The sequence below is a fragment of the Ornithinimicrobium carbonis genome (assembly GCF_050703245.1).
GTDB lineage: Bacteria > Actinomycetota > Actinomycetes > Actinomycetales > Dermatophilaceae > Ornithinicoccus.
Genome location: NZ_CP192647.1, coordinates 2,487,903 through 2,601,506, shown reverse-complemented (window position 1 = coordinate 2,601,506; position 113,604 = coordinate 2,487,903). Strand labels below are relative to the sequence as shown.

97 protein-coding genes, 1 tRNA gene and 10 pseudogenes (2 of these 108 running past the window's edge) are annotated in these 113,604 nt (G+C 73.7%); 71 read left to right on the top strand and 37 right to left on the bottom strand.

Translation table 11 applies throughout. The features are described from left to right. The 3 genes in view from ACQ95T_RS12980 to ACQ95T_RS12970 are tightly spaced (at most 13 nt apart) and all read right to left on the bottom strand, a layout consistent with a single transcriptional unit that may run on beyond the window. On the bottom strand, window positions 1-874 hold the 5' portion of the coding sequence (locus ACQ95T_RS12980; RefSeq protein ID WP_431472989.1) for a hypothetical protein. It extends 116 nt beyond the left edge of the window; only the first 874 of its 990 coding nucleotides appear in the window; the start codon lies at window positions 872-874; its stop codon lies off the left edge, out of view. A gap of 13 nt (window positions 875-887) precedes the next feature. Continuing rightward, complete coding sequence (locus tag ACQ95T_RS12975; RefSeq protein WP_425941213.1) at window positions 888-1,856, bottom strand: DMT family transporter; 969 nt, start codon at window positions 1,854-1,856, stop codon at window positions 888-890. Continuing rightward, window positions 1,853-2,755, bottom strand: coding sequence for an alpha/beta hydrolase (locus ACQ95T_RS12970; RefSeq protein ID WP_425941211.1), 903 nt, complete (start codon window positions 2,753-2,755; stop codon window positions 1,853-1,855). Before ACQ95T_RS12970 ends, ACQ95T_RS12975 begins: the two co-directional genes overlap by 4 nt. Before the next feature lie 99 nt (window positions 2,756-2,854). On the opposite strand from ACQ95T_RS12970, the gene larC reads away from it, so the two are divergent. Next, the gene (gene larC / locus ACQ95T_RS12965) at window positions 2,855-4,111 is read left to right on the top strand and encodes a nickel pincer cofactor biosynthesis protein LarC (protein ID WP_425941209.1); all 1,257 of its coding nucleotides are present in this window, start codon (window positions 2,855-2,857) and stop codon (window positions 4,109-4,111) included. On the opposite strand, the gene larB is transcribed toward larC, so the two are convergent. From larB to gndA, 3 genes are read right to left on the bottom strand one after another with little or no spacing between them, the layout of a single operon-like run. Continuing rightward, window positions 4,054-4,788, bottom strand: coding sequence for a nickel pincer cofactor biosynthesis protein LarB (larB, locus tag ACQ95T_RS12960; protein ID WP_425941207.1), 735 nt, complete (start codon window positions 4,786-4,788; stop codon window positions 4,054-4,056). The two genes, larC and larB, sit on opposite strands and share 58 nt — an antisense overlap. After that, on the bottom strand, window positions 4,785-5,594 hold the full coding sequence (larE, locus tag ACQ95T_RS12955) for an ATP-dependent sacrificial sulfur transferase LarE (protein ID WP_425941205.1): 810 nt from the start codon (window positions 5,592-5,594) through the stop codon (window positions 4,785-4,787). The genes larB and larE overlap by 4 nt, the downstream gene beginning before the upstream one ends. 25 nt (window positions 5,595-5,619) lie before the next feature. Then, on the bottom strand, window positions 5,620-7,080 hold the full coding sequence (gene gndA / locus ACQ95T_RS12950) for an NADP-dependent phosphogluconate dehydrogenase (RefSeq protein WP_425941203.1): 1,461 nt from the start codon (window positions 7,078-7,080) through the stop codon (window positions 5,620-5,622). Between the two features lie 96 nt (window positions 7,081-7,176). Here gndA and ACQ95T_RS12945 point away from each other — a divergent pair, with 96 nt between their 5' ends. Next, window positions 7,177-8,265, top strand: a complete 1,089-nt coding sequence (locus ACQ95T_RS12945; protein ID WP_425941201.1) for a LacI family DNA-binding transcriptional regulator — start codon at window positions 7,177-7,179, stop codon at window positions 8,263-8,265. On the opposite strand, the gene ACQ95T_RS12940 is transcribed toward ACQ95T_RS12945, so the two are convergent. Next, on the bottom strand, window positions 8,222-9,517 hold the full coding sequence (locus ACQ95T_RS12940) for a lactate racemase domain-containing protein (protein ID WP_425941199.1): 1,296 nt from the start codon (window positions 9,515-9,517) through the stop codon (window positions 8,222-8,224). The genes ACQ95T_RS12945 and ACQ95T_RS12940 overlap by 44 nt on opposite strands. A gap of 176 nt (window positions 9,518-9,693) precedes the next feature. Here ACQ95T_RS12940 and uxaC point away from each other — a divergent pair, with 176 nt between their 5' ends. The 8 genes and pseudogenes from uxaC (at window position 9,694) to ACQ95T_RS12900 (ending at window position 21,188) form a co-directional block, all read left to right on the top strand. After that, on the top strand, window positions 9,694-11,106 hold the full coding sequence (gene uxaC / locus ACQ95T_RS12935; protein ID WP_425941197.1) for a glucuronate isomerase: 1,413 nt from the start codon (window positions 9,694-9,696) through the stop codon (window positions 11,104-11,106). Further along, window positions 11,103-12,503: a mannitol dehydrogenase family protein gene (locus ACQ95T_RS12930; RefSeq protein ID WP_425941195.1), complete on the top strand. Its 1,401-nt coding sequence runs from the start codon at window positions 11,103-11,105 to the stop codon at window positions 12,501-12,503. Before uxaC ends, ACQ95T_RS12930 begins: the two co-directional genes overlap by 4 nt. Before the next feature lie 38 nt (window positions 12,504-12,541). Continuing rightward, window positions 12,542-14,043 (top strand): annotated as a pseudogene (locus ACQ95T_RS12925) (MFS transporter). Window positions 14,044-14,100: 57 nt separating this feature from the next. Continuing rightward, on the top strand, window positions 14,101-15,885 hold the full coding sequence (gene uidA, locus ACQ95T_RS12920; protein WP_425941192.1) for a beta-glucuronidase: 1,785 nt from the start codon (window positions 14,101-14,103) through the stop codon (window positions 15,883-15,885). A gap of 91 nt (window positions 15,886-15,976) precedes the next feature. Then, window positions 15,977-17,221, top strand: coding sequence for a cysteine desulfurase-like protein (locus tag ACQ95T_RS12915; protein WP_425941190.1), 1,245 nt, complete (start codon window positions 15,977-15,979; stop codon window positions 17,219-17,221). Beyond that, the gene (locus tag ACQ95T_RS12910; protein WP_425941188.1) at window positions 17,218-18,492 is read left to right on the top strand and encodes an alpha-amylase family glycosyl hydrolase; all 1,275 of its coding nucleotides are present in this window, start codon (window positions 17,218-17,220) and stop codon (window positions 18,490-18,492) included. Before ACQ95T_RS12915 ends, ACQ95T_RS12910 begins: the two co-directional genes overlap by 4 nt. A gap of 99 nt (window positions 18,493-18,591) precedes the next feature. Continuing rightward, complete coding sequence (locus ACQ95T_RS12905; protein WP_425941186.1) at window positions 18,592-20,376, top strand: proline--tRNA ligase; 1,785 nt, start codon at window positions 18,592-18,594, stop codon at window positions 20,374-20,376. A gap of 14 nt (window positions 20,377-20,390) precedes the next feature. Further along, window positions 20,391-21,188 carry a TSUP family transporter gene (locus ACQ95T_RS12900; protein WP_425941184.1) on the top strand — a complete coding sequence of 266 codons (798 nt, stop codon included), beginning with the start codon at window positions 20,391-20,393 and terminating at the stop codon, window positions 21,186-21,188. Window positions 21,189-21,237: 49 nt separating this feature from the next. Here ACQ95T_RS12900 and ACQ95T_RS12895 read toward each other — a convergent pair whose 3' ends face one another. From ACQ95T_RS12895 to ACQ95T_RS12880, 4 genes and pseudogenes are all read right to left on the bottom strand, one after another. After that, window positions 21,238-22,578, bottom strand: a complete 1,341-nt coding sequence (locus ACQ95T_RS12895) for a CapA family protein (protein WP_425941182.1) — start codon at window positions 22,576-22,578, stop codon at window positions 21,238-21,240. A 32-nt stretch (window positions 22,579-22,610) separates the two neighbouring features. Next, window positions 22,611-24,482, bottom strand: coding sequence for a thioredoxin domain-containing protein (locus ACQ95T_RS12890; protein ID WP_431472988.1), 1,872 nt, complete (start codon window positions 24,480-24,482; stop codon window positions 22,611-22,613). Between the two features lie 61 nt (window positions 24,483-24,543). Then, window positions 24,544-24,603: pseudogene (locus tag ACQ95T_RS12885) on the bottom strand (hypothetical protein); the annotation flags it as partial. A 129-nt stretch (window positions 24,604-24,732) separates the two neighbouring features. After that, a complete protein-coding gene (locus ACQ95T_RS12880; RefSeq protein ID WP_425941179.1) occupies window positions 24,733-25,758 on the bottom strand; it encodes a hypothetical protein in 1,026 nt (341 codons plus the stop codon). 105 nt (window positions 25,759-25,863) lie between these two features. Between ACQ95T_RS12880 and rimP the strand changes: the two genes are divergently transcribed. From rimP to infB, 4 genes are all read left to right on the top strand, one after another. Continuing rightward, complete coding sequence (gene rimP, locus ACQ95T_RS12875; RefSeq protein WP_425941177.1) at window positions 25,864-26,421, top strand: ribosome maturation factor RimP; 558 nt, start codon at window positions 25,864-25,866, stop codon at window positions 26,419-26,421. Further along, a complete protein-coding gene (nusA, locus tag ACQ95T_RS12870) occupies window positions 26,421-27,452 on the top strand; it encodes a transcription termination factor NusA (protein ID WP_425941175.1) in 1,032 nt (343 codons plus the stop codon). Before rimP ends, nusA begins: the two co-directional genes overlap by 1 nt. 1 nt (window position 27,453) lies before the next feature. Further along, window positions 27,454-27,864 carry a YlxR family protein gene (locus ACQ95T_RS12865; protein WP_425941174.1) on the top strand — a complete coding sequence of 137 codons (411 nt, stop codon included), beginning with the start codon at window positions 27,454-27,456 and terminating at the stop codon, window positions 27,862-27,864. 109 nt (window positions 27,865-27,973) lie between these two features. Next, window positions 27,974-30,898: a translation initiation factor IF-2 gene (infB, locus tag ACQ95T_RS12860; RefSeq protein ID WP_425941172.1), complete on the top strand. Its 2,925-nt coding sequence runs from the start codon at window positions 27,974-27,976 to the stop codon at window positions 30,896-30,898. 74 nt (window positions 30,899-30,972) lie between these two features. Here the strand turns inward: infB and ACQ95T_RS12855 are convergent, their stop codons facing one another. Genes ACQ95T_RS12855 through ACQ95T_RS12845 form a run of 3 tightly spaced genes read right to left on the bottom strand, consistent with a single transcriptional unit; the run spans window position 30,973 to window position 33,282 of the window. Beyond that, window positions 30,973-32,190 carry a Dyp-type peroxidase gene (locus ACQ95T_RS12855; RefSeq protein WP_425941170.1) on the bottom strand — a complete coding sequence of 406 codons (1,218 nt, stop codon included), beginning with the start codon at window positions 32,188-32,190 and terminating at the stop codon, window positions 30,973-30,975. Further along, the gene (locus tag ACQ95T_RS12850; protein ID WP_425941169.1) at window positions 32,187-32,729 is read right to left on the bottom strand and encodes a copper chaperone PCu(A)C; all 543 of its coding nucleotides are present in this window, start codon (window positions 32,727-32,729) and stop codon (window positions 32,187-32,189) included. Before ACQ95T_RS12850 ends, ACQ95T_RS12855 begins: the two co-directional genes overlap by 4 nt. Before the next feature lie 34 nt (window positions 32,730-32,763). Continuing rightward, complete coding sequence (locus tag ACQ95T_RS12845) at window positions 32,764-33,282, bottom strand: hypothetical protein (RefSeq protein WP_431472987.1); 519 nt, start codon at window positions 33,280-33,282, stop codon at window positions 32,764-32,766. Between the two features lie 231 nt (window positions 33,283-33,513). Between ACQ95T_RS12845 and rbfA the strand changes: the two genes are divergently transcribed. From rbfA to ACQ95T_RS12805, 8 genes and pseudogenes are all read left to right on the top strand, one after another. Then, window positions 33,514-33,975 carry a 30S ribosome-binding factor RbfA gene (rbfA, locus tag ACQ95T_RS12840; RefSeq protein WP_425941165.1) on the top strand — a complete coding sequence of 154 codons (462 nt, stop codon included), beginning with the start codon at window positions 33,514-33,516 and terminating at the stop codon, window positions 33,973-33,975. Continuing rightward, a complete protein-coding gene (gene truB / locus ACQ95T_RS12835) occupies window positions 33,965-34,897 on the top strand; it encodes a tRNA pseudouridine(55) synthase TruB (protein WP_425941163.1) in 933 nt (310 codons plus the stop codon). The genes rbfA and truB overlap by 11 nt, the downstream gene beginning before the upstream one ends. A gap of 11 nt (window positions 34,898-34,908) precedes the next feature. Further along, on the top strand, window positions 34,909-35,865 hold the full coding sequence (locus ACQ95T_RS12830) for a bifunctional riboflavin kinase/FAD synthetase (protein ID WP_425941161.1): 957 nt from the start codon (window positions 34,909-34,911) through the stop codon (window positions 35,863-35,865). 8 nt (window positions 35,866-35,873) lie between these two features. Beyond that, entirely contained in the window at window positions 35,874-36,023 is a 150-nt protein-coding gene (locus tag ACQ95T_RS12825; RefSeq protein ID WP_431472986.1) for a hypothetical protein, read from the top strand. Further along, the gene (locus tag ACQ95T_RS12820; protein ID WP_431472985.1) at window positions 36,017-36,991 is read left to right on the top strand and encodes an FtsW/RodA/SpoVE family cell cycle protein; all 975 of its coding nucleotides are present in this window, start codon (window positions 36,017-36,019) and stop codon (window positions 36,989-36,991) included. Before ACQ95T_RS12825 ends, ACQ95T_RS12820 begins: the two co-directional genes overlap by 7 nt. 62 nt (window positions 36,992-37,053) lie before the next feature. Then, a pseudogene (locus tag ACQ95T_RS12815) lies at window positions 37,054-38,313 on the top strand (AMP-dependent synthetase/ligase); the annotation flags it as partial. Between the two features lie 212 nt (window positions 38,314-38,525). Next, window positions 38,526-38,897, top strand: a complete 372-nt coding sequence (locus ACQ95T_RS12810) for a hypothetical protein (RefSeq protein ID WP_431473831.1) — start codon at window positions 38,526-38,528, stop codon at window positions 38,895-38,897. A gap of 89 nt (window positions 38,898-38,986) precedes the next feature. Next, complete coding sequence (locus ACQ95T_RS12805) at window positions 38,987-40,951, top strand: TIGR03960 family B12-binding radical SAM protein (protein WP_425941155.1); 1,965 nt, start codon at window positions 38,987-38,989, stop codon at window positions 40,949-40,951. A 157-nt stretch (window positions 40,952-41,108) separates the two neighbouring features. Here ACQ95T_RS12805 and ACQ95T_RS12800 read toward each other — a convergent pair whose 3' ends face one another. From ACQ95T_RS12800 to serC, 3 genes are read right to left on the bottom strand one after another with little or no spacing between them, the layout of a single operon-like run. Next, entirely contained in the window at window positions 41,109-41,417 is a 309-nt protein-coding gene (locus ACQ95T_RS12800) for a phosphoglycerate dehydrogenase (protein ID WP_431472984.1), read from the bottom strand. A gap of 22 nt (window positions 41,418-41,439) precedes the next feature. Continuing rightward, window positions 41,440-42,291 (bottom strand): 3-phosphoglycerate dehydrogenase, encoded by an 852-nt coding sequence (locus tag ACQ95T_RS12795; protein WP_431472983.1) that lies wholly within the window; start codon window positions 42,289-42,291, stop codon window positions 41,440-41,442. 3 nt (window positions 42,292-42,294) lie between these two features. Further along, window positions 42,295-43,374 carry a 3-phosphoserine/phosphohydroxythreonine transaminase gene (serC, locus tag ACQ95T_RS12790; protein WP_425941152.1) on the bottom strand — a complete coding sequence of 360 codons (1,080 nt, stop codon included), beginning with the start codon at window positions 43,372-43,374 and terminating at the stop codon, window positions 42,295-42,297. Between the two features lie 206 nt (window positions 43,375-43,580). Between serC and ACQ95T_RS12785 the strand changes: the two genes are divergently transcribed. The 7 genes from ACQ95T_RS12785 to ACQ95T_RS12755 all read left to right on the top strand — a co-directional run bounded on the left by ACQ95T_RS12785 (window position 43,581) and on the right by ACQ95T_RS12755 (window position 52,918). Beyond that, window positions 43,581-44,339 (top strand): TIGR03936 family radical SAM-associated protein, encoded by a 759-nt coding sequence (locus ACQ95T_RS12785; protein WP_425941151.1) that lies wholly within the window; start codon window positions 43,581-43,583, stop codon window positions 44,337-44,339. A gap of 377 nt (window positions 44,340-44,716) precedes the next feature. Beyond that, window positions 44,717-47,779, top strand: a complete 3,063-nt coding sequence (locus ACQ95T_RS12780; protein WP_425941149.1) for an Rne/Rng family ribonuclease — start codon at window positions 44,717-44,719, stop codon at window positions 47,777-47,779. A 164-nt stretch (window positions 47,780-47,943) separates the two neighbouring features. Continuing rightward, window positions 47,944-48,258 carry a 50S ribosomal protein L21 gene (gene rplU / locus ACQ95T_RS12775; protein ID WP_425941814.1) on the top strand — a complete coding sequence of 105 codons (315 nt, stop codon included), beginning with the start codon at window positions 47,944-47,946 and terminating at the stop codon, window positions 48,256-48,258. Between the two features lie 48 nt (window positions 48,259-48,306). After that, window positions 48,307-48,573 (top strand): 50S ribosomal protein L27, encoded by a 267-nt coding sequence (gene rpmA, locus ACQ95T_RS12770; protein WP_425941147.1) that lies wholly within the window; start codon window positions 48,307-48,309, stop codon window positions 48,571-48,573. 179 nt (window positions 48,574-48,752) lie between these two features. Beyond that, window positions 48,753-50,270 carry a GTPase ObgE gene (obgE, locus tag ACQ95T_RS12765; RefSeq protein ID WP_425941145.1) on the top strand — a complete coding sequence of 506 codons (1,518 nt, stop codon included), beginning with the start codon at window positions 48,753-48,755 and terminating at the stop codon, window positions 50,268-50,270. Window positions 50,271-50,379: 109 nt separating this feature from the next. Then, window positions 50,380-51,504, top strand: a complete 1,125-nt coding sequence (gene proB, locus ACQ95T_RS12760) for a glutamate 5-kinase (RefSeq protein WP_425941144.1) — start codon at window positions 50,380-50,382, stop codon at window positions 51,502-51,504. Between the two features lie 130 nt (window positions 51,505-51,634). Next, window positions 51,635-52,918 carry a glutamate-5-semialdehyde dehydrogenase gene (locus tag ACQ95T_RS12755; protein ID WP_425941142.1) on the top strand — a complete coding sequence of 428 codons (1,284 nt, stop codon included), beginning with the start codon at window positions 51,635-51,637 and terminating at the stop codon, window positions 52,916-52,918. Here the strand turns inward: ACQ95T_RS12755 and ACQ95T_RS12750 are convergent. Continuing rightward, the gene (locus ACQ95T_RS12750; RefSeq protein ID WP_425941140.1) at window positions 52,906-53,952 is read right to left on the bottom strand and encodes a glycosyltransferase family 2 protein; all 1,047 of its coding nucleotides are present in this window, start codon (window positions 53,950-53,952) and stop codon (window positions 52,906-52,908) included. The genes ACQ95T_RS12755 and ACQ95T_RS12750 overlap by 13 nt on opposite strands. Window positions 53,953-53,990: 38 nt before the next feature. Between ACQ95T_RS12750 and ACQ95T_RS12745 the strand changes: the two genes are divergently transcribed. From ACQ95T_RS12745 to ACQ95T_RS12715, 7 genes and pseudogenes are all read left to right on the top strand, one after another. Then, complete coding sequence (locus tag ACQ95T_RS12745) at window positions 53,991-54,218, top strand: hypothetical protein (RefSeq protein WP_425941138.1); 228 nt, start codon at window positions 53,991-53,993, stop codon at window positions 54,216-54,218. A gap of 14 nt (window positions 54,219-54,232) precedes the next feature. After that, window positions 54,233-54,804 (top strand): annotated as a pseudogene (gene nadD, locus ACQ95T_RS12740) (nicotinate-nucleotide adenylyltransferase). Then, the gene (gene rsfS, locus ACQ95T_RS12735; RefSeq protein WP_425941136.1) at window positions 54,801-55,187 is read left to right on the top strand and encodes a ribosome silencing factor; all 387 of its coding nucleotides are present in this window, start codon (window positions 54,801-54,803) and stop codon (window positions 55,185-55,187) included. Before nadD ends, rsfS begins: the two are co-directional and overlap by 4 nt. Continuing rightward, complete coding sequence (locus ACQ95T_RS12730) at window positions 55,184-55,837, top strand: histidine phosphatase family protein (protein WP_425941134.1); 654 nt, start codon at window positions 55,184-55,186, stop codon at window positions 55,835-55,837. The genes rsfS and ACQ95T_RS12730 overlap by 4 nt, the downstream gene beginning before the upstream one ends. Before the next feature lie 186 nt (window positions 55,838-56,023). Beyond that, window positions 56,024-56,096 (top strand) — tRNA-Ala (locus tag ACQ95T_RS12725). A gap of 91 nt (window positions 56,097-56,187) precedes the next feature. Further along, window positions 56,188-57,066 carry an MFS transporter gene (locus ACQ95T_RS12720; protein ID WP_431472982.1) on the top strand — a complete coding sequence of 293 codons (879 nt, stop codon included), beginning with the start codon at window positions 56,188-56,190 and terminating at the stop codon, window positions 57,064-57,066. Continuing rightward, window positions 56,967-57,449, top strand: a complete 483-nt coding sequence (locus tag ACQ95T_RS12715; protein ID WP_431472981.1) for an MFS transporter — start codon at window positions 56,967-56,969, stop codon at window positions 57,447-57,449. Before ACQ95T_RS12720 ends, ACQ95T_RS12715 begins: the two co-directional genes overlap by 100 nt. Here ACQ95T_RS12715 and ACQ95T_RS12710 read toward each other — a convergent pair. Further along, window positions 57,367-57,939: a type II toxin-antitoxin system PemK/MazF family toxin gene (locus ACQ95T_RS12710; protein ID WP_425941131.1), complete on the bottom strand. Its 573-nt coding sequence runs from the start codon at window positions 57,937-57,939 to the stop codon at window positions 57,367-57,369. The genes ACQ95T_RS12715 and ACQ95T_RS12710 overlap by 83 nt on opposite strands. Then, window positions 57,936-58,700, bottom strand: coding sequence for an IclR family transcriptional regulator (locus ACQ95T_RS12705; protein ID WP_425941129.1), 765 nt, complete (start codon window positions 58,698-58,700; stop codon window positions 57,936-57,938). Before ACQ95T_RS12705 ends, ACQ95T_RS12710 begins: the two co-directional genes overlap by 4 nt. Window positions 58,701-58,866: 166 nt before the next feature. Here ACQ95T_RS12705 and ACQ95T_RS12700 point away from each other — a divergent pair, with 166 nt between their 5' ends. Next, a complete protein-coding gene (locus ACQ95T_RS12700) occupies window positions 58,867-60,675 on the top strand; it encodes an L-lactate permease (protein ID WP_425941127.1) in 1,809 nt (602 codons plus the stop codon). A gap of 206 nt (window positions 60,676-60,881) precedes the next feature. On the opposite strand, the gene ACQ95T_RS12695 is transcribed toward ACQ95T_RS12700, so the two are convergent. From ACQ95T_RS12695 to aceB, 4 genes are all read right to left on the bottom strand, one after another. Next, window positions 60,882-62,267 carry a (Fe-S)-binding protein gene (locus tag ACQ95T_RS12695; protein ID WP_425941810.1) on the bottom strand — a complete coding sequence of 462 codons (1,386 nt, stop codon included), beginning with the start codon at window positions 62,265-62,267 and terminating at the stop codon, window positions 60,882-60,884. 107 nt (window positions 62,268-62,374) lie between these two features. Beyond that, window positions 62,375-63,667, bottom strand: coding sequence for an FAD-binding oxidoreductase (locus ACQ95T_RS12690; protein WP_425941125.1), 1,293 nt, complete (start codon window positions 63,665-63,667; stop codon window positions 62,375-62,377). Then, a complete protein-coding gene (locus ACQ95T_RS12685) occupies window positions 63,667-65,232 on the bottom strand; it encodes an FAD-linked oxidase C-terminal domain-containing protein (RefSeq protein ID WP_425941123.1) in 1,566 nt (521 codons plus the stop codon). The genes ACQ95T_RS12690 and ACQ95T_RS12685 overlap by 1 nt, the downstream gene beginning before the upstream one ends. Before the next feature lie 74 nt (window positions 65,233-65,306). Next, window positions 65,307-66,932, bottom strand: a complete 1,626-nt coding sequence (aceB, locus tag ACQ95T_RS12680; protein WP_425941121.1) for a malate synthase A — start codon at window positions 66,930-66,932, stop codon at window positions 65,307-65,309. A 177-nt stretch (window positions 66,933-67,109) separates the two neighbouring features. On the opposite strand from aceB, the gene ACQ95T_RS12675 reads away from it, so the two are divergent. The 4 genes from ACQ95T_RS12675 (at window position 67,110) to ACQ95T_RS12660 (ending at window position 71,537) form a co-directional block, all read left to right on the top strand. Beyond that, window positions 67,110-67,538 (top strand): GNAT family N-acetyltransferase, encoded by a 429-nt coding sequence (locus ACQ95T_RS12675; protein WP_425941120.1) that lies wholly within the window; start codon window positions 67,110-67,112, stop codon window positions 67,536-67,538. Window positions 67,539-67,666: 128 nt separating this feature from the next. Further along, complete coding sequence (gene lepA, locus ACQ95T_RS12670) at window positions 67,667-69,535, top strand: translation elongation factor 4 (protein WP_425941118.1); 1,869 nt, start codon at window positions 67,667-67,669, stop codon at window positions 69,533-69,535. Next, window positions 69,532-70,311, top strand: coding sequence for a tRNA (guanosine(46)-N7)-methyltransferase TrmB (trmB, locus tag ACQ95T_RS12665; protein WP_425941117.1), 780 nt, complete (start codon window positions 69,532-69,534; stop codon window positions 70,309-70,311). Before lepA ends, trmB begins: the two co-directional genes overlap by 4 nt. 314 nt (window positions 70,312-70,625) lie before the next feature. After that, a complete protein-coding gene (locus ACQ95T_RS12660; RefSeq protein ID WP_425941115.1) occupies window positions 70,626-71,537 on the top strand; it encodes a hypothetical protein in 912 nt (303 codons plus the stop codon). Between the two features lie 107 nt (window positions 71,538-71,644). Here the strand turns inward: ACQ95T_RS12660 and ppk2 are convergent, their stop codons facing one another. Beyond that, on the bottom strand, window positions 71,645-72,535 hold the full coding sequence (gene ppk2 / locus ACQ95T_RS12655) for a polyphosphate kinase 2 (protein ID WP_425941113.1): 891 nt from the start codon (window positions 72,533-72,535) through the stop codon (window positions 71,645-71,647). Between the two features lie 92 nt (window positions 72,536-72,627). On the opposite strand from ppk2, the pseudogene hemW reads away from it, so the two are divergent. Further along, a pseudogene (hemW, locus tag ACQ95T_RS12650) lies at window positions 72,628-73,850 on the top strand (radical SAM family heme chaperone HemW). Window positions 73,851-74,353: 503 nt separating this feature from the next. Here the strand turns inward: hemW and ACQ95T_RS12645 are convergent. From ACQ95T_RS12645 to fumC, 3 genes are all read right to left on the bottom strand, one after another. After that, window positions 74,354-74,926 (bottom strand): DUF4870 domain-containing protein, encoded by a 573-nt coding sequence (locus ACQ95T_RS12645; RefSeq protein ID WP_425941110.1) that lies wholly within the window; start codon window positions 74,924-74,926, stop codon window positions 74,354-74,356. Window positions 74,927-74,974: 48 nt separating this feature from the next. After that, window positions 74,975-75,838 carry a DUF3097 domain-containing protein gene (locus tag ACQ95T_RS12640; RefSeq protein ID WP_425941109.1) on the bottom strand — a complete coding sequence of 288 codons (864 nt, stop codon included), beginning with the start codon at window positions 75,836-75,838 and terminating at the stop codon, window positions 74,975-74,977. Window positions 75,839-76,030: 192 nt separating this feature from the next. Beyond that, entirely contained in the window at window positions 76,031-77,434 is a 1,404-nt protein-coding gene (gene fumC / locus ACQ95T_RS12635) for a class II fumarate hydratase (protein WP_425941107.1), read from the bottom strand. Window positions 77,435-77,704: 270 nt separating this feature from the next. Between fumC and hrcA the strand changes: the two genes are divergently transcribed. The 13 genes and pseudogenes from hrcA to ptsP all read left to right on the top strand — a co-directional run bounded on the left by hrcA (window position 77,705) and on the right by ptsP (window position 90,335). Then, window positions 77,705-78,730, top strand: a complete 1,026-nt coding sequence (hrcA, locus tag ACQ95T_RS12630) for a heat-inducible transcriptional repressor HrcA (protein ID WP_425941105.1) — start codon at window positions 77,705-77,707, stop codon at window positions 78,728-78,730. A 122-nt stretch (window positions 78,731-78,852) separates the two neighbouring features. After that, window positions 78,853-79,981: pseudogene (dnaJ, locus tag ACQ95T_RS12625) on the top strand (molecular chaperone DnaJ). Between the two features lie 22 nt (window positions 79,982-80,003). Continuing rightward, window positions 80,004-80,762, top strand: coding sequence for a 16S rRNA (uracil(1498)-N(3))-methyltransferase (locus ACQ95T_RS12620; protein WP_425941102.1), 759 nt, complete (start codon window positions 80,004-80,006; stop codon window positions 80,760-80,762). Continuing rightward, complete coding sequence (locus tag ACQ95T_RS12615) at window positions 80,759-82,135, top strand: MFS transporter (RefSeq protein WP_425941100.1); 1,377 nt, start codon at window positions 80,759-80,761, stop codon at window positions 82,133-82,135. The genes ACQ95T_RS12620 and ACQ95T_RS12615 overlap by 4 nt, the downstream gene beginning before the upstream one ends. A gap of 43 nt (window positions 82,136-82,178) precedes the next feature. Beyond that, window positions 82,179-83,225, top strand: a complete 1,047-nt coding sequence (locus ACQ95T_RS12610) for a PhoH family protein (protein ID WP_425941099.1) — start codon at window positions 82,179-82,181, stop codon at window positions 83,223-83,225. Beyond that, window positions 83,222-83,722 (top strand): rRNA maturation RNase YbeY, encoded by a 501-nt coding sequence (gene ybeY, locus ACQ95T_RS12605; protein ID WP_425941097.1) that lies wholly within the window; start codon window positions 83,222-83,224, stop codon window positions 83,720-83,722. The genes ACQ95T_RS12610 and ybeY overlap by 4 nt, the downstream gene beginning before the upstream one ends. After that, window positions 83,719-85,083, top strand: coding sequence for a hemolysin family protein (locus ACQ95T_RS12600; RefSeq protein WP_425941095.1), 1,365 nt, complete (start codon window positions 83,719-83,721; stop codon window positions 85,081-85,083). Before ybeY ends, ACQ95T_RS12600 begins: the two co-directional genes overlap by 4 nt. Next, window positions 85,073-86,011, top strand: coding sequence for a GTPase Era (gene era, locus ACQ95T_RS12595; protein WP_425941094.1), 939 nt, complete (start codon window positions 85,073-85,075; stop codon window positions 86,009-86,011). The genes ACQ95T_RS12600 and era overlap by 11 nt, the downstream gene beginning before the upstream one ends. Before the next feature lie 57 nt (window positions 86,012-86,068). Further along, window positions 86,069-87,070: pseudogene (gene dhaK, locus ACQ95T_RS12590) on the top strand (dihydroxyacetone kinase subunit DhaK). 10 nt (window positions 87,071-87,080) lie between these two features. Next, window positions 87,081-87,731 carry a dihydroxyacetone kinase subunit DhaL gene (gene dhaL, locus ACQ95T_RS12585; RefSeq protein ID WP_431472980.1) on the top strand — a complete coding sequence of 217 codons (651 nt, stop codon included), beginning with the start codon at window positions 87,081-87,083 and terminating at the stop codon, window positions 87,729-87,731. Further along, entirely contained in the window at window positions 87,728-88,297 is a 570-nt protein-coding gene (dhaM, locus tag ACQ95T_RS12580; protein WP_431472979.1) for a dihydroxyacetone kinase phosphoryl donor subunit DhaM, read from the top strand. Before dhaL ends, dhaM begins: the two co-directional genes overlap by 4 nt. Before the next feature lie 39 nt (window positions 88,298-88,336). Next, window positions 88,337-88,468: pseudogene (locus ACQ95T_RS12575) on the top strand (hypothetical protein); the annotation flags it as partial. A 148-nt stretch (window positions 88,469-88,616) separates the two neighbouring features. Next, window positions 88,617-90,335 carry a phosphoenolpyruvate--protein phosphotransferase gene (gene ptsP, locus ACQ95T_RS12570; protein WP_431472978.1) on the top strand — a complete coding sequence of 573 codons (1,719 nt, stop codon included), beginning with the start codon at window positions 88,617-88,619 and terminating at the stop codon, window positions 90,333-90,335. Here ptsP and ACQ95T_RS12565 read toward each other — a convergent pair. Beyond that, a complete protein-coding gene (locus ACQ95T_RS12565) occupies window positions 90,301-90,936 on the bottom strand; it encodes an alpha-ketoglutarate-dependent dioxygenase AlkB (RefSeq protein WP_425941087.1) in 636 nt (211 codons plus the stop codon). The genes ptsP and ACQ95T_RS12565 overlap by 35 nt on opposite strands. A 102-nt stretch (window positions 90,937-91,038) precedes the next feature. Between ACQ95T_RS12565 and recO the strand changes: the two genes are divergently transcribed. Beyond that, a complete protein-coding gene (gene recO / locus ACQ95T_RS12560; protein ID WP_425941085.1) occupies window positions 91,039-91,770 on the top strand; it encodes a DNA repair protein RecO in 732 nt (243 codons plus the stop codon). Between the two features lie 2 nt (window positions 91,771-91,772). Next, a complete protein-coding gene (locus ACQ95T_RS12555) occupies window positions 91,773-92,564 on the top strand; it encodes an isoprenyl transferase (protein ID WP_425941083.1) in 792 nt (263 codons plus the stop codon). A gap of 22 nt (window positions 92,565-92,586) precedes the next feature. On the opposite strand, the gene ACQ95T_RS12550 is transcribed toward ACQ95T_RS12555, so the two are convergent. From ACQ95T_RS12550 to ACQ95T_RS12530, 5 genes are all read right to left on the bottom strand, one after another. Then, the gene (locus ACQ95T_RS12550; protein ID WP_425941081.1) at window positions 92,587-92,985 is read right to left on the bottom strand and encodes a Fur family transcriptional regulator; all 399 of its coding nucleotides are present in this window, start codon (window positions 92,983-92,985) and stop codon (window positions 92,587-92,589) included. After that, window positions 92,982-94,022 carry a metal ABC transporter permease gene (locus ACQ95T_RS12545; RefSeq protein ID WP_425941080.1) on the bottom strand — a complete coding sequence of 347 codons (1,041 nt, stop codon included), beginning with the start codon at window positions 94,020-94,022 and terminating at the stop codon, window positions 92,982-92,984. Before ACQ95T_RS12545 ends, ACQ95T_RS12550 begins: the two co-directional genes overlap by 4 nt. Then, a complete protein-coding gene (locus tag ACQ95T_RS12540; protein ID WP_425941078.1) occupies window positions 94,019-94,750 on the bottom strand; it encodes a metal ABC transporter ATP-binding protein in 732 nt (243 codons plus the stop codon). Before ACQ95T_RS12540 ends, ACQ95T_RS12545 begins: the two co-directional genes overlap by 4 nt. Next, the gene (locus ACQ95T_RS12535; RefSeq protein ID WP_425941076.1) at window positions 94,747-95,808 is read right to left on the bottom strand and encodes a metal ABC transporter substrate-binding protein; all 1,062 of its coding nucleotides are present in this window, start codon (window positions 95,806-95,808) and stop codon (window positions 94,747-94,749) included. The genes ACQ95T_RS12540 and ACQ95T_RS12535 overlap by 4 nt, the downstream gene beginning before the upstream one ends. A gap of 69 nt (window positions 95,809-95,877) precedes the next feature. Continuing rightward, window positions 95,878-96,237: a DUF6703 family protein gene (locus ACQ95T_RS12530; RefSeq protein ID WP_425941074.1), complete on the bottom strand. Its 360-nt coding sequence runs from the start codon at window positions 96,235-96,237 to the stop codon at window positions 95,878-95,880. Between the two features lie 63 nt (window positions 96,238-96,300). Between ACQ95T_RS12530 and ACQ95T_RS12525 the strand changes: the two genes are divergently transcribed. Further along, the gene (locus tag ACQ95T_RS12525) at window positions 96,301-97,710 is read left to right on the top strand and encodes a glycine--tRNA ligase (RefSeq protein WP_431472977.1); all 1,410 of its coding nucleotides are present in this window, start codon (window positions 96,301-96,303) and stop codon (window positions 97,708-97,710) included. Window position 97,711: 1 nt separating this feature from the next. Here ACQ95T_RS12525 and ACQ95T_RS12520 read toward each other — a convergent pair whose 3' ends face one another. Then, window positions 97,712-98,413: a LysE/ArgO family amino acid transporter gene (locus tag ACQ95T_RS12520; protein WP_425941070.1), complete on the bottom strand. Its 702-nt coding sequence runs from the start codon at window positions 98,411-98,413 to the stop codon at window positions 97,712-97,714. Here ACQ95T_RS12520 and ACQ95T_RS12515 point away from each other — a divergent pair. The 4 genes from ACQ95T_RS12515 to ACQ95T_RS12500 all read left to right on the top strand — a co-directional run bounded on the left by ACQ95T_RS12515 (window position 98,412) and on the right by ACQ95T_RS12500 (window position 104,151). Further along, on the top strand, window positions 98,412-98,960 hold the full coding sequence (locus ACQ95T_RS12515) for a type 1 glutamine amidotransferase domain-containing protein (protein ID WP_425941068.1): 549 nt from the start codon (window positions 98,412-98,414) through the stop codon (window positions 98,958-98,960). The two genes, ACQ95T_RS12520 and ACQ95T_RS12515, sit on opposite strands and share 2 nt — an antisense overlap. A 152-nt stretch (window positions 98,961-99,112) precedes the next feature. Next, the gene (dusB, locus tag ACQ95T_RS12510) at window positions 99,113-100,429 is read left to right on the top strand and encodes a tRNA dihydrouridine synthase DusB (protein ID WP_425941066.1); all 1,317 of its coding nucleotides are present in this window, start codon (window positions 99,113-99,115) and stop codon (window positions 100,427-100,429) included. A gap of 97 nt (window positions 100,430-100,526) precedes the next feature. Continuing rightward, window positions 100,527-101,240: a response regulator gene (locus ACQ95T_RS12505; RefSeq protein ID WP_425941064.1), complete on the top strand. Its 714-nt coding sequence runs from the start codon at window positions 100,527-100,529 to the stop codon at window positions 101,238-101,240. Window positions 101,241-101,259: 19 nt separating this feature from the next. Next, complete coding sequence (locus ACQ95T_RS12500; protein WP_431472976.1) at window positions 101,260-104,151, top strand: DUF4153 domain-containing protein; 2,892 nt, start codon at window positions 101,260-101,262, stop codon at window positions 104,149-104,151. 9 nt (window positions 104,152-104,160) lie between these two features. Here ACQ95T_RS12500 and ACQ95T_RS12495 read toward each other — a convergent pair whose 3' ends face one another. Next, the gene (locus ACQ95T_RS12495; protein ID WP_425941060.1) at window positions 104,161-105,036 is read right to left on the bottom strand and encodes a sulfurtransferase; all 876 of its coding nucleotides are present in this window, start codon (window positions 105,034-105,036) and stop codon (window positions 104,161-104,163) included. A gap of 80 nt (window positions 105,037-105,116) precedes the next feature. On the opposite strand from ACQ95T_RS12495, the gene ACQ95T_RS12490 reads away from it, so the two are divergent. From ACQ95T_RS12490 to ACQ95T_RS12460, 7 genes and pseudogenes are all read left to right on the top strand, one after another. Next, the gene (locus ACQ95T_RS12490) at window positions 105,117-105,383 is read left to right on the top strand and encodes a DUF2277 domain-containing protein (RefSeq protein ID WP_425941058.1); all 267 of its coding nucleotides are present in this window, start codon (window positions 105,117-105,119) and stop codon (window positions 105,381-105,383) included. Continuing rightward, the gene (locus tag ACQ95T_RS12485; protein ID WP_425941056.1) at window positions 105,376-105,927 is read left to right on the top strand and encodes a hypothetical protein; all 552 of its coding nucleotides are present in this window, start codon (window positions 105,376-105,378) and stop codon (window positions 105,925-105,927) included. The genes ACQ95T_RS12490 and ACQ95T_RS12485 overlap by 8 nt, the downstream gene beginning before the upstream one ends. Before the next feature lie 32 nt (window positions 105,928-105,959). Beyond that, a pseudogene (locus tag ACQ95T_RS12480) lies at window positions 105,960-107,224 on the top strand (deoxyguanosinetriphosphate triphosphohydrolase). 1 nt (window position 107,225) lies between these two features. Continuing rightward, window positions 107,226-108,248, top strand: coding sequence for an NAD(P)H-dependent flavin oxidoreductase (locus ACQ95T_RS12475; protein WP_425941052.1), 1,023 nt, complete (start codon window positions 107,226-107,228; stop codon window positions 108,246-108,248). Beyond that, window positions 108,245-109,348, top strand: a complete 1,104-nt coding sequence (locus tag ACQ95T_RS12470; RefSeq protein WP_425941050.1) for a hypothetical protein — start codon at window positions 108,245-108,247, stop codon at window positions 109,346-109,348. Before ACQ95T_RS12475 ends, ACQ95T_RS12470 begins: the two co-directional genes overlap by 4 nt. An 85-nt stretch (window positions 109,349-109,433) precedes the next feature. Next, a complete protein-coding gene (locus ACQ95T_RS12465; RefSeq protein ID WP_425941049.1) occupies window positions 109,434-109,967 on the top strand; it encodes a SigE family RNA polymerase sigma factor in 534 nt (177 codons plus the stop codon). Then, window positions 109,964-111,502: an AMIN-like domain-containing (lipo)protein gene (locus ACQ95T_RS12460; protein WP_425941047.1), complete on the top strand. Its 1,539-nt coding sequence runs from the start codon at window positions 109,964-109,966 to the stop codon at window positions 111,500-111,502. Before ACQ95T_RS12465 ends, ACQ95T_RS12460 begins: the two co-directional genes overlap by 4 nt. A gap of 132 nt (window positions 111,503-111,634) precedes the next feature. Here the strand turns inward: ACQ95T_RS12460 and ligD are convergent, their stop codons facing one another. After that, entirely contained in the window at window positions 111,635-112,603 is a 969-nt protein-coding gene (gene ligD, locus ACQ95T_RS12455) for a non-homologous end-joining DNA ligase (RefSeq protein ID WP_425941045.1), read from the bottom strand. Window positions 112,604-112,622: 19 nt separating this feature from the next. Here ligD and ACQ95T_RS12450 point away from each other — a divergent pair. Together ACQ95T_RS12450 and ACQ95T_RS12445 are read left to right on the top strand one after the other, a co-directional pair. Next, window positions 112,623-112,940 (top strand): annotated as a pseudogene (locus ACQ95T_RS12450) (CHC2 zinc finger domain-containing protein); the annotation flags it as partial. Window positions 112,941-113,182: 242 nt separating this feature from the next. Continuing rightward, window positions 113,183-113,604: the 5' end (the start) of a toprim domain-containing protein gene (locus ACQ95T_RS12445; protein ID WP_431472975.1), read on the top strand. 997 nt of this gene lie beyond the right edge of the window; only the first 422 of its 1,419 coding nucleotides appear in the window; its start codon is at window positions 113,183-113,185; its stop codon lies off the right edge, out of view.

Genomic DNA, 113,604 nt, shown 5'->3' with positions numbered 1-113,604 from the left:
GACCCGCCCCCGGGGGCCAGTCCTCCCGCAGCCGCAGGGCCACGTGGTCCTGGTGGACGGAGACGTCGGCGCTGGTGGGCACCGGCAGGGTCACCGGCCCGTCGTCGGTCAGCACCATGGTCTCGGAGGCGTAGAAGGCGACCGCCCGGCGCAGCAGGGTGCGGCCGAGCTCCTGGTCGTGCTCGACGAACAGCCCGAGGTCGTCCTCGCCGACGGTGTGCAGGACCTGGGCCTGCTCCACCGGCGTGCCACGCTCCCAGAGGCGCACCGTCCGCGGGTAGCCGGACCGGGTCGCGCCCGTGGGGTCCGCCGCCGTGGTGAGGTAGACGTGGTCCCGGTCGCGCCAGGCGAGCCGGCCCTTGGCCTCGCCCTTGGCGAACCCCTCGGGCTGCGGCACCCACTCCAGGGTGGTCAGGTCGAGCTCACGGGTGGTGCCCGCGTCGGCCCCGCCGCGGGAGAGATGCACGAGCGCGCGGTCGTGCGTGGGCCGCAGCACGCTGGCGCCCTGCCACCACGAGGTGCCCTCGTCCTCGCAGAGGGCGTCGACGTCGACCAGGACCTCCCAGTCCGGGTCCGGGGTGCGGTAGGACTCCCAGGTGGTGCGGCGCCATACCCCGCGGGGGTGCTCGACGTCGGTCCAGAAGCCGTAGAGGTGCTCGCCCACCTGGCCGACCAGGGGGATGCGGTCGGGCGCCTCGAGCGCCTCCTGCAGCTGCGCGTGCAGCGGCTCGAAGACCGGGTGGGAGCGCAGGCGGTCCTCGGCGGCGGTGCTGCGGCTGCTCACCCAGTCCATCGACTGCGGCGACTCGACCTCCTCCAGCCAGCGGTGGGGGTCGGCGTCGGTGGTGTCCGGCGGTGCGGATGCGTCGGTCATGGTGCCCACCCCATCACGGATGCCGGGACCCTCCGCGCAGGGAGACGAGGATGCCGGTCATCACCAGCGCGGCGCCCAGGAGCATCCGCCCGCTCATCACCTCACCGAGCAGCAGCCACCCGCCCAGGGCGCCGAAGACCGCCTCCAGGGACAGGATGAGCGCCGCGTGGGAGGGCTTGGCGTGCTGCTGGGCGACCACCTGGAGGGTGTAGGCGACGCCGACGGCGAACAGACCGCCGTACAGGACCGCCCAGAGGGCCGGGGCGAACCCTGCGAACGGTCGCTCCTCGACCATCACCGCGGCCCCGGCCGAGAGCAGCGCGCAGGCGGCGAACTGGGCGGCGGACAGCTTCAGCGCGTCCACCGTCCGCACGAAGTGGTCGATGACGAGGATGTGCAGCGCCCAGAACAGCGCACCGATCAGCACGAGCAGGTCACCGGTGGCGATCGTCAGGTCCTCGGTCATGCTGAGCAGCCACAGGCCCGGGACGGCCAGGCCGAGGCCGACCCACACGGGGGTGCCGGCGCGGTGCCCGAGCGCCAGGCCCAGGACCGGCACGAGCACGATGTACAGCCCCGTGATGAAGCCCGCCTTGCCGGCCGTGGTCGTGGCGATGCCCACCTGCTGCAGCCCGGCCGCGGAGAACAGGACGGCCCCCGCGGCCAGTCCCGGCAGCAGCGGGGAGCCCCCGACCCTGGGTGGGGTCTCGTCGAAGATCTCGCCGGCCGGAGGCTCGGGGGCGACGATCGGGGCGGTCCGCCGTCGTCGGGAGAACCACCAGATCAGGGGCAGCAGCGACACGGCCCCGATCGCGAACCGGGCGGCGTTGAAGCTCATCGCGCCCATGTGGTCGGCCCCGAGGCGCTGTGCGACGAAGCCCAGGCCCCAGATCGCCGCGGTCAGGGCCAGCAGCAGGTTGGCCCGGGCGCGCAGCGCCGGGTCGGGCCGGGAGCCGGTGCGCTCCGCGCTGGTGGTGCTCACGTCCCCGACCCGGTCGCGGCGGCCGGCGGCTCGTCCCCGGACGGGTCGACCGGGACGGGGGGCACCTGCGCGGGGGGCGCGACGGCATACCCCCGCAGCAACCACCGCACCGCGGAGGGGAACCGCTCCGCCCAGGCCGGCTCGGCGTGGTGGGCCTGGGAGTCGTAGACGTAGCGCACCGGCACCCCGGCGTCCCGAAGGGCGCGCACGAGGCGTTCGGCGTCCTCGACGTAGCGGCGCTCGATGTCGGCGTCGTCGGGCCGCTCGTGCCCGCCCACGTCGACGTAGACCCGGCCCGGCGCGCGTCCGGGCAGTGCGGCCTCCAGGTCGAGCAGGGCCTGCTCGCCCGGCCACCAGAAGGCCGGGCTGAACACGCCGGCCCCGCCGAAGACGTCGGGGTGCCGCTCCCACAGGTAGGTCGAGACCACCCCGCCCAGGGAGCTGCCCGCGGTGACGGTGTGCTCGGGCTGCGGACGGGTGCGCAGGACGGCGTCCACGGCCGGCTTGAGGTGGTCGACGAGGAAGGAGGCGTAGTCCGCGGCCCGGCCGCCGCCCTCGCCGGGCATGGCGTACTGGGTGTACTCCTCGGCCCGCCCCGTGGGGGAGCAGGGGACGGCGACGACGATCGCGGGTATGCCATCTCGCGCCAGGTCGGTCATGGCGCCGTCGACCTCCCAGGCCGCACCGGCGAAGGACCGCCCGGGCAGGAAGGCGTTGTGGCCGTCGTGCAGGTAGAGGACGGGGTAGCGCTCCTCACCGTCGTCGTACCCCGGGGGCAGCCAGGCGTAGACCTCGGCGCGACGGTCCAGACCGGGCAGCTCCACGTCGGTCCACGAGCGCAGGTCTCCGCGCAGGTGCGGGTCGGTCACGGGACGGAGGTCGTCGGCGGCGAGCTTCACCCCCGCATCGTAGGAGCGGGCGTGTCCCCGACCGGAATCCGTCGGCGGGGTGTCGGCCGCCGGATGGCGCGTGGTCGGCCCGGCAGTAGGGTCGCCCGTGTGGAACGGGACGGATGGGTCGACGCCTCCGCCGGGGTGGCCGGGGACATGCTCCTGGGAGCCCTCCTGGACGCCGGGGCCGACCTGTCGGTCGTGCGCGCCGCCGTGGAGGCGGTGCTGCCCGGGGAGGTCGGGCTGAGGTCCGACCGCGTGCAGCGGTCCGGTCTGGCGGCGGTGCACGTCCACGTCGCTGTTACGGGGGCGCCGCCGGCCCGCGCGTGGGCGGACCTGCGCGACCTGCTCTCGACCGCCCCGCTGCAGGAGCGGGTGCGCACGGATGCCCTGTCCACGTTCTCCCTGCTCGCCCGGGTCGAGGCCCGGGCGCACGGGGTGCCCGAGGAGGAGGTGCACTTCCACGAGGTGGGCGCGTGGGACTCGGTCGCCGACGTGGTCGGCGTGTGCGCGGCGCTGGCGGACCTGGGGGTCGGGCGGCTGACCTGCGGGCCGGTCGGGCTCGGCTCCGGGACGGTGCGCACCGAGCACGGCGTGATGCCGGTGCCCGTCCCGGCCGTCCTGGGGGTGCTCGCCGAGACCCACCTGGAGGCGGCCGACGACCCGGGACTGACGGGGGAGTGCGCCACCCCGACCGGGGTCGCCCTGCTCGCGGCGCTGGGGGAGGCGACGGTCCCTGGACCCTCGGGCCGGGTCGTGGGCGTGGGCACGGGCGCGGGGACGCGGGATGTGGCGGGCCGGGCCAACGTGACCAGGGTCGTCCTGCTGGAGGCCGGGGGCGGTGCGGCCGCTCCAGCCGGGTCGGGGGATGCCCGGGCTGAGGACGAGGATCTGGTGGAGCTGGCCGCCACCGTCGACGACCTCGACCCCCGGGTGTGGCCCTCGGTGGTCCAGGAGCTGCTGACGGCCGGTGCGCTGGACGCCTGGCTGGCCCCCGTGCAGATGAAGAAGGGTCGCCCGGGCACCGTGGTCTCCGTGCTCGCCGCGACGCGTGACCGGGACCTGATGGTGGACGTCCTGGTGGCGCACACCTCGACCCTCGGCGTGCGCTCGCACGCCGTGCGGCGCACCGCCCTGGAGCGCCGGTGGGTCGAGGTGGCGGTGCCCTGGGGCGTGGTCCGCGTGAAGCTGGGCACGCGGAGGGGTCGGATCCTCTCCGCGACACCGGAGCTGGAGGACTGTCGCGCCGTGGCGGAGGCGCACGGTGTCCCCCTCCGGGTCGTGCTCAGGGCCGCCGAGGCGGGGGCTCAGGAGTCGGGCTGGTCCCCGGGCGGGGAGGACGGTCCCTCGGGGGCCGCGATCTGAGCGGCGAGATGGCCTGCGCCGTAACCGTTGTCGATGTTGACGACGGCCACGCCGGGCGAACAGCTGTTGAGCATCGTCAGGAGGGCGGCGACCCCCTCGAAGCTGGCGCCGTACCCGACGGACGTCGGCACGGCCACCACGGGGGCGGACACCAGTCCGGCCACGACGGAGGGCAGGGCGCCGTCCATCCCGGCCGCCACGACGACGACCCGGGCACGGCGCAGCAGCTCCAGCCGGCCCAGGACGCGGTGCAGGCCGGCGACCCCCACGTCGACCACGAGCTCGGTCGACCGGCCCAGGTAGCGGGCCGTGGTCCCGGCCTCCAGGGCCACCGGCAGGTCGGAGGTGCCGGCGCTGACGACGACGACCAGCCCGCCGGTCGGTGCGGGCGGCTCGGGCGGCCAGGCCACGAGCCGGGCGCGGGGCTCGTGGTGGGCGTCCGGCAGCTCGCCCATCACGGCGGCCGCGCGCTCGGGGTCGGCGCGGGTGAACAGCACGGGGCCCGCGGAGCGCTCGCGGCAGTCGGCGGCGATGCGCCGGACCTGGTCGACCGTCTTGACGTCGCACAGCACGGCCTCGGGGTAGCCCCGACGGCGGGTCCGCTCGTGGTCGAGGTCGAAGTCCTCGACCGCCAGCCGGAAGGAGGGCGGTGGCGCCGTGCCGTCCTCCTGGCTCACCGGGCGGCCCTCAGGCCGAGGGCCTCGAGGGTGAACACGCCCGACTGCAGGCCGGCCAGATCGACCGTGGCGTGCCGGAAGCCGGCCGTGCGGCACGCGGCGACCAGCTCCTCGCGGTGCTCCAGGACCGTCGCCAGGTCGGCGGGCGCGACCTCGATCCGGGCGAGGTCGCCGTGGTGGCGCACCCTGACGTCGCGCACCCCGAGGGCCAGGACGGCGTCCTCCGCCGCCTCCACCTGCCCCAGCTTCTCGGGGGTGACCTCCTGGCCGTGCGGGATCCGGGAGGCCAGGCATGGCGAGGCGGGGGCCTCCGCGGTGGGCACCTCCAACCAGCGGGCCAGTGCCCGGACGGTGGCCTTGTCCGCACCCGCGTCGGCCAGCGGCCGGAGCACCCGGTGCCGACGGGCCGCGCCCGCGCCGGGGCGGTCCGGGCGACGGGCGTCGTCGGCGTTCTCGCCGTAGGCGACGGCGTCCAGGTCGTGCTCGGAGACCAGGTCGTCGGAGATGACGCTGAAGAGCTCGTCCTTGCAGAAGAAGCATCGGTCCGGCCCGTTGCGGCGGTAGTCCTCCCGCTCGCCCTCGTGGGTGGGGACCTCGACCACCGTCGCGCCCAGGCCGTCGGCGACGTCCCGGGCGCGCCGCCGGTCGCGGGCCGCCAGGCTGGGGGAGACCCCCGTGATCGCCAGGACCCGCTCCCGTCCCAGGAGCCGCAGGGACAGCGCCAGCAGGGTGGCCGAGTCCACGCCGCCGGAGAAGGCGACGCCGAGCCGGTGGACCCCGTCGAGGGCCTCGGTCACGCGGTCCACGACGGGCCGCAGCTCGGCGGGTGCCTCAGATGCGCAGTTCCGCACGGTCGGCGGACCAGGCGGTGTGGAAGGTGCCGTCGTCATCGACCCGACGATACGTGTGGGCCCCGAAGTAGTCACGCTGTCCCTGGACGAGGGCAGCCGGAAGCCGCTCGGCACGGAGGGTGTCGTAGTAGGCCAGCGCGGCGGAGAAGCCAGGAGCAGGGACGCCCGAGGCCGCCGCGGCACCCACGACCCGGCGCCACGCGTCCTGCGACTCTGCCAGCCCGTCGCGGATGCTGGGTGCCTCCAGCAGGGTGGTCAGGTCCTGGGCGGCGTACTCGCCGCGGATCCGCTCCAGCAGGCGGGCCCGGATGATGCACCCCGCCCGCCAGATGCGGGCGACCTCGGCGATGTCGACGTCCCAGCCGTACGTCTGGGACGCGACCCGGATCAGGTGCAGCCCCTGGGCGTAGGCGACGACCTTGGCCGACCACAGGGTGCGGCGCACGTCCTCGACGAACGCGGGGTCGGCGCCGTCGATCCCGGTGCGGTCCGGGCCGGTGAGCGCGCTGCGGGCCGCCGCACGCAGCTCGGGGTGGCTGGAGGCGGAGCGGGCGAAGACCGACTCGGCGATGGCGTTGACGGGCACGCCCAGGTCGAGGGCGGCCTGCACGGTCCAGCTGCCGGTGCCCTTCTGGCCGGCGGCGTCCACGATCGAGTCGACGAGGGCTCCACCGGTCCGGGCGTCGCGCTGGGCGAGCACCTCGGCGGTCACCTCGATGAGGTAGGAGTCCAGGTCTCCTTCGTTCCAGCTGCGGAAGACGTCGGCCATCGCGGACGGGTCCACGCCTCCGGCACGCAGCAGGTCGTAGGCCTCGGCGATGAACTGCATGTCGGCGTACTCGATGCCGTTGTGGACCATCTTGACGAAGTGGCCGGCGCCGTCGGTGCCCATGTGCGCGCAGCACGGTTCCCCGTCGACCTGTGCGGCGATGCTCTCCAGGATCGGGCCCAGCGCGGCGTAGGACTCCACCGACCCGCCGGGCATGATCGAGGGCCCCTCCAGCGCGCCGACCTCGCCGCCGGAGATGCCGGCCCCCACGAAGTGCAGACCCATCCCGCGGAGCTGTTCCTCGCGACGACGCGTGTCGGCGTAGTGGGCGTTTCCACCGTCGACGACGATGTCGCCCTCATCCAGGAGGGGGACCAGCTGGTCGATGACCGCGTCCGTGCCCGGACCCGCCTGGACCATGAGGACGATGCGCCGGGGTCGGGTCAGCGACGCCACGAAGGTGGCTGGGTCCTCCGCGGGCACGAAGCGACCCTCGTGCGCGTGGGTCTCCATGAAGGTCTGCGTGCGGGCCGCGCTGCGGTTGTGGACGGCCACGGCGTGCCCGTGGCGGGCCAGGTTCCGGGCCAGGTTGGCGCCCATGACGGCCAGGCCGACGACACCGACGTCGGCGGAGGCGGTCTCAGGGGCGGGCGCGGGGACGGTGGTGGTCATGGGTGGTCTCCCTCTCGTGGCGTACAGCCATCGTCGCGGGGGCGGCGCCGACAGCGCTCCGGTTGCCAAAGGTTGCCGGGCCGGTACCGTGACCGGATGAAGCAGCAGGACGGGCCCGTCCGCGACGACGCGGACCCTGTCGACGGCGAGGGGGACGAGGGCAGGGGAAGGGCCAGGGTCACCATCTACGACGTCGCGCGCGAGGTCGGGGTCAGCCCCTCGACGGTGTCCCGGGCCTTCTCCCGCCCCGGACGCGTCAGCAGCGAGACCTCCAGGCGCGTCCACGACGTCGCGGAGCGGCTGGGGTACCGCTCGGAGCAGCTGCACCGCCTACCGTCCCCCACCCGCACCCGGGTGGTCGCACTCGCGGTCAGCGACATCACCAACCCGTTCTACTTCGGCATCATCCGGGGGGCGGAGAAGGCAGCGGCCGACAACGACTTCTCGCTGCTGGTCGCGGACGCCCGGGAGTCGGCCGAGGAGGAGCGACGGATGCTGGCCCGGCACCTGCCGCTCGTCGACGGACTGATCGTCACCTCCTCCCGGCTGTCCGACACCGACATCCGGGGGCTGGCCCGCAAGGTCCCCGTCGTGGTCCTCAACCGGCGGGTGCCCGGCCTGCCGTGCGTGCTTCCCGACACGCCGCGCGGCATCCGGCGGGCAGTGGAGCACCTGGCGACCCTGGGGCACACCAGGATCGGCTACGTCGCCGGGCCGGGGGCGTCCTGGGCCGACGGCTCCCGGTGGCGGGCCGTGCGGGAGGCGTGCATGGAGCTCTCCCTCACCGACGTCCGCGTCGGTCCGGTCACCCCGACGCTCGCGGGGGGACGCGGTGCAGCGCAGGACGTCGTGGGGCGCGGACTGACCGCGGTGATCGCCTACAACGACATGGTGGCCGTCGGGCTGCTGAGGGGGCTGGAGGCTCTCGGCGCCGAGGTGCCGGGAGACGTGAGCGTGGTCGGCTTCGACAACACGCTGCCGGCCGATCTGGTGGGCCTGACCACCGTCGCGCAACCGGTGACGCTGCTGGGGGAGACGGCCGGCCGGCACGTCATCGGCATGGCCACCGGTCAGGTGGAGCAGCGCGAGCAGCTGTCGGTGCTCCCGGTCGAGCTGAGGGTGCGGGAGTCCACCGGGCCGGTCAGGGACGCACGCGGTACAGGACCTCCCCGGCGTTCGGGATGACGGTGGTCCCCGGTTCGTCGGCGAGGGCCTCCAGGTCGACGGTGGCCGGGTCGAGGTAGCCCAGGTTGATCCGCTCGCACACCTCGCGGGGGATGCCGGTCGCCAGGGTCACCCGGATCCGCAGGCGCTCCTCTCCGGTCTGCGGGTCGTAGGTCCCCTGCCCGCGCAGGTGGGTCGAGTGGGCCAGCACTCCCCAGTGGATGTGCTCGAACCTCTCCCACTGCTTCACGAAGTAGTCGCGGCAGTGGTAACCGATGTCGTAGATCTCGTGGTGGACCTCCGAGACCTCGGTCACGTGCGGGGCGTAGATGACCACCTCGCCGCCGTCCGCGATCGCCGGCTCGGTCTTGTAGCCCCCCTTGGCCGCGGTCCAGATGTCGTCGTAGCGGGTCGGCATGACGGCGATGACGCGGTGCATCGGCTCGTCCAACCACTCCACGTGCGTCTCGGAGGCGATCGCCGCGGTGGCGGCCCAGGCTTCCTCCGGCGTGCCGAAGGCGGCCGCCTCCAGGTCGCCGCTGCCAGACCGCACGACGCAGCACAGGGCCAGCCGGCGGGTCGGGATCATCGCCGCCCCCTCGTTGATCATGGCTCGGACCGGCGTGATCCCGGTCGTGCCGATGATCTCCGTCGAGGTGATGAGCGCCCCCACCCAGTGGGTCATGTCGATGAACTCCTGGCTGGCCACGCCGGGGATGAAGTACTTGTTCCCCCCGGAGATCCCGACGACCTCGTGCGGGAAGACGGGACCGACGATGATCGCGGTGTCGGCCTCCACGACGTGCCGGTTGATGACGATGGGGGCGTCCCGCTCCAGGCGTCCCTCCGACAGCTCCGAGATCCGGTTCGCCGGGATCGTCCCCACCTCGACGAGCATGTCGGGGTCGGCCCACTCGTGGTTGACCACGCGCAGGCCCGGGTAGGCCTCCTCCAGGGTGGCGGGCTGTCCATCACCGCCCACGCCGAGGAGCCGGTCGATCTCCTCGGGCTCCATGTAGGAGTGCGTGCCCAGGGCGATCACCGCCGTGAGCGACCCCACGACGGGGAACAGGTGCCGGTGCAGCGTGCCGACGAGGAGGGGAAGGGGGCAGGACCGGGTGCCGTCGGGGACGACGAGAACCACGTCCTGGCCACCCAGGTCGGGGAGCTCGGCCACCGCACCCCGGACAAGGCCGTCCAGCTGCTCGTCGCCGACCTGCATGTGCGGGCCACCGACGAGGGTGCAGGTGGGGTCAGGGCTCGTGGTCGCCATGTCGGGAGACTACGCCGCAGGCCCGGGGCTGGACAGCCTGGATGCGGAGGGGGGCAACAACCGGCAAGCACGGTCAGGAGCGCCCCGCGACCGTTTGGATGAGGTGTGGGTCGTGCCTCGTGCCGGTACGGCCGTTCCGGTGGACCCGTGGTCCGGGCTAGAGAAGGATTCTGAGAATGGCTGAGCGAATGCACCTGCACCCCGACCGTCTGCTGCCGACCGAGCCGTCGGTGAGGAGGGTCGCGCGGGACCTGTACCAGCAGGTCCAGGATCTGCCGATCATCTCCCCGCACGGCCACGTCCCGCCCGCGTGGCTGGCCGAGGACACCCCGTTCCGGGACCCCACCTCACTGCTCATCACCCCCGACCACTACGTCACCCGGATCCTGCACTCCAGCGGAGTCGACCTGGCCGACCTCGGGGTGGGACAGGTCGAGCTGTCACCGCAGGCGTCGCGGGCCGCGTTCCGGCTCTTCTGCGAACGGTGGCACCTGTTCCGGGGGACACCGATGAAGCTGTGGTTCGAGACCCAGCTCGTCGAGGTCTTCGGGATCGACGTCGTGCCGTCGGCGGAGACCGCCGACCAGGTGTACGACGCCGTGGCGGACTGGATCGCACGGGACAGCTCACGACCCAGGGCGCTCATGGACGCCTTCGACATCGCGTTCCTGGCGACGACAGACGACCCGTGCGACGACCTGGACCACCACCGGGCCCTGGCGGAGGACGCGTCCTTCACCCGACGGGTCGTCCCGACCTTCCGCCCCGACCGGTACCTCGAACCAGCCGCAGCCACCTGGAACACCGACGTCGACCGACTGTCGGAGGTGTCCGGGGAGTCCTGCGACACGTACGCGGGCTGGGTCGCAGCGATGGAGGACCGCCGTGCCTACTTCAGGCGGCACGGTGCCGTCTCGACGGACCACAGCCACCGCGACCTCGGCACGCAACCCCTGGCCCCCGACGAGGCCGAGCACCTCTACCAGCAGGCCCGGTCCACCACGATCAGCAGCACCGAGGGTGACCGGCTGCGCCGCCACATGGTGTGCGAGATGGTGCGGATGGCCGCCGAGGACGGCCTGACGATGACCCTGCACCCCGCGGTCCACCGCAACCACCATCCGGGCACGTTCGAGCGCTTCGGTGCCGACGTCGGGGCCGACATCCCGATCGCGGTGGAGGCGACCCGCGCGCTCGCCCCGGCACTGGCCCGCCACGGGACCGACCCCGACCTCACCCTCGTGGTGTTCACGATCGACGAGACCCTCTACAGCAGGGAGCTCGCCCCGCTGGCCGGCTTCTACCCCGGCGTGCGGATCGGCGTGCCCTGGTGGTTCATCGACGCCCCCGAGTCCATCAAGCGGTTCCGGGCCGCCGTGACCGAGTCCGCGGGCTTCTCCCGCACCTCCGGCTTCATCGACGACACCCGTGCCTTCCTGTCGATCCCAGCACGGCACGACATGGCCCGGAGACTGGACTGCGGGTTCCTCGCGGGCCTGGTGGCGGAGCACCGACTCACCGAGGACGAGGCGCAGGAGACGGCCCGGTATCTCGTCGAGACCCAGCCCAGGGAGGTGTTCGGACTGTGAGCGGCGACCGGCTCAGCCGCACCCGTCCGGCCCCGCCCGTCCGGATGGTCCACCTCGGACTGGGCAACTTCTTCCGGGCCCATCAGGCCTGGTACACGCACCGGGCGAACCAGACCCTCCCCCCGGACCAGCAGTGGGGGATCGCGGCGTTCACCGGGCGGTCGAGCGCGGTCGCGGACCAGCTGAACGAGCAGGACGGCCTGTACACACTGATGGTCGACGCCGCCGATGGGTCGCAGGCAGAGGTCGTCGAGAGCGTCGTCATGGCCCGACCGGGGGACGACCTCGGCACGTTGGCCCGGCTCCTGGCCCGCCCCGAGGTCGCCGTGCTCACCACGACGGTGACCGAGGCGGGCTACTGCGCGACTGTCGACGGCGACCTCGACCTGACGGACGAACGGGTGTCCGCCGACCTCGACGCCTGGCTCGACGGTCGGACCCAGGACCTCACCACCATGCCGGTGAGGGTGGCCTGGGCGCTCGACGGTCGACGGCGCGCGGGTGCCGGAGGGCTGACCGTGGTGCCCTGCGACAACCTCCCCGGCAACGGCAGCGTGGCCCGGGGCGTGGTGCTGGGAGCTGCCCGTCACACGTCGCCGGAGCTGGCGGCCTGGATCGAGGGCCACGTCAGCTTCGTCAGCACGGCGGTGGACCGGATCACTCCGCGCCCCACGAAGGACGACGTGCACCGGGTCCAGGCCATCACGGGGACGCCGGACCCCGCGGTGGTGGTGACCGAACCGTTCGTGGAGTGGGACCTGGCGGGGGACTTCGTCGCCGGCCGGCCGCCCTGGGAGACGGCCGGCGCCGTCTTCACCGACGACGTCCGTCCGTACGAGACGCGCAAGCTGTGGCTCCTGAACGGGGCCCATTCGCTGCTCGCCTACGCCGGGTCGATCCGAGGTCACGAGACGGTGTCCGGCGCCATGCAGGACGAGCAGGTGGTCCGGTGGGTGCAGGAGTGGTGGAACACCGCCATCCCCCACCTGGCGCTGGCGCAGGAGGAGCTCCGTGCCTATACGGAGGCCTTGGTCACCCGCTTCCGCAACCCCGCCATCCGGCACCTCCTCGCCCAGATCGCGGCGGACGGATCGCAGAAGATCCCGGTCCGGATCGTCCCTGCGCTCCGGGCGGCCCTCGAGACGTCGGACGGTCGCGGCGTGGACGGGGCTCTGCGCGTCCTGGTCGCCTGGGTGCTCCACGCCCGCGGCGCCGGTGCCCCGTTCTCCGACAGCCAGGCCGAGCTGGTCGGCCCGCTCGTGGACGGGGAGCTGTCCGCGGCGCTCGAGCGGGTGCTCGACGCCTGGGACGTTCCGTCCGACGTGGCACCGAGGGCCCTCGAGCTCTCCCGGGAGCTGCACCCCGCGCGGCGACCGGACGGCATACCCGGCAACTGACGGCAACACCGGGTGCGCTGCACGGCTTCCGGTCCACGATGAAGGAACGGGCACGGAGAAGGCCCGGATCAACGATGATGAAAGGCAGTGCCCCGATGGACACAACGCGAACCCGCATCCCCGGGAAGGTCCGGCCCTTCGGCTGGCGGGACAAGGTCGGCTATCTCTTCGGAGACTTCGGCAACGACTTCACCTTCATCCTTCAGGCCTTCCTCTTCATGGCCTTCTACACCCGCGTCGTCGGCATCGACCCGACGCACGTGGGCACCCTGCTGCTCGTCGCGCGCCTGCTCGACGCCTTCACGGACATCGGGATCGGACGGTTCCTCGACACGCGTCGCCCCGGTCCCCGGGGCAAGTTCCGGCCGTGGCTCCTCAAGGGTGCGGTGCCGGTCGCGGTCGCCTCCGCCCTGATGTACATGAACTTCCTGGCCGGCTGGGAGTCCTACGGGGCCCGGGTCAGCTGGATGGTCATCACCTACCTGTTGTGGGGGTCCATCGCCTACACCATCATCAACATCCCCTACGGCTCCATGGCCTCGGTGATCTCGGGCGACCCGAAGGACCGGGCATCGCTGTCGGTCTACCGCTCCGGCGGTGCCACGCTGGCTGCCCTCATCGTCGTGGCGGTCGTCCCGGCCATCGTCAACGTCGAGGTCGACGGCAACTCCGTGCTCTCCGGCGAACGGCTGCAGTGGACGGCGATCGCGATGTCTGCGCTGGCCATCGTCTTCTACGTCATCTGCTACGCCCTGGTCCGGGAGCGTGTGGTCGCCCCCAGCGAGGAGAAGGAGCGGGTCCCCTTCACGCAGATGATCAGGTCGGTCCTGACCAACAAGTCACTGGCCGGGCTCGTCGTGGCGGCCCTTCTGCTCCTGATCGCCAACCTCCTGCCCAGCGGTCTGGTCGCCTACCTGTGGCTCGACTACTTCAACGAGGGCAGCCTGCAGTCCCTGGCCGGGCTCGCGGGCCTGGCGCCCGCACTCCTGCTGATCCTCGTCGCCCCGTCCTGGCCGCCCGGTTCGGCAAGAAGGAGTCCTCGGTGGTGGCCATGATCGTCGGCGGAGTCGTGCTGATCTCGGCGTACTTCATGGACCTGCAGGACCGTCCCTGGGTCTTCATCGCCCTCTTCGCCGTCTCGCAGCTGGCCATCGCGGTCTTCAACTTCATGATCTGGGCCTTCATCGTCGACGTGATCGACGACGAGGAGCTGCGCTCCGGCGAGCGCGACGACGCCACCATCTACGGCATCTACTCCTGGGCCCGCAAGCTGGGCCAGGCCCTGGCGGGAGGTCTCGCCGGCTGGGCCTTGGGGTGGGTCGGCTACCAGGCCACCACCGGAGACCAGCAGGTGCAGCAGTCGGAGGGGACCCTGAACGGCATCTACGCGTTGTCGACCATGGTCCCCGGGATCGTCCTGATCCTGGTGGCCGTCGCCCTCCAGTTCTTCTACCCCCTGAACAAGGCGACGGTGGAGCGCAACGCCGCGGTGCTCGCCGAACGCCGGGCAGCCGCCGGCCTCGCCCCCGTCAACGAGTGAGCGAACCGGTCCCACCCCTTCACGACCCCACCCTGTCCACCAGAGAGAGGACTCTTCATGCTCCGCCCCCAGGACACCACCACCCGTGAACGCCGCAAGATCGACGGTCTGTGGGACTTCCGACTGGACGCCGACGGTGCCGGCCGCGACCAGCGATGGTTCGCAGGCCCACTGCAGGACGCCCGCAAGATGGCGGTCCCCGCCAGCTTCAACGACCTGATGACCGACAAGGAGACGCGCGACTTCTTCGGCGACGTCTGGTACCAGACCACCGTCCGCGTCCCGCGGGGCTGGGACGGCAGCAGCATCGGTCTCTACGTCGAGTCCGCGACCCACAGGGCCACCGTGTGGGTCGACGAGCACGAGGTGGTGTCCCACGAGGGCGGGTACCTCCCCTTCGCCGCCGACATCGGCGAGCACGTCCGGGCGGGCGAGGAGGTCCGCCTCACCGTCTGCGTCAACAACACCCTGTCCTTCCAGTCCATCCCTCCGGGGGTGATCGAGGACACGCCCGACGGGAAGCGCCAGATCTACTGGCACGACTTCTTCAACTACGCGGGGATCCACCGACCGGTCTGGCTCACCAGCGTGCCGACCGCGCGTCTGGACGACGTCACCGTGGTGACCACGGTCGAGGACACCACCGGCACCGTCGAGTACACGACCGAGGTGGTGGACGCGGCGGGCCTGACCGTCCGTGCGGTGCTGCGCGACGCCGACGGTCAGCAGGTGGCCACGGCCGAGGGCCCCGCCGGTGCGCTCACCGTCCCCGACGTCACCCTGTGGCGACCAGGTGCCGCCTACCTGTACGACCTCGAGCTGCAGCTTCGCGAGGGAGAGAGCACCGTGGACAGCTACCACCAGCGGGTGGGCGTGCGGACGGTGGCGGTGGACGGCGAGCAGTTCCTCATCAACGGCGAGCCGTTCTACTTCACCGGTTTCGGCATGCACGAGGACCACGTCACGGTGGGCAAGGCCCACATCGACGCCCTGATGCTGCGCGACTTCGAGCTGCTGGAGTGGATCGGCGCCAACTCCTTCCGCACGTCGCACTACCCCTACAGCGAGGACGTCCTGGACTACGCCGACGAGCGGGGGATCGTCGTCATCGACGAGACGGCCGCCGTGGGCCTGAACATGGGCCTGGGCGGAGGCATCTTCGGCGGCCAGGGCTACACCACCTTCTCGCCCGAGACCGCCAACGACGTGACGCAGCAGGTCCACGCCGACCACATCCGCGAGCTCGTCGCCCGCGACAAGAACCACCCGAGCGTGGTGCTGTGGTCCATCGCGAACGAGCCGGAGAGCGAGACCGAGGCCGCGGAGGACTACTTCCGGCCGCTCTTCGACGTGGCCCGGGAGGCGGACCCGACCCGACCGGTCGGCTTCGTCAACGTGATGCTGGCCCCCCACGGCAAGTGCCGGGTCACCCAGTTCGCCGACGTGGTCATGCTCAACCGCTACTACGGCTGGTACGTCCTGACCGGCGACCTTCCGGCCTCGGAGCGGCAGTTCCGTGAGGAGCTGGAGGCGTGGGCGACGGAGGGCAAGCCGATCATCATCACCGAGTACGGCGCCGACACCATGCCCGGTCTGCACCAGCTGCCGGCCGAGCCCTGGTCGGAGGAGTACCAGGTCGACTACCTGGACGCGAACCACCGAGCCTTCGACGCGGTCCCTGCCGTGGTCGGCGAGCAGGTCTGGAACTTCGCCGACTTCGCCACCACCTCCGGGATCATGCGGGTCGGTGGCAACAAGAAGGGTGCCTTCACGCGGGACCGTCAGCCCAAGGCTGCTGCCCACCGGCTGCGGGAGCGCTGGCAGGCCATGAAGGAAGACTGAGCACTCGCGTGCACATCGGCCCCTCGACCCACCTGGGTCGAGGGGCCGACGTGTGCCCGGGCGGCGTGGTCGCGGCGATAGGTTGGGCGGCATGAGGTATGACGTCGCCGCGGTCCGCGCGCTGTTCCCCGCCCTGGCCGGCGGGACGGCCCACTTCGACGGGCCGGGCGGTTCCCAGACCCCGGCACCGGTGGCCGAGGCGGTCGCCCGCACGATGACCTCCTCGATCGCCAACCGGGGCGCCGTCACCGCCGCCGAGCGGCTGGCCGACGACGTCGTCCGGGAGGCCAGGAGGGCCATGGGCGACCTGCTCGGCACCGACCCCGCCACGGTCGTCTTCGGGCGGAGCATGACCGCGAACACCATGGACCTGGCCCGCACCCTGGCCCGCAGCCACGGCTGGGGCCCCGGCGACGAGGTGGTCGTGACCTCCCTCGACCACGACGGCGACGTCCGACCCTGGGTGATCGCCGCCGAGGCCGTCGGGGCGACCGTGCGGTGGGCCGAGCTCGACCCCGCGACGGGCGAGCTGCCCGTGGAGGCCGTCCAGCAGGTCCTGTCGGAGCGCACCCGGCTCGTCGCGGTCACGGCCGCGAGCAACCTGGTGGGCACCCGCCCCGACCTGCCCGGCATCGTCGGTGCCGCCCACGACGTCGGTGCCCTCGTCCACGTCGACGCGGTCCACCTGGCGGCCCACGACCTGCTCGACCGGGAGGCCCTGGGCGCGGACCTGCTGGCCTGCTCGCCCTACAAGTTCCTCGGCCCCCACCTCGGCGTCACCTGCGGCCGGGCCGACCTCCTGGAGGAGCTGCGCCCGGACAAGCTGCTCCCCTCCAGCGACGCGGTGCCTGAGCGCTTCGAGCTCGGCACCCTGCCCTACGAGGCGCTCGCGGGCACGACCGCCGCGGTGGACGTCCTCGCCGGTCTCGCGTGGGAGGGGGAGGGAGCCTCCGCCCACCCGGACCCTGGAGGCCTGTCCCGCCGGGAGCGCCTGACCCGGTCCTTCGGGGCGCTCCACGAGCACGAGGAGACCCTGCGCCTCCGCGCCGAGGAGGGGCTCGCCGCGATCGACGGCGTGACCGTCCACTCACGGGCCGCCCACCGGACCCCCACCCTGCTGTTCACCCTCGCGGACGTCGAGCCCGCCGCCGTGCACCGGCACCTGGCGACCCTGGACGTGAACGCCCCGGCCAGCCACTTCTACGCCTGGGAGGCCAGCCACCGGCTCGGCCTCGGCGCCGCCGGCGGCGTGCGCGTCGGGATCGCCCCCTACACGACGGCCGAGGAGGTCGACCGGCTCCTGACGGGCGTCGCCGAGCTGGAGGCCGGGCGATGAGCGCTGCGACGAGCCCCGGCTGGGTCGACACGGTCGTCTGGTGGCACCTCTACCCCCTCGGTTTCGTGGGGGCCGAGCACACCGCGGCGGAGCACGCCGAGCAGGGCGGCGAGGTGGTCCACCGGCTGACCCGCGTCACCGGTTGGCTCGACTACCTGCTGCAGCTCGGTGCCAACGGCCTGCTCCTCGGCCCCGTCCTCGCCTCGACCAGCCACGGTTACGACACGCTCGACCACTACCGGGTCGACCTTCGCCTCGGCGACGAGGACGACCTGCGGGAGCTGATCGACCAGGCCCGGAGCAAGGGCATCAGGGTCGCCTTCGACGGCGTCTTCAACCACGTCTCCGAGGATCACGAGATCGTGCGCCGGGCGCTCGCACCGGACGCTGCGCCGCAGGAGCGGGCGTGGCTGAGATGGGTGGGGGAGTACCCCCGTGGCTTCGAGGGCAACCTCGACCTCGTGGAGCTGGACCTGTCCCACCCCCCGGTCCAGGACTACGTGGTCGACGTCATGTGCCACTGGCTGTCCGCAGGCGTGGACGCCTGGCGGCTGGACGCCGCCTTCGCGCCGGGGGCCGACGCCTGGCGGCCCATCATCGACCGGGTCCGGGAGCGTCACCCCGACGCCTGGATCCTGGGTGAGGTGATCCAGGGCGACTACGTCGACTTCGTCGAGCGTTCCGGGATGCACTCGGTCACCCAGTACGAGCTGTGGAAGGCGGTCTGGAGCTCGCTCAACGACGGCAACCTGCACGAGCTGGCCTGGGCGCTGACCCGGCACGCCGACTTCTGCTCCGCCTTCCGGCCCCAGACCTTCGTCGGCAACCACGACGTCACCCGGATCGCCAGCAAGCTGACCGATCCGCGGCACGTCGGCACCGCCGCCGCCCTGGCGCTGCTGCTGCCCGGCGTCCCTTCCGTCTACGCCGGCGACGAGCAGGGGTTCACCGGCGAGAAGCTCGACCAGCCCGGCGGCGACGACTCCGTGCGCCCACCGTTCCCGGACAGCCCCGAGGATCTCCTGCCCCACGGGCGAGCACTGCTGGAGGAGCACCAGCGGATCATCCACCTGCGCCGGACGCACCCGTGGATCACGACGGCCACGGCCACCGCCCGGGACGTCACCGACACCACGGCCGCGATCGACCTGGTGGGCGCGGAGGAGGACCAGCGGCTGACCATCGGCCTGAACCTCACCGACGAGCAGATCAGCCTCGACGGTGCCCAGGGGGGACTCGCCGTGCCCGCCCACGGCTGGGCGCTCGGGTAGTCTGCGACGGTCCCCCGACCCCGGGACGCGACGTGCACGGCATACCCCGCCGCCCGTCCCCGGGACCCTCTCCCAGTCTAGGAGTGCACCCTCGTGGCCATGCGCCTGTCGACCCTGTTCCTGCGGACCCTGCGCGAGGACCCGGCCGACGCCGAGCTGCCCGGGCACAAGCTGCTCGTGCGCGCCGGCTACGTCCGACGGGCCGCCCCGGGCATCTACAGCTGGCTGCCGCTGGGCCTGAAGGTGCTGCGCAAGGTCGAGACCGTCGTGCGCGAGGAGATGGACGCCATCGGCGGGCAGGAGCTCAGCTTTCCCGCGCTGCTGCCCCGCGAGCCCTACGAGGCGACCAACCGGTGGACCGAGTACGGCCCCAACCTCTTCCGGCTCCAGGACCGCAGGGGCAACGACATGCTCCTGGGCCCCACGCACGAGGAGATGTTCACCCTCGCCGTCAAGGACATGTTCAGCTCCTACAAGGAGCTGCCGCTGACGCTCTACCAGATCCAGACCAAGTACCGCGACGAGGCCCGCCCGCGGGCCGGGCTGCTGCGCGGGCGCGAGTTCGTCATGAAGGACTCCTACAGCTTCGACGTCGACGACGCAGGTCTGGAGGCCGCCTACCAGCGGCACCGGGAGGCCTACGTGCGGATCTTCGAACGGCTCGGGCTGGACTACGTCATCGTGTATGCCGACTCCGGCGCCATGGGCGGGTCCGCGAGCGAGGAGTTCCTCGCGGTCAGCCCCGACGGGGAGGACACCTTCGTGCGCTGCGAGGCCAGCGGGTATGCCGCCAACGTCGAGGCGGTCGTCGTGCCCCAGGCGCCCCCCGTCGACCCGGCCGTGGTCGCCGCCACCCCGGCCGCGCACGTCGAGGACACCCCCGACAGCCCCACGATCGCCACCCTGGTCGCCCAGGCCGACGCCCTGCATCCGCGCACGGACGGTCGTGGGTGGACGGCGGCCGACACGCTGAAGAACGTCGTGGTCCTGCTCACCCACCCGGACGGCACGACGGAGCCGCTGGCGATCGGTCTGCCCGGTGACCGCGACGTCGACGCCAAGCGGCTGGACGCCCAGGTGGCACCGGCGCAGTGGGCCCCCTTCGACGAGAACGACTTCGCCGCCTACCCGATGCTGGCCAAGGGCTACATCGGCCCGGGCGCGCTCGGCCTGCAGAAGGAGTCGGGGATCAGGTACCTGCTCGACCCCTCCGTCGCCGAGGGCTCGGCCTGGGTCACCGGTGCCGACGAGCACGGCAAGCACGTCTTCGACCTGGTGCTCGGCCGCGACTTCACCGCCGACGGGACCATCCAGGCCGGCGAGATCCGCGAGGGCGACCCCAGCCCCGACGGAGCCGGCCCGCTGACGCTGGCCCGCGGCATCGAGATGGGTCACATCTTCCAGCTGGGGCGCAAGTACGCGCAGGCCCTGGACCTGAAGGTCCTCGACGAGAACGGCAAGCTGGTCACCGTCACCATGGGCTCCTACGGCGTGGGTGTCTCCCGCGCCGTGGCCGCGGTCGCGGAGGCCACCCACGACGAGCTGGGGCTGTGCTGGCCGCGGGCGCTGGCCCCGGCCGACGTCCACGTCGTGGCGACCGGCAAGAGCCAGGACGTCTTCGACCAGGGCGAGCTCCTCGTGGAGGACCTGGAGGCGGCCGGGCTGACGGTGGTCTACGACGACCGGCCCAAGGTCAGCCCGGGCGTGAAGTTCAAGGACGCCGAGCTGCTGGGCGTGCCGACGATCGTGGTCATCGGCAAGGGCCTGGCCGACGGCACCATCGAGATCAAGGACCGGCGCAGCGGCTCACGGCGCGACGTGCCGGTGGAGCGGACCGTCGGCGAGGTCCTCGCCGAGGTGCGCGGCGACGCGCGCCCCGCCTGACGGCATACCCCCCGGTGCTGGAGACCCTCGACCCGGGCGTCCTGGTCTTCCTGGCGCTGGCCGGGCTGGCCGCCGGGTTCATCGACGCCGTCGTGGGCGGCGGGGGGCTGGTCCAGCTGCCGGCCCTCCTCGTCGGGGTCCCCGGAGCGAGCCCGGTCCAGCTGCTGGCGACCAACAAGCTGGGGTCCATCGCCGGGACGGCGACCAGCTCGATCACCTACTTCCGGCGGGTCCGCCCCGACCTGCGCACCGCCCTGCCGCTGGCCGGGGCGGCCTTCCTCGGCAGCGCCGCCGGTGCGGCCACGGCCTTCCTCATCACCAAGGAGGCGTTCAACCCGATCATCCTCACGGTGCTCGTGGCCGTGGGCGTCTACACCCTGGCCAGGCCGTCGATGGGACAGATGCAGCGGCTGCGCTTCGGGCACGCCCGTCCGCGCCGGCACCTGGCGGCCGCGCTGCTCATCGGGGTGGTGATCGGGGCCTACGACGGCGCCCTCGGCCCGGGCACGGGCTCGTTCTTCGTCTTCGCCCTCGTCAGCGCCCTGGGCTACGGCTTCCTGGAGGCCAGCGCGAAGTCCAAGATCGCCAACCTGGCCACCAACTTGGCCGCGCTGGTGGTGTTCGTCCCGCAGGGCGCGGTGATGTGGGAGATCGGGCTGGTCATGGGCGCCTGCAACGTCGTCGGTGGCTACCTCGGGGCGCGGGTGGCCGTGGCCCGGGGGAGCCGGTTCGTGCGGATCTTCTTCGTGCTCGTCCTGACCGCCTTCATCGTCAAGATCGGGCTGGACACGGCTGAGCAGCTGTTCGGCTGAGCCGGCGGGCGGCTCCCGGGCCGGGCGCGGAGGGGTTCCTCAGGGCCTTTTAGGGCTCCAGCGGCTCCGCCCCGCACCCGCCCAGCAGGTCCACGGTGGCGGTGGTGCGCTCCCACGTCTCGGGGTACGTCTCGGGGGAGACCAGCCGGATCACGTGGGGACCCGGCTGGGGCCCGGGGACGATCTCCACACGGGTCGGCTGGTAGTCCATCCGCGAGCTGATGCCGCCCTCCTCGTCGCGGGTGAGGGTAAAGGTGGCGACCATGCCCTCCTGGGTGGCGGGCAGCAGGTTGGCGTTGGTGTCCGGGGACTGGTTGGACAGGAAGTTGCCCAGCCCGTAGATCACGTGCCGGCCGTCCACCTCCTCGCACGGCTGGATCACGTGCACGTGGGTCCCCAGGACGAGGTCGACGTCGCCGGAGCCCAGCAGGTCCCGGGCGATGCGGGTCTGGTCCTCGGTCGGCTGCGCCTGGTACTCGTTGCCCCAGTGCATGCTGACCACGACGAAGTCAGCTCCCTCCTGCCGCGCCGCGGAGGCCTGCTCGAGGATGCCCTCGCTGCCCAGGTTGGGCCAGGAGGCGTCCACGAGCCAGGGTGCCTCGCCGGGGACGTCCGTGGTCGGCGTGCCGGAGTTGGGGTAGGTGTAGGTGTAGGCCAGGTGGGCGATGCGGGCCGGGCCTCCCTCCGCCTCGACCTCGTAGACCTCGGCGAGGCCCGAGCGGTCCTCGTCGGCCGTCGGGCCGGCGTAGCCCATCCCGGCGTCCCGCACGACCTGCTCGGTGGCCGCCAGCCCTGAAACACCCATGTCCATCGTGTGGTTGGAGGCGAAGTCGCACCCGTCGAAGCCGGCGCCGGCCAGCGCGTCGGCCATCTCGCGCGGCGTGTTGAAGACCAGCGTGTCCGGCACCGAGAGGTTCGTGTTGTCCGGCGACAGCGGGGTCTCCAGGTGGCACAGCGCCAGGTCGGCCTCCGAGATGGGGGAGGAGACGTCCTCGAACATCGGGGTGTAGTCGTAGGCGCCGGCCGCGCCGCCCGCGTAGGCGTTGGCGGTGAGGTTGAGCCGGGAGTGGGCCAGGATGTCGCCGGCGGCCGCGATCGTCACCTCGAGCGGCCCGCCGGCCTCCCCGTCGTCCGCCTCGTCGAGGGACGTCGCCGGCGGGGAGACCCCCTGCGGGGCGTCGTCCTCGTCGTCCGCCGCCTCGTCGTCCGCCGCGTCCGCCGCGTCCTCCTCGTCCTGCGACCCCTCGTCCTCGGGGGCGGGCGCCGGTGCGGGCACGGCCGTCGAGGTCCCGCCGGACCCGTCCTCGCCCCCCTGCTCGTCTCCTCCCGCGCAGGCGGCGAGGAGCAGCGCGACGGCGGCGGCGGTGGCGGTGGATGACGTGCGTCGCACAGGGACCCCTCCAGTAGACGGTGGTCGTCAGACTAGCCCCGTCCCGGCAGGTCCTCCGGGAGCGTCGTCGGCAGGTCGCACGTCGTGCCGCGACACACGGTCGCGGCCCGACGACCCCCGACCGAGGGGGTCTCGGCGTCACCGTCGACCACGAGCGTGCCCACCGGGGTGCGCCGGGCCGCCGCCCCGAGCGGGTCGCTCCCCGGCCCCTGCCCGCCCGCACCGGTCGCCTCGCGCGCCCCGCCGGTCGTCGCGGGCGAGAGCCGCACGAGCACCGGACCACCGACGAGCTCCTCGGCCGCGACGAGGGCCCAGCCGGCGAAGCGGGGCGCACGGGTGACGAGGTCGGACATCCCGCCCAGGGCCAGGGCGGCCCGCTCCAGATGGTCGGCCCGGGCCGCCTGGGCCCCGTGGCGCACGAGCGCCAGCGCCAGGGCGCTGAGGCCGCCCGGCTCGGCGTTGTCACCCTCGGTGCGAGGCTCGACGACGAGCCGCTCTGCGTCCCGTCCGGTGGCCGAGAAGGTCCCGTCGTCCCGGCCGAAGAGGCCGACCGCCTCGTCGAGCAGCCGACCGGCCGCTGCCAGCCAGCCGCCGTCCCCGGTCGCACGGTGCAGCGCCAGCAGGCCGTCGACGAGGTCGCCGTGGTCCTCGGCCACCGCCAGGGCGTCGCCGACCGACCCGTCCCGGGAGCTGCGCCGCAGCCGCCCGTCCACGACGTGCTCCTCGAGCAGGAAGCGCGCGCAGCGCGCGGCCACGTCGACCCAGTCCGCCTCCTCCAGCACCCAGCCGGCGTGGGCCAGCGCCGCGACCGCCAGCCCGTTCCAGGCGGTGACCACCTTGTCGTCCCGGGCCGGCTGCGGCCGCAGGCTGCGGTGCAGGTCCAGCCGCTCCCGCACGTCCGCCCACCAGGCGGGGTCGTCCGGGTCCCGGCGCAGCTGCAGGGTCGAGCTGCCGTGCTCGAACGTGCCGCCGTCGGTCACGCCGAGCAGGTCCGCGGCCTGGCGTCCGTCCTCCTCGCCAAGGACCTGGCGGAGCTGTGCGGGGGTCCACACGTAGGTGGCCCCCTCCACGCCCTCGGTGTCGGCGTCCAGCGAGCTGGCGAAGGCCGCCTGCTCCGTCCACATCTCCCGCAGCAGCCAGTCGACGGTCTCCCGCACGACGCGTTCCGCCCAGGGTCGGCTGGCGGGGTCGGCCCGCAGCAGGTCGGTATAGACCCCCAGCAGCAGCGCGTTGTCGTAGAGCATCTTCTCGAAGTGGGGGACGACCCAGGCGCGGTCCACGGCATACCGGGCGAAGCCGCCGCCCACCTGGTCGTAGGTGCCCGAGCGCGCCATCGCCTCGCAGGTGCCCCGGACCATCCGCAGCGACTCCTCGTCCCCGGTGCGTCCGTGGTGGCGCAGCAGGAAGGCCAGCACCATCGAGGGCGGGAACTTGGGGGCGCCGCCGAACCCGCCCCACTGCGGGTCGAACTCGCCCGACAGGGTCCGGACCGCCGCGGCGAGCTCGTCCTCGCCGGGCGTGGGTCCGGTGGCCGTGCGGTCCCCGGCCCGGCGCAGGGCGGCCACGATCTGCGCACCACCGGCGAGCACGCGCTCCCGGTCCTCCCGCCACGCCCGGGCGGCTCCCAGCACCAGCTGGACGAACTGCTCCCGCGGCAGGTACGTGCCGGCCCAGAAGGGTTCGCCGTCGGGGGTCAGCAGACAGGTCATCGGCCAGCCGCCGTGGCCGGTGAGCGCCGTCGTCGCCGACATGTAGACCGCGTCGACGTCCGGTCGCTCCTCCCGGTCGACCTTGACGGCGACGAGGTGCTCCCCGACCAGGCGGCCCACCTCGTCGTCCTCGAACGTCTCGTGCGCCATGACGTGGCACCAGTGGCAGGCGGCGTAGCCCACCGACAGCAGCACGGGGACGTCCCGGCGCCCGGGCCTCGGCGAACGCCTCCGGCCCCCACTCCCACCAGTCGACGGGGTTGTCGGCGTGCTGCAGGAGGTACGGGGAGGTGCTGGCGGCCAGACGGTTCGGCATGCCGTCCACGGTATGCGGTCGCGCCCGCGGGCGAGGGCGCGCGCCTCCGCGTGGGGGCGGGACCTCGCCGCGCGGTGGCGGAGACGCCCCGCGCGGTGCGGGACCGCGCCGCCCGTCCGGGCGGACCGGTCAGGGCGCGGTCATGCCGGGGAACGCGGCGCCGGGGCCGTCCAACCTGCGGTTCCAGGCCACCGCCTCGGCGACGACCCGGGCGATCCCCGTCAGCTGGGCGACGTCGCCGGAGACGCGGGTCGCCGTCGTGAGCGCGGCGGGAGCGACGTCGCCCACGAGCTGACGGGCGAGGGCGCGCCGTTCCTCCGCCCCGTCCAGATCCTCGGGCATGTCGTAGCCCAGCGGGGGGACCGGGGCCGCCCGGCCGGCGAGGCTGGTCACCTGGCGGGTCAGGCCGGCGAGCGGCTCCAGGACCGCCTCGTAGTCCTCGCGCTCCTCCCCGCGGGACCGGGCAGCGAGCACCTCCAGGCCGAAGACGGCCGGGCGCAGGGCGGCGAGCAGGGGGACCGCGGCGGCTCCCTGCGGGCCGGCCAGCGGGGGCCAGTCGACCGCCGCCCCCAGCTCCTGGGCCGAGGCGGCGTGCTGCGCCGCCAGCGCGAGGAGCATCGGCAGGTGCGCGGGGGTGGCCGTCGAGGCGTCCCGGACCGCGTCGCTCACGTCGCCGCGCAGCACCTGTCCGAGGCGTTCGGCCGGCGCCCGGGGTGGTCCCGCGGTGCTCGCGTCGCCGTCCGCCGCGCCGCTGGTGCGGTCGGCGTCGTCGGCGGGTCCCGTCGAGCGCGCGGCCGCGTCCGGCGCAGCGGTGACCACCGGCTCGGCGGGAGGCGCGGGCAGCGGCACACCGCCGAGGACGACGAGCTGCTCGAGAGTGTCCAGCTGGGACCCCCAGGCGGCGGCCAGCCGCGACCGGCGGCCGGTCGAGACCTCGACCAGGTCCAGGGCGGTCAGGTAGCCGTGCACCCGCTGACGGGCCGCAAGCAGCAGCGTGGTGTCGGGCGGCCAGGTGGTCGGGTCGTCCGGCTCGACGGTGCCGGTGGGGGAGCTGCTGTCCGGCCCGTCACCGCCCTCGCAGGCGGTCAGCAGCGCCGCCAGACCGGTGAGACCACCGGCACGCATCAGGGCGCGGCGGGACACGGTCGGGCGCATGACGGGCATCATCTCAAGGGGTAGGGTAGACGGTTCCGGACCGGTGGCCCGGCATCGCACGGTGCCCGGGCCCGGCAGACAGCTAAAGATCGCAGGAGGCACCCGATGGACAGCCGGGCACGCACCGAGTTGCTCACCCAGCAGGTCGCCGAGAGCCTGCAGGGCAGCGGGGTCGTCGTCGACGAGGTGGTCGTCCAGCAGGCCGGCCGTCGTCGCCTCGTGCGCGTCTTCGTCGCCCGCGACGTCGACGGGCTGGACCCGGACGACACCACCTCCGCGGTCGAACCGCTGACCCTGGACGAGATCGCCGTCGCGACCCGGACTGTGTCCGACACCCTCGACTCCACCGACGCCATGGGCACCGGGCCCTACACCCTGGAGGTCAGCTCCCCCGGCGTCGACCGTCCCCTGGGCAGCCCCGCCCAGTTCCGGCGCAACGTCGGCCGGCTGGTGACGGTGAGCCGCACCGACGGGTCACCGGTCACCGGTCGGCTGGTGCGGGTGGACGCCGACGGCGTGCGCCTGGAGGACGTGCGTGCCGGGAACGACGACCCGGCCGGGAAGCAGCCCCAGGACGGGAAGGGCCTCGAGCTCGCCTGGCCCACGATCGAGCGGGCCGCCGTGCAGGTGGAGTTCTCGCGCCCCGACGGAAAGGACCACTGATGGACATCGACATGGCCGCGCTGCGGCTGCTGGAGCGGGAGCGGGAGATCCCCATGGACGTCATCGTCCAGGCGATCGAGCAGGCCCTCCTGTCCGCCTACCAGAAGGTCGAGGGCCACCACCGCGACGCCCGGGTGGAGCTGGACCGCAAGAGCGGGCACGTCACCGTCTGGGCCCGCGAGGCGGCTCCCGTCCTGGACGACGGCACCCGGGGCGAGCCCGGTCCTGAGTTCGACGACACCCCCGAGGGCTTCGGCCGGGTCGCCGCCGCCACCGCCCGCCAGGTGATCACCCAGAGGATGCGCGAGCTGGAGGACGACGCGGTGCTCGGCGACTTCCGCGCCCGGGAGGGCGACATCGTCTCCGGGGTCGTGCAGCAGTCCAACGACCCGCGCTTCGTCCTGGTCGACTTCGGCACGGTCGAGGGCGAGCTGCCCACGGCCGAGCAGGTGCCGGGGGAGAGCTACGAGCACGGTCAGCGGATCCGCTGCTACGTGGTCAGCGCGAAGCGGGGGTACCGCGGTCCGCAGATCATGCTGTCGCGCACCCACCCCAACCTGGTCCGCCGCCTGTTCGCCCTGGAGGTGCCCGAGGTCGCCGACGGCAGCGTGGAGATCGCCGGCGTGGCGCGCGAGGCGGGCCACCGGACCAAGATCGCGGTGCGGGCCACGGTGCCCGGCGTCAACCCCAAGGGGGCCTGCATCGGTCCCATGGGACAACGGGTGCGGGCCGTCATGGCCGAGCTGCAGGGCGAGAAGATCGACATCGTCGACTACAGCGACGACCCCGAGGAGTACGTGGCCGCGGCGCTCTCCCCGGCCCGTGTCCAGTCGGCCCGCATCGTCGACACCAGGACCCGGCAGGTGCAGGTCGTCGTGCCGGACTACCAGCTGTCACTGGCCATCGGACGCGAGGGGCAGAACGCCCGCCTCGCCCACCGCCTGACGGGGTGGAAGATCGACATCCGCGCCGACACCGAGGAGCTGGAGGACCGGGCGGGGCAGGAGGACGCCGTCCCGCCGGGCGTGTAGAGTGGAGAGCACTGCCCGTCCCTCGTCGTCGACCACCACCACGTCCCGCCGCACCCCGGTGCGCACGTGCGTGGGGTGCCGGCGCCAGGACGAGCAGTCCGCACTGCTGCGGGTCGTCGCGGTCCACGGACCGGCGGGCACCGACCGGTGGACCGTCGTCCCGGACGAGCGGCGCCGCGCACACGGACGAGGTGCCTGGGTGCACCCCGACCCCGAGTGCGTGCGGATCGCGATCGCGCGTCGTGCTTTCCACCGCGCCCTGCGCCTGTCACGGGCGGGGACGGTGGACACCACGGCCGTGCAGGAGCGGTTCGCGCAGCAAGGCCGTGACACGGCCGGGTCAACGGATCCGGCCGCCAGCAAAGGGCGGGCCCACCCGGGCCTGTCATCGAGGAACCGGAAGCGGGTTTGACGCTGATGAGCACCCGATGAGTACTCAGCGATGAGCACCCACCAGCACTAGTCACGGGCGTGCCCTGCAGGGGCCCGGTCGTGGCGCTACACCAAGGAGACACCACACCGTGGCCAAACTCAGGGTCTACGAGCTCGCCAAGGAGCTCGGGGTCGAGAGCAAGGAGCTGCTCGCCCACCTGAAGCAGCAGGGAGAGTTCGTCCGGTCGGCATCGTCGACCATCGAACCCCCTGTCGTCCGCAAGATCCGGGAGAACCCGCCCGCAGCGGCCGGCGCGCCCGCGCCCGCCGCCCCGGCGTCCTCCTCCGGCAAGCCCGGGCAGTCGTCCCGTGCTCCCAAGCCGGGACCGAAGTCCGCACCCCGCCCCTCGTCGGCGCCCGGGGCCGAGCAGGCCCCGGCAGCCGCCGAGCCGACGCCCCCGTCCACGCCTGTCGAGCCCGCGCCCGCGCAGCCGGAGGCCCCCGCCCCCGCCGCGGAGACGAGGCCAGACCGCCCGTCCCCGGCCACCCCTGGTGCCAGGCCCGGTCCGCGGCCCTCCCCGTCGGCGCCCGAGCAGCCCGCCGCGGAGCAGGCGGCCGAGCCCGCGGGCGACCGGCGGCCCGAGTCGGGCGCGACCCCCGGTCCCCGCCCGGCCCGTCCCGGGGTCAAGCCCGGACCCCGTCCGGGCAACAACCCCTTCTCCTCCAGCCAGGGCATGGGCCGTGAGCGCCGCGGAGGCGGCGAGCGCGGAGCAGACCGTGGCGCCGACCGTGGCGCCGACCGTGGAGAGCGGGGCGGCGGCTCGCCGCGCCCCGGCAACAACCCCTTCGCCCCCAGCCAGGGGATGCCCCGTCCCGGTGGTTCGCGCGGCACCCAGGCCGGCCCGGGCGGACCTCGTCCCGGCGGGCCCCGTCCGGCGGCCCCGCGTCCCGGCGGCGGCGCCCGGCCGAACCCGGGCATGATGCCCGAGCGTGCGGCCGTGCCCCGTCCCGGTGAGCGCCCCGCGCGCCCCGGCGGCGGTCGAGGTCGTCCCGGCGGCGGCCCCGGTGGTGCACCGGGCGGTGCTCCGGGTGGCTTCCGTGGCGGCCCCGGTGGTCGTGGCGGCGGTCCTCGCGGCCGCGGTGGCACCGCGGGTGCCTTCGGGCGCGGCGGCGGAAAGGTCCGCGGGCGCAAGTCCAAGAGGGCCAAGCGCGCCGAGTTCGAGCAGATGCAGGCGCCGTCGATCGGTGGCGTCAACGTCCCGCGCGGCAACGGCGCGACCATCACGGTGCGCCGCGGTGCCTCGCTGACCGACTTCGCCGACAAGATCAACGTCGACCCGGCGTCGCTGGTGACCGTGCTCTTCCACCTCGGCGAGATGGCCACCGCGACCCAGTCGCTGGACGAGGACACCTTCGCCGTCCTCGGCTCGGAGCTGGGCTACGACATCCGCGTGGTCTCGCCGGAGGAGGAGGAGCGCGAGCTCTTCAGCGCCTTCAACATCGACCTCGAGGCCGAGGCGGAGGCGGAGTCCGACGAGGACCTCCTGCCGCGGCCGCCGGTCGTGACGGTCATGGGTCACGTCGACCACGGAAAGACCCGGCTGCTGGACGCGATCCGCGAGTCCGAGGTCGGGGCCGGCGAGACCGGAGGCATCACCCAGCACATCGGTGCCTACCAGGTCCACGCCTCCCACGACGGCGAGGAGCGGGCGATCACCTTCATCGACACCCCGGGTCACGAGGCGTTCACCGCCATGCGTGCCCGTGGTGCCAAGGTGACCGACATCGCGATCCTGGTCGTGGCCGCGGACGACGGTGTGATGCCGCAGACCATCGAGGCGCTCAACCACGCCCAGGCGGCCAACGTGCCGATCGTCGTGGCCGTCAACAAGATCGACGTCGAGGGTGCCAACCCCGCCAAGATCCGTCAGCAGCTGACCGAGTACAACCTGGTCGCCGAGGAGTACGGCGGCGAGACGATGTTCGTCGACGTCTCCGCCAAGGAGGGGCAGAACATCGAGCAGCTGCTCGACGCGGTCCTGCTGACCGCCGACGCGGCCCTGGACCTGCGGGCCAACCCCGACAAGGACGCCCGCGGCGTGGCCATCGAGGCCAACCTGGACAAGGGTCGTGGCGCCGTCGCGACCGTCCTCGTGCAGCAGGGCACCCTGCGGGTCGGTGACGCGATCGTCGCGGGCGCCAGCCACGGACGGGTCCGGGCCATGCTCGACGAGCACGGCAACAACCTGCAGGAGGCGCCGCCCTCGCGGCCCGTGCAGGTGCTGGGCATGGACACGGTGGCCCGTGCCGGCGACACCTTCCTGGTGGCTCCGGACGACCGCACCGCTCGGCAGATCGCCGAGAAGCGCGAGGCGGCCGACCGTCAGGCGGCCCTGGCCAAGTCCCGCAAGCGGATCAGCCTGGAGGACCTCACCCAGGCCCTGGCCCAGGGCAAGGTGGAGACGCTCAACCTCATCCTCAAGGGTGACGTCTCCGGTTCGGTGGAGGCACTGGAGGACGCGCTGCTGCAGATCGACGTGGGCGACGAGGTCGACCTGCGGATCATCGACCGCGGCGTGGGTGCGATCACGATGAACAACATCAACCTGGCGGTCGCCTCCGACGCGATCATCCTGGGGTTCAACGTGCGTGCCGAGGGCCAGAACGCCGACTACGCCGAGCGCGAGGGCGTGGAGATCCGCTACTACGGCGTGATCTACCAGGCCATCGAGGACATCGAGAACGCCCTCAAGGGCATGCTCAAGCCGGAGTACCAGGAGTTCGAGACCGGGACGGCGGAGATCCGCGAGATCTTCCGCAGCTCCAAGTTCGGCAACGTGGCGGGCTGCCTGGTCCGCAGCGGCGAGATCCGCCGCGGCGCCAAGGCCCGGATCACCCGAAACGGCGTGGTCGTCACCGAGGGTCTGGAGATCGCCGGTCTGCGGCGGTTCAAGGACGACGTCACCGAGGTCCGCGAGGGCTTCGAGTGCGGCATCAACCTGGGGTCGTTCAACGACCTGCAGGCGGACGACCTCATCGCCACCTACGAGATGCGCGAGATCCCCCGCAGCTGACCGCCGTCGTGCACGCCGCGAGGCCCGGTCCGTCCCCGTGACGGGCCGGGCCTCGCGGCGTGGGCGTCGGGCTCTCAGGCCAGGAGGGAACGGCCGAGCCAGCCGCCCTCGGCGCAGCCGGGGAGCACGGCGTAGACGGCGGAGCCCACGGGCACCGTCCACAGGTTGAGCAGGTCGCCCTCGGCCAGGCGGCGCTGGACGGGCAGGAACTGACGCACCGGGTCGGCCTGGAAGGCGGCGAAGAGCAGCCCGGTCTCCACGTTCCCGTCCTTCCCGACCTGCTCGTAGCTGTACGGGCGGCGCAGGAAGCGCTCGTGGGGTGCCTGGGCGCCGGCCCGACGCACGTGGGCGTGCCGGTCGACGACGGGCAGGCCGCTGGGCGTCAGCGCGTGCAGGTCCACGGGGGTGCCCTCCCGGCCACCCGTGAGGGGGGCACCGGTGGCCAGGTCCCGCCCGACCGCGTGCTCGCGGGCGACCCGGTCAGCCCGCTCCCAGCCCTCCACGTCCATCCGGATCCGGCGCAGGACCAGGCTGGACCCTCCGACCCACCCCGGGTGCGTCGGCGCGTCCGGGCCGATCCACAGCAGCCCGGCGTCGCGGTCGGCCACGTCCGGCTGGACCGTGCCGTCGACCTGGCCGAACTCGTTGCGGAAGGCCAGGCCGGCCGCCTCCGCGGGATCGCGGAAGCCCGGTTGGACCCAGCGCGGCGTGGCGATGCCGCGTGCCGCACCCACGAGCAGACGACGGGCGTGGGCCAGCGGGACGGGGGAGTGGGAGCACAGCTGCAGCAGCAGGTCGGTCCCGCCGTACGCCTCGTCCAGGTCGTCCACCGGCAGCGAGGGCAAGGGCGTCAGCCAGGGCGGGCGCCGGTCGACCAGGCCGGTCCGGTCGAACAGGCTCGGCCCCCAGCCGACGGTGACGGTCAGCCCGGCCGGGCGGACGGCCACCTCGGGCTCCTGGTCGGTGACCGGTGGCACGCCCGCGGTGAGCCGGGAGATGTCGTCGGTCCACACCCGCATCAGCCGGCCCAGACCGGTCGCGCCGACGCCGTCGTCCAGGTCCAGTCCGACGAAGACCGCGTGGGGCGGAGGAGGCGTGGCGATCCCTGCCTGGTGCTCCCCGTGGAACGGCACGACCAGGTCGCCCGGCCCGCCCGCCGGGGTCCTGGCCTGCGCCGGGTCCGTGGACCGGGTCCCCGAGGAGGCGATTCCCCCGGCCAGTGCGAGGGCGCCCGCGCCCCCCAGCAGGCTCCCCGTGAGGAGCGTGCGCCGGCCGACCTGAGCGCTGCTCACGGTGCCTCCGTGTGCTCTCCCGGCGCGTAGTCCTCCTCGGCCCCGGAGAAGGCGCGGGCGGTGACCGTGAGCTCGTGCTCGACGCCGTCGGAGTCCACGACCACCAGGTCCACCTCCTGGCCCGTCCCGACCGGCTCCGCCAGCTGCATGAGCATCAGGTGGTCACCGCCGGGCTCCAGAGCGTGCTCGCCGCCCGCGGGCACCACGAAGCCGTCCTCGGCCCTGCGCATGACCCGTCCGCCCGCGCCGTCGTCGACGGTCACGTGCATCTCGGACGTCCCGGCGAGCTCGCTGCGCACCTCCACCAGGTGCAGGTCCGTGCCGCCGTCGTTGGTGAGCGCGCCGAAGACCCCGGTCATCGGACCGTCCGTGGCCTTGGCCCACCCGTCCACGAGGACGAGGCCGGCACCGGCGGAGGTGGCGTCCGGGGTGGCCGGAGGCGCGTCGGCCGGACCGGTGGCGGGGCCGCACCCGGTCAGGGTGACGGCCAGGGCGAGGGTGAGGACGAGCGCCGAGCGCGCGGAGCGGGCGATGGGCATGGGATCTCCTGGAAGCTGGTGCGGGGGGAAGGGGTCAGAGCACGGCCGACGGCGTCGGCGGGGCCCTTCCGTCCCAGGAGCGGTGCGCGGTGCAGGCGGCGGCCAGGACCGTGCGGCCGGCCACCGGCCACCGGGGTCCGACGGGCCCCCGCACCGTGCCGGGGGCCACCAACCGTCCCCACCACGCCACCGCCTCTCGCCACAGCGTGGCGGCAGCCGCCCGGAGGACGACGACGGTGAGCGAGGCGAGGCCGTGGAGCAGGAGCATCGTGGTCCCCCCGTGGCCCAGCGCCGCGAGCAGCTCGGAGGGGGAGGGGCCTGCGACCACGACCGCCAGGTGCCCGTCGTGGGCGGCGGGGCCGCGCGCCCCCGGCGTCGCGACGGGCGACCGGGTCTGCTGCGACAGCAGGGGCGCCAGCGCCAGCGCGGCATGGGTGGCGCCTGCCCCGCGCCCACGGCCACGAGCAGCCGGGCCGCCCGGGCCACCGGCCCGGAGCCGGCACGGCGGGCCGGCAGGAACCAGGCGAGCAGCACGGTGGCCGTGCCGGCCCACAGGAGCGCACCCGGGCGGACCCCGCCCCCGGCGCCGTGCCCGTCCGCACCGAGGTGGGCGAGCAGCCCCCAGCCCACCGCGAGGACGGACAGAGCGCCCGCGCGGGCACCCCTGGCCGCCCACGTCATACCCCGGAGGGTATCCCACGCCCTGGCGCCGACAGGTCCTGCCGGTCCGTAGGATGGTCGGGCCCGGAACACCGCCCGGAACACCGACGACCCAGGAGGACCCATGGCAGACCAGGCCCGCGCCCGCCGCATCGCCGAGCGCATCAAGCAGCTGGTGACGCAGGGGCTGTCCCAGGTGGTCAAGGACCAGCGCCTGGGCTTCGTCACGATCACCGACGTCCGCGTGACCGGGGACCTGCAGCACGCCAGCGTCTTCTACACCGTCCTGGGCCAGGAGGAGGACCGCGCCACCGCGGCCGAGATCCTGGAGACCTACCGCGGACGGCTGCGCTCCTTCGTGGGCCGTGGTCTGGGGATCCGGCTGACGCCCAGCCTGGAGTTCATCCTCGACGCCCTCCCGGAGGACGCGGCGCACATGGACGACCTGCTGCGCCAGGTGGCCGAGCGGGACGCGGAGCTGGCGCGCGAACGGGCGGCGGCGGCCTACGCCGGCGAGCCGGACCCCTACCGGCGGCCGGCGGCCGAGGACGACGACGGGGACGACGTCCCGGCGGATGAGCGCTGAGGGCGTCGGCGACGGACTGCTCGTCGTCGACAAGCCCGCCGGCTGGACCAGCCACGACGTCGTCGCGAGGGCCCGGCGCCTGTGCGGCACCCGACGGGTGGGGCACGCGGGCACCCTCGACCCGATGGCCACGGGGGTCCTGGTGCTCGGGGTGAACCGGGGCACCAAGCTGCTCACCTTCCTCGTCGGTTCCGACAAGGGGTATGCCGCCACCGTGCGCCTGGGGCGCTCCACCCTCACCGACGACGCCGAGGGGGAGGTGACCGGCGGGGCCGACGCGGGCTCCCTGACCGACGATCAGGTGGCCTCGGCGGTGCGCTCGCTCACGGGGCCGGTCCAGCAGGTGCCCAGCGCGGTGAGCGCGATCAAGGTCGACGGGCGCCGCTCCTACGCCCGGGTGCGCGCCGGCGAGGACGTCGAGCTGGCCGCCCGCCCCGTGACCGTGCACCGCTTCGACGTGCTCGCCCGCCGGGACGTGGTCCTGGACGACGGCCACCGGGTCGTGGACCTGGACGTGGAGGTCGAGGTGTCCTCGGGCACCTACGTGCGTGCGCTGGCCCGCGACCTGGGGACCGCCCTCGGGGTCGGCGGTCACCTGACCGCGCTGCGCCGGACCCGGGTCGGAGGGTTCACCCTCGACCGGGCGGCGACCCTGGAGCAGCTGGACCCGGACGCGGGCGAGGGGGCCGGAGCCCACCTGCTGGCGCTGGCGGACGCGGCCCGGGCCACGCTCCCGGCCCGTGACCTGGACGAGGCCGAGGCCCGGGCGCTCGGCTACGGTCAGCGCGTCCCCTCCGCCGAGCCCGGCCGGAGCAGTCCCGTCGCCGCCTTCTCGCCCGAGGGCGTCCTGGTGGCCGTCCTCGACGAGAGCGGTCCCACCGCGCGTGCGCGCGTGGTCCTGGCGCCCGCCGGGCAGAAGTAGAGTAGGCGCCCGTGCACCGATGGACGAGCCTGGACGAGGTTCCCGCCGACCTGGGTCCCACCGTCGCCACGCTCGGCAACTTCGACGGTGTCCACCGCGGCCACCGGGCCGTCCTGGACACCGTCGTGGCGACCGCCCGGGAGCGCGGCCTGGCCTCCGTGGCCGTCACCTTCGACCCGCACCCGGTGGCCGTGCTGCACCCGGACCGGGCGCCCCGGGAGATCACCGGGCTGGACCACCGGCTCGACCTGCTGGCCGCCCTCGGGCTGGACGGCGTGGTGGTGGTGCAGTTCACCCCCGAGTACGCCCTGCTCACCCCCGAGGACTTCGTGGTGCAGACGTTCGTGGACGGGTTGCGCTCGCAGGTCGTGGTCCTCGGCCAGGACTCGCGGTTCGGCCTGCACAACAGCGGGGACGTGGGGACGATGCGCGAGCTGGGCGAGGCCTACGGCTTCGAGGTCCTCGTCCAGGGGACCGTGGGTGAGCACGAGCGGGGCCGGCGCAGCTGGTCCTCCACCGCGCTGCGCGAGGCGATCGCCACGGGGGACATGGAGACCGCCACCGAGATCCTCGACCGGCCCCACCGGGTCTCGGGCGAGGTCGTGCACGGCCACCACCGGGGCCGGGAGCTGGGCTACCCCACCGCCAACCTGAGCACCGACAGCGAGGGGCTCGTGCCCGCCGACGGCGTCTACGCCGGCTGGCTCGAGCGCCCGTCGCTGCCGGCGGAGCACCCCGACCGGCGGCTGCCGGCGGCGATCTCGGTGGGCTCCAACCCGACTTTCGGCGACGTCGAGCGCACGGTCGAGGCCTACGTCCTGGACCGCGACGACCTCGACCTGTACGGCGAGACGGTGGCCGTGGACTTCGCGCGCCGGCTGCGCGGCAACGACCGGTTCGAGACGGTCGAGGGTCTGCTGGAGCAGATCGCCGCCGACGTCGACCGCACCCGCGCCCTCCTCGGCTGAGCCGGGGTATGTCGTCGCGCCCCGTCGTGACCCGGCTCGCCCGGGCGGACTGGGGCCTGGTCGTGGCCGCCGGCGGGCTCTCGGTCGTGGGAGCGCTGCTCGTCTGGTCCGCCACCCACGAGCAGGTCGGTCCGCCCTGGCCGTGCGGCACGTGGTGAACACCGCGGTGGGGATGACCGCCGCCCTGGGCGTGCTCCTGCTCGACGTGCGCCGGCTACGGGCCCTGGCCCCGTTCGCCGTCGTGGCCGGGGTCGGCGGCCTGGTGCTCGTCCTGACCCCGGTGGGACAGACGGTCAACGGGTCGCGCTCCTGGCTCTTCCTGCCCGGCGGCTTCTCGCTCCAGCCGGCCGAGCTGGCCAAGATCGGCCTCGTGCTCGGCCTGGCGGTCATCCTGGCCGAGGGACGGGACCGGTGGCGGCCGCCCCGTGCCCGCGAGGTCCTGCTGGCCTGGGTCCTGGCGGGGGTGCCGGTCCTGCTTATCCTGCTCCAGCCCGACCTGGGCAGCGCGCTCGTCCTGGGCATGCTCACCGTCGGGGTGGTCGCCGCCTCCGGCGCGTCGTGGTGGTGGACGGCGGCCGCGCTGGCCGGCACCGTCGCGACCGTGGTCGCCGCGGTCCGCGTTCCCCTGCTGGACCCCTACCAGGTCGACCGTCTGCTCGCCTTCCGGGACCCCACGCTGGACCCGGAGGGCATCGGCTACCAGACCCGCCAGGTGCGGCTGGCGGTGGCCGCGGGGGGCTGGGACGGCGCCGGGCTGGGGGAGGGCCCCCACACCCAGGGCGGGTTCATCCCGTTCCAGCACACCGACTTCGTCTTCTCGGTCGCGGCCGAGGAGCTGGGCCTCCTCGGCTCCGGCGGGCTCCTGCTGCTGCTGGGCTTCCTGGTCCTGCGGGCCCTGGTCGTGGCCCTGCGCTGCGAGGACCCCTTCGCCCGGCTCGTGGCCGTGGGGGTCGCGAGCTGGTTCGCCTTCCAGGTGGTCCAGAACGTGGGGATGAACCTGGGCCTGGTCCCGGTCACCGGGCTGCCGCTGCCCTTCCTGTCCTACGGAGGCTCCTCGATGCTGGCCTGCTGGGTCGCCGTGGCGCTCGTGTCGGCGGCGCAGCAGGACCGGCGTGGGGGGCGCTGACTCCGGGGCAGGCGTCGTGACAGAATCGGGCCAGCCCGTGCCTGCCGACGAAGGAGTTGACGATGGCCCGTTCCGTGACCGAGGAGAAGGTCGACCGCAGCATCATCGAGAACCGTGCCCCCAGCGTGGGCCACCTGTTCCGTGAACGTGTCCAGGCCCTGCCCGAGGGGGAGGCCTTCCGGCACCCGGTCGGGGACGGGTGGGCGTCCCTGACGTGGAGCCAGACCCGGGACCGGGCCTACGCCCTGGCTGCCGGCCTGGTCGAGCTGGGGGTCGAGCCGGAGGAGCGCGTCGCGCTGATGTCCTCCACCCGGATCGAATGGGTGCTCTCCGACCTGGCCGTCATGTGCGCCGGCGCCGCCACCACGACCATCTACCCCACGACCATCACCGAGGACGTGGCCTACATCGTGGCCGACTCCGGCAGCCGGGTCGTCATCGCCGAGGACGGCGACCAGGTGGCCAAGCTGCGCGAGCGCGCCGACGAGATGAGCGGGGTGCTCAAGGTCGTCGTCGTCGACGGGGAGGGCGACGGGGAGCAGGTCATCACCTTCGCCGAGCTGGAGGAGCTGGGCCGTGCCCGGCTCGAGCGTGAGCCCGGCGTGGTGGACGCCCGCATCGACGGCCTCACCCCCGAGCACCTCGCCACGATCATCTACACCTCTGGCACGACGGGTCGACCCAAGGGGGTGCGGCTGCCGCACTCGGCGTGGACCTACGAGGCGGCGGCGGTCGCCTCCATCGGCATCCTGAGCCAGGACGACCTGCAGTACCTCTGGCTTCCGCTCGCGCACGTCTTCGGCAAGGTCCTGCTCGCCCTGCCGCTGCAGATCGGCTTCCCCACCGCGGTCGACGGACGGCCGGAGAAGATCGTCGAGAACGTCGCCGTCGTCCAGCCCACCTTCATGGGGGCCGCACCGCGGATCTTCGAGAAGGTCTACGGCAAGATCACCACGATGATGATGGACGAGGGCGGGGTCAAGGCCAAGCTCTTCACCTGGGCCTCCGGGGTGGGCAAGGAGGTCGGGGAGATCCGGGCCGCCGGCGGACAGCCGGGCGGGCTGCTGGCCACCAAGTACCGGTTGGCCGACAAGCTGGTCCTCAGCAAGATCCGCGGACGGTTCGGCGGCAAGGTGCGCTTCTTCATCTCCGGCTCGGCCGCGCTGAACGCCGACGTCGCCCGCTGGTTCGACGCCATGGGTCTGCTCATCCTCGAGGGCTACGGGCTCACCGAGACCAGCGCCGCCTCCTTCGTCAACCGGCCCGCGCCCGGTGGCTACAAGTTCGGCTCTGTCGGGTGGCCGCTGCCCGGCACCGAGGTGCGCATCGCCGAGGACGGCGAGATCCTGCTCAAGGGACCCGGGGTCATGGAGGGCTACCACCAGCTGCCCGAGGAGACGTCCGCCAGCCTCGACGACGGGTGGCTGGCCACCGGTGACATCGGCGAGGTGGACCCGAACGGCTTCCTGACGATCACCGACCGCAAGAAGGACCTGTTCAAGACGTCCGCGGCAAGTACGTCGCCCCCTCGCTCATCGAGTCGCGGTTCAAGGGCATCTGCCCCTACGCCAGCCAGCTCATCATCGAGGGCGACGGGCGCAAGTTCGTCTCCGCGCTCGTCACCCTCGAGCCCGAGTCCATCGCTGCCTGGGGTGCGCAGAACGGGATGGCAGGGGACTCCTACCGGCAGATCGTCACCTCGGAGAAGGCCCGGGAGATGGTCCAGGGCTACGTCGACGAGCTCAACTCCCAGCTCAACCGGTGGGAGCAGATCAAGGAGTTCCACATCCTGGACCACGACCTGTCGGTGGAGGAGGGTGACCTCACGCCGAGCATGAAGCTCAAGCGCAAGGCCGTCACCTCCAAGTACAAGGACGAGCTGGACAGGTTCTACGTCGAGAGCTAGGGCGCACGCGTCGACGCGCCGCCGCCGGGGATCCCCCGGCGGCGGCGCTCGTTTCCCCCCGGCGGGCGCGGCTGCATACGCTGGACCGCATGTCCTCGCCGACCGACGTCCCGAGCCGTCCCCGCGGAGCCTCCGTCCTCGACCGGCTGGAGCCCCTGCTCGAGCAGGTGAGCAAGCCGGTGCAGTACGTCGGTGGTGAGCTGAACTCGCAGGTCAAGGCCTGGGACTGCGGGGGCGAACACACGGTGCGCTGGGCGCTGATGTACCCCGACGCCTACGAGGTCGGCCTGCCCAACCAGGGCGTCATGATCCTCTACGAGGTCCTCAACGAGCAGCCCGGGGTCCTGGCCGAGCGCACCTACGCGGTGTGGCCCGACCTCGAGACCCTGATGCGCGAGCACGGGGTGCCCCAGTTCACGGTGGACGCCCACCGGGCCGTGGGCGACTTCGACGTCCTGGGCCTCAGCTTCTCCACCGAGCTGGGCTACACCAACATGCTCACCGCGCTCGACCTCGCCGGCATCCCGCTCCACGCCCGCGACCGCACCGAGGAGCACCCGCTGGTGATCGCCGGCGGCCACGCCAGCTTCAACCCCGAACCGGTCGCCGACTTCGTCGACGCCGCGGTCGTCGGCGACGGCGAGGAGGCGGTGCTCGCGGTCTCGGCCATCCTGCGCGGCTGGAAGGAGGCCGGGCGGCCCGGCGGCCGCGAGGGGCTGCTGCTGCAGCTGGCCGCCACCGGCGGCGTCTACGTCCCGGCGTTCTACGACGTGGACTACCTGCCGGACGGGCGGATCCAGCGGGTCGCCCCCGCGCGGGCGGGCGTGCCCTGGCGGGTCGCCAAGCACACCGTCATGGACCTCGACTCCTGGCCCTACCCCAAGGCACCGCTCGTGCCGATCACCGAGTCGGTGCACGAACGGATGAGCGTGGAGATCTTCCGCGGGTGCACCCGAGGGTGCCGCTTCTGCCAGGCCGGCATGATCACCCGCCCGGTCCGGGAGCGCTCGATCACCGGGATCGGCGACATGGTCCAGCGGGGCCTGGAGGCCACCGGCTTCGAGGAGGTCGGGCTGCTCTCGCTGTCCTCGGCCGACCACTCCGAGATCGCCGAGGTCACCAAGGACCTGGCGGACCGTTACGAGGGCACCCAGACCGGCCTCTCGCTGCCCTCGACCCGGGTCGACGCGTTCAACATCGAGCTGGCCAACGAGCTGACCCGCAACGGGCGCCGGTCCGGACTGACCTTCGCCCCCGAGGGCGGCAGCGAGCGGATGCGCAAGGTGATCAACAAGATGGTCACCGAGGAGGACCTCATCCGCACGGTCGGCGCCGCCTATGCGGCCGGGTGGCGGCAGGTCAAGCTCTACTTCATGTGCGGGCTGCCCACCGAGACCGACGAGGACGTCCTGCAGATCGCCGACCTGGCCAAGCGGGTCATCGACACCGGGCGGGAGGTCTCCGGGCACCGCGACATCCGCTGCACGGTCTCCATCGGCGGGTTCGTGCCCAAGCCGCACACCCCCTTCCAGTGGGCCGCGCAGCTGGGGGCGGAACAGACCGACGCCCGGCTGGCCAAGCTGCGCGAGGCGCTGCGCTCCGACCGCCGCTACGGGTCGGCCATCGGGTTCCGCTACCACGACGGCAAGCCCGGGATCGTCGAGGGTCTGCTCTCGCGGGGCGACCGGCGGCTGGGCGCGGTGATCGAGCAGGTGTGGCGCGACGGGCAGCGGTTCGACGGGTGGAACGAGCACTTCTCCTACGAGCGCTGGATGTCGGCCGCGGAGGCGGGCCTGGCCGGGACCGGGGTGGACGTGGACTGGTACACCACCCGGGAGAGGGGGGAGCACGAGGTCCTGCCCTGGGACCACATCGACTCCGGCCTGGACAAGGAGTGGCTGTGGGAAGACTGGCTCGACGCCCTCGAGGAGCGGGAGGTCGAGGACTGCCGGTGGACGCCGTGCTTCGACTGCGGCGTGTGCCCGCAGATGGACACCGAGATCCAGGTCGGCCCCACCGGCAAGCGGCTGCTGCCCCTGTCCGTGGTGCGCTGAGGACGCAGGACCGGCATCGCGCCCGGGGCCGACGCGCCCCCGACCGGGACGTGACCACGTCGACCGGGGCGCGACCACGTCGTCCGGGACGTGACCACGTCGTCCGGGACGTGACCACGTCGTCCGGGTGACGCGACCCGCGGACCCGGGGGAGGGGTCAGAGCTTGCGGGCCCGCACGACCCCGTCGATGGCCAGGATCGCCTGCTTGAGGTCGTCCTGCACCTCACCCTCGACGTCGACGAGGGTGTAGGCGTAGTCGCCCCTGGACCGGTTGGTGAACTCGGCCACGTTGAGCCCGGCCTCGCCCAGGACCCCCGTGATCTGCCCGATCATCGTGGGCCGGTTCTGGTTGAAGATCCCCAGCCGGGTGGTCCCCGGCGTGCGGGCCATGACGACCTCGGGGAAGTTGACCGAGTTGCGGATGTTGCCGTGCAGCAGGAAGTCGGAGAGCTGGTCGACCGCCATGACGGCGCAGTTGTCCTCGGCCTCACCCGTGGAGGCGCCCAGGTGGGGCAGGGCGATGACCTTGGGGTGGATCGCCCGCCTCGGTGGGGAAGTCGTTGACGTAGGCGTGCAGGTGGCCGGAGTCCAGGGCCTGCAGGACCGCGGCCTCGTCGACCACCCCGCCCCGGGCGAAGTTGAGGATCACGCCGCCCTCGGGCATGAGGGAGATCCGGTGGGCGTCGACCAGGCCCCTGGTGCCCTCGACGAGCGGCACGTGGGGGGTGATCATGTCCGAGCGGGAGAAGAGCTCCTCCACGCTCGTGACCTGCTCCACCTGGGGGGAGAGCTGCCACGCGCGCTCCACCGTGATCGCCGGGTCGTACCCCAGGACCTTCAGCCCCAGCGACTGGGCGGCGTTGGCCACGAGCACGCCGATCGCGCCCAGCCCGATCACCCCGAGCGTGCGCCCGGGCAGCTCGAACCCGGCAAACTGCTTCTTGCCGGCCTCGACCTGCTTGTCGAGCTCCTTGCCGGACAGCGACCGCCCGGCCACGAGGTCACGGGTGTAGTCGGCCGCGTGGTAGAGGTTGCGCGCGGCCAGGAGCATGCCGGCGATGACGAGCTCCTTGACCGCGTTGGCGTTGGCGCCGGGGGTGTTGAACACCGGGATGCCGCGGGCGGCGAGCCGGTCCACCGGGATGTTGTTCGTGCCCGCGCCGGCGCGGGCCACGGCATACACCGTCTCGGGGATCTCCACCGAGTGCAGGTCGGCCGACCTGAGCAGGAGCGCCCGGGGCTCGGCGATGTCGGTGCCGATGTCGAAGACGTCCCGGTCGAGGCGCTGCAGGCCGATCGGCGAGATGGCGTTGAGGGTCTGGATCGCGAAGGTGCTCATGGGTCAGCCGTTCTTCCGCTCGAACTCGGTCATGAAGTCGACGAGGGCCTGCACGCCCTCCAGGGGCATGGCGTTGTAGATGCTGGCGCGCATGCCGCCCACGCTCCGGTGCCCGGCGAGGCCGGAGAGCCCGGCCGCTGCCGCCTGGGCGACGAACGGCTTCTCCAGGGCGGGGTCGGGCACGAGGAAGGGCACGTTCATCCAGGACCGGGCGGCCGGCTCGACGGGGTTGGCGTAGAAGTCCGAGGCGTCAATCACCCCGTAGAGCAGCTCGGCCTTGGCCCGGTTGCGCGCAGCCATGGCCTCCAGCCCACCCTGCTCCTGGACCCACTCCAGCACCAGACCGACGAGGTACCACGCCAGCGTCGGCGGGGTGTTGAGCATGGAGTCGGCCTCGGCCATGGCGGTCCAGTCCAGCACCGAGGGCACGTCGGCCCGGGGTCGACCCAGCAGGTCGCGCCGCACGACGACGACGACGATCCCGGAGGGGCCGAGGTTCTTCTGGGCCCCGGCGTAGACCACGCCGTAACGGGTCACGTCCATGGGTCGGGACAGGATCGTCGAGCTGGCGTCGGTGACCAGCGGGACGTCCCCGGCGTCCGGCACGTAGGGGAACTCGACCCCGCCGATGGTCTCGTTGAGGGTGTAGTGCAGGTAGGCGGCGTCCTGGGGCACCTCGAACGAGCCCGGCGCCGGGACGGAGGCGTAGTTCGAGGCCTTCTCGTCCGCGAGCACCTGGACGTCGGTGAACCTGCGGCCCTCGGCGATCGCCTTCTTCGACCAGGACCCGGTGTTCAGGTATGCCGTGCGCGCCCCGGGTGCGCCCAGGTTGAGCGGGACAGCGGCGAACTGGGCGGTGGCGCCGCCCTGGAGGAAGAGGACCGCGTAGTCGTCCGGCACCGCCAGCAGGGTCCGCATCCGCTGCTCGGCCTCGGCGGCGATGCCGACGAACTCCGGGGAGCGGTGGGACATCTCCATCACCGACATTCCCGACCCCCGCCAGTCGGTCAGCTCGGACTGGGCCCGCTCGAGCACCTCGAGCGGCATGGCGGCAGGGCCGGCGGAGAAGTTGACAGCACGCAAGGGGGCTTCCTCGGGTCGGGATGGACGGGGGCGACCGCAGCACAGCCCGGGGCTGAGCTCCGGTCCGGCCTCGACGTCGAGTGCCGCTGCCTACCGTACCGTCAACCGCGAGGCGCTCGGTCACCCCGTCGGGGACCGAGGCCCCCCACGACGGTGCAGGAGGCCGTCCTGGGCGGGTGAGGATCGGCCGACTAGCCTGTCCGCCCATGGCCACGCGTCGCGTTCCCGAGGGTCCGGCACCCGATCCCACGGTCCAGCGGCTGCGCGTGCGCTACGCCAAGCGGGGCCGGATGCGGTTCACCTCGACCCGGGACTTCCAGCGGGCCCTGGAGCGGGCCGTCCGGCGGGCCGGCCTGCCGGTGGCCTTCTCCGCCGGCTTCCACCCGCACCCCAAGATCTCCTACGCCAACGCCGCCCCCACGGGGACGGCGAGCGAGGCCGAGTACGTCGAGATCGCCCTCACCCGCCGGGTGGACCCCGCCCGGGTGGCGCCGGTTCTGGACGAGGCACTCCCGGACGGGCTGGACGTGGTGGAGGTCCAGGACGCCGACGACCTCCCCGGCGCGCTGGCCGACCGGCTCCAGGGCAGCCTGTGGGCGCTGCGCCTCCGGGCCGACGGCACGCCCGTCGACACCGGGGCGGTCGACGCCGCGGTGGCGGCGCTGCTGGCGGCCGAGGAGCTGCTCGTGACCAGGATGATGAAGAAGGGGCCCAGGGAGCTGGACGTGAGGGCCGCCGTCCTGGGGATGACGGTCGCCGCCGACCAGGTCCCGGGGGTTCCGGCCGAACCGGGGGACGTCGTCCTTCTCGTCACCCTGCGCCACACCGTCCCCACGGTGCGCCCGGAGGAGGTCTGGACCGCTCTCGGTCTCGTGGGCGGGACCCCGCTCCCGCGTCCGCTGTCGACCCGGCTGCGGCAGGGGCCCCTCGTGGGGGACCAGGTCTCGGACAGCCTGGGGGGCTGAACCGGCCGAAGGTGCGCGGCCGGCGGCCGGGGTGCAGGGTGCGGCGACCCCGGGCGACGCGCGCGTCGGCGGACGATGGGGCGTGCGGCGCTGCTTGTGCGATACTGACAGCGGTCGGGCAAGTCACCACACCGCTGCCCGTCCGGTGCGAGTCCCCTCGCTGTGCGGCAGCAGTTGCCGGCACGCGACGCCGTCGTGAAGATCGAGCCGACTCCCACCGCCCCACCGGTGCCGCGCCAGATGCGCGAACCGCGTGGGCGACCTGGACGACTTCCGTCCGAGCCCGACAGGGCTGGACGACTGCACCCGCGCCGCGCGGGGAGTGGGTCCTACCCGGACCCGGTGTGGACTCGCCGCGAGGCCCAGAAAGGCACAGCGTGTCCGAGGAGACCAGCACCCCCGGCGAGGAACGCGCCCAGGACCGGGTCGAGAACCCGGACGACCGCGCCGGCCGGCTCGCCGAGATCACCGCCGAGCTCACGGCCCGGTCGCAGGAGCAGCAGCACGTCGGGACGCCCGACGCGGCCGAGGCGTCCGAGCAGGACCTGTCCGACGACGAGGCGTCCGAGCAGGACCCGGCCGACGACGAGACGCCCGAGCAGGATCCGGCCGACGACGAGACGCCCGAGCAGGATCCGGCCGACGACGAGACGCCCGAGCAGGATCCGGCCGACGACGAGACGCCCGAGCAGGATCCGGCCGAGCACGAGGTGACCGAGGAGGACGCTCCCGGGTCGGACCAGGCTCGACGGCCCGGGTCCGGGCAGGACGAGGAGCAGCCCCAGCAGGACGAGGACCACGTCCAGGTCGGGGAGGAGGAGCAGGTGGAGGTCCGTCGGCCCTCGTTCGGCGTGGTCTTCCAGGCGCCCGACCTGTCCGACCTTCCTCGACGCCGGTCGCGCCGGGCGACCTCCGGGGTCACCACACCGACCGACCAGCCGCAGGACGAGCAGGACGAGCAGGCCCAGGAGGACCGGCACGACGCGGCCGCCAAGGACGACCGGGACGGACCGGTCAGGGGTCGACGGGAACAGGCGCGTGCGTCCGGAGTCGGCGACGACCGGGGGGACCGGGACGAGACCGACCGGACGGGGTCGGACGACGACGGCTCCGACGACGAGGGTGGCCGCGGCGGACGTCGACGGCGGCGCGGCGGGAAGGGCCGCCGCGGCACCCGGTCGGGCTCGGAGCAGGGAGCCGGCGACGACGGCGGGACCGAGCAGACCGGTCCGGAGCCCACCGACGACTCCACCGACCCGGAAGGGCCCGACGCGCCCGAGGGGTCGGACGGGGACGACGACACCCAGGGTGGGTCAGGTCGACGCCGTTCGCGCAGCCGTCGGGGCCGACGTCCCGCCGGAGCTTCCGGCGGTGACACCGACCGCGGCGCGCAGGACGAGGGTCAGGGCGCGGCCCGGGACGAGGACCAGGACGACCAGGGCGAGGACGACGGAGCAGCCGGCACCCGGCGTCGTCGGCGCCGGCGGCGCAGCGGAGAGTCCGGCCAGGCGGAGCGCACGACCCAGGACGAGGTGTCCTCGGTCAAGGGTTCGACCCGGCTCGAGGCCAAGCGTCAGCGGCGTCGCGAAGGCCGTGAGGCCGGTCGGCGACGCACGATCATCACCGAGGCCGAGTTCCTGGCCCGTCGCGAGAGCGTGGACCGGGTCATGGTGGTCCGGGGCCTGCCCGACCGCACCCAGATCGCGGTGCTCGAGGACGGCGTCCCGGTCGAGCACTACGTCTCCCGTTCGGCGCAGAGCACGATGGCGGGCAATGTGTACCTCGGCCGCGTGCAGAACGTCCTGCCGAGCATGGAGGCGGCCTTCGTCGACATCGGCAAGGGCCGCAACGCGGTGCTGTACGCCGGTGAGGTGAACTGGGACGCGGCCGGTCTGGAGGGCAACCAGCCCAAGCGGATCGAGAACGCGCTGAAGTCCGGCGAGTCGGTCCTCGTGCAGGTCACCAAGGACCCCATCGGGCACAAGGGTGCGCGGCTCACGTCCCAGATCTCGTTGCCGGGGCGCTACCTGGTCTACGTTCCGGGAAACTCCATGACCGGGATCTCCCGCAAGCTGCCGGACACCGAGCGAGCCCGGCTGAAGAAGATCCTCAAGGAGGTCGTCCCTGCGGACGCCGGTGTCATCGTGCGCACCGCTGCCGAGGGGGCCGCCGAGGCCGAGCTGCGCGCCGACGTCGAGCGGCTGACCGCCACCTGGGAGCGCATCCAGGCCAAGGCGAAGGGGGCCAACGCCCCGGCGCTGCTGCACGGGGAGCCGGACATGACCGTCCGGGTCATCCGCGACGTCTTCACCGAGGACTTCTCCAAGCTGGTCGTCTCCGGCGAGGAGGCCTGGGCCGAGGTCAAGCGGTACATCGACGAGGTCGCCCCCGACCTGGCCGACCGGGTGGAGCGCCACACCGGGTCCACCGACATCTTCACCGCCCACCGGGTCGACGAGGCCATCGCCAAGGCGATGGACCGCAAGGTGTGGCTTCCCTCGGGCGGCTCGCTGGTCATCGACCGGACCGAGGCGATGACCGTGGTGGACGTCAACACCGGCAAGTTCACCGGTTCAGGCGGAAACCTCGAGGAGACCGTCACCAAGAACAACATCGAGGCGGCCGAGGAGATCGTCCGCCAGCTGCGGCTGCGCGACATCGGCGGCATCATCGTCATCGACTTCATCGACATGGTGCTGGAGGCCAACCGCGACCTGGTCGTGCGCCGTCTCCTCGAGTGCCTGGGGCGCGACCGGACCAAGCACCAGGTGGCCGAGGTCACCTCGCTGGGGTTGGTCCAGATGACCCGCAAGCGCGTCGGGTCGGGCCTGATCGAGGTCTTCTCCGACACCTGCGTCCACTGCGCCGGTCGCGGCGTCGTGGTGCACACCGAGCCGGTCGCCACCCGGGGCGGCGCCCAGGACGAGCCTGCCGGCGGTGCCGGTGGTCGTCGGGGCCGCGGCAAGGGCCGGTCCGGCCCGACCGGGGGCAACGGGAGCAACGGGGGCAGCAGCGAGGCCCGCAACGTGCTGCCCGTGCCCAACCCCAACGGTCCCACCCCGGCCCAGATCGCCGCGGCGGCCCACGCTGCCGCCCTGCACGCCGGGGCTCCGGCTCCGGCCGCGGACGCGGCCGCCCGGGCCGTCGCCGAGGAGGCGGCCGAGGACGCTCCCGCCGCTGCCCACGCCCCCGCCGCCACGGTGAGCGAGGACGCCGGTGGAACGGCGGCCCCGTCCGAGACGCAGACCGCCGGCGGTGTCCCGGACGCGGCCCCCGCCGCGACGACCGGGACCGCGACGACCGGGACCGCCACGACCGGGACCGCCGAGGAGCCCGAGCCGGTCACGCAGCCCCGGCGACGCCGCCCGCGCGGCCGGGTCGTCGCACCGGCAGGGCCGCCGACCGGGGCCGACGCCGCGGGAGAGCCGATCGACGACTGAGCCCGGGCCGGACCGGTTTGGCCACCGAGGCCCGGCCAGGGTAGGCTGGTGCGTCGGTTCGCCCCGCGCACGGGGCGGGTCTGGTAGTCGTCGCTCCGGCGGCGGCTCGGCCCGCACCGCCGGGTGCTGCATACCCCTCCACGACTGCAGGAAGTGAGTTGAACGTGTACGCGATCGTCCGTGCTGGCGGCCGCCAGGAGAAGGTCTCCGTCGGCGACGTCCTGACCATCGACAAGGTCAAGGGCAGTGTCAACGCCGGGGACAGCGTGGAGTTCGCTCCCGTGCTGCTCGTCGACGGGTCCACCGTGACCACCGACGCCGACACCCTGGGCCGGGCCGTGGTCCGCGCCGAGGTCATGGAGGCCGTCAAGGGCCCCAAGATCATCATCCAGAAGTACAAGAACAAGACCGGGTACAAGAAGCGTCAGGGCCACCGCCAGCCGCTCACCAAGGTCAAGATCACCGCGATCGACGCCTGAGGCGCCGGCGCACCACCGCCCACCCCGTCCTTTCCCAGGAGACTTCAGATGGCACACAAGAAGGGCGCGTCCTCGTCCCGCAACGGTCGGGACTCGAACGCGCAGCGTCTCGGCGTGAAGCGTTTCGGCGGCCAGGTCGTCGGCACGGGTGAGATCATCGTCCGCCAGCGCGGCACCCACTTCCACCCCGGCGAGGGCGTCGGGCGCGGTAGCGACGACACCCTGTTCGCGCTGGTCCCCGGCGTCGTCGAGTTCGGCTCCAAGCGGGGCCGCAAGACCGTCAACATCGTCGCGCGGGAGACCGCCGACGTCTGATCGCGCGCGTCGCGACACCTGACGACACGACGCCGGTGGGGCCCTGCGCCCCGCCGGCGTCGTTCGGCATTCCCGACCCGGTCGCCCTGGTCCGGTCGCCACGACGCCCTGCCCCCCACGGGCGGGCGTCCCGCCCGTTCGTCCACCCCAAACGTCCCCCTGCTGAGAGGATCGGCCCCATGGCCAACTTCGTCGACCGAGTCGTGCTCCACCTGCGGGCGGGGAGCGGCGGGCACGGCGTCGCCTCCGTCCACCGGGAGAAGTTCAAGCCGCTCGGCGGTCCGGACGGGGGCAACGGCGGCCGGGGCGGGGACATCGTCCTGCGCGTCGACCCCTCCGTGACCACGCTCATCGACTACCACCACGGACCGCACCGCAGCGCGCCCAACGGGCGCCCCGGCGAGGGGGACGAGCGCAACGGCGCCCAGGGCGAGGACCTCGTGCTCGCCGTCCCCAGCGGAACCGTGGTCACCACGCGCTCCGGCGAGGTGCTGGCGGACCTGGTCGGCGACGGGGCCGAGCACGTGGCCGCCCGTGGGGGCCGTGGCGGGCTGGGGAACAAGGCCCTGGCGTCCGCCCGCCGCAAGGCTCCTGGGTTCGCCCTGCTCGGCGAGCCGGGCGAGGAGGTCGAGGTCGTCCTGGAGCTGAAGACCCTCGCCGACGTCGCGCTCATCGGCTTTCCCTCGGCCGGCAAGTCCTCCCTGGTCAGCGTGCTCTCGGCGGCCAGGCCCAAGATCGCCGACTACCCCTTCACCACGCTCGTGCCCAACCTGGGGGTGGTCACCGCCGGCGGGGAGCGGTTCACCGTCGCCGACGTCCCCGGTCTGATCCCGGGCGCCAGCGAGGGCAAGGGCCTGGGCCTGCAGTTCCTGCGCCACGTCGAGCGATGCCACGTGCTGGTCCACGTGATCGACTGCGCCACCCTGGAGCCGGGTCGTGACCCGATGACGGACCTGGAGGTCATCGAGCAGGAGCTGGCCGCCTACGTCCCCCACGGGCAGCTGGGCGGGATCCCGCTCGCCGAGCGCGTCCGGGTCGTGGTGCTGAACAAGGCCGACGTACCCGAGGCTCGCGAGCTCGCCGAGATGGTGCGGCCCGACCTGGAGGCCCAGGGGTACGAGGTGCACGTGGTCTCGGCTGTGGCGCACACCGGCCTGAAGGAGCTGACCTTCTCCCTGGCGGGCCACGTGCGCTCGGCGCGGGCCGAGCAGCTCGTCGAGCAGCCCGCCCGGGTCGTGGTGCGGCCCCGGGCCGTGGACGACTCCGGCTTCACGGTGCGGCGGGAGAACACCGCCGACGGCGAGGTCTTCCGGGTGCTCGGCGACCGGCCGACCCGGTGGGTGCGCCAGACCGACTTCACCAACGACGAGGCCGTCGGCTACCTCGCCGACCGGCTCAACCGGCTCGGTGTCGAGGACGAGCTGCTCAAGGCCGGTGCCGTCGCGGGCTCGACCGTGCTCGTCGGACCCGAGGAGGACGCGGTGGTCTTCGACTGGGAGCCCACCGTCAGCGCGGGGGCCGAGCTGCTCGGGTCGCGCGGCAGCGACCTGCGTCTCGAGGACCGCGCCCGTCCCACCCGTTCGCAGAAGCGGGGTGCCTTCCACGAGAAGATGGACGCCGCGGCTGCCGCCCGCGAGCAGCTGGCCGCGGAGCGCCGGGCGGGGAAGTGGACCGGGGACGACCAGCCGCCGACGTGAGCGCACCGGCCGGGCGACCCGACGGGTACCATCCGACCGGCCACCGTCCGGCGGTCCGGCCCTCTCCCGCGATGCATGACTATGCGTCTGAGTGGATTAGTATTCTGACATGACTCCGTCGGTCGACCGCAGCGTCATCCGCGACGCCCGCCGGCTCGTGGTCAAGATCGGCTCGTCCTCGCTCACCGGACCCGCGGGCGGGCTGGACGGGTTCCGGCTCCAGGCGCTCTCCACCGCGCTGGCCCGCCAGGCCCTCTCGGGGGTCCAGGTCGTGCTCGTGTCCTCGGGAGCCATCGCGGCGGGCATGGAACCGCTGGGGCTGGTCCGACGCCCCAAGGACCTGGCCACCCAGCAGGCGGCGGCCAGCGCCGGCCAGGGACAGCTGATGGCCGCCTACACCAACGCCTTCACCCTCCACGGGGTCCGCGTCGGGCAGGTCCTGCTGACCGCCGACGACATGCACCGACGCAGCCACTACGTCAACGCATCCCGCACCCTGGAGCGGCTTCTGGAGCTGGAGGTGGTGCCGATCATCAACGAGAACGACACCGTGGCCACCGACGAGATCCGGTTCGGCGACAACGACCGGCTCGCGGCGCTCGTGGCCCACCTCGTCGACGCCGACGCCCTGCTGCTCCTCTCCGACGTCGACGCCCTCTACGACGCGAACCCCTCGCACCCGGGCTCGAGCCCGATCAGGACCGTCGTCTCCGCGGACCAGATCGCCGCCGTCGACATCTCCGGAGCAGGGTCCGCCGTGGGGACCGGTGGCATGGCCACCAAGGTCGCGGCCGCCCGGATGGCGACGGAGGAGGGCATCAACGTGCTGCTCACCAGCGCCGACAAGGTCACGGCGGCCCTGGCCGGTGACGAGGTCGGCACCCTGTTCACCCCCACGGGGAGCAAGAGCCCGGCCCGTCGACGGTGGCTGGCGCACGCCAGCAGCGCGACCGGGCGGCTGGTCCTGGACGACGGTGCCGTCGACGCGGTCGTGTCCCACCGCACCTCGCTCCTGCCCGTGGGGATCACCCGGGTCGAGGGCCGCTTCAGCGCCGGCGACACCGTCGACCTGTGCGACCCACGCGGTCAGGTCGTGGCCCGCGGGCTGGTCGGTTACGACGCCGAGGAGCTGGGGCCGCTGGTCGGGCAGCGGCTGCCGCGCGGGCCGCGGCTGCGCAACGGCGCCCCGGCACCCCGTCCGGTCGTCCGCCGGGACGACCTCGTCGTCCTCTGAGCCGGGGGCACCACATCCACGAGCACGAGGCGCCGCGGCCCACCGGGCCGCGCACGGCATACCCGCAGCACGTCGTCAGGCCAAGACCCGAACACCGACCACCGAGCACCGACACACAGGAGCAACGCGCATGAGCACCCCCATCGCCCCCGAGGTCGTCGACCAGGTCCACGAGGTGGCCCGTCGGGCACGCCTCGCCGCCCGTCGGCTCGCCCAGCTGACCCGGGCGCAGAAGGACGCGGCGCTGCTCGCCCTGGCCGACGCCGTGGACGGGGCCGCCGAGCAGGTGGTCGCCGCCAACGTCGAGGACCTCGACCGGGGTCGCGACAAGGGTCTGCCGGAGAACCTCCTGGACCGTCTCACCATGGACGCCGGGCGGGTCCGGTCCGTGGCCGACGCGCTGCGGCAGATCGCCTCTCTGCCCGACCCGGTCGGGGAGGTGGTCCGGGGCTCCACCCTGGCGAACGGGCTGCAGATCCGGCAGGTCCGGGTCCCGATGGGCGTCATCGGGATGATCTACGAGGCCCGTCCCAACGTGACCGTCGACGCCGCCGGACTGGCCCTCAAGAGCGGCAACGCGGTGATCCTGCGCGGAGGGTCCGCAGCGGCCTCCACGAACGCCGCGCTCGTGGACGTCCTCCGGGCCGCGCTGGCGGACCAGGGGCTGGACCCGGACGCGGTCAACCTGCTGTCCGAAGGTGGGCACGACGCCGCCCGGGCCCTGATGACCGCGCGCGGGCTCGTCGACCTGGTGATCCCGCGCGGCGGGGCGAGCCTCATCCGGACGGTGGTGACCGAGTCCACGGTCCCCGTCATCGAGACGGGGGTGGGCAACTGCCACGTCTACGTCGACGCCTCCGCGGACACCGACATGGCCGTGCGCATCGTCACCAACTCCAAGACCCACCGGACCTCGGTCTGCAACGCGGCCGAGGCGCTGCTGGTCCACCGGGCCGCCGCCGACCGGGTGCTGCCCGCGGTCATGGCCGGGCTCGCCGCCGCCGGGGTGACCGTCCACGGGGACGAGGAGATGAGGCCCTACGCCGAGGCCGCCGGGGCGACCTGGACCCCTGTCACCCCCGAGGACGACGACACCGAGTTCCTGTCGCTGGACATCTCCGCCCGGGTGGTGGACGACCTCGACGCGGCGATCACCCACGTGCAGGACCACACCAGCGGGCACACCGAGGCGATCGTCACCGCCGACCGGGCCTCCGCCCGACGCTTCACCGCCGAGGTCGACGCCGCCGCGGTGCTCGTCAACGCCTCGACCCGCTTCACCGACGGTGGCGAGTTCGGCTTCGGCGCCGAGATCGGCATCTCCACCCAGAAGCTGCACGCCCGGGGCCCGATGGCCCTGCCCGAGCTGACGACGACCAAGTGGGTCGTCGAGGGCGACGGTCAGGTGCGCTGAGAGGAGGAGCGCGGCGCCTCGTCCGAGGTGTCGGTCAGGGAGTCGTGGGCCACGTAGTACGTGGGCCGGCGCTGCAGCGTGGCGTAGATGCGGCCCACGTACTCGCCCATGACCCCCAGGCTCAGCAGCTGCAGCGCGCTGAAGCCGGCGACGATGACGACGGTGGAGGTCCACCCGGCCACGGTGTGGCCGCCCAGCTTGGCGACCAGGGCGTAGCCGAGGAGCCCGAGGGCCACGAGGAACCCGACCAGCCCGAACCAGGTGGCCAGCCGCAGCGGGGCGGCGGAGAAGCCGGTGACCGAGTCGACGGTGAGCCGCAGCATCCGCGCGAGCGGGTACTTGCTCGTCCCGGCCGCCCGCTCCGCACGGACGTAGCCGACCGTCGTGGAGGGGAAGCCCAGGGCGGGCACGACCAGGCGCAGCACGCGGTGGTCCTCGGGCAGCGCGTTCACCGCGTCGACGGTGGCCCGCGACATCAACCGGTAGTCACCGGCGTCGTCGGGGGCGTCCACGGCGCCGAGCGTGCGCATGAGCGCGTAGAAGCCGCGGGCCGTGGAGCGCTTGAAGACCGAGTCCGAGGAGCGGTCGCTGCGAACCCCGTAGACCACGTCCACGTCCTGGGAACGGGCGGCCCCCAGCATGTCGACGACCAACTCCGGAGGGTCCTGCAGGTCCGCGTCCAGGGTGACCACCCACGCGCCCCGCGCGGCGACCAGCCCGGCGGACAGGGCCGCCTGGTGCCCCGCGTTGGCCCGCAGGCGCAGCACCCGCAGCTGGGGCCAGGTGCGCCGCGCGGCCTGCAGCAGCACGGGCGTGGCGTCCCGGCTCCCGTCGTCCACGGCCACGACCTCGTAGTGCTCGCCCAGTCCGTCCAGCACCTCCCGCACCCGCTCGACGAACAGCGGCAGCACCTCGGCCTCGTTGAACATCGGCACGACGACGGACAGCGTGGGGGTGACGTCCCGGGCGTCGGTGGCGGGCGCAGCCGCCCCCGGGGTCGCTCCCGGACGACGCGGACTCGGCGGTACGGACATGGCTCCACTGTAGGTGGCCTGCAGGTACAGTGGCCCCCATGACGTCTGCGCCTTCCCAGCTGCTGGCCGCCTCCGCGGAGGAGGGTGGCCACCACGTGGTCAACGAGCTGCTCTTCGAGCCCATCTGGTTCGGGGTCATCGCCCTCGTGGCGTTCCTGGCGCTGCTGGGCCTGCTGTGGTCCTTCCGCAACACCCTCGCGCTCGACCCGCACAACGTCGCCGAGGGCCACGACCCGGACAGCGCGCGCGGCTCCAGCGCGCACTGATGCGCCTGGGGGTGATGGGTGGGACGTTCGACCCCATCCACCACGGGCACCTGGTCGCCGCCAGCGAGGCGGCGCACCTGCTCGACCTGGACGAGGTGGTCTTCGTCCCGACGGGACAGCCCTACCGCAAGGAGGCGGCGGAGGTCAGCGCCCCGGAGCACCGCTACCTCATGACGGTCGTCGCCACCGCCTCCAACCCCCGGTTCACGGTCAGCCGGGTCGACGTCGAGCGTCCCGGTCCCACCTACACCCGGGACACGCTGCGCGACCGCGCCGGCTGCGCCCCGACGACGAGCTCTTCTTCATCACCGGCGCGGACGCGCTGGGACAGATCCTGTCCTGGAAGGGCGTCGAGGAGCTGTGGGAGCTGGCCCACTTCGTGGGGGTCACCCGACCCGGCCACGACCTCAGCGACAGCGGGCTGCCTCAGGACAAGGTGACCCTGCTGGAGGTCCCGGCCATGGCCATCTCCTCGACCGACTGCCGGGAGCGCACCGCGGCCGGGGACCCCGTCTGGTACCTCGTGCCCGACGGCATCGTGCAGTACATCCACAAGTACGGCCTGTACCAGGAGGAGACCACGTGAGCGCCACCCCCAGTGCCACCCCCCGGGCGGTCGAGCTGGCCCAGGCCGCGGCCGCCGCGGCCCAGGACAAGCTCGCCCGCGACGTCGTCGGCCTGGACGTCTCCGGCCAGCTCGCGCTGACGGACGTCTTCGTCATCGCCTCCGCCCCCAGCGAGCGGCAGGTCGGGGCGGTGGTCGACGCCGTCGAGGAGCGCCTGCAGGAGCTGGGCGCCAAGCCGCTGCGCCGGGAGGGGCAGAGGGAGGGCCGGTGGGTGCTCCTGGACTTCGGCGACATCGTCGTGCACGTCATGCACAGCGAGGACCGGGAGTTCTACGACCTCGAGCGGCTGTGGAAGGACTGCCCGGCCGTGGTCCTGCCGCCCGCCCCGGCCGCGGAGGCGTGAGCGCCCGCAGCTCCCGACGCGTGCTGGTCTGGCGCCACGGGGAGACCGACCACAACGCGAGCGGCATCTACCAGGGCCAGCTCGACAGCCACCTGTCCGAACGCGGTCGTCGGCAGGCCGCCGCCGCGGCCGCGCGCCTGGCCGAGCGTCCGGTCGCCCGGCTGATCGCCAGCGACCTGGTCCGCGCGGCGGACACCGCCGACGAGCTCGCCGCCCTCACAGGGCTGACCGTCGAGCACGACGAGCGTCTGCGCGAGATCCACGTGGGTCGCTGGCAGGGGCTGGCGCACACCGAGGTGGTCGACCGCTTCCCCCAGGTCCTGGCAGCGCTCGACCGGGGGGAGGACCCGGTGCGGGGAGAGACCGGTGAGCGGGTGGTCGACGTGCAGGTGCGGGTGCGGGCCGTCTTCGACGAGCTGCTGCCCCGGCTGGGGCCGGGGGAGACCGCGGTCCTGGCCACGCACGGGATGGCCAGCCGGGCCCTGGTCGCCGACGTGGTGGGGCTGTCGGCACGCCAGGCCTGGCTCTCCCTCGTCGGTCTGCACAACTGCCACTGGGCCGAGCTCGTCGAGCACCGGACCGGCTGGCGGCTGGAGGCCTGGAACGTGGGGGTCGCAGGACCGGGAGCGGCTTCGGTCTCCGACCGCTAGTGCCGCAGGCGCGCGGCGAGGAGCAGCGGCACGCGACCGGGCACGTTCCCGACGCATCAGCGAGGGAGTGACGGTCGCACCCCCCACCCTCCACCCCCCTCGGCAGGGCAGGGGCGGGCCCGACCAGCGATTTGGGAAATGCTCACGCGCCTGGGTATTGTGTTCCAGTCCTCAACGGGGCCCTTCGGGGCTGTGGCGCAGTTGGTAGCGCACCTCCATGGCATGGAGGGGGTCAGGGGTTCGAATCCCCTCAGCTCCACCGTCGAGAAGAAGGCCGTCTCCCACCAGGGAGGCGGCCTTCTCCCGTCGCGGCGCCGGCCGACGACGGACCGGTCGGAAGGGGAGGACGCGTGGGCCGCACGCCCGGGGGTGAGCCCTTCCGCCTGCGCGACGTCGCGCTGGCCGCCTTCTTGCCGACCATCGTCAGCGGCACCGGTCACGCGGCCCTGCTGCCGGTGCTGGCGCTGTTCGCCCGCGACCTGGGGGCCGACGTGGGTCAGGCGGCCCTCGTCGTGGCCCTGCTGGGGGTGGGAAGCCTGGTCGCCTCGCTGCCGGCCGGCGCCCTCGTGGCCCGGGTCGGGGAGCGGCGGGCGCTGGTCGGGGCCGGGGTGGTGGACGCGGCGGCCATGGCGCTCGCGGCCGGGGCGACGTCCGTACCCGTGCTCATGGCGGCCGTGGTGCTCAGCGGGGCCAGCTGGTCGGTCTTCCTCCTGGCCCGGCAGGGCTTCCTCATCGCGGTCTCCCCCGCGCACCTGCTGGCCCGGGCCATGTCGACGCTGGGGGGCAGCCACCGCGTGGGGGCCTTCCTGGGGCCGGTCGCCGGGGCGGCGCTGCTGGCCTCCACCGGGTCGCTGCGCTCGGTCTTCTGGCTGGCCGCCGTCCTGGCCCTGCTCTCCGGGCTGGTGGTGCTCCTCGTGCCCGACCTGCAGGCCCGGTCGGGTGCCCGTCCGGGCAGCGGCGGCCTTGCGACCCGGGCGGACGCGCCGCAGGGGGACGGGACCGGTCGCGCCGCTGCCCGCCCCCGCGTCCTCGCCGTCCTGACCGCCCACCGGCACGTGTTGCTGACACTGGGCAGCGCGGTCGTCGTCATCGGGGCCGCCCGGTCCCTGCGGGCCACCGTCCTGCCGCTGTGGGCCGACCACGTCGGGATTCCGCCGAGGCCACCTCGCTGGTCTTCGGGGTCGCGGCCCTGGTCGAGATCGCCCTGTTCTACCCCGCCGGCTGGCTGATGGACCGCCGTGGCCGCACCCTCGTGGCGGTGCCGGTGGTGGCCACCATCGGCCTGGGGGTCGCGCTGCTGCCGCTGGCTGCAGGGCTCCCGGTCTTCGTGGGCCTGGCCGTCCTCATGGCGCTCGGCAACGGGATGGGGTCGGGCATCGTCATGACCCTCGGTGCCGACTCCGCGCCCTCCGCAGGACGCTCGCAGTTCCTCGGCGGGTGGCGTCTGGCCGGCGACCTCGGCAGCGCGGGAGGACCGCTCGTGGTCGCCGTCCTGGCCAGCGTGGTCCCCCTCGCCACGGCCTGCGTGATCACGGGCGTGGCGGTGGTGGCGGGCTCGGGGTGGGTCCGTCACTGGGTGGCCCGGGCGGAGGCCCGGCGGTCGGCCCGCTGACCCCGAGGCCGGGAAGGTGCCGGGCGGCCTCGTCCAGGACCCGGGCGAAGACGTCGCGGTCGACCGACGCCCCGGTGCGCCGCACCGCCGTCGAGGGCAGGCGCAGCAGCCGGTTGACGCGCACCTCGCTGGGGCGCCGGTAGCGGTCCCAGGCGCCGGTGCCGATGTCGGTCCACAGCCGCCCCTCGGCCGCCTCCTGCTCTTCGTCCAGGTCGTGGTCACGGCTGGTCAGCTGCAGTGCGAGCAGCGCGTCACCGTCCCGCCCCAGGACGAGCACCGGTCGGTCCTTGCCCCGCTGCGCGTCCTCCTCGAAGGGTACCCACGCCCAGACGACCTCGCCGGGGTCGGCCCGGTCGTCCTCGACCGGGGCCCACCCGATCCGGGGCCCGTCGGCGTCGAGCGGGGGACCGTCGGCGTCGTCCGGGGGAGCGCCGGTACCGTCCTGGGGACCGGCGGCCGGCTCGGGGGACCCGGCGCCGCGACCCGTCACGTCCCGCGGGCCCGGGCGGCCAGGTCCCGGGCGACCCGGGCCAGGTCGGTGACCACCGCGCGCGCGACCTCGGGGGTCATCCGCTCGGTGGGCCCGCTGACGGACAGGGCCATCCGCCCCCCGTGCAGGTCCACGGGCACCGCCACGCAGCGCACCCCGAGCTCCTGCTCCTCGTCGTCCACGGCATACCCCTGCACCCGCACGCGTCCGACCTCCCGCCGCAGAGCCTCCATCGAGGTGAGGGTATGGGGCGTGCGCGCCTCCAGGGTCGCCGTCGCCAGGACGCGGTCCGCCTCCTCGGGCGCCAGCGCCGCGAGGACCACCTTGCCGACGGCCGTGGAGTGGACCGGCACGCGCCGGCCGACCTCGGCGAAGATGCGCAGCGTGTGGGGGGAGGGGGACTGGGCCAGGTAGACCATCCGCTCGCCGTCGAAGGCCGCGAGGTTGGCCGTCTCCCCGGTCGCCTCGACCGCTGCGCGCAGGGCCGGGGCGGCCAGCGTGGAGAGCTCGCGGGAGGCCGCGTCCCCGAGGAGGAGGGCGCTGGGTCCCAGGCCGTAGCGCCGGTCCGGGTCCTGGCGCACCCACCCGCGGCGGGCCAGTGCGGTGAGGAGCCGGTGGGCGGTGCCGGCCGGCAGGTCCGTGGCCCTGGCGACCTCGGTGACGCCGAGCGTGCCGGGGTGGGCGGCCATGGTCTCGAGGATGGCCAGGGTGCGGTCCACCGACTGCACGCCGCGGCCGCGTCCGACCTCCTCCAGCGTCATGGAGCCACCCTAGCGGCGACACCCGGGCGGGAGCCTTGACGCACGGGCGGGGGAGCGGCATAGTGCGTTCCGGAAATGGTCAGTCCATTCTGTGCGGCGGTGCGGCTCCAGACCCGGTCCCCCTCGCGCGGGGTGGTCGGACGTCACCGTCCCGAAAGGTGTCGACGTGGACAACCTCGCAGTCCTCAGCCTCCTGGCGATCGCCCCCATCGCGGTCGTCGGCGTGCTGCTCGCCGGCTTCCGCTGGCCCGCCAAGTACGCCATGCCCGTCGGCTACGTCATCACGGTCATCATCGCGATGACCGTCTGGCAGATGCGGCCCTCGGCCGTGGCCGCCGCCACCATCGAGGGCGTGATCATCGCGGTCACCCTCCTCTACATCGTCTTCGGCGCGCTCCTGCTGCTCGCCACGGTGATCTCGAGCGGGGCGATGAGCACCATCCGGGCGGGGTTCACCTCGATCTCCCCGGACCGCCGCGTCCAGGCGATCATCATCGGCTGGCTGTTCGGGTCCTTCATCGAGGGCGCCTCCGGGTTCGGCACCCCTGCGGCGGTCGTCGCACCGCTGTTGCTGGCCCTCGGCTTCCCGGCCATGGCGGCGGTCATGGTCGGTCTCATCATCCAGTCCACGCCGGTGTCGTTCGGTGCGGTCGGGACCCCGATGATCGTCGGGGTCGGCAACGGCCTGCGCGACGGCGCCGGCGTCAACGAGCGGGCCACCGAGCTGGGTCTGGGCTACGACGGCCTGGTCGCCGAGATCGCCTTCCAGACCGCGGCCATCCACGCCATCGCCGGTCTGCTCATCCCGCTGCTCATCGTGGTCTTCCTCACCGGCTTCTTCGGCGAGCGACGCAGCTTCGCCGAGGGCCTGCGGATCTGGCCGTTCGCGCTCTACGCCTCCCTGGCGATGACCGTCCCCTATGTGCTCGTGGCCCGGTTCATCGGCCCCGAGTTCCCCTCGCTCATCGGTGGTCTCATCGGTCTCTCGCTGGTGATGTTCACCTCCAGCCGCGGCTTCCTGATGCCCAAGGACACCTGGGACTTCGGTCCCCGCGCGTCCTGGGAGGAGCGGTGGATGGGGTCCCTGGACACCGACCACCTCGGCGAGGAGCTGGACACCCACAAGCGGATGGGCGTCGTCACCGCCTGGATGCCCTACGTCATCATCGCCGTCCTGCTCCTGGCGACCCGCCTCATCCCGCCGCTGACCGACGCGCTGCGCGCCGAGGCGCCGTGGGTCACCATCCCGTTCAACAACATCCTGGGCACCGAGATCAGCACCACGTGGCAGTGGCTCTACAGCCCGGGCACCGTGTTCATCGTCACCTGCCTGATCACCTACGGCCTGCACAAGATGAACGGGCGCCAGATCGGGGCGACGTGGTCGGTCGCGGCCAAGCAGCTGCTGGGCACCGCGGTCGCGCTGGGCTTCGCGGTCCCGCTGGTGCGGCTGCTCATCCGCTCCGGCCCCGACTTCACCAACTCCGACCTGGCCTCGATGCCGGTGACCCTCGCCGAGGGCGCTGCGGCCGTGGCTGGCGCGAACTGGCCGCTGGTCGCCCCGTGGATCGGTGCCCTGGGAGCCTTCGTCGCCGGGTCCAACACGGTCAGCAACCTGACCTTCGCGCTCTTCCAGTTCGCGACCGGCAACGAGATCGGTGTGGCTCCTGAGAGCGTCGTGGCGGCCCAGGCCGTCGGCGGGGCCGCCGGCAACCCGATCGCCATCCACAACATCGTCGCGGCGTCGGCGACGGTCGGCCTGCTGGGTCGTGAGGGCGACCTGATCCGCAAGACCGTGATCATCACGGCGTACTACTGCCTGGTCGGTGGTGCGGTCAGCTTCCTGTGGATCTACGGCATCGGCTTCAACCCCGGGCTGGTCCAGCTGATCCTGCTGGTGGCCCTGCTCGCCGGGCTCGTGGTGTGGATGCTGAACCGCGACAAGAAGATCCCGCAGGTGCAGACGCCGCGCTGACGTCGCTCCCGCGGCCCCTGGACGACGCCGCCCCGCCCGCACAGACCGGGCGGGGCGGCGTCCCGCTCCCGGAGGGGGGACGTGCGACGGCGGGGGCGTCGTCCCCCGGCGGCAGCGCATCGCGCCTTCGGCGCTCGGGGTGGCGTCCTTGCTCGGGCGCCGGCGTTCTCCGGTGCTCGGGCTGTCGTCCCTCGCCGCGTCGCGGGTCAGAGCAGCGGCTCGCCCCGGATCGAGGCGTCCAGCACCACCGCGGTGTGCACGAAGGGCACGGGGCGCCCGGCCCGCTCCAGCGCCTGGCTGATCTGCATCAGACAGCCAGGGTTGGCGGTCACCAGCAGGTCGGCGCCCGTGGACAGGATGTTGGCGGCCTTGCGGTCCCCGAGCTCGGCCGCGGGCTCGGGGTTGAGGATGTTGTAGACACCGGCCGAGCCGCAGCAGATCTCCGCGTCGGGGATCTCGACCAGACGTACGCCCGGGATGCCGCGCAGGAGGTCCCGCGGCTGACGGACGACCTGCTGGGCGTGCCGCAGGTGGCAGGCGTCGTGGTAGGCGATGACGACCTCGCGGGTCTCGCCGGCGTCTGCGTCCTCGCCAGCGTCCGCGTCCTCCGGGCCGCCGGCCGGTCCCACCGGGTGCCGCGGGGCGACGGGTCCCAGCTCGGCAAGGATCTCGGAGAGGTCGCGCACCTTCTGGCTGAACACGCGGGCCCGTTCGGCGTAGTCGGGGTCGTCGGAGAGCAGGTGGACGTATTCCTTCATCGTCGAGCCGCAGCCGGCGGAGTTGACGACGACGCTGTCGACCCCGGCCTCCTCGAAGGTGTCGATGAGGCGCCGGGCGAACGCGGCGCCCTCCTCCTCGCGGCCGGTGTGCACCGACAGCGCGCCGCAGCACCCCTGACGGCGGGGGGCGACGACGTCGCACCCCTCGGCCGCCAGCACCCGCGCGGTGGCGGTGTTGACGTCGCCGAAGAACTCGCGCTGGACGCAGCCGGTGAGCATGCCCACGACGGCGCGTCGCGGCCCCACGGCGGGGGTGCGCTCAGGCACCTCCACCCGCGGACCCAGGGGTGGCGCCAGCGACTGCATGACCTCCAGCTCGGGGCTGACCCGGCCCACGAGGCCCGTCCGGCCGACCAGGCGCAGGGCACCGGTCCGCTGGGCCAGCCGCAGAGGACCGCGCAGCACCCGCAGGCGTCGTGGGTGCGGGAACAGCCCGAAGATGAGGGAACGCAGGGCACGGTCCCGGGCGGGGCGCTCGACGCGGCGCTCGATCTGCGCCCGGGTCGTCTCCAGGATGCGGTCGTAGCGCACGCCCGAGGGGCAGGCGGTCACGCACGCCATGCACCCCAGGCAGGCGTCGAGGTGGGCCACGGTCGAACCGGTCAGCGGGGCGCCCTCCCGGGCAGACCGCACCAGGTCGATGCGGCCCCGGGGGCTGTCCATCTCCTCGCCCCAGAGCTGGTACGTCGGGCAGGTCGTCAGGCAGAAGCCGCAGTGCACGCAGTCGTCGAGCAGCTCGATGCTGGGGGTGCGGTGGTCGTCGAAGGCCGGGTCCGCCACGACCCGCGAGGCGTCGCCGCGCACCGTCGGCATCCCCAGGCGGGTGACGTCCTGGGCGGAGGGCACCCGGGCGGGCTGGGTCGTGGTCGGCAGGCTCGTGAGGGCCGGGGACATGGTGGGGCGAGGGCGTGGGCGGTCCATCACAGTCCTCCGACGAAGCGTCCGGGTGCGAGCACCCGGGTGGGATCGAACTCGTTCTTGACGCGGCGCATCAGGTCCAGACCGGGCACGGGCCCCCAGCTGTCCACGTCCGCCTTCACGGCGGGTGGCGCATCGAGGACGACCGTGGACCCGCCGAGCCGTCCGCTGGTGGCCCGCAGGGCGTCCACCGACGTCCGCGCCTCCTCGGGCGCGCGGTCCCCGGGCAGGAGCGCGTGGAGCACACCGACCCCGGCCGACCCGGTCACGGTCATCCCCTGGTCGAGGGCGGAGGACACCAGCTCGCCCACCCCCGAGATGCGGGACGTGGTGCGGACCAGGACCGGCCGACCCTCCTCCGGGTCCACGGGGTGCGCCCACCAGCCGGGAGCCTGCTCGGTGGCCCGGACGGCGGCACGGTGCTGCGGCAGGAGGGGGGCCAGCGTCTCCACGAGCCGGGAGGCCCGGGCCTGGACCCCACCCGTCGTACCGCCCAGCAGGACCGCGACCTCGGGGGCCTGGCCCGGGACGGCGCGCACCTCGAGCGCCTGGGGCACGGTCTGGGAGTGCACGGCGGCGCCCAGCACGCTGGCCAGGGCCTCCGGGGGAACCACCATCTGGACCCAGCGCTGGGCCTCGGGAAGCGGGTGAAGCCGTACGGTCACCTCGGTGACGACGGCCAGGGTGCCGAACGACCCGGTGAGGAGCTTGGACAGGTCGTAGCCGGCGACGTTCTTGACCACCTTGCCACCGGCCTTGGCGACCGTGCCGTCCGCACGCACGAACCGCACGCCGATGACCAGGTCGCGCACCGACCCGGTCCACATCCGGCGCGGGCCGCACAGGTTGGTCGCGACCGCCCCGCCCAGCGTGGACCCGGTACGCCCGCCATCGGCGTCCGGGGCGTCCGCGGTCCGGGCGGCCGCGGTGCCGACGAGGTCGTCCAGGACCAGCTGGTGCCCGCCCTGGGCGAGCCACCGTCCCAGGCGGTCGAGGGGCATGCCGGCCCCCGCCGTGGCGATGAGGTCACCGCGCGAGTGCTCGACCAGGCCGTCCATCGCCGTCGTCTCCAGGAGGACGTCGAGCCGTTCGGGCGGGCGTCCCCAGGACAGCTTGGTCCCGTGCCCGCGCACGACCACCGCCAGCCCGCCGGCGTGGCAGGCCCGCAGCAGGGCCGAGGTCTCCTGCGTCGACCCCGGGGTGGCCACGACCCGGGCGGGCGACCCGTCCACGTGGTCCTGCGGCCCGGCCTCGCGGAGCGGGCAGGTTCCGGCGAGCATCTCGGACAGGTCCATCAGAAGATCTCCACGCCGTCCCCGGCGAGGGCGTGCGCACCCTGGACCACCCGGGGACGCTCACCGCACAACCGGGGCGTGGGGTAGATCTTGCCGGGGTTGGCGATGCCGTCGGGGTCGAAGGCGCAGCGGACCAGCTGCATGGTGTCCAGGTCCTCCTCGGTGAACATGCGTGGCATGTAGCGTGCCTTGTCGGCCCCCACGCCGTGCTCGCCGGTGATCGATCCCCCGTGCTGGATGCACAGGTCCAGGATCATCCCCGAGACCTCCTCCGCGCGTTCGGTGGCCCCCTCCTCGGCAGCGTCGAAGAGGACGAGCGGGTGCAGGTTGCCGTCGCCGGCGTGGAAGACGTTGGCCACGCGCACCCCGCGCTCGGCGCTGATCCGCGACATCTCCCGCAGCACCTCCGGCAGGGCGGTCCGCGGGACCACCCCGTCCTGGACGATGTAGTCGGGGGAGATGCGGCCCACCGCGGCGAAGGCCGACTTGCGGCCCTTCCAGATCTCGGCGCGCTCGAACGCGTCGGTGGCCGTGCGGAACTCGAAGCAGCCCTGATCGGCGCAGATCCGCTCCACGTGGTCGAACTCGTGCTCGACCTCCTCGGCGGCGCCGTCCAGCTCGACCACGAGCACCGCACCGGCCCCGGCCGGGTATCCGCAGGAGACGGCCTTCTCGGCGGCCTCGATCGCCAGGGCGTCCATGATCTCGATCGCGGCGGGCACGATGCCGGCGGCGATGATCGCGCTCGTGGCGGCCCCCGCCTGGTCGATGGTCGCGAACCCGGCGAGCACGGTGCGGACCTCCTCCGGCAACCGGGTCAGGCGCACGACGGCCCGGGTGGCCACCCCGAGGGTGCCCTCGGACCCGACGAAGGCGCCCACGAGGTCGTACCCCGGTGCGTCGGGGGCGTCGGTGCCCAGCCGGACCTCGTCCCCGGAGGGGGTGACCAGGTCGAGCGCCAGCACGTGGTTGGCGGTGAAGCCGTACTTGAGGCAGTGCGCGCCGCCGGAGTTCTCGGCCACGTTGCCGCCGATCGAACAGATCTGCTGGCTGCTGGGGTCGGGTGCGAAGTAGTAGCCCAGCGGGTTGGCCGCCTTGCTCACCTGCAGGTTGATCACCCCGGGGTCGACGACCGCCCGCTGGTCCTGCGGCCGCAGCTCGTGCAGGGTCCGCAACCGGCTGGTGACGAGCAGGACGCCGTCGACGTGGGGCAGCGCACCTCCCGACAGTCCGGTCCCCGACCCTCGCGCCACGAACGGCACCCGGTGGCGCGCGCATGCCCGGACCGTGGCCGCCACGTGCTCGGCGGTGTCGGCCAGCACGACGAGCGCGGGCGTCACCCGGTAGGCGGCCAGCCCGTCGCAGGCGTAGGTCTCCAGCTCGGCGGGGTCGGTGAGCAGCAGGGGGGCGGGTATGGCGTCGCGCAGCTCGACGAGCACGTCCCGCACCGTCCCCGTCCGGTCGGAGCCGGGCCGGTCCGTGGCGGCGCCCCGGGGGCCCGCGCCCGCCCGGGCGAGAACGTCCTCCTCGGCGGCTGGTCCCCGCACCTCGGGCTCGAGCGCCATACCTCGACCTCCTCGTCGTCGATGGAACCCACCCTAGGCCGCCGCGGCCGGATCGTCCCGGCCGGGGCGCGCCCTCAGGGCATCGTCTCGTAGGCCGGCACGGTGAGGAAGTCGGCGAAGTCGTCGGCCACCGCGACCTGCAGGAAGAGGTCCTGCGCCTCGGTGTAGTCCACGCTGCCGTCCGTGGCGCCCGGCAGGGTGGGCACGACCTCGGCCACCAGCCGCTCGACCAGTTCGCGGGTGACCGTCTCCCCGGTATCGGCGAGGGTGATGTCGTTGTGGATCCACTGCCAGATCTGGCTGCGGGAGATCTCGGCCGTGGCCGCGTCCTCCATGAGGTTGTGGATGCCGACCGCGCCGCGCCCGGTGAGCCAGACCGCGAGGTACTGCAGGGCCACGTCGATGTTGGCGCGCAGCCCGGCCTCGGTCACCTCACCCGGGGTGCTGGCGACGTCGAGCAGCTGGGCGGCGGTGACCTGCACGTCCTCACGGGTACGGTCGACCTGGTGGGGCCGGTCGCCCAGGACGGCGTCGAAGACCTCCATGCAGGTGCCGACCATGCCCGGGTGGGCGACCCAGGATCCGTCGAAGCCGTCCTCGGCCTCGCGCTGCTTGTCGGTGCGGACCTTCTCGAAGGCGGCGGCGTTGACCTTCTCGTCCTTGGAGGGGATGAAGGCGGCCATGCCGCCGATCGCGTGCGCGCCGCGCCGGTGGCAGGTGCGCACGAGCAGGTCGGTGTAGGCGCGCATCATCGGGGCGGTCATCGTCACCGCGTTGCGGTCGGGCAGGACGTAGTCCTCGCCCCGGGTGCGGTAGGTCTTGATGACGCTGAACAGGTAGTCCCAGCGGCCGGCGTTGAGCCCGGCCGAGTGCTCGCGCAGCTCGTAGAGGATCTCCTCCATCTGGAAGGCCGCCGGCAGCGTCTCGATGAGGCAGGTGGCCCGCACGGTGCCGCGGGGGATGCCGAGGTGCTCCTGGGCGATGACGAAGGCGTCGTTCCACAGCCGGGCCTCGAGGTGGTGCTCCATCTTCGGCAGGTAGAAGTAGGGGCCCTTGCCGGCGTCCAGCTGCGGCTTCGCGCAGGCGGCCATGTAGAGCGCCATGTCCACCAGTCCGCCGGAGGCGCGCTGTCCGTCGACCAGCACGTGCTTCTCGTCCAGGTGCCAGCCGCGGGGGCGCACCACGATCGTCGGCAGCTGCTCCTGGTCGGTGGTGCTCAGCGCGTACTCCTTGCCCTCGGGGGAGGTGAAGGAGATCGTGCCCAGGGCGGCGTCGCGCAGGTTGAGCGGGCCCTCGACGACGTTCTCCCACATGGGGGTGTTCGCGTCCTCCTGGTCGGCCAGCCACACCCGCGCGCCGGAGTTCATCGCGTTGATGGTCATCTTGCGGTCGGTCGGACCCGTCATCTCGACCCGGCGGTCGACCAGCCCCGGGGCGTGCTCGGCCACCCGCCACGACTCGTCCTCGCGCACGTCCCGGGTCTCGGGCAGGAAGTCCAGGTCCTGACCGTCGGCGACCGCCTGCACGACCGTGCGGCGGGCCGCCAGCCGTTCCTGCCGGCGCGGCTCGAGCTCGCGGTGCAGGGTCGCGACCAGCTCCAGGGCCGGCCGGGACAAGATCTCCTCGTAGCCGGGCCGCAGCGCGCCCGTCACCTCCACACCCTCGGGCAGGTCCAGCACGGGCGTCGTCGCGTCGGTCATCCGGTTCCTCCTGGTATTCCGCATCATGGAATGAAGCGTCCGTCGTGTGGAACGTCAGTCTAGCGGCGCGACCCTCCACGGGCCACCGTCCCGAGCACCGGCAGGATGTGGTCCGCGTCACCCGGCCCGGTGCGGACCCACCGGGCCGACGCTGCGGCGGTCGCCTACAGTGACGGCGTGGGCTCGCACGAGATCGTCATCACCACCGAGGAGCTGCCGGGCCGTGAGGACCTGGTCGCGCTCTACGACGCGGTGGGCTGGTCGCGGTACACCTCGGACCCCGACCTGCTGGAGGCTGCCGTGCGGGGCTCCACCCGCGTGGTGGTCGCCCGCTACGGGGAGGACCTGCTGGGGCTGGCCCGCGTGGTCTCCGACGGGGCCACGATCGCCTACCTGCAGGACGTGCTGGTGCGCCCCGAGCTCCAGCGGGAGGGGGTCGGCAGGGCCCTCGTGGACGCGGCGATGGAGCCCTTCGCCCACTGCCGCCAGAAGGTCCTGCTCACCGACGACGACCCAGCCCAGAAGGCCTTCTACGAGTCCCTGGGCTGGGTCGAGGTCCGCGAGCACGGGGACGGTCACCTGAGGGCCTTCGTCCAGATCGCCTGACGATCTGACGGCTCTGGCCCGTCCGGCGGGACCCGCACGCCGGGCCGACGGTTCCGCCCCCGGCCCCGGTCCGTGGGACACTGGCCGGACCGCCCGCCCCCACTCCATACCCGAGGTTGAGACCCAGCGTGTCCCCGCTCGCCCGCAGCAAGACCGACTCCGTGCCGCAGCCGGCGTCCACCCCGCCGGAGCTCATCCGCAACTTCTGCATCATCGCCCACATCGACCACGGCAAGTCGACCCTCGCGGACCGGATGCTCCAGGAGACCGGAGTCGTGGACCAGCGGCAGATGCGCGCGCAGTACCTGGACCGGATGGACATCGAGCGCGAGCGCGGCATCACCATCAAGTCGCAGGCGGTCCGGATGCCGTGGTCGGTCGACGGCGGGAACCACATCCTCAACATGATCGACACCCCCGGGCACGTGGACTTCACCTACGAGGTCAGCCGCAGCCTGGCGGCGTGCGAGGGGGCGGTGCTGCTCGTCGACGCGGCCCAGGGGATCGAGGCGCAGACCTTGGCCAACCTCTACCTGGCCATGGAGAACGACCTGACGGTCATCCCGGTGCTGAACAAGATCGACCTGCCGGCGGCGCAGCCGGAGAAGTACGCCGAGGAGCTCGCCGGGCTCATCGGCTGCGACCCCGCCGAGGTGCTGCAGGTCTCGGGCAAGACCGGGGTGGGGGTGGCGGACCTGCTCGACCGGATCGTGGAGCTGGTCCCGCACCCGGTCGGTGACGCCGACGCCCCCGCACGCGCCATGATCTTCGACTCGGTCTACGACACCTACCGGGGCGTGGTCACCTACGTGCGGGTGATCGACGGCGGGCTCACCCCGCGCGAGAAGATCGCGATGATGTCGACCAAGGCGACCCACGAGCTGCTCGAGATCGGCGTCATCAGCCCCGAGCCGGTGCCCTCCCAGGGACTGGGTGTGGGGGAGGTCGGCTACCTCATCACCGGGGTCAAGGACGTGCGGCAGTCCAAGGTCGGGGACACCGTCACCGGTGCCGGACGGATGGCGGCGACGGCGCTCGGTGGCTACCACGACCCGCGCCCGATGGTCTTCTCCGGGCTCTACCCGATCGACGGGTCGGACTACCCGCTGCTGCGGGACGCGCTGGACAAGCTCAAGCTCAACGACGCCGCGCTCGTCTACGAGCCGGAGACCTCCGCCGCACTGGGTTTCGGCTTCCGGGTCGGCTTCCTGGGGATGCTGCACCTGGAGATCGTGCGGGAGCGGCTGGAGCGCGAGTCCGGCCTGGACCTGATCTCGACCCTGCCCAACGTGGAGTACGAGGTGCGCCTCGACGACGGCACCGTCGTGGAGGTCACCAACCCCAGCGAGTTCCCCTCCGGGCGGGTCGCCTCCATCACCGAGCCGATCGTGCGCTCCACCATCCTGGCGCCGAGCGAGTTCATCGGCGCGATCATGGAGCTCTGCCAGACCCGACGGGGCACCCTGCGGGGCATGGACTACCTCTCCCCGGAGCGGGTGGAGATGCGCTACACCCTCCCGCTGGCCGAGATCGTCTTCGACTTCTTCGACGCGCTGAAGTCACGCACCAGGGGTTACGCCTCCTTCGACTACGAGCCCGACGGCTCTCAGGAGGCTGACCTGGTCAAGGTGGACATCCTCCTGCAGGGCGACACGGTCGACGCCTTCAGCGCGATCGTGCACCGGGACAAGGCCTACGCCTACGGCGTGCAGATGTCGACCAAGCTCAAGGAGCTCATCCCGCGCCAGCAGTTCGAGGTGCCGATCCAGGCGGCGATCGGTGCCCGGGTCATCGCGCGGGAGACCATCCGAGCCATCCGCAAGGACGTCCTGGCCAAGTGCTACGGCGGTGACATCAGCCGCAAGCGCAAGCTGCTGGAGAAGCAGAAGGAGGGCAAGAAGCGGATGAAGATGGTGGGGTCCGTCGAGGTGCCCCAGGAGGCCTTCATCGCCGCGCTCTCCCAGGACGGCGGGGCGGTCGAGAAGGCCAAGAAGTGACCGGGGAGGAGGGCGCGATCTCCCTGCGGGGCCACTACGCGCTGGGCCACCCGGTGATCGGTCCCCGTCCCCTGGCACGGACCCGATCCTTCACCCGTCGGGGCGGGCGGATGCCGCACACCCACCAGCGCGCCTGGGACCGGCTCGCGGACCAGGTCGTCCTGCAGGTCCCCCTGGCAGCGGGTGACACCTCCACGGTCGTGGACCCGGGCTACCGCCTCGACCCGGAGCAGGTCTTCGGCCGTCGCGCCCCGCTCGTGGTCGAGGTCGGCTCGGGGGCAGGGGACGCCCTGGTGGCGGGGGCCGCCGCCCGTCCCGACCACAACTTCCTCGCGCTGGAGGTATGGCGTCCGGGCACCGGTCACGCGCTCGCCAAGATGGCCGCCGTCAACGACGGGCAGGCCCTGCCCAACGTCCGCGTCGTCGAGGCGGACGCGGCGCTGGCGCTGCGGACCATGCTGGAGCCCGGCACCGTCGAGGAGGTGTGGACCTTCTTCCCCGACCCCTGGCCCAAGGCCCGCCACCACAAGCGCCGGCTGGTCGACCCCGACTTCTCCGACGCGGTGGCAGACCTGCTGCGCCCGGGCGGCCGGTGGCGCCTGGCCACCGACTGGGACGACTACGCCAAGGTGATGCGGGATGTCGTCGGGGCCGAGCCGCGGCTCCGGCTGGAGTCGACCGCCCGGTTCCCCCTTCGGCCGGTCACCCGGTTCGAGCGCCGCGGCACCGAGGCCGGGCGGCGGATCACCGACCTGGCCTACGTGCGGCTCGACTGACCGGCGCCCCTCCGCGGTCAGGTCCTGTCCGCCCGGGCGACGTGACATCGCCCGGGTCCGCGTGACGACTCAGGCATCCTCCGGCACCGCGCGGACGACTCCTGCATCCTCCTTCGCCGCGCGGACGACTCGCGCATCCTCCGGCACAGCGCCGTCCGTCTGCACGAACGAGTGCACGGCCTGTTCGGCTGATCCCCTCGATCGGGCCGAACGGTGCGTGCAGTCGTTCCCCGGTCCCGCCGCCCGGCCGGTCCCGCCGCCCGGCCTGTGGACGACCGAGACGGTCCGCCCACGGTCTCCTGCAGGCTCGACCCATGCCCCTGGACACGACGAAGCCGTTCACCCACCGGGCCGCCCGGCAGGCGGGGATCGCCCGGCACCGGCTGGCCTCGCCGCAGTTCAGCCGCCTGGCACGAGGGGTGTATGTCGACGCCTCGGTGACCCTCGACGGCTCCACGTGGGCTCGGGCCGCCCTGCTCTCGGCCCGGGACGAGGCCTTCGTGTCGCACCACACCGCCGCCGCCCTGTGGGGAGGGGTCGTTCCGCACACCGACAAGCTGCACCTGAGCGTGCCGCGCGGCGTGCGCCGCGCCGCTCGCGACGACGTGGTCGTGCACGCGTCGTCCCGCAACCCCACCGTGTTCCGGGGCCTGCGCACCACCAGCGCCGACGACACCTTCCTGGACCTGGCCAGGTCGCTCGGTCTCGTCGACCTGGTGGTCCTGGGCGACAGTCTCGTCCGTCGATGCAGGACGACGCCGAAGAAGCTCGTCCAGGCGGCCGGCACCGCGTCGGGTCGTGGTGTCGCCCTGGCGCGGAGGGCGGCGACCCTCGTGCGTCCGGGCGTCGACTCGCCGATGGAGACCCGCTGCCGGCTTCTGCGCGTCCTCGCGGGTCTGCCCGAGCTCGAGACGGACCTCCGCTTCCACGACGACCGCGGTACCCTGACCAGACGGCTGGACGCCGGTGACCGGCGGACGAGGACCGGTGTCGAGTACGACGGACGGCACCACGTCCGGCGCGAGGAGCAGTGGGAGGACGACATCGGCCGTCGGGAGGAGTTCGAGGACCAGGACTGGCGCATCGTCACCCTGGTGAGCAGGGACGTCTTCGTCACGCCCGCGCGCACGGTCGAACGGCTGCGTCGCATCCTGTCGGCACGGGGCATGACCGTCGGCCCGCCGCGGCACGAGTGGCTGCGCCACTTCTCGGGCCGGGACCACTGAGCGGTTCCGCGCCCCGGTCCACCGGGCCGGTACCACTGACCGGTCCGCCCCCGACGCAGGGCCGGCACCACTGACCGGTCCACCCTCCGGTGCGGTTCGAGAACTCCTCAGTCCCCCACGGTGTCCCGGGCGCGCCTGACGAGCCGCGGGTCGGGCCGCAGGACCACGTCGTGGTCCTTTCCCTCGTAGTCGAACTGGGACAGGAAGTGGCGCATGGCGTTGATCCGGGCCCGCTTCTTGTCGTTGGACTTCAGCGTCATCCACGGCGCCCAGTCGGTGTCCGTGCGCCGGAACATCTCCTCCTTGGCCGCGGTGTAGGCGTCCCACCGGTCCAGCGACTCCAGGTCCATGGGGGAGAGCTTCCACTGCCGCACCGGGTCCAGCTGACGGATCGCGAACCGCGTGCGCTGCTCGGTCTGGGTCACCGAGAACCAGAACTTGGTGATCGAGACCCCCGCGTCGACGAGCATCTTCTCGAACTGCGGCGCCTGCTCCATGAACAGCTCGTACTCGGCGTCGGAGCAGAACCCCATCACCCGCTCGACCCCGGCGCGGTTGTACCAGGACCGGTCGAAGAGCACCATGTCCCCGCTCGTGGGCAGGTGCTCGATGTAGCGCTGGAAGTACCACTGCCCGGCCTCGACCTCGGTCGGCTTGTTGAGGGCCACGACGGTGGCCCCGCGCGGGTTGAGGTGCTCCATGAACCGCTTGATCGACCCGCCCTTGCCGGCCGCGTCGCGTCCCTCGAAGACCAGGACGTGGCGGCTGCCGTTGTCCTTGGCCCAGTACTGGAACTTCAGCAGCTCCACCTGCAGCAGCCACTTCTCGACCTCGTAGTAGTCCCGGGTCATCCGCTCGGCGTAGGGGTAGTCCTCGCGCCAGGTGTCGACCGCGCTGCCGTCCGGCGTGATGAGGTCCGGGTCCGACCCCTGGTCGTCCCGGACGGTGTACCCCTCGTCGCGGAGCCGGTCGATGTACTCCCGGAGACGTTGCTGCACGCCTCCGACCCTATCGCCCGGCGCGGTCCCCGGGCGGCGGGGGCGAGGAGGAGAGGCGCCGACGGGTCCGCCCGTCGGGGACAATGGGAGGCGTGCCCTCGACCTTTCCTCCCGGAGACCCCGCGCCCGCGGACGGCTCGCTGCCCGCCGGCGCGCTGGAGGGTATGCCGGCACGCACCCTGGGGGTGTACCTGCACGTCCCGTTCTGCCGGGTCCGGTGCGGCTACTGCGACTTCAACACCTACACGCTGCCCGAGCTGGGCGCCGACGCCGACACCGGTCGTTACGTGGGGGCTGCCCTCGCCGAGGTCGACCTGGCCGGACGCGTTCTCGCGCAGGGGGACCCGCCGCCCGTCAGCACCGTCTTCATCGGGGGCGGGACGCCCACCATGCTGGCGCCCGCTGCCCTGGGCGCCCTGCTGGGTCGCGTCCGCGAGGTCCTCGGCCTCCGCGCGACGCGGAGGTGACCACCGAGGCCAACCCCGACACGGTGACCCCACGGGTCGCCGAGCAGCTGGCGGCCGAGGGGTTCACGCGGGTCAGCATCGGGATGCAGTCGGCCGTCCCGGACGTCCTGCGCACCCTCGACCGTACCCACGACCCCGCCAACGTGGAGCGGGCGGTCGCCGCCGCCCGGGCGGCCGGGCTGCAGGTCAGCCTGGACCTGATCTACGGCACGCCGGGGGAGTCCCTGGAGGACTGGCGCACCAGCCTGGAGACGGCGGTGTCGCTGGACCCCGACCACGTGTCGGCCTACGCCCTGGTGGTCGAGGAGGGGACCAGGCTGGCCGCCCAGGTGCGCAGGGGCGAGGTGCCGGCCCCCCAGGACGACGACGAGGCGGACAAGTACGAGCTGGCCGACCGGGTGCTGGGGCGGGGCGGTTACCACTGGTACGAGATCTCCAACTGGGCGCGCGGGCCGGAGCACCGCTGCCGGCACAACCTCGCCTACTGGCGCGGTGGGGACTGGTGGGGGATCGGTCCGGGCGCGCACAGCCACGTGGCCGGCGTGCGCTGGTGGAACGTCAAGCACCCGCGTGCCTACGCCGACCGGCTGGCCGCAGGGCTCAGCCCCGCCCACGCCCGTGAGGTGCTCGGGCCGGAACAGCGGCACGACGAGACGGTCCTGCTGCGCTCGCGCCTGGTCGAGGGCCTGCCGACCGAGCTGCTGGCGGCGCCGGCGAGGACGGCGGTCGCCGGCCTGGTCGCCGACGGTCTCGTGGACGGCCGTGAGGCCCTGCGGGGACGGGTCGTGCCGACCCTGCGCGGTAGGCTCCTCGCCGACACCGTGGTCCACCGGCTGCTGCCGGGCTGACCCGACCCGGGTCCCCTTCCGCGACACGCCGGTGCGCGCTGCGTCCTGTCGGCGCCAACGCCGGTAGAACGGGACGGACGCGCTGAACGGAAACAGACGGACACGGCAACAGCCCCTGCCGGGTATGAGCCGGCAGGGACTGGCCGCGGACGATGGTGGCCCGCTTCGCGACGTATGAGGTCGCGAAGCGGGCCACGGCCGGACGTGACGTCCCGACCGGTGCGCAAGGGGTCCGGAGGCTCGACCTCCGCGTCACCGGAGGTGGCGACGGTGTGCCCGGGGGCACGCGGTCCGCCGATCGAATCCTCGACTGTCTTGCGACCCGCCCCGCCTTGCGGAAAGGGCGTAGAACCTGTCTACTCCCGAACGGTCCCCGTGACAAGAGGTCGGCCCGAAAAAGTCTACCCGCCGCGGCGTGTCGTGTTGACACACCGCGGCGGGCAGATTGGGGTCGGGGTCCGACCGCGTCCGAGGAGGACCGTCCGGTCGGCGGTCGGGACCGCTCAGTTGAGGATGCGGATCTGGAAGGGGTACTCGAAGACCTCCCCGCGCGAGGCCATCATGGCGCCCTTGACGTGGGCCCAGATCTGCACGACGAAGAGGATGATCCACAGCGGGATCGCCCAGAGGAAACCGATCCCCAGGGTGAGGATCACGCTGAGCCACAGCGCCACGGTCGCGATGGTCATCGAGACGTTGAAGTTGAAGGCTCCCGCGGAGGCCACCCGGACCGCCTGGCTGCGGTCCTTGTAGAAGACCCACACCAGCAGCGGGCCGAGGAACGGCAGCCAGGCACCGCTGAGCAGGAAGGAGATCGGGGCCGACAGGTGGGCCAGGAGCATCATCGTGCGCTCCTCGCCCTCGACGGGGGTCCGCCCCTGACCGGACGGGCCGACGCCCTGACCGGACCACCCGCCCCGGGAGTCGGGGGCGCCGCCGGAGCGCCAGGGGTCGGTGCCCTGCCCCTGCTCGGGGCCGGGCACGTGGGGCTGCTCGCCGCCGGACAGGTCCTGCCGCTGCTGGGGCTCGGACGGACGGTCGCCGGGAATGGGGGGAGGCGGGGGTGCGGTGCTCATGTGTCGCTCCTGGGTAGGACGGCCGGAACCTCGACCTGTCCCATCCTCTCAGGGGACGGTGACGAAGTCGATCAGTTCTTCGACGCTGGAGAGCAGCGTCGGTTCCAGATCGCTGTAGGAACGCACGGAGGACAGGATCTTCTTCCAGCCGCGGGCGACGTCGGCCTGCGAACCGTGGGGCCAGCCCAAGGCCTCGAGCACCCCGTGCTTCCAGGAGCGGCCGCGCTCCACGACGGGCCACACCTGCAGGCCGAGCCGGGCCGGCTTGACCGACTGCCAGACGTCGACGTAGGGGTGCCCCAGGATGCGCGCGTGCGGGCTGACCCGCTCGGCCTCGGCGACGATCCGGGTCTCCTTGGTGCCCGGGACGAGGTGGTCCACCAGGACGCCCAGCCGGCGGTCCGGCGTCGGGGCGAAACGGCGGATCTCGCCGGCGAGGTCGTCGACCCCGTCGAGCATCTCCACGACCACGCCCTCCACCCGCAGATCGTCCCCCCAGACCTTCTCGACCAGCTCGGCGTCGTGCCGCCCCTCGACCCAGATCCGGGACCCGGAGGCCACGCGCGCCGCCTGCCCGCGCACGGCCACCGACCCGCTCGCCGTCCGGGAGGCCGCCTGCCGGGCAGCCTCCACCTGCGCCCGGCACTCGCCGGTCGGGACGGTGAGCACGACGGGTCGTCCCTCGAGGAGGAACCCCGGACCCAGCGGGAACCCGCGGGTGCGGCCCCGGCGGTCCTCCAGGTGCACGACCTGCATGCCCCCGGCCTTCTCCACCCGCACCACGGCGCCGCACCACCCGGTGTCCACGTCCTCGACGACCAGGCCGGGCTCGGCCTCCACGGGCTGGGCGCGACCCCTCCGCGGGGCGCGCCAGTCGGTGCTCAGCACGTCGGTTCCGTAGCGGTCGCTCACAGCCGTCGAGGGTATGCCGTGGGGCAGGTGGGTCGGGTGAGGCGCGCCAGGGCGAGGGTCACCGGGGACGCGGCCGGCCCCGTCCGTCGTCGACGGGGCCCGTCCGTAACCGGCCAGTCCGTCGTCGACGGGGCCCGTCCGTGGCCGACCGGGACCGTCCGTGGCCGGCCGGGCCCGTCCGGGTGCGTCGTCTCAGTCCTGTCGGGGACCCGTCATGTCGGCGGGGACGACCCAGGCGTCGAACTGCTCCTCGGTCAGCTCGCCGCTGGCCACGGCGGCCTCGCGCAGGGTCAGGCCCTCCTTGTGGGCCTTCTTGGCGATGGCGGCGGCCTTGTCGTAGCCGATGTGCGGGTTGAGCGCGGTCACCTGCATGAGGTTGCTGGCCAGGTTGGCCTCGATGCGATCGGTGTTGGGCTCCAGGCCGACCGCGCAGCCGTCGTTGAAGGCCCGGCAGGCGTCGGCGATCAGCCGGATGCTCTCCAGCACCCCGTGCACCATGACCGGCTTGAAGACGTTCAGCTGGAAGTTGCCCTGTGTACCGGCGAAGGCCACCGTGGCGTCGTTGCCGAAGACCCGCGTCGCCACCATCGTCAGCGCCTCGGCCTGGGTCGGGTTGACCTTGCCGGGCATGATGCTCGAGCCGGGCTCGTTCTCGGGGATGTTCAGCTCGCCGATGCCGTTGCGCGGTCCGGAGGCCAGCCAGCGCACGTCGTTGGCCATCTTCATCAGGGCGCCGGCCAGGGTGCGCAGCGCGGCGGAGGTCTGCACGAGGGCGTCGTGGGCGGACAGCGCGGCGAACTTGTTCTCCGCCGAGCGCAGCTCCAGGCCCGCCTCCTCGCCCATCTTCCGGGCCGCCAGGTCCCCGAACCGGGGGTGGGCGTTGAGCCCGGTGCCGACCGCGGTGCCGCCGATGGCCAGCTCGCGCAGCCCCTCACCGGCGTGCCGGACCTCGGCCATGGCGTAGTCGAGCTGCGCGACCCAGCCGCCGATCTCCTGACCCAGCGTGATGGGGGTGGCGTCCTGCAGGTGGGTGCGTCCGACCTTGACGACGTCGGCATGCTCCTGCGCCTTGGCGGCCAGGGTGTCGCGGAGCACCGACACGCCGCCCTCGAGCCGGTCGCGCAGCTCGAGCAGCACGGCGATGTGCATCGCCGTGGGGAAGGTGTCGTTGCTGCTCTGGCCCCGGTTGACGTGGTCGTTGGGGTGGACCGGGGTCTTGCTGCCGAGCTCGCCGCCGGCCAGCTCGATCGCCCGGTTGGCGATGACCTCGTTGCTGTTCATGTTGCTCTGCGTCCCCGAGCCGGTCTGGAAGACCACGAGGGGGAAGTGGTCGTCGAGGTCACCGGCCACGACCTCGTCGGCCGCCCGGACGATGAGGTCGGCCACGTCCTGCGGCAGCTCACCGAGCTCGGCGTTGGCCTGGGCAGCGCCCTTCTTGAGGATGCCCAGGGCCTTGATCACCGGCCGGCCCCAGACGAAGGTGTCCCGGCCGATGGGGAAGTTGTGGATGCTGCGCTGCGTCTGCGCGCCCCAATAACGGTCGGAGGGGACCTCGACCTGTCCCATGCTGTCGCTCTCGATGCGCACCTGGTTCATGGGCTCATCGTAGGTTCCGCGGCGGGGCGGGTGCCGCGGGGTGCCCGGACCGGGAGTGCAGGGACGGTCGACCGTGCCGATCGGTTGCCTGCCCGGCTCGCTCGGTCGCCTGCCCGGCTCGCTCGGTTGCCCGACCGGCTCGCTTGCCCCGGCCGCGTAGACTGGCACTCGACGCTCAGGAGTGCCAGGCCCCCGTGCCGGCAGCCCCGGGGTCGCCGACGGTCCGGGACCGTCGGCCCGACAGCACCGACGACGGAGGTGGAGGAGATCATGACCGTCAGCGACGACCGACGCCTCCAGGTGCTGCGCGCGATCGTGCAGGACTACGTGCGCACCTCCGAGCCCGTGGGCTCCAGGGCCCTGCTCGAGCGCCACCAGCTGGGGGTGTCCGCCGCCACGGTGCGCAACGACATGGCCGTGCTGGAGGAGGAGGGCCTGATCACCGCCCCGCACACCAGCGCCGGGAGGGTGCCCACGGACGCGGGCTACCGGCTCTTCGTCGACCGCCTCTCGGCGGTCAAGCCGCTCAGCCGCGGGGAGCGGACCGCGATCGAGCACTTCCTGCAGGGGGCGGTCGACCTCGACGACGTGGTCTCGCGCACCACGCGGCTCCTGTCGAGCCTGACCCACCAGGTCGCGGTGATGCAGTACCCCAGCCTGTCCCGTTCCACGGTCCGGCACGTGGAGCTCGTCCCCATCGGCGGTCCCCGCCTCATGGTGGTCCTCATCGTCAACACCGGACGGGTCGAGCAGCGGGTCATCGACACCGGCCGCGAGCTGACCGCCGACGCGGACCTGGTGGCCGACCTGCGCTCGCGGATCAACTCCGCCTCCGTCGGTCAGCCGCTCCCGAGCGTCCCGGCCCGGCTGGACGTTCTCGTGGACGGCGTGGCCCCGGAGGACCGGCCGGTGGCGACCGCCGTCGCCCGCGCGCTGGCCGACGCGGTCGCCGAGCAGGCCGAGGAGCGCATCTTCCTCAGCGGCACCGCCAACCTCGCCCGGTCCGGGAACGACTTCCCCACCTCGCTGTCCGCGGTGCTGGACGCCCTCGAGGAGCACGTCGTGCTGCTCCGCCTCATGGGCAGCATGGCCACCCTCGCCGACGGGGACCAGGTCGCGGTCAGCATCGGGATGGAAAATCCCTACGAGCCGCTGCGGACCACCTCGGTCGTCGCCACCAGCTACGGCGACGCGGGCGGCCTGGGTGTGGTCGGTCCCACCCGGATGGACTACCCCCAGGCGATGGCGGCCGTGCGGGCCGTGGCCCGCTACGTCGCCGAGATCCTGGACGGATGACCCTGCACGCCCCTGACCGGACGACCGTCCCTGCCGGTCGACGACGACATGGCCCGGCATAGTTCGGGCGCCCGCGCCGTTGACACTCCCGTTGCCCCCGACCACCAAGGAACTTCCACGCCGTGAACGACTACTACGCCGACCTCGGGGTCTCCCGCGACGCCAGCGCCGAGGAGATCAAGAAGGCCTACCGCAAGAAGGCGCGCCACCTGCACCCCGACGTCAACCCCGGCCCGGACGCCGAGGCCGAGTTCAAAGCGGGTCTCCCAGGCCTACGACGTGCTCTCCGACCAGTCCAAGCGGACGGCCTACGACCGCGGCCAGGACCCCTACGCGGGCGCCACCGGCGGGTTCGGCCAGGGATTCACCTTCACCGACATCATGGACGCCTTCTTCGGGGGCACCGCGGCCGGCACGCGGGGTCCGCGCTCGCGCGTGCAGCGGGGCCACGACGCCCTCGTGCGCCTGGACGTGGAGCTGTCCACCGCCGTCTTCGGCGGCGAGGAGAACCTGACGGTCGACACGGCCGTGCGCTGCTCCACCTGCACCGGGTCGGGCGCCCAGCCCGGCAGCGGGACCCGCACGTGCGCGGTCTGCTCCGGCCGCGGCGAGGTGCAGCAGGTGCAGCGCTCCTTCCTCGGCCAGGTGATGACCTCGCGCCCCTGCCAGGCCTGCCGGGGCTACGGCGACGTCATCGAGCACCCGTGCTTCGACTGCTCGGGGGAGGGTCGGGTCCGCACCCGGCGCGAGCTGACCATTTAGGTGCCCGCCGGGGTCGACAGCGGGACCCGCATCCAGCTGGGCGGCGAGAGCGAGGTCGGTCCCTTCGGCGGTGAGCCGGGGGACCTCTACGTGGAGATCGCGGTCGCCCCGCACGAGACGTTCACCCGGCGCGGCGACGACCTGCACTGCCGGGTCGAGGTGCCGATGACGGCCGCGGCGCTGGGCGCCACCCTGCCGGTGGAGACCTTCGACGGTCCGGTCGAGGTCGACGTGCCCGAGGGCACCCAGCCCGGCCAGACCGTGACCCTGCCCGGCCTCGGGGTGGGGCACCTGCGGGCGCAGGGGCGGGGCGACGTCGTGGTCCACCTCGACGTGCGCGTCCCGACCCGCCTCAGCGCGCCCCAGCGCGAGCTTCTCGTCCAGCTGGCGGCGGAGCGAGGGGAGACCGACCCGGAGGGTCGGATGGCGACCGTGGGGTCGCACGCCGGGCGCGCCGGCAAGTTCTGGGACGCGCTGCGCGGCCGGTGACGGCGACCGTGGCGGTGCCATCGTGACCGCACCGCTCTTCGTCGTCGGCCCCGAGCTGCTGACCGGCGACGGAGCGGTCCTGCGGCTGGACGGCCCCGAGGGTCGCCACGCCGCCGACGTCCAGCGCCTGGGGACGGGCGAGACGCTGGTCCTCGCCGACGGCCGGGGTGCCTGGGCCCGGTGCCGGGTCGAGGAGGCACACCGGGGCGCGCTGGACCTGGTGGTGCTGGAGCGCGGCACCGACCCGGCGCCACCGGTGCGCCACGTGCTCGTCCAGGCGCTCGCCAAGGGCGACCGCGACCTGCAGGCGGTGGAGAGCGCCACCGAGATGGAGGTCGACGAGGTCGTGCCGTGGCAGGCCGACCGCAGCATCGTGCGCTGGCGGGGGGAGCGGGCCGCGAAGTCCCACCGCCGGTGGGAGCAGCAGGTCCTGGCGGCGGGCAAGCAGGCCCGGCGCACCCGCCTGCCGGTCGTCGCCGGGCTCGCCGGCCGGACGGACCTGCTCGCGCGCGCCTCCGCCGCGGACCTCGCGCTGGTCCTGCACGAGGAGGCCGAGGAGACCCTGACCGCCGTGCTGGACGGCACCGACCTCACCGGGAGCTCCGGACCCCTCGAGGTGGTGGTCGTCGTGGGGCCCGAGGGGGGCATCACCCCTGAGGAGCTGACCGCGCTGCGCGACGCGGGCGCACGCGCCGTGCGCCTCGGTGGTGCCGTCCTGCGCACCTCGACGGCCGGTGCGGCTGCGCTCGCCCTGCTCAACGCCCGCGGACGGTGGCGATGAGCACCGCCCCCCGGGAGCTTCCGGTGCGTCCGTCGGTGCCGCCGTCCATCTTCTCCCCGGGGCTGCGCAGCACCTCGGTCGGCGCCGCCGCCCTCATCTCCCTCTTCGCCCTGGAGTACATCGCCGTCGGGGCGGCCATGCCGACCGTGGCCGCCGACCTGCAGGGCTACCACCTGTACAACATGGCCTTCGGCGCCACGGTGGCCGCCAGCGTCGTCGGCATGGTCGTGGGCGGCTGGTGGTCCGACCGTGCCGGGCCCCGTCCCGTCGTGCTCGCCGGGGCCGGCCTGTTCACCGCCGGTCTGCTGCTCGCCGGCCTGGCCGGCACCATGGAGGTCTTCGTCGTCGGCCGGGGCCTGCAGGGCCTGGGCAGCGGGCTGTCGACCGTCGCGCTCTACGTCGTCATCGCCCAGCGCATCCCCGACCAGCGCCGGCCGGCGGTGTTCTCCCTGCTGGCCGCGGCCTGGGTGGTGCCCGGGCTGGCCGGCCCCCTGCTCACGGGGCTCGTCGTGGAGCGGTTCACCTGGCACTGGGTCTTCCTGGGCGTGGCCCCGTTCGTCGCCCTGTCCGTGGCGGTGCTGTGGCGGGCCCTGGCCGCCACCCGTCCCGGCGCGGGCGCGGCATACCTGCGGCCGGCCACCATCGCCTGGGCCGTCGTGGCCGCGGTCGCGGTCGGGGTGCTCAACCTGGCCGGGACCTCCGTGGACGGCGTGGAGCGGATCGTGGGGCCCGCGCTGCTCCTGCTGCTGCTCGTCGCCTCCTGGCACCTGCTCCCGGCGGGGACGCTCACGCTGGCCCGGGGGTTGCCCTCGGTGATCGGCGTGCGCGCGGCCATGGGGGGTTCCTTCCTGGCGGCCGAGGCCTACCTGCCGCTCATGCTGCGCGACGAGCACGGCTACTCCCCGGCGCAGGCCGGTGCGGTGCTCGCGGTCGCCTCGGTGACCTGGGCGCTGGGGTCCTGGGCCCAGGGGCGCCTGGGGGAGACCTCGGACCGCTACACCCTGATGCGGGTGGGGGTCGTCGTCTTCCTCACCCTCATGGTCGGGCTCGTGGTGGCGGTGGCCCTCACCTGGCCGGGCTGGGTGGTCGTCCTGCTGTACGGCGCCGCCACCCTGGGGGTCGGGCTGGCCTACCCGACGACGTCGCTGCTGACGATGCGGCTGTCGCCGGAGGCGGAGATCGGCCGCAACAGCTCGGCCCTGCAGGTGGGCGAGTCGCTGACCGGTGCGGTGACGCTGGCCGTGACCGGCGTCGTCTTCGGCGTCTTCTACGGCACCGACCCGCACGCGGCGTTCGTGGGCACCCTGGCGGTGGCCGTCTCCGTGGGCGCGGTGTCGGTGCTCAGCGCCTGGCGCGCCCGGTCGGCGGCCTGACGATGGGGCTCCTGGCCGCACCCCGCCTAGACTGGAGCACCTGATGAGCGAACCCCAGCCCGGACCCCGCGTGGTCCCCACCCACACCGTCGTCGTCCCCGACGACGTCCCCATGGTCAGCCTGCTCGGTCCCCGGGACGAGCTGCTGCGCACGATCGAGCGCGCCTTCCCCAAGGTCGACGTCCACGTGCGCGGCAACGAGTTCCGGCTCACCGGGGACACCGGTGAGATGGCGCTGGTCGAGCGGCTCGTCGACGAGCTGCTCGCGGTCGCCGCCACCGGTCAGCCGCTGAACCGGGACGCGGTGGAGCGCTCGATCGGCATGCTGCGCACGAGCACCACCGAGCGTCCCGCCGACGTGCTGACCATGAACATCATCAGCAGCCGCGGGCGCACGATCCGCCCCAAGACGCTCAACCAGAAGCACTACGTCGACGCGATCGACGATCACACCATCATCTTCGGTCTGGGGCCGGCCGGCACCGGCAAGACCTACCTGGCGATGGCCAAGGCGGTCGCGGCCCTGCAGGCCAAGCAGGTCAACCGGATCATCCTGACCCGGCCCGCCGTCGAGGCCGGCGAGCGGCTGGGCTTCCTGCCGGGCACCCTCAACGACAAGATCGACCCCTACCTGCGTCCGCTGTACGACGCACTGCACGACATGGTCGACCCGGACTCGATGGCCAAGCTCATGGCGGCCGGCACGATCGAGGTCGCGCCGCTGGCCTACATGCGGGGGCGCACGCTCAACTCGGCGTTCATCATCCTGGACGAGGCGCAGAACACCTCCCCGGAGCAGATGAAGATGTTCCTGACCCGCCTCGGCTTCGGCTCCAAGATGGTGGTCACCGGGGACACCACCCAGGTCGACCTGCCCGGGGGGACCAGCTCGGGCCTGAAGGTCGTCCAGGACATCCTGCACGACGTCGACGACATCCACTTCGCCCACCTCACCAGCGACGACGTCGTGCGCCACCGCCTGATCAGCGACATCGTCGACGCCTACGGCCGCTACGACGCCCGGCGCGCCGGGCAGGACCGGGCCCGGTCCCCGCGGCGCACCCGGACGGGGGAGGGGTCGGCACCGTGAGCGTGGAGGTCCTCAACGAGTCGGGGGAGGTGCCCTCACCCTGCCCGGAGCAGGAGCTGGCCGACCTGGCCAGGCACGTCCTCGACCAGCTGCGGGTCCATCCCCGGGCCGAGCTGACGGTGACCCTCGTCGACGAGGCGACGATGGCCGCCCTGCACGAACGGTGGATGGACCTGGCCGGTCCCACCGACGTGATGAGCTTCCCCATGGACGAGCTGCGTCCCGGTCGGGAGGACGCCGAGCCGGTGGAGGGCGTGCTGGGCGACGTCGTGCTGTGCCCGGCCGTCGCGCGCGCCCAGGCCGCCGCCGCCGGACACGCCGTCGGGGACGAGCTGCTGCTGCTGACCACCCACGGCATCCTGCACCTGCTCGGGTTCGACCACGCCGAGCCCGCCGAGGAGCGCGAGATGTTCGACCTGCAGCGCACGCTGCTGCTGACCTTCCTGGCCCAGCGCGGGCGGACCACGACGGCGGCGCCGGAGGCGGGCCGCACGTGACCCCGCTCGTGCTGGTGGCCGTCGTCGCCACCGTCGTGGCCTTCCTGCTCACCGCCGGCGAGACCGCGCTCCAGCGGGTGACCCGGCACCGCGCCGAGCAGCTGTCCGACGAGGGCCGTCGGGGTGCGCGCGCCCTGCTGCGGATCAGCGCGGACCCGGCCCCCTACCTGGCCGTGGCCACCTTCGTGCGGGTCACGGCCGAGGCCGCCACCGCGGTGGCGGTCACGGTCGCGGTCGACATGGTCACCGACTCGCACTGGCAGACCGCCCTGGTCGCCACCGGCATCATGGCGGTCGTCTCGTTCGTCGTCGTCGGGGTCTCCCCGCGCACCCTGGGTCGACAGCACGCCGAGGCGGTCGCGCTGACCGCGGCGCCGGTGGTGCGGTTGCTGCGCCTGCTGCTCGGCGCCGTCGCCAAGCTGCTCGTCGTCTTCGCCAACGCGGTCACCCCCGGTCGCGGCTACGCGGAGGGCCCCTTCGCGACCGAGTCCGAGCTGCGCGAGCTCGTCGACCTCGCGGGCGACTCGGCCGTCATCGAGGACGAGGAGCGGGACATGATCCACTCGATCTTCGAGCTGGGCGACACGGTCGTGCGGGAGGTCATGGTGCCGCGGCCGGACCTGGTCACCATCAAGGACGAGAAGGTCCTGCAGCAGGCCATGTCCCTGTTCCTGCGCTCGGGCTTCTCCCGTGTCCCGGTGGTCGGGGAGGACACCGACGACGTGCTGGGGATGCTCTACTTCAAGGACGTGGCGCGCCAGGTCAACGCCAACCCGGGGGCCGCCCGGTCGGTCGCGGTCACCGAGGTGATGCGCACCGTGCAGCGCGTCCCGGAGATGAAGCGGGTCGACGAGCTGCTGCGGGAGATGCAGCGCGCCCGTCAGCACGTCGCCGTCGTCATCGACGAGTACGGCGGCACCGCCGGCCTGGTGACGATCGAGGACATCGTGGAGGAGATCGTCGGGGAGATCACCGACGAGTACGACCGGGACCAGGTCGAGGTCGAGCGCGTGCTGGACGAGGACGGCCAGGAGCGGGTCCGCGTCCCGGCCAACCTGCCCGTGGACGACCTGGCGGAGATGTTCGAGGTCGAGATCGAGGCCGAGGACGTCGACTCCGTCGGTGGGCTGCTGGCCACCGCCCTGGGAATGGTCCCGATCCAGGGGGCGGTCGCCGAGGTCGCCGACCTGGAGCTGACCGCCGAGCGGATGGCCGGGCGGCGCCGCCGCGTCGCGACCGTGCTGGTCCGCCGCCTGCCTGCGCCCGATCCCGACCAGCCCGGACGCCCCGGGACCACGGTCGACCCCGCCGCCGACACCGACACCGACACCGAGTCCACGGAGGTCACCCGTGCATCCTGACCCGCCCGCCACGGGCGGACCCGAGCACCGCAGCGGGTTCGCCTGCCTCGTGGGGCGGCCCAACGCCGGCAAGTCCACGCTGACCAACGCCCTCGTCGGCAGCAAGGTGGCCATCACCTCCTCCAAGCCGCAGACGACCCGGCACACGATCCGCGGGATCCGCACCACCGCCGACTCCCAGCTGGTGCTGGTCGACACCCCCGGGCTGCACCGGCCCCGCTCGCTCCTGGGCCAGCGGCTGAACAACCTGGTGCGTGAGGCCCTGCTGTCCGTCGACGTCATCGGCTTCTGCCTGCCCTCCGACCAGCGGGTGGGTCCGGGCGACACCTACATCGCCAAGGACCTTCTCGAGCTGCACCGCGTGCGCCGGGTCCCGGTCGTGGCCATCGCCACCAAGGCCGACGCGGTGGGCCGCGACAGGCTGGCGGAGCACCTGGTGGCGATCGACCGGCTGGGCGACTGGGACGCGATCATCCCGTGCTCGGCGGTCAGCGGGGAGCAGGTCGAGCAGGTCGCGGACCTGCTGGCCTCCTACCTGCCGCCGTCCCCTCCCCTCTACCCCTCCGACCAGGTGAGCGACGAGTCGACGGTCGTGATGATCGCCGAGCTCGTCCGGGAGGCCGCCCTGGAGGGGGTGCACGACGAGCTGCCGCACAGCCTGGCCGTCCAGGTCGACGAGATCGTGCCGCGCCCCGACCGTCCCGAGGGTGACCCCATGAGCGACGTGCGGGTCAACGTCTTCGTGGAGCGCCCCAGCCAGAAGGCGATCATCATCGGGCGGGGAGGCTCGCGCCTGCGCGAGGTCGGTACCACCGCCCGGCGCGGCATCGAGGAGCTCCTCGGCCACCGCGTCTACCTCGACCTGCACGTGAAGGTGGCCAAGGACTGGCAGCGCGACCCCAAGCAGCTGGACCGGCTCGGCTTCTGAGGCGACCGTCGTGCGGTCGCGCGTGTGCCGCCGTCCGGCAGGTGGCAGAGTGACCCCATGAAGAAGCTCCTCAACGACCCCGCCGACATGGTGGTCGAGGCGCTGACCGGCATGGCCCTGGCCCATCCGGACCTGATCGAGGTGGACCTCGGGGCCAGGGTGGTGAGCCGGCGCGGAGGGCCGGTCCCGGGCAAGGTGGGCGTCGTCGCCGGCGGGGGGTCCGGGCACGAGCCGCTGCACGCGGGCTACGTCGGTGCGGGGATGCTCGACGCCGCCTGCTGCGGGGAGGTGTTCACCTCACCCGTCCCCGACCAGTGGCTCGCGGCCGTCCGCGCCGCCGACGGCGGCGCGGGGTGCTGCTGGTCGTCAAGAACTACACCGGGGACGTGCTCAACGTCGACATGGCCGTGGAGCTCGCCGGGCTGGACGGGGGACCCGAGGTCGAGGTCGTCCTCGTGGCCGACGACGTCGCGGTCCAGGACAGCACCTGGACCGCCGGGCGTCGCGGGACGGGCCTGACCGTGCTGCTGGAGAAGCTCGTCGGTGCCGCCGCGGAGGAGGGCCGGTCCCTGGCGAGTGCACGGCGCTGGCGCGCCGGCTCACGGCCGGCGGGGGGTCGATGGGCGTGGCGCTGGACTCGCCGACCGTCCCGGCGGGGGGCGCCCCCACCTTCGTCCTGTCCGAGGGGAGATGGAGCTGGGCGTGGGGATCCACGGCGAGCCCGGACGCGCCCGGGTGCCCGCGACGTCGGCCCGGGAGGTGGCCGCAGCCCTCGTCGGACCGGTGCTGGGCGACCTGGGCCTGCGGTCCGGGGAGAGCGTGCTGGTCCTGGTCAACGGGCTGGGCGGGACCCCGCTCATGGAGCTGTACCTCATGCACCACGAGGTCCACGCCCTGCTGGACCGGGCCGGTGTCACCGTGGCCCGGTCGTTGGTGGGCAACTACATCACGTCGCTGGAGACGGCCGGCTGCACGGTCACCCTCCTGCGCGCCGACGACGACGTCGTGGCCCTGTGGGACGCCCCCGTGGCGACCCCCGGGCTGCGATGGGGATCCTGAGAGGAACGAGATGGCAGACCTGAAGTCCTTCCAGCGGTGGATCGCGGAGGCCGCCGCCGACCTGATCGAGCAGGCGGACCACCTCACCGAGCTCGACCGCGCCATCGGTGACGGCGACCACGGGACGAACATGGCGCGGGGGTTCGGCCGGTGCGCCGAGCTGGCCGAGCACGAGGAGTTCGGAGGCATCGACGCATACCTGAAGAAGGTCGGGATGACCCTCGTCGGCACCGTGGGGGGAGCCTCGGGCCCGCTGTACGGCACCTTCTTCCTGCGGATGGCCGGACCGCTGTCGGCGACCGCCGACGCCGGCGTCTTCGAGGTGGGTCAGGGTCTGCGGGCCGGGGTGGAGGGGATCGTGGCCCGCGGCAAGGCCGAGGCCGGGGACAAGACGATGTATGACGCGTTCGCACCTGCCCGGGGGAACGGCCGTGGCGGCGTTCACCGCCGCAGCGGGCGACGGGGGGGCCCTCCCCGTCTGCCTGGAGGCGGCCGCGGCCGCGGGCGAGGAGGGCGGGACGCGACGCTGCCGCTGGTCGCCCGCAAGGGGCGGGCCTCCTACCTGGGTGAGCGCAGCGCCGGACACCTCGACCCCGGTGCCGCGAGCGCCGCGATCCTTCTGCGCTCGGCCGCGCGGGCGCTGGGCGCGGACGCCCGTTGATCTCCCTGGTCGTCGTCTCCCACAGCCGCACCCTCGCGGAGGCCGCGGTCGAGCTGGCGACGCAGATGCTCCACGGCCCGGGTCGGCCCCACGTCGAGGTCGCGGCCGGCCTGGACGACGGGCGGCTGGGGTCGGACGCCGCGGACGTGGCCCGGGCGCTCGCGCGGTCGGACGCGGCCAGCGACGGCGCAGGGGTGCTGGTCCTGCTGGACCTGGGCAGCGCCGTCCTCTCGGCCGAGATGGCCCTGGAACTGCTCGACCCGGCCGTGGCCGGGCGGGTCCGGCTCAGCGACGCCCCGCTCGTGGAGGGCCTGCTCGCGGCGGTGGTGACGGCCGCGGGCGGCGGCGGGCTCGAGGCCTGCGCCCGGGAGGCCGCGGCCGGCCTGCGGGCCAAGAGCCAGCACCTCGGCGCGGGGGCACCCGGGGTGGTCGCAGGAGCGGCAGCACCCGCCGGGCCCCCCGGGGTGGCGTCCCCGGAGGGGACGGCGGGTCCGCGGCCGGGGGTGACGGCACGCCCTCGGCGCCGGCCAGGACGGCACCCACGGCGTCCGTCGAGCTGGCCGTGACCGCCGAGCACGGGCTGCACGCCCGCCCGGCCGCCCGGTCTGGTCTCCTGCGCCGCCCGCCACGCTCCGACGACCACCGTCCGTCTGCGCAACCTGACGGTCGGCCGGGGGCCGGTGGACGCGCTGTCCCTGTCTGCGGTGGCCACCCTGGACGCCCAGCAGGGGCACGTGCTGCTGGCCGAGGCCGACGGACCGTCGGCGCAGGAGGTGCTCGCCGAGCTGGAGGAGCTGGCGCTGCGCGGGTTCGGGGACGAGCCCGGCCCGCCGAGCCGCTCTCGGACGTCGAGGTCCCGGTGCCGGCCGTCTCCTCCGAGCCGGGGTGGCCGGGTCGGGGCTGGAGGCCGCGGTCGGCCCCTCGCTGCGCCTGCACCCCGTCCTGGAGTCCGTCGAGGACCACGCGGGGACCGTGGCGGAGGAGCACCAGCGGCTCCACGAGGCGGTCGCCGGGGTGCTGGAGCGCCTCGCCGAGCTCGCGGACCGCGCCCGGCGGCACCTGGGTCAGGGCGAGGCCGAGGTCTTCGAGGCGCACGCGACGCTGCTGCGGGATCCCCGGATCACCGGTGCCGCCCACGCCCGGATCGAGGCGGGCGAGCCGGCGGCGGCCGCCTGGGCGGCCTCGATCGAGAGGGCCGCCGGGGCCTTCGCCGACCTCGCCGACCCCTACCAGCGCGAGCGGGGCCAGGACGTGCACAGCGTCGGGGACCGGGTGGTCCGCCTGCTGCTGGGCGCGGACGAGCCGGGCAGCACCGCGCACGGGATCCTGGTCGTCGACGAGCTCGACCCCGCCCTCGCGATCTCCCTGGACGCCTCCCGGGTGCAGGGGGTCCTCACGCGCCGGGGAGGAACGACCGGGCACGGGGTGCTCATCGCCACCGCGAGGGGGGTTCCGGTCCTCACGGGGGTGGGTGACCGGGCCGACGTGCCCGACGGCACCGTGGTGGCCTTCGACGCGCGCAGCGGCGACCTGGTCGTCGACCCCGAGCCCGCGCTGCGCCAGGCGTTCGAGCGGATGGTCGACGACCGGCGGCGAGAACGGGAGCGGGCGCTGCGGCACGCGCTCTCGCCCGCCGTGACGACCGACGGGGTCCGGGTGCGCGTCAAGGCCAACGTCTCCTCCCTCGCGGTGGCCCGCCTGGGAGCCGCCCTGGGGGCCGAGGGGTCCGGGCTGGTCCGGACCGAGGCCGTCTTCGCCCAGTGGCGGCAGGCGCCGTCGGTGGCCCAGCAGGTCGAGGTCTACGCCGCCATGGCCCGCGTCTACCACCCCCACCCGGTGACGATCCGCACGTGGGACGTCGGCGGGGACAAGCCGCTGCCGTTCCACCCCGTCGCCCCCGAGCAGAACCCCTTCCTCGGTGTGCGGGGGCTGCGCGCCTTCGCCGAGGACCCCTCGCTCCTGCTCGACCAGCTGCAGGCGATCTGCACCGTGGCGGTGGACCACCCGGTGGCGGTGCTCTTCCCCATGGTCACGACCATCCAGGACGTGCGCTGGGCCCAGGAGCAGCTGGGCCGCGCCGCCGCGCGGGCGGGTCTGGAGGCACCGCCCCCCGGACTGCAGGTGGGCATCATGGTCGAGGTGCCGGCCGCCGCGCTCGGCATCGCCCGGTTGGCGCAGGGGCTGGACCTGGTCTCGATCGGCAGCAACGACCTCGTGCAGTACACGTTGGCCACGGAGCGCGGGAACCCCCGCCTGGCCGCGTGGTCGGACGCCCTGGACCCGGCCGTGCTCTCGCTCGTGCGGACGGTGGCCGACGGCGCCCCGGACGGGGTGCGGGTGGGCCTGTGCGGTGCGATGGCCGGCGACCCGGACCTGGCCGGCCTGCTCGTCGGGCTCGGGGTGCACGAGCTCAGCGCCTCCGCTGCCGCGGTCCCCCTCGTCAAGCAGCGGCTGCGCACGGGCAGCGCCGCCCAGTTCGTCGAGCTGGCCGACCAGGCCCTGGCCTGCGCCGACGGAGCCGCGGTCCGGGCGCTGGTGCAGGCCTCCCTGCCGACACCCACCGTGCGGCTCAGCGGACCCCTCGCGGCCGGAACTGCACGCTGATCCTCGGGCCGACGGGCTGGGTGGTCTTGGGGACGCAGTGGTCCCAGGTGCGCTGGCAGGCGCCGCCCATGACGAGCAGGTCGCCGTGCCCCAGGACGAACCGGGTGCTCGGTCCACCGCCCCGGGGACGCAGCAGCAGCGCCCGTGGGGCGCCCAGGCTGACGATCGCCACCATCGTGTCCGCGGCCGAGCTGCGACCGTGGCGGTCGCCGTGCCACGCCACGCTGTCGCGACCGTCGCGGTAGAGGCACATCCCGGCCGTGACGAAGGGTTCGCCCAGCTCCTGCCGATAGTGGGACCCGAGCTCCTCCCGGGCGCCGGTGAGGACCGGGTCGGGCAGCGGCTCGCCCTCGCGGTAGAACCGGAGCAGCCGGGGTGTCTGCACCTCGCGCTCCCACATCTGGCGCCGCTCGCCGCGCCACTCGACCCCGGCGGACCCGCCCAGGGTCAGCCGGGTGAACAGCTCGTCCGAGCCGGTCACCCAGCCCGGCCGCAGGTCGACCCAGGCGGTCGCGTCGAGGGTGGTCCGGTGCACCGCCCCCGCGAGGGGGCGCAGTCCGACCTCGTCGACCTGGTCGAGCAGGGAGCCCTGGAGCATCATGGTCTGAGTAGAACAAATGTTCGATCATCACGCAACAGCGGAGGGGGCGCCGCGCGTCGCGGCCTCCCTCCACGAGCGGCCCGCGTGGGGGATGATGGGGCCATGCCCACCTACCGAGAGGCCGCGGTCGTCCTGCGGACCTACAAGCTCGGGGAGGCCGACCGCATCGTCATCCTGCTGACCCGGGGCAGGGGCAAGGTGCGGGCGGTGGCCAAGGGGGTGCGGCGCACCAGGAGCAGGTTCGGGGCCCGGCTGGAGCCGGGGATGGTCGTGGACGTGCAGTGCTACGAGGGGCGCACCCTCGACACCGTGACCCAGGCTGACGGCCTGGCCGCCTACGGGGAGGCGATCGCCCGGGACTACCCGGCGTGGACGGCCGCCCACGTGATGCTCGAGACGTGCGAGCAGCTGACCGAGGAGGGGCAGGTGGCCACCCAGCACTTCCGTCTGCTCGCCGGCGGGCTGTCCGCACTCGCCGCGGGGGAGCACGAGCCGCGGATGGTGCTGGACTCCTACCTGGTCCGAGCCCTGGCCATCGGCGGCTGGCGGGCCAGCTTCGTCGACTGCGCCCGCTGCGGCATGAGCGGCCCGCACCGCGCCTTCCACGTCCCCTCCGGCGGGGCGGTGTGCCCCGTCTGCCGACCGCCAGGGTCCACCGCACCGGCGCCGGAGACCCTGGAGCTGCTGGGGGCCCTGCTCACCGGCGACTGGCAGGTCGCCGCGCACAGCCAGAGCCGGCACCGCGCCGAGGCCAGCGGCCTCGTGGCCGCCTACCTGCAGTGGCACCTGGAGCGGGGCGTGCGCTCCCTGCGCCACCTCGAGAGGATCCGCTGACCGTGGTCACCCGCCCGCACGGGCCCGTCCCGCCCGACCCCCACCCCACCGGGGCGCGTCCCCCGGACGTGCCGCGCGAGCTGGTGCCGCGCCACGTGGCCATCGTCATGGACGGCAACGGCCGCTGGGCCAACCAGCGGGGGCTGCGGCGCACCGAGGGTCACGAGGCGGGGGAGGCGTCGCTGCTGGACGTCATCGCCGGCGGCATCGAGATCGGGGTCGGGTGCATCAGCGCCTACGCCTTCTCCACCGAGAACTGGCGGCGCAGCCCCGACGAGGTGCGCTTCCTCATGGGGTTCAACCGCGACGTCATCCACCGGCGGCGCGACCAGCTGGACTCCTGGGGCGTGCGGGTGGTGTGGTCGGGCCGCACCCCGCGGCTGTGGAGGTCGGTCGTCAACGAGCTGCAGGACGCCGAGCGCCGCACCCGGGACAACGACGTCATCACGCTGAACTTCTGCGTCAACTACGGGGGGCGGGCCGAGATCGCCGACGCCGTCCGCCGGATCGGCGAGGACGTGCGGGCGGGGAAGCTCTCGCCCCGGGGGATCGACGAGCGCACGGTCGGGCGCTACCTCTACCACCCCGAGGTGCCCGACGTGGACCTGTTCCTGCGCAGCTCGGGGGAGCAGCGCACGTCCAACTTCCTGCTCTGGCAGAGCGCCTACGCCGAGATGGTCTTCCAGGACGTGCTCTGGCCCGACTACGACCGGCGGGACCTGTGGCGCGCGATCGAGGAGTATGCCGCCCGCGACCGCCGCTACGGGGGAGCGGTCGACCGGGCCTCGAGCTGACCCCTGCGCCGGGCGACCGCGGTCAGGTGCCGGCGCAGCTGCCGCAGGTGCCGAACACCTCCAGCGTGTGCTCCACGTCGGAGAAGCCGTGCTCGGCGGCCACGGCGTCGGTCCACAGCTCCACGGCGGGCCCCTCGATCTCCACGGTCCGGCCGCACTCCCGGCAGACCAGGTGGTGGTGGTGGCCCGTCGAGCACCGCCGGTAGACGGCCTCGCCGTCGTCGGTGCGGATCATGTCCACCTCGCCGCTGGCGGCCAGCGCCGTGAGGGTGCGGTAGACGGTGGCCAGCCCGACCCGTTCGCCGGAGTCGCGCAGCCGGGCGTGCAGGTCCTGGGCGCTGGTGAAGTCCTCGCCCGCACCGAGCTGCTCGACCACCGCCGCCTGCTGACGGGTGGGCCTGCGCCTGGAGGTCGTGCTCACCGGACCACCTCGTGCTCCTCGATGCCGGGTCCCCCGGGGCGGCCGTGGTCCCGGCCCCGTTCCTGGCCGTGGTCGCCCGCGTGCTCGTCGTAGTGCCCCTCGTGGGCGGCGTGCCGGTGACCGTCGTGGAGGTAGTCGACGTGGTCGCCGTGCAGGACGGCCTCGTGCCCGCACCCCGGCCCGTGCTCGTGCAGGTGGCGCTCGGCGTGCCGGTGACGACGGGCGGCGAGCTGGCGACGGGCGGCACCGGCGAGCGTGGTCAGCACGAAGAGCCCGATGGCCAGCAGGACGATCGTGCCCCCGGCCGCGGTGTCCGCGTGGTAGGAGGTGACCACCCCGCCCACGGAGGCGGTGATGCCCAGTCCCACGGCCCAGGCCCCGGCGGCGCGGAAGCTGCCGGCCACCTGCTGGGCCGCCGCGTTCGGCACGACCATGAGAGCGCTGATGAGCAGCAGCCCGACGACGCGCATCGCCACGACGACGGTCACGGCGGTCAGCACCGCCAGCAGGATGTTGAGCCCGAGCACGGGCAGGCCGCTGGCGCGGGCGTACTCCTCGTCGCCGGCCACCGCGAAGAAGCGCAGCCGCAGGACCAGCGTCACGCCCACGATCACGGCGGAGAGGACCGCGAAGACCGCGAGGTCGGAGCGGGTGGTCGTGGTGATCGCCCCGAACAGGTAGCCGGTGAGGCTGCCGGTCTGGGCGCCCTCGGCGCGGTTGATGATGACCACGCCCGCGGCGATGCCGCCGTAGAACATGATCGCCAGGGCGACGTCGCCGGAGGCCCGCCCCCGGGCGCGCACCAGCTCGATGGCCACCCCCGCCGCGACGGCCGCCACCATCGCCGCCCACACCGGGCTCTGCTGGGTGGCCACGCCCACGGCGACGCCGGCCAGGGCCACGTGCCCGATCCCGTCGCCGACGAGGGAGAGCCGGCGCTGGACGAGGAAGATGCCCACCAGGGGGGCGGCCAGGCCCACGAGCAGGGCCGCCAGCAGGGCGTTGCGCATGAACTCCAGCTCCAGCATCGCGCTCACGCCACCCACCCCCTGCCCGCGGTGCGCGCGAGGCCGGACTGGTGCTCGGCATACCCCGACGGGTCGCCGTCGAAGGTGAGCCGCCCGGCGTCCACCTCGACGATGCGGTCGACGACGCCGCGCAGCGCGCTCAGCTCGTGGGTGACCACGAGCATGGTCGTGCCAGCCTCGCCGAGGCGCTGCAGGACCCCGGCGAGGACCGCCTGGCTGGCGACGTCGACCCCGGCCGTGGGCTCGTCCATGACGAGCACCTCCGGCCCCGCGACCAGGGCCCGGGCGATGAGCACGCGGCGCTGCTGGCCCCCGGAGAGGGTCTCCACCTCGAACCGGGCCCGGTCGGCCAGCCCCACGGTCTCCAGCGCCTCCTGGACCGCGATCCGGTCCGCCCGGGTGGCCGGGCGCCACCACGGCCGGCCCGCCAGCAGGCCGGTGGAGACCACCTCGGTGACCGTGGCGCGCACCCCGCCGGTGAGGGTATGACGCTGGGGCACGTACCCGATCCGGGTGCGCTCGCGGAGCCGGTCCAGGGGGGAGCCGAGCACGGTGACTTCACCGGAGAGGTGGTCGGCCAGGCCCAGCAGACCCTTGACGAGGGTGCTCTTGCCCGCCCCGTTGGGCCCCAGGAAGGCCAGCACCTCGCCGGACCCCACCGTCAGGTCGACATCGGAGACCACGGGGCGGCCGTCGTAGCCGAAGGTGGCCCGGTGCAGCGCCAGGACGGTGCTCACGAGCAGCCCTGCCCCTCGCGCAGCGTCTCCAGGTTGGCCAGCATGATGCTCTCGTAGTCCTCTCCCACGGACCCCTCCCCGATCCCGTCCGCGGGATCGAGCACGAGCACCCGGGTGCCGGTCTCCTGCGCGACGGTGCGGGCGATCGCCTCGGGCAGGAGGGGCTCGGTGTAGACCGCCCCGACCCCCAGCTCGCGGACCAGCTCGGTCACCTCGGCCAGCCGGGCGGGGGAGGGCTCGGACTCCGGGCTCACGCCGGTGATCCCCACGACGTGCAGGTCGTAGCGCGCGCCCAGGTAGCCGAACGCCTCGTGGGTGGTCACCACGTCCCTGCTCTCGCAGGTGGCCAGGCCCTCGGCCAGCCGGGCGTCGAGGTCGCTCATGACGTCCGAGAAGGCCTGACCGTTGACTGCGTAGTCGTCGGCGTGGGCCGGGTCGAGCCTGGCGAGCTCGGCGACCACCGCCTGCGCGACGTCGTCGTAGCGCTGCGGGTCGAGCCAGAAGTGAGGGTCCTCCGTGCCGTGGTCGTGGCTGTCGTCGGTGTCGCCGTCCGCGTGCTCGGCCTGCCCCTCGTCCTCCCCGTGGTCGGTGTCGTCGACCGGCTCACCCGCGTGCTCGGCGTGCTCCTGCTCGCTCTCGTCGAGCAGGATCAGGTCCGCGGCCGGCACCACGTCGAGGCTGTGGTCGGGAGCCTGCTGCTGCACTGCGGCGTCCACCGCCGCCTGCATGCCGTCCTGGTAGACGACGAGGTCGGCCTCGCCCAGGCCGGCCACCTGCCGCGGCGTGAGCTCCACGTCGTGGGGGTCGATGCCGGGGGCGGTGAGCGTGGACACCTCGACGTGCTCGCCGCCGACCGTGCGGACGAGGTGCTCCAGGGGGTAGAAGGCCGCGACGACCTGCAGGGGGGTGCCGCCGTCGGTCACCTCCGCGGCGTCGGGCGCGCCGTCCGTCGCCGGGGCGTCCGCGGGTCCGTCCGCCGGTCCGCCGGCGGGGCCGCAGGCGGCCAGCAGCACGGCCAGGGGCAGCAGGGTCGCGGCGGTCCGCGCTCGCAGGGTCATGCCACCGAGAATGACCGAGAATGAGAATGATTGTCAATTCAGGGTCTCGTGCGGGGACCGGCGGGTCGGTCAGGCGCGGGGGACCAGCTGGGTCACGGTGACGACCGCGAAGAGCAGCAGGACGGTGCCCCGCATGAGCCGCTCCACGGTGGTCAGGCGCGGCCAGGAGAGGTAGAGCAGCCACAGGATGAAGGCGAGCGCGAGCCCGACGAGCACCCAGCCCACCACGCCGCCGAGGAAGCCGCCGAGGAGCATGGTGGCGAGCAGGACGAGGAAGGGCAGCCACACCGGCAGCCGCGCCAGGCGGGTCAGGGCGGGCAGGGAGCGCTGCTCCACGGCATACCGGAGGCGGCCCGGGCCCGGCTCCTCCCGAGGGGCTGCGGAGGGGTGCTCGGGACGGGGCTGGGACGGGCGGGACGCGTCGGACACCCCACCAGCCTAAGTCCCGTGGAGGGTCCGGCCGGGCCGGGGCAGGACCGTACACTGGCGCCCATGTCGCAGACCTCCACCGTCGATCTCGTCGTCTCCCTCGCCAAGCGCCGTGGCTTCGTGTTCCCGTGCGGGGAGATCTACGGCGGGACCAGGTCGGCCTGGGACTACGGACCGCTCGGGGTGGCGCTGAAGGAGAACATCAAGCGCCAGTGGTGGCGCGCCATGGTGCAGACGCGCGAGGACGTGGTCGGCCTGGACTCCTCGATCATCCTGCCCCGGCAGACGTGGGTGGCCTCCGGGCACGTGGGCGAGTTCTCCGACCCGCTGACCGAGTGCCAGTCCTGCCACAAGCGGTTCCGGGTGGACCACATGCAGGAGGCGGTCGCGGGAAAGAAGAACAGGAAGGCACGGCCGGGCGAGGAGATCGACCCCGACGAGGTGCCCCTGTCGGAGATCACCTGCCCCAGCTGCGGCAACAAGGCCTGGACCGAGCCGCGCGAGTTCAACATGATGCTCAAGACCCACCTCGGCCCGGTCGAGGACGAGTCCGGCCTGCACTACCTGCGCCCCGAGACCGCGCAGGGCATCTTCGTCAACTTCGCCAACGTCATGGGGGCCTCGCGCAAGAAGCCACCGTTCGGCATCGCCCAGACCGGCAAGAGCTTCCGCAACGAGATCACCCCGGGCAACTTCATCTTCCGCACCCGTGAGTTCGAGCAGATGGAGATGGAGTTCTTCGTCAAGCCGGGCGAGGACGAGGAGTGGCACCAGTACTGGATCGAGGAGCGGACCCGCTGGTACACCGACCTGGGCATCGCCCCGGAGAACCTGCGGCACTTCGAGCACCCGGCCGACAAGCTGTCCCACTACTCCAAGCGCACCGTCGACATCGAGTACCGGTTCAACTTCACCGGCTCGGAGTGGGGAGAGCTGGAGGGGATCGCCAACCGGACCGACTTCGACCTGAGCACCCACAGCCAGCACTCGGGGCAGGACCTGTCCTACTTCGAGCAGGCCACCGGCGAGCGGTGGACGCCCTACGTCATCGAGCCGGCGGCCGGCCTGTCCCGCTCGCTGATGACCTTCCTCGTGGACGCCTACACCGAGGACGAGGCGCCCAACGCCAAGGGCGGGGTGGACAAGCGGACGGTGCTGCGGCTCGACCCGCGCCTGGCGCCGATGAAGGTGGCCGTCCTGCCGCTGTCGCGCAACGCCGACCTGACGCCGAAGGCCAAGGACCTGGCGGCGCGCCTGCGGCAGCACTGGATGGTCGACTTCGACGACGCGGGGGCGATCGGCCGGCGCTACCGCCGCCAGGACGAGATCGGCACGCCGTTCTGCGTGACGGTCGACTTCGACACCCTCGACGACCAGGCGGTGACGATCCGGGAGCGGGACTCCATGTCCCAGGAGCGGGTCGCCCTCGACCAGGTCGAGGGCTTCCTGGCCCAGCGTCTGGTCGGTTGCTGACTCAGCCGCCGAGCACCAGCCCGACGCCGAGGGAGACCATGACCACGGCGATGAGCGCGTCGAGCACCTGCCAGGAGCGCGGCCGCGCGAACAGTGGCTGCAGCCGGCCGCTGCCGTAGCCCAGCGCGGCGAACCAGGTGACGCTGGCCACCACCAGCCCGGCGTAGTACCACCACCGGCCCTGGAGGCCGTGGCTGTTGGCGATCGCCCCGAGGATGACCATGTCCAGGTACAGGTGCGGGTTGAGCCAGGTCAGGGCGGCCATCGTGGCCAGGGCCGGGCCCAGTCCGCGGTCGACGGTCCGCGCCGCCCGCAGGGACTCCTCGGCCCGCAGCGCGCGGCGGGCGGCGAGCAGGCCGTAGCCGACGAGGAAGGCCCCACCGCCCCACCGGGCCACCTGCAGGAAGGGCGGCCAGGCCTCGACGACGGCGCCGATCCCCAGCACGGCGGCCAGGATGAGGACAGCGTCGGACAGGGCGCACAGCGCCACCAGCGGACCCACGTGGCGACGGACGATCCCCTGCCGCAGCAGGTAGGCGTTCTGTGCACCGACCGCGGCGATCAGCGCCCATCCGGTGAGCAGCCCGGAGAGGACGAGGGAGACCGGCACCGCCACAGGGTATGCCGTGCACGTGCGACCGGCGCGGACGCGGCATACCGTGGACGGGACCGAGCGACCCCCGAGCACGAGGAGGATCCCCATGGCAGAACTGGACGGACGCACGATCGCGTTCCTGGCGACCGACGGCTTCGAGGACAGCGAGCTGACCTCGCCCTGGGACGCGGTGACGGAGGCCGGCGCCCGCGCGGTGCTGGTGTCCTCCGAGGACGGCACGATCACCGGCAAGAAGGGGCACGAGGCGGGCGTGGACCAGACCACCGGGGGCAGCGACCCGTCCGCGTTCGACGCCCTGGTGCTGCCCGGCGGCGTCGTGAACGCCGACCACATCCGCATGGACGAGGACGCGGTGGCCTTCGCCCGGCACTTCTTCGAGGCGGGCAAGCCGGTCGGGGTCATCTGCCACGGCGCCTGGATCCTGGCCGACGCGGACGTGCTGACGGGCCGCACGCTCACCTCCTACGCCAGCCTGCGGACCGACCTGCGCAACGCCGGGGCCACCTGGGTCGACGAGGAGGTCCACGTGGACCAGGGCCTGGTCTCCAGCCGCACGCCCGAGGACCTGCCGGCGTTCAACGCCAAGATCGTCGAGGAGTTCGCCGAGGGGCGGCACGAGAGTCAGCAGGCCTGATCGGACCGCTCACCCCGGGGCGCGCCCGGCCATCCGGTGGTGGCCGGGCGCGCCGCGTCGTCCTCCCGGTGGTGGCCGGGCGCGCCGCGTCGCCCCCCGCTCCCGGCGTCCTGCGGGAGCACGCCGCCCGGGATGGGACAATCGGACACGCCATGACGCTCACCTCCACGACCGCCCCGCCCTCCCAGGAGTCCTTTGTCGCCCCGGGCGGCCCGCTCCTGCCGCCCCTGCAGATCGGACCGCACCGGATCCAGGCCCCGGTCGTGCTCGCGCCGATGGCCGGGATCACCAACCGGGCGTTCCGACAGCTGTGCCGCGAGTACGGCGAGCAGGGGCTGGCGCACGCGGACGGGACCCGTGCCCCCGACCGCGCACCGGGGGCCGACGACGCCGGCGGGGCAGCAGGTGCCGCGGGAGGGGCCGAGGCCGGAGGCGCCGGGTGCCTCTACGTCAGCGAGATGATCACCAGCCGCGCGCTCGTCGAGCGCACCCCGATCTCGATGAAGCTCATCGAGCACGGCCCGGGGGAGGACCCGCGCTCGGTCCAGCTCTACGGGGTGGACCCCGCGACGGTGGGCGCCGCGGTGCGCATGCTCGTGGACGAGGACCGCGCCGACCACGTCGACCTCAACTTCGGCTGTCCGGTCCCCAAGGTGACGCGCAAGGGGGGCGGCTCGGCCCTGCCCTGGAAGACCGACCTGTTCCGCGGGATCGTGAGGGCGGCCGTCCGCGAGGCCTCCCCGGCGGGGATCCCGGTCACGGTCAAGATGCGGGTGGGGATCGACGCCGAGCACGAGACCTTCCTGGACGCCGGCCGCATCGCCGAGCAGGAAGGAGTGGCCGCGGTGGCGCTGCACGCCCGCACCGCCGCACAGGCCTACTCCGGGCAGGCCGACTGGGACCGCATCGCCGAGCTCAAGCAGGCGGTGCGCACCATCCCCGTGCTGGGCAACGGCGACATCTGGTCGGCCGACGACGCGGTGGCCATGGTGGAGCACACCGGCTGCGACGGGGTCGTCGTGGGGCGCGGCTGCCTGGGACGGCCCTGGCTGTTCACCGACCTGGCCGCCGCGTTCGCCGGCTCCCACGTGCGGGTGGTGCCCGACCTGCGGGAGGTGACCCGGGTGCTGCGACGGCACGCCGAGCTGCTGGTGGAGTTCCACCAGGACGAGGCCCGCGGCTGCCGGGACATCCGCAAGCACATCGCCTGGTACTTCAAGGGCTTCGCCGTCGGCGGCGACCTGCGCCACCAGCTGGGCCTCGTGGACTCCCTCGCGGCGCTGGACCGGCTCGTGGACACCCTGGACCTGGACCAGCCGTGGCCCGGGGAGGCGGCCGAGGGCCAGCGCGGGCGGGCCGGGTCGGCCCGGGTCGTCGCCCTGCCGGACCGCTGGCTGGAGTCCCGTGAGCTGGACGCCGCGCAGGCCGCCTCCGTGGCCCAGGCCGAGCTCTCGGTGTCCGGGGGCTGACCCGGGGACGGGCGGCCCGACGGCACGGGGGGCCTCTTCACACGATCTGCACACGTCATACCCCCGCCGCCCACGCCGGCCCTCCTAGCCTGGGGACATGCCCACCCAGCCCCCCGCCCCGGACGCGCCGCTCGTGCTCGTCGTCGAGGACGACCCGACGATCAACCAGGCCCTCGCCGACCGGCTGCGGGCGGACGGCCTGAGGGTGCAGCAGGTCCACGACGGCCCGGCGGCGCTCGAGGCCTGCGAGGGGACCACCCCCGACCTGGTGCTGCTCGACGTGATGCTGCCGGGGATGGACGGGCTGGAGGTGTGCCGCCGCATCCAGGCCGCACGTCCGGTGCCCGTCCTCATGCTCACCGCCCGCGCCGAGGAGACGGACGTGCTCGTGGGGCTGGGGGTGGGGGCCGACGACTACCTGACCAAGCCCTTCCGGATGCGCGAGGTGGTCGCCCGGGTGCGGGCGCTCCTGCGGCGGGTGGAACGGGCCCGGGCGCTCGCGGTCGACCCGCCCCCGGTCCTGCGCCGGGGCGACCTCGTCCTGGACCGCGGTGGCCGGCGCGTCCTCCTGCACGGGCACGAGGTGCACCTGACGCCCCTGGAGTTCGAGCTGCTGGCGACCCTGGCCCTGTCACCGGGGACGGTCCATCCGCGGGCCGAGCTGATGGAGCAGGTGTGGGGCTGGGCCGACGCGCGCGGCACCCGCACGCTGGACAGCCACGTGAAGTCCCTGCGCGCCAAGATCGGCGCTGCCCGCGTCCGCACCGTCCACGGGGTGGGCTACGCCCTGGAGGTCGACCATGCCGGCTGATCGGACGGGAGGTCCGGCGGTGGCCGGGGCCGACGAGGCGTCGGCCGCGGTGGACGGGGCCGGCGCGACGTCGGCCGCGGCGGACGGCCCCCCGGGTCCGTTGGCCGGGGTCGGGTCGGTCCGGGCCAAGATCGGGCTGCTCGTGGCCGGCAGCATCCTGGCGGCGGTCGTCGTGCTCGAGGCCGGCCGGGGTGCCGGCGTGCCGGCCTGGCTGACCCTGCCGGTCACCCTCGCCGTGGCCCTGGTGGTCACGCAGTGGATGGCGCGCGGCATGACGGTGCCGCTGCGTGAGATGACCCGGGCCGCGGACCGGATGGCGGCGGGCGACTACCGCTCGGTGGTCCGGTCCGCCGGCCGGGACGAGGTCGCCCGGCTCGCGGAGGCGTTCACCCGGATGGGGGCCGACCTGGACCGGGCGGACACCACCCGCCGCCAGCTGCTGGAGACGGTCTCGCACGAGCTGCGCACCCCGCTCGCCGCCCAACGTGCCCTGCTGGAGAACCTCGTCGACGGCGTGGTGCAGCCCGACGACGCCGCTCTGCAGAACGCCCTCGCGCAGGCGGAGCGGCTCAGCGACCTGGTCGCCGACCTGCTCGACCTGAGCCGGCTCGAGTCGGGGGGGGCGGTGCCCCTGAAGCTCACCCCGACGACCGTGGCGGACCTGGTGGGCTCGGCCGTCGCCGAGGCGCAGGTGGGGGCGCGGCCGGTGGTCCACCGCACGGCCGTGACCCCGGCGGACCTGCAGGTGCAGGTCGACCCGGCCCGTCTCTCCCAGGTCGTCGGCAACCTGCTGGACAACGCCGCCCGCCACTCGCCGGCCGGGGGGACGGTGACGGTGCGTGCCTCCGGTCCGGGAGCTGTCGGATGGTCGGCCGTGCCCGACGGGTCGGCCGTGCCCGACGGGTCGGCCGTGCCCGACGGGTCGGCCGTGCCCGACGGGTCGGCCGTGCCCGACGCGTCCGACGGGCCGGCGGACGCGGTGGCTGCGGGCCACTGGCGGCTGGAGGTGCTGGACGAGGGTCCCGGCATCCCGCCCGGGCGGACCGAGGCCGTGTTCACGCGGTACGGCAGGGGTGACGACGAGGGCGGGGGCACCGGTCTCGGGCTGGCCATCGCCCGCTGGATCTGCGAGCTGCACGGCGGGTCGGTCTCGGCCCACCCCCGTCCGGACGGCCGCCCCGGTGCCTGCCTGCGGGTCGACCTGCCCGTGCAACCCGTCGTCGCCGTTCCGCGCCGCGACGTCCCGGCCGGCGGGCGGGAGGCGGCCGACCCCTCGGCGGTGCCCGTCCGGTCCACCGGCTCCTCCGCCTCGTCGGTCTCGTCGGCCTCGTCGGCCCAGGCGGTCTCGACACCCGGGGCTTCGCCGGTGGGCCCTGCAGGTCCCGCCGTCACGGACGCCCATGCGGTCGACGCGCTGTTCGGGACGGCCTGGCCGGGGGAGCGGGTGCGCAGCGCGCCCGCGCAGCTGGTGGGGGCGGTCGCCGTGGGGGCCCTCGCCGCCCTGGTGCTGCCCGAGCACGACCTCGGCCTGGGGCTGCTGCTGGTGCTCCTGTCCGGTGGCGCGCTCGTGCTGTGGTCCTCGGTCCGACGGGGCACGGCCTGGACGGTCCTCAGCGCCGGGCTCAGCGTGGCGCTGGGCTCCCTGGTCGTCCTGCGGGCGGCCGAGTGGCTGCCGGTCCTGGTCCTCCTCGTCGTCGGGGTGCTCGTCACCACGGCGCTCACCGGTGCCGAGCGGCTCCTGCCGGTGCTCCTGGGCCCGCCGGCCTGGGTGCTCTCGGCCGTGCGGGGACTTCCCCTGCTCCAGCGGACCCTCGCCACCACCCGCGGCCACCGGCTGCTGTGGCCCGTCGTGCGCACCGTCGTGCTGTCGGCGACGGCCCTGGTGGTCTTCGGCGGGCTCTTCGCCTCCGGGGACGCCGTCTTCGGCGCCTGGGTGGACCGGCTGCTGCCCGACGTCGACCTCGCGCTGGCCGACACCCTGGTCATGCGGGCCTTCCTCTGGTTCTTCGTCGCCGGCGTCGTGCTGGCCGCCACCTACCTCGCGCTCAACCCGCCGCCGGTGGAGCGGGCCAACGCCCCGGCACCGCGGCGGGTGACCCGCCCCTGGGAGTGGGCCGTCCCCGTCGGCGTCGTCGTGGCGGTCCTGCTCGGCTTCCTCGTCGCCCAGGCCAGCGCGATGTGGGGAGGTCACGACTTCGTCCGGCGCAGCACCGGGCTGACCTACGCGGAGTACGTGCACCAGGGCTTCGCCCAGCTCACCGTGGCGACCGCCCTCACCCTGCTGACGATCGCGCTCGCCGTCCGCGTGGCGCCCAGGAGCACCCCGGCCGACCGGCTCCTGCTGCGCCTCCTCCTCGGCACGCTGAGCCTGCTCACCCTCGTCGTCGTCGCCTCCGCCCTGTTCCGGATGTCGGTCTACCAGCAGGCCTATGGCTACACGGTGACCCGCGTGCTCGTCGACCTCTTCGAGCTGTGGCTGGGCCTGCTGGTCGTGATGGTCATGGTCGCCGGGATCAGGCTCTCCGGCCGCTGGGTCCCGCGGGCCGCGCTGGTCTCGGGCGCCGCGATGCTGCTCGTGCTGGGGCTGGCCGACCCCGAGGCCAGGGTCGCGGAAGCCAACATCGGGCGCTACGAGCAGACCGGGCGGCTGGACCTGGCCTACCTGGCCACGCTGGGCCCGGACGCCACCCCGGTCGTCGCCGACCGGCTGCCCGCGGACCTGGCCGCGTGCGTTCTGGCGAACCAGCGCAGCGGGTCCGTCTCCGAGACAGGCACCGGCACCGAGGGGGTGTGGGGCTGGAACCTGGGTCGCGCCCGGGCGGCGTCCGCCGTCGCGGCGGCCGACCCGGTCGACCTTGCGCCGGAGGAGGCCTCGAGCTGCCCGGTGGTGCTCGGCGAGGAGGGTCCGTGACCGGTGGCCTCAGGCCACCGGGCGGTCCGGGTCGCTGATCCAGTCGCTCCAGGACCCGACGTAGACCAGCGGCGGCACCGGTCCCACGCCCGCAGCCTCCAGGGCGAGGGCGACGTGGGCGGCCTGCACGCCGGAACCGCAGTAGACCGCGGCCGGTGCGTCCGGGTCGGCCCCCGCCTGCTCCACGAGGGCCTGCAGCGCGTCCGTCGGCAGGAAGGTGCCGTCCTCGGACAGCAGCGAGAGGGCCGGCAGGCTGAGCGCCCCGGGGACGTGCCCGGCCACCGGGTCGACCGTCTCGTTGCGGCCGTGGTAGCGGTCGGCGGGGCGGGCGTCCAGCAGCTGCCCGTCGGCGGCCAGCCAGCGGCGCACCCCGTCGGCGTCGAGGAGCCCGTCCCCACCGGCGCCCAGGACGACGTCGCCCGTCCCGACCTCGACCGGTCCCGGCTCGACGGCGTGGCCGGCCTCCTGCCACGCGTGCAGCCCGCCGTCGAGCACCCGGACGTCCTCGACCCCGTAGTGGCGCAGCACCCACCAGGCCCGGGCGGCCCCCAGCGAGGTCCGCGCGTCGTAGGCCACGACCGCCCCTCCCCGTGGCACGCCCGCGGCGCGGAGCGCCTCCTGCACGCGCTCCCGGGCGGGCAGGGGGTGGCGCCCGCCGCGGCCGTCGGGAGCCACCGGGTCCGACAGCGCGGTCTCCAGGTCCAGGAAGGCGGCCCCGGGCAGGTGCGCCTGGAGGTAGGCGGAGCGGTTGGCCTCCGCGCCGGCACCCAGGCTCCACCGCACGTCCAGCAGGGACAGGTCCGCGCCGGCGGCCAGCTCGGCGGCCAGCTCGTCGGCACCGACGAGCGGGGACCGGGAGGTCGGGGCGGGGGAGTGGGCGCTCATGACCCCATGCTGCCACCGGGCCTCCTGCGGGGTCCGCGGACCCCTGCCCGGGGAGAGGCCGCCGTGGGACAGTGGACGGCATGTGCCGCAACATCCGCCCGCTGTTCAACTTCGAGCCGCCGGCGACCGACGAGGAGGTCCGTGCCGCCGCCCTGCAGTACGTCCGCAAGGTCGCCGGCGCCCCCCGCCCGTCCCGGGCCAACGAGCAGGCCTACGACTCCGCCGTCGAGGCGGTGGCCCGGGCGACCCGTGAGCTGCTGGAGTCGCTGGTCACCACCGCGCCGCCGAAGGACCGCGACGCCGAGGCGGAGAAGGCCCGGGCACGGGCCAGGGCCCGGTATGCCTGAGGACCCCGGCTCCCCGGCGGGGACCTCGGCCCTGACGGGGGAACGGTCCGGCGACCTGCTGCGCCACGCCCTCAACTGGGTCAACCTGTCCACCCCCCTCGGGCTGGCGGTCGCCCGTGCCGGGGGTGCCCGGGTCCGGCGGGGCCCGCGCCGCTGCTTCCTGGCCGACCACTACCGGTGGCGGTTCCCGGCCGCGGGCGCGTTCACGGTCGGCGACGTGGTCATCAGCCGGCACGACCTCGACCGGCTGGCGGAGCGACGGCCCGGGCTCCTGGATCACGAGCTGGTCCACAGCGCCCAGTGGGCGGCCTGCGGAGGACTGCCCTTCCTGCCCCTCTACGTCGCCTCGATGGGATGGTCGTGGGTGCGCACGGGCGACCGGGCCGCCCGCAGCGTCTTCGAGCGGCACGCGGGGCTGGCCGCGGGCGGCTACCGGGACGTGCCCGTGCGCCCGGTCGGCACGGTGCTGGCCTCCGCGCTGGGCCGCCGACGCGGGGGGCCGTCCCCCGCCCACCCCCGGCCGCCCGGCGCCCTCCCGGCCTAGGACCGGCCCGCCCCACCGCATACGCTCGCCCCGTGGACGAGAGCGCGCAGGCCGCGGCGGGCTACACCGCCGCCGACCGGGAGCGGTGGGTCGCCGAGGATCCCGCGCAGAAGCGGGCCGACCGGCACGACTTCGCGCGCGACCGTGCCCGCGTCGTGCACTCCGCGGCGCTGCGCCGGCTGGCGGCGACCACCCAGGTGGTCCAGCCCACCAGCGACGACTTCGTCCGCAACCGGCTCACCCACTCCTTGGAGGTCGCCCAGATCGGTCGTGAGTTCGGCGCGGCCCTCGGTTGCGACGCGGACGTGGTGGACACCGCCTGCCTCGCGCACGACATCGGGCACCCGCCGTTCGGGCACAACGGCGAGGCGGTGCTCGACGAGCTCGCCGCGGACGTCGGCGGGTTCGAGGGCAACGCGCAGACCCTGCGCGTGCTCACCCGGCTGGAGGCCAAGCGGTCGCACCCCGACGGGCGACCCGCCGGGCTCAACCTCACGCGCGCCAGCCTCGACGCCGTCGTCAAGTACCCCTGGCACCGGGGGGAGGAGGGCACCGCCAAGTTCGGGGTCTACGCCGACGACACCCCGGTCTTCGACTGGCTGCGCACCGACGCTCCCACCGACCGCCCCCGCCGTCGCTGCCTGGAGGCCCAGGTGATGGACTGGTCGGACGACGTGGCCTACTGCGTCCACGACGTCGAGGACGCGATCGCCTCGGGACGGGTGGACCCCCGGGCGCTGCGCTCGCGGGAGGTGCAGACCGAGGTCGCGGCGCTCGCGCACCGCTGGTACGCCCCCGACCTGGACCAGGAGCAGCTCCGGCAGGGCCTGTGCCAGGTGCTGGACAGCGGCTGGGTGCCGCTCCGGCACGACGGGACCCGGGCGGACCTGGCCGTGCTGAAGGACATGACCTCCCGGCTCATCGGCCACTTCGTGCACACCGTGGAGATGGCCACCCGGGACCGTCACGGCGCCGGTCCGCTCCGGCGCTACCAGGCGGACCTGGTCGTGCCCGACCACGTGCGGGCCCAGGCGGCCGGGCTGAAGGCGGTCGCGGCCCACTTCGTCATGCTCAGCGAGGAGCGACGCGTGGTGATGGACACCGAGCGCGAGGTGCTGACCACGCTGCTCGAGCGCTACACCGCCGACCCCGGCCTGCTCGACCCGGTCCACCGGGAGGCCCACGACGCGGCGGCCGACAACGCGCGGCCGCCCGCCGCGCCGTCGTGGACCAGGTGGCCAGCCTCTCCGACGCCCGCGCCCTGGCCGTCCTCGCCCGCTCGACCCTGGAGGTATGACATGACCGTGCTCCCCGACCTCGACGTCCCCGTCGTCGGTGCTCCCATGGCCGGCGGGGTGAGCAGCCCTCTGCTCGTGGCGGCGGTCTGCGACGCCGGCGGCCTGGGGATGCTCGCGGCCGGCTACCGAACCCCCGAGCAGCTGGCCACCGACCTCGTCCACGTGCGCGACCTCACCGACCGGCCGTTCGGGGTCAACCTCTTCGTGCCCCGCCCGGTGGACCGGGCGCGGCACGAGAAGGCCGTCGCCGACTACCGCGCGGCGCTGGCTCCCGAGGCTGCCCGTCTGGGGGTCGAACCGGGGACGCCCTCCTGGGGCGACACCGACCACTGGGCGGACAAGGTCCTGCTCGTGGAGACCTTCCGGCCGGCGGTGGTCTCCTGCACCTTCGGGGTCCCGGACCGCGAGGTCGTGGAGCGCTGGCAGGCCGCGGGCTGCGAGGTGCACGTCACCGCGACCTCGCCGCAGGAGGCGGCGGCGGCGGAGGCGGCCGGGGCCGACGTGCTCGTCCTGCAGGGTCAGGAGGCCGGTGGGCACCGGGGCTTGCACGACCCGGAGGCCGACCCGGTGGCCATCGACCACCTGGGGCTGCTGGAGGTCGTCTCGCCGACCACCACGCTCCCGCTCGTGGCGGCTGGAGGGGTGACCACCCCCGGGGACGTCCGCCGCGCCGTCGCCGCCGGCGCCACCGCCGTCCAGGTGGGGACCGCCCTGCTGTTGGCGACCGAGTCGGGCGCCTCGCGCACCTACCGGGCGGCGCTGCGCGACCCCGGGCTCTCCGAGCGGGTGACCACCCGCGCGTTCAGCGGGCGGGTGGCCGGTGCCCTGCGCAACCGGTTCGTCGACCGGTTCGGGGCGGTCGCGCCGCCGGCCTTCCCGGTGGTCGACCAGGTGAGCCGACCGGTGCGCGCCGCCGCCGCCGCGGCCGGGGACGTCCACGGGATCCACGTGTGGGCGGGCAGCGGGTGGCGGGCCTGCCAGGACCGGCCCGCGGGGGAGATCGTGCAGGACCTGGCGCCGTGAGACCCGACCGGCTCGTCGTCCCGTGGGCCGGGGTGGTCCTCGGCGAGCCGGTCGAGCTCGGCGGGTCGGTCCGCTCCACGGTCCACCGGTGCCGCGTCGTCGAGGGCCCTGCGGCGTGGGGGGAGTCGGTCGTCGTCAAGAGGTTCGTGCCGGCACCGCCCGGGTCGCGCGCGGCCATGGGGTATGAGCGCGAGGTCGCCGGACTGAGCCACCTGCCCGGCGTCCCGGCGCTGCTGGCCAGCGACGACGCCACCCGCACCCTGGTGCTGGAGGACCTCGGGGTGCACCCCACCCTGGCCGACGTCCTGCTGGACCCGCACGCGCAGGACGCCTGGCGGCACACCGTGCGGTGGGCCGCTGCGCTCGGCCGGGCGGTGAGCGCCGATCCCCGGGTGCTCGCCGACGCACGGCTGCGGCTGGGGGAGGCCGGCATCCAGGACCGGCAGGTGCGCCGCGACCAGCCGCGGCAGGGGCTGACCCGGCTGCAGGAGGTCACCGGGCTGCGGGACGTCCGGGCCGCGACCGCCCAGCTGCTCGACGTCGTCGACCGGCTGGAGGGGGACACCGCCAGGCACGTCCTCGGGCCGGGGGACGCCTGCCCGGACAACGCCGTGCTCACGCCGGCCGGGGTCCGGCTGCTCGACCTGGAGGGCACGGGGGTGCGGCACGTGGCCCTGGAGGCCGCCTACGCCGCGGAGCCGTTCAGCACCTGCTGGTGCGTCTTCACCCCGCCGCAGGGACTGACGGACCAGACCCTGTCCGCCTTCACCGCCGCCGCCGAGCCCGCCCTGCCCGGCCTGGCCGCCGACCCCGACTGGCTGCGCCAGGTGCGCTCGGCCGTCGCGTGCTGGGTGCTCGCCGGCACGCTCTGGCTGCTCGACGGGGCGGTGGCCGACCGGACGATGGCACCGGCCGGTCGGCAGGGCCCGGGGTTCCGGGCGCTGCTGCTCGCCCGGTGGGGCTGGGTGGCGCGCGAGTGCTCCGGGGAGCTGCCCGCCGTGGCGGCGGTCTGCGAGGAGGCCGTCGGACGGGGCCGCCGTGCCTGGCGGGAGGGGTCGGCGCTGGACCTGCCGGGGTATCCGGCCTTCCGCGGACGCTGACGCTGACCGTGGATCGTCCTGCGGGCTGAACCTTTTCCTCGTCCCGTGCGACATGCTGGGAACAGGCCCTGGAAGGGAGTGCGCCGTGGTGACCACCGACCCCGCCTACAGCGAGTTCGTGCTCGCTCGGCAGGGACGGCTGCGCCGGGCGGCCTACCTCATGTGCGGGGACGTGGCCCAGGCCGAGGACCTGCTGCAGGAGGCCCTCGTCGCCCTCGCCGAGAAGTGGGAGACCGTCGAGCACCCGGACGCGTTCGTGCGCCGGGTGATCTACCGCCAGCGCGTCTCCTGGTGGCGCCGCTCCCGGCACGAGCTGGTCGTCGACCGCCTTCCCGAGGCCGGCGTCGACGACGGGGCGGAACGGCGGGCCCGGGACGCCGAGGTGCACGACGTGCTGCGCACGCTGCCGCCGCGGCAGCGCGCGGCCCTCGTGCTGCGCTACTTCGAGGACCTGACCGAGGCGCAGACCGCCGAGGTCATGGGGGTGGCCACCGGGACGGTCAAGAGCCTGTCGCACCAGGCCGTGGCCCGGATGCGGGCCGAGCTGACCGCGCGGCGCGCCGCGGAGGCGCAGGAGCCGGTGCCGGCTCCCCTCCCGCAGCAGGAGGGACGACGATGAACGAGAGGTATGACGTGGACGGAACCGGGCGCAGCGACGGTGGCGGCCTCGACGTGCGCGAGCTGCTCGAGGAGGCCTCCTGGGGCGAGGTCCTGGAGGAGCTGGACGTCGACGGGGCCTGGCGGTCGGGGCGCCGCCGGCGGACCCTGCGGCGGGTCGCCGCCGGGACCCTCGCCGGGACGGTGGCGGCCTCCGTGCTGGTCCTGGGGTGGCAGGCCGGGGCGCTGGTCGGGCCGGACCCCCAGGGACCGACGGTGGCCGCGGTGCCCGACGGCTGGACGACCTTCGTCCTCGCCGCGCCCGAGGCCCCGACCCCCGCGCCGGCCGTGGACGACGCCGTCGCGGTGCCCGAGGCGGACGCGCTGAGGGGAAGCACCTGGGAGCTGCTCCCCGACCTGCACGGCGGCGGCACGGGCGCGCAGACCGTCGTCCCGGCCTCCCGGGACACCACGTTCTCCTTCGCGGAGGAGGGCGGTGGCTGGGGGTTCGAGATCGCCGGGTGCGGTGGCGGATGGTTCTCCCAGGACCTGGACCTGGACGACCAGGGGCGCTTCCCGCCCGGTGACCCGGTCACCACCGACAGGGGCTGCCCGGCAGAGGTGCAGGAGGCCGAGGACGTCTGGCGGGACGCGCTGGGGGGCGGAGGTGTCCTGCGCGCGGTCGGCGACGGGCGGTGGCTGCTGCTGTCGGTGGACGTGCCCGACGGCGCGGGCGACCCCCCGGCCACCGTCGGACCCGTCCCGACGCAGGACCCGCAGGTCACCGTTCCCGACCCCGACGCCCCGGGCAGCTCCGACGGGGTCGTGGTGGTGGAGGAGGTCGCTCCCGGGCCGTCGGCGGGCGACGACCCCGACCGGCCCGCCGCGTCCCCGGCGCCCGTGCCGGCCGACGGGACGGGGGAGGTGGCAGCACCGGTGCCGGACGGACCGGACGACCCGTCCCCGGAGCCGTCGCCGGGCCCGGACGAAGGAGCCGGGGCGGAGGAGGACCCGGACGCCGTCGCGGCACCCCCTCCGGCGCCCGCCCCGGCGGAGCCGTCCGTCGCCCCGGCGCCGGGGACGGGCACCCCGACCCCGCTGGCCGGCTTCACGGCGGCCGCCGAGGTGGCGGTCGGCGGGGCCTGGCCGGACGGCGGCCAGCTGTTCGCCCCCACGCTGCGTGCCGGGCTGAACGAGGGTTACGACCGGGTCGTGGTGGACCTCACCGGCACGGGGACGCCCGGGTGGCGCGCGGCATACCCCGGGACGGCCGTGCGGGACGGGTCCGGACTGCCGGCGGGGGTGGCCGGCGACAGCGTGCTCGAGGTGGTCCTCACCGGCATGGCCTACCCCGAGCCGGGCGACCCCGTCTACGACGCGGGCGACGCCGGGCTGGACACGCACACCCTGGACGGCGTGGTCGAGGTCCTGCGCACGACGCCCTTCGAGGGTCGGCTCCAGCTCTTCGTCGGGATCACCGGGGAGCCGCGTCCCTACCGGGTGTTCCTGCTGCAGGACCCGATGCGGCTGGTGGTGGACGTCCAGCACGTCGGCTGAGGATCGAGGGCGAGGCGCGAGGGGGGCGAGCGACCACCGGCCACCGGCCACCGGCCACCAACCACCGGCCACCGGCCACCAACCACCGGCCACCGGCCACCGGCCACCAACCACCGGCCACCAACCACCGCCTCAGGGGGCCGGGTCTGGTTCCTCCGGGGTCTCCTCGCCCTCCGCCTCGTCCCGCTCCGCCCACTGCAGCAGCGGAGCCAGGTCGAAGACCGCGTCGTCGATCCCGGCGTGCAGGTCGCCCAGCTCGGTGTAGCGCCCGGGCATCGTCAGCACGGTGAAGTCGGCCGGGTCGCAGGTGGGCACCTCCTCCCAGCGCAGGGGGGCCGAGACCCGGGCGTCCGGCGTCGCACGGACCGAGTAGGCGGCGGCGATCGTGTGGTCCCGGGCGTTCTGGTTGAAGTCGACGAACACCTTGCGGGGGTCCCTGTCCTTGCGCCACCAGGCGGTCGTCGCCTCCTCGGTGCGCCGCTCCACCTCGCGCGCGAAGGCCAGGGCGGCCCGGCGGACCTGGGTGAACCCGTGCTCGGGAGCGATCCGCACGTAGACGTGCAGCCCCTTGCTCCCGGTGGTCTTGGGCCAGCCCACGGCCCCCAGCTCGTCGAGGACCTCCTGCGCCACGCCGGCGACCCGGCGGACGGTGGCGAAGTCGCAGTCGTCCCCGGGGTCGAGGTCGATGCGCCACTCGTCCGGCTGCTCCACGTGGCCCCGTCTGCTGTTCCACGGGTGGAGCTCCACGCACGACATCTGGACGGCCCAGACGACCTGGGCCACCTCGGTGACGCACAGCTCGTCCGCCGTGCGGTTCCACCGGGGGAAGGTCACGTGGACCGTCCCGACCCAGTCGGGGGCGCCGCGCGGCAGCCGCTTCTGGTGGACCCGTTCACCCGTGATGCCCTCGGGGAAGCGGTGCATCATGCACGGGCGCTCCCGGAGCGCGTTGACGATCCCGTCGCCCACCGAGAGGTAGTAGCGCGCCAGGTCGATCTTCGTGATGCCCGGGCCGGGGAAGTAGACCCGGTCGGGGTTGGAGATCCGCACGGTCCGGCCGCCCACCTCCAGCTCGGTCGCCGGCGCGCTCTGCTTGGCCATTCGCCCACAGTAGCCACCGGTGGCTGTGGACGCCGTTGGGTCGTCGTCGGCGCCGCGACCTAGACTCACCGGAGAAGATCACCAGGAGGTGCGCGTGGCGGGACGGATCAGGAACGAGGACGTCCAGACCGTCAAGGAGCGCGCCTCGCTCGAGGAGGTCGTCCGCGAGCACGTCACCCTCCGCGGAGGAGGGATCGGGACCCTCAAGGGCCTGTGCCCCTTCCACGACGAGAAGACCCCGTCCTTCACCGTCCGGCCCGCCGTGGGCTACTTCCACTGCTTCGGCTGCGGCGAGGGCGGGGACGTGCTGGACTTCATCCAGAAGATCGACCACCTCACCTTCGCCGAGTCGGTCGAGCGGCTGGCCGGCCAGCTGGGACTGACCCTGCGCTACGAGGAAGGGACGGGTCAGGAGGCCGGGGGCCCCCAGGCGCCTGCCGGTCAGCGCACGCGGCTGATGGAGGCCCACCGCGTGGCCGAGGAGTTCTACCACGAGCAGCTGCTCTCCTCCGGGGAGGGCAGGTCGGCCCGGGCCTTCTGCGGGAGAAGGGGTTCACCGGGGAGCACGCCGCCCAGTTCATGGTGGGGTATGCCGCGCGCGGCGGCTCGGTCCTCTCGGACCACCTGCGGCGCAAGGGCTTCACCGACGAGGAGCTGGTCCTGGGCGGGCTGTCCGCCCGCGGCTCGCGCGGGCTCTACGACCGGTTCCGCGGCCGCGTCGTCTGGCCGATCCGCTCGATCGCCGGCGACACGGTCGGCTTCGGTGCCCGGCGCCTGTACGACGACGACCGGGTCGCGGCCAAGTACCTCAACACCTCCGAGACCCCGATCTACCGCAAGACCAGCGTCCTGTACGGCCTCGACATGGCCAAGAAGGCCATCGCCACCGAGCGGCGGGCCGTGGTCGTGGAGGGTTACACCGACGTCATGGCGGCCCACCTGTCCGGGGTGGGCACCGCCGTGGCCACCTGCGGGACGGCGTTCGGCGGAGACCACATCTC

Excerpts from the sequence above, each read along its gene's own strand:
- fumC (WP_425941107.1), bottom strand. The coding sequence starts at position 77,434 with ATGAACCAGGTGCGCATCGAGAGCGACAGCATGGGACAGGTCGAGGTC.
- ACQ95T_RS12910 (WP_425941188.1), top strand. The coding sequence starts at position 17,218 with ATGAGCGCTGCGACGAGCCCCGGCTGGGTCGACACGGTCGTCTGGTGG.
- ACQ95T_RS12940 (WP_425941199.1), bottom strand. The coding sequence starts at position 9,517 with ATGGCGACCACGAGCCCTGACCCCACCTGCACCCTCGTCGGTGGCCCG.
- ACQ95T_RS12905 (WP_425941186.1), top strand. The coding sequence starts at position 18,592 with ATGCGCCTGTCGACCCTGTTCCTGCGGACCCTGCGCGAGGACCCGGCC.
- ACQ95T_RS12565 (WP_425941087.1), bottom strand. The coding sequence starts at position 90,936 with ATGATGCTCCAGGGCTCCCTGCTCGACCAGGTCGACGAGGTCGGACTG.
- ACQ95T_RS12785 (WP_425941151.1), top strand. The coding sequence starts at position 43,581 with ATGGCCACGCGTCGCGTTCCCGAGGGTCCGGCACCCGATCCCACGGTC.
- ACQ95T_RS12645 (WP_425941110.1), bottom strand. The coding sequence starts at position 74,926 with ATGAGCACCGCACCCCCGCCTCCCCCCATTCCCGGCGACCGTCCGTCC.
- ACQ95T_RS12850 (WP_425941169.1), bottom strand. The coding sequence starts at position 32,729 with ATGCCCATCGCCCGCTCCGCGCGCTCGGCGCTCGTCCTCACCCTCGCC.
- ACQ95T_RS12660 (WP_425941115.1), top strand. The coding sequence starts at position 70,626 with ATGCCCCTGGACACGACGAAGCCGTTCACCCACCGGGCCGCCCGGCAG.
- ACQ95T_RS12685 (WP_425941123.1), bottom strand. The coding sequence starts at position 65,232 with ATGGCGCTCGAGCCCGAGGTGCGGGGACCAGCCGCCGAGGAGGACGTT.
- gndA (WP_425941203.1), bottom strand. The coding sequence starts at position 7,080 with ATGACCACCACCGTCCCCGCGCCCGCCCCTGAGACCGCCTCCGCCGAC.
- dusB (WP_425941066.1), top strand. The coding sequence starts at position 99,113 with ATGACGCTCACCTCCACGACCGCCCCGCCCTCCCAGGAGTCCTTTGTC.
- recO (WP_425941085.1), top strand. The coding sequence starts at position 91,039 with ATGCCCACCTACCGAGAGGCCGCGGTCGTCCTGCGGACCTACAAGCTC.
- nusA (WP_425941175.1), top strand. The coding sequence starts at position 26,421 with ATGGACATCGACATGGCCGCGCTGCGGCTGCTGGAGCGGGAGCGGGAG.
- obgE (WP_425941145.1), top strand. The coding sequence starts at position 48,753 with ATGGCCAACTTCGTCGACCGAGTCGTGCTCCACCTGCGGGCGGGGAGC.
- ACQ95T_RS12695 (WP_425941810.1), bottom strand. The coding sequence starts at position 62,267 with ATGCCGACGGTGCGCGGCGACGCCTCGCGGGTCGTGGCGGACCCGGCC.
- dhaL (WP_431472980.1), top strand. The coding sequence starts at position 87,081 with ATGGCAGACCTGAAGTCCTTCCAGCGGTGGATCGCGGAGGCCGCCGCC.
- ACQ95T_RS12915 (WP_425941190.1), top strand. The coding sequence starts at position 15,977 with ATGAGGTATGACGTCGCCGCGGTCCGCGCGCTGTTCCCCGCCCTGGCC.
- ACQ95T_RS12490 (WP_425941058.1), top strand. The coding sequence starts at position 105,117 with ATGTGCCGCAACATCCGCCCGCTGTTCAACTTCGAGCCGCCGGCGACC.
- ACQ95T_RS12505 (WP_425941064.1), top strand. The coding sequence starts at position 100,527 with ATGCCCACCCAGCCCCCCGCCCCGGACGCGCCGCTCGTGCTCGTCGTC.
- ACQ95T_RS12755 (WP_425941142.1), top strand. The coding sequence starts at position 51,635 with ATGAGCACCCCCATCGCCCCCGAGGTCGTCGACCAGGTCCACGAGGTG.
- uxaC (WP_425941197.1), top strand. The coding sequence starts at position 9,694 with ATGGCTGAGCGAATGCACCTGCACCCCGACCGTCTGCTGCCGACCGAG.
- hrcA (WP_425941105.1), top strand. The coding sequence starts at position 77,705 with ATGACCGTCAGCGACGACCGACGCCTCCAGGTGCTGCGCGCGATCGTG.
- ACQ95T_RS12520 (WP_425941070.1), bottom strand. The coding sequence starts at position 98,413 with ATGGGGATCCTCCTCGTGCTCGGGGGTCGCTCGGTCCCGTCCACGGTA.
- ACQ95T_RS12795 (WP_431472983.1), bottom strand. The coding sequence starts at position 42,291 with ATGAGCACCTTCGCGATCCAGACCCTCAACGCCATCTCGCCGATCGGC.
- ACQ95T_RS12880 (WP_425941179.1), bottom strand. The coding sequence starts at position 25,758 with ATGCGCCCGACCGTGTCCCGCCGCGCCCTGATGCGTGCCGGTGGTCTC.
- ACQ95T_RS12800 (WP_431472984.1), bottom strand. The coding sequence starts at position 41,417 with ATGGCGGTCGACCAGCTCTCCGACTTCCTGCTGCACGGCAACATCCGC.
- rimP (WP_425941177.1), top strand. The coding sequence starts at position 25,864 with ATGGACAGCCGGGCACGCACCGAGTTGCTCACCCAGCAGGTCGCCGAG.
- rpmA (WP_425941147.1), top strand. The coding sequence starts at position 48,307 with ATGGCACACAAGAAGGGCGCGTCCTCGTCCCGCAACGGTCGGGACTCG.
- ACQ95T_RS12615 (WP_425941100.1), top strand. The coding sequence starts at position 80,759 with ATGAGCACCGCCCCCCGGGAGCTTCCGGTGCGTCCGTCGGTGCCGCCG.
- truB (WP_425941163.1), top strand. The coding sequence starts at position 33,965 with ATGAGCGCTGAGGGCGTCGGCGACGGACTGCTCGTCGTCGACAAGCCC.
- ACQ95T_RS12705 (WP_425941129.1), bottom strand. The coding sequence starts at position 58,700 with ATGACGCTGGAGGAGGTCGGACGCGGCCGCGGCGTGCAGTCGGTGGAC.
- ACQ95T_RS12460 (WP_425941047.1), top strand. The coding sequence starts at position 109,964 with ATGAACGAGAGGTATGACGTGGACGGAACCGGGCGCAGCGACGGTGGC.
- ACQ95T_RS12495 (WP_425941060.1), bottom strand. The coding sequence starts at position 105,036 with ATGAGCGCCCACTCCCCCGCCCCGACCTCCCGGTCCCCGCTCGTCGGT.
- ACQ95T_RS12535 (WP_425941076.1), bottom strand. The coding sequence starts at position 95,808 with ATGACCCTGCGAGCGCGGACCGCCGCGACCCTGCTGCCCCTGGCCGTG.
- proB (WP_425941144.1), top strand. The coding sequence starts at position 50,380 with ATGACTCCGTCGGTCGACCGCAGCGTCATCCGCGACGCCCGCCGGCTC.
- ACQ95T_RS12475 (WP_425941052.1), top strand. The coding sequence starts at position 107,226 with ATGACCGTGCTCCCCGACCTCGACGTCCCCGTCGTCGGTGCTCCCATG.
- ACQ95T_RS12485 (WP_425941056.1), top strand. The coding sequence starts at position 105,376 with ATGCCTGAGGACCCCGGCTCCCCGGCGGGGACCTCGGCCCTGACGGGG.
- ACQ95T_RS12525 (WP_431472977.1), top strand. The coding sequence starts at position 96,301 with ATGTCGCAGACCTCCACCGTCGATCTCGTCGTCTCCCTCGCCAAGCGC.
- ACQ95T_RS12750 (WP_425941140.1), bottom strand. The coding sequence starts at position 53,952 with ATGTCCGTACCGCCGAGTCCGCGTCGTCCGGGAGCGACCCCGGGGGCG.
- ligD (WP_425941045.1), bottom strand. The coding sequence starts at position 112,603 with ATGGCCAAGCAGAGCGCGCCGGCGACCGAGCTGGAGGTGGGCGGCCGG.
- ACQ95T_RS12745 (WP_425941138.1), top strand. The coding sequence starts at position 53,991 with ATGACGTCTGCGCCTTCCCAGCTGCTGGCCGCCTCCGCGGAGGAGGGT.
- ACQ95T_RS12690 (WP_425941125.1), bottom strand. The coding sequence starts at position 63,667 with ATGGACCTGTCCGAGATGCTCGCCGGAACCTGCCCGCTCCGCGAGGCC.
- ACQ95T_RS12515 (WP_425941068.1), top strand. The coding sequence starts at position 98,412 with ATGGCAGAACTGGACGGACGCACGATCGCGTTCCTGGCGACCGACGGC.
- ACQ95T_RS12825 (WP_431472986.1), top strand. The coding sequence starts at position 35,874 with ATGTCGTCGCGCCCCGTCGTGACCCGGCTCGCCCGGGCGGACTGGGGC.
- rbfA (WP_425941165.1), top strand. The coding sequence starts at position 33,514 with ATGGCAGACCAGGCCCGCGCCCGCCGCATCGCCGAGCGCATCAAGCAG.
- ACQ95T_RS12805 (WP_425941155.1), top strand. The coding sequence starts at position 38,987 with ATGTCCTCGCCGACCGACGTCCCGAGCCGTCCCCGCGGAGCCTCCGTC.
- ACQ95T_RS12945 (WP_425941201.1), top strand. The coding sequence starts at position 7,177 with ATGAAGCAGCAGGACGGGCCCGTCCGCGACGACGCGGACCCTGTCGAC.
- ACQ95T_RS12610 (WP_425941099.1), top strand. The coding sequence starts at position 82,179 with ATGAGCGAACCCCAGCCCGGACCCCGCGTGGTCCCCACCCACACCGTC.
- aceB (WP_425941121.1), bottom strand. The coding sequence starts at position 66,932 with ATGACCGACGCGACGACGCCCGTGCTGGACCTGCCCGAGGGTGTGGAG.
- uidA (WP_425941192.1), top strand. The coding sequence starts at position 14,101 with ATGCTCCGCCCCCAGGACACCACCACCCGTGAACGCCGCAAGATCGAC.